The sequence below is a fragment of the Austwickia sp. TVS 96-490-7B genome (assembly GCF_019331795.1).
In the GTDB taxonomy this organism is placed as follows: Bacteria; Actinomycetota; Actinomycetes; order Actinomycetales; family Dermatophilaceae; genus Austwickia.
Genome location: NZ_JAHPZL010000003.1, coordinates 1 through 113,929 on the forward strand (window position 1 = coordinate 1; position 113,929 = coordinate 113,929).

A 113,929-nucleotide genomic window follows, 5' to 3' on the forward strand; every position below is an offset into this window, starting at 1 on the left:
CCAGCCCCAAACCAAAAAACCCTAACCCCACTCACGTGAAGCCAGAGCCGAATTGACTTGAAACCAACAAACAATTGGCATCGATTTCGGCACGCTGTTGAGTTCTCAAGAATCAGTTACCTGGACCTTTACGGGATAATTACCATAAAGATCGCGGCTCAAAATAAGCTCGGAGAAGAGTTTTGCTTGCGCTTTTTCTTTCCGAACCGGCTATCTACTTTAGCAGATCTTTGTAGTGTTTGCAACCGGACGTTTGTCGTAGTTGCCACACTGGACCTGATCAAGAGCAGAAAGCCTATCAGACTTCGAAGTGGTTTGTCCCTTCCGGGCTGTTCCCGCCTCGCGGCCTGACAGAGAAAACATTAGACAACCTGCGGAGTAACATCCAAATCCCCTGTTCAGAGAGCTGTGAGGTGCCTGCTCTCACAGACACCTCACAGCTCAACCCGGCTACGCCCGCAGACGCCGCGCAGCAGCCATGGACTTGCGTCCCCGCTTCAACAGGGCCACCTGCCCGTGCAAGAAGTCGGTCTCACTCAGCACGGCATCGGGGTCAACGATTTTCTCGTTGTTCACCGAGACTCCGCCCTCCTTGAGGAGCCGCCGGGCCGTATTGCGGGAGTCCGCTAACCCACACGCCACCAATGCGTCGATCAGAGATGACCCTTCTGGGATCTCGCCACCAGGCAACTCAGCGGTAGCGTCAGCAAGAGTGCCCGCATCCAGCTCAGACAGCGACCCCTTGCCGAACAAGGCCTCAGACGCAGCTCGGACCGCTTCCATCGCCGCAGATCCATGCACCAACGTCGTCAGTTCAGCAGCCAAGATCTTCTGCGCTGTACGACGGAAGGGCTCCTCGGCCACTTGGTGAGCCAACTCATCGATGCGATCGCGGGACAGGTCAGTGAACACCTTCAGGAGCATCACCACCGATGCATCCTCGACGTTGAGCCAATACTGATAGAACGCATACGGACTGGTCATGCTCGGGTCAAGCCACACCGCATTTCCCGCTGATTTGCCGAACTTCTCCCCAGCACTATCGGTCAACAGTGGAGTCGTCAAGACGTGAACCGACGTACCCTCGGCCCTCCCAATCAGGTCAGCGCCGGCAGTCAAGTTGCCCCACTGGTCCTGACCTCCAGTCTGCAACGTGCAGCCGAACTCTCGGAACAAGTGCAAGTAATCCAGCGCCTGAAGAATCTGATAACTGAACTCGGTGTAGCTGATGCCCTGTTCGGAATTCAGGCGAGCCGCCACCGCATCTTTCTTCACCATCTGATTGACCCGGAAATGCTTACCGTAGTCACGCAGAAAGTCCAAAGCAGAGATCGGAGCTGTCCAGTCCAGATTGTTCACGAACACCGGAGGGTTTGCGCCACCAGCACCCAAGATTCGGCGTACCTGCTGGGCGATGCGCTCAGTGTCCTGCGCCGTCTGTTCCTTCGTCTTGAGCACCCGCTCACTCGACGGTCGAGGATCACCGATCAACCCTGTCGACCCACCGACCAGACCAACTACCCGGTGCCCAGCTCGCTGCAGATGACGCAACACGATCAGCTGGACCAGGTTGCCGAAATGTAGCGACGGCGCTGTCGGGTCGAACCCGCAATAGACCGTCAACGGCTTGTCGAGCGCCTTACGAAGAGCAGCCTCGTCGGTGGTCTGAGCCACCAAGCCGCGCCAGGTCAACTCGTCGAGCACATTGCCCACGGTCCCACTACCTCTCACCTCGGCGGCCCGCCCCGGTGGCGGGAACCGCACCTGACGTCATCCTCCCCCATCACCGACGACGACGTGAAACAGCAGGTCGGTACGTCGAGACAGTATGCTCCCCCGCTACCCAGAACCGCCACGGAAAATCCGCACCTTCCCCACCGGGACCCGCCACTCCTACGCGCGGTCCCGTACGCAGTGCCTCCTCTGAAGCTGGCTCACCCGACCGCACCGTCACCGCGCACCCAGGTGCGGACAATACCCACCCGTTTTGCTCTCGACCCAACCCCAGGCAGACCGCCAATCGCGCTGGCCCCCTAGCTAAATCACGAGCAGGTCCAGACCAGTCCACCCCGTGTCGTGCACCGCGTCGACATCGAGCCGTACCCTCCCCCGACACCACCTCCCCAGCGCGTAACAACACTGCGGCGGCCTGCCCCTGCGGCCCACACACCAGATTCACGCAGAAATGCATCCCATACGTGAAGTACACGTACAACGAACCTGGAGGACCGAACATCACCGCTGTCCGCGGAGTCATCCCGCGATAAGCGTGCGATCCTGGGTCGTTCGCGCCGTCGTACGCCTCGACTTCGGTCAGCCGCACCGACACTGCGCCATGACTGATGACGCATCCCAACAGATTCGGCGCCACCTGCAACACCGATCGATCGAAAAAACTCGGCCCCAGCGGCTCACTCACGGACCGGCACCACAGCATCTGCCCAGGAACGCGCCTGAATCGACGCCGCTTTCATACGAACTACCTGCTCAGCCACCCGAACAGGCGCGGTGCCCCCTTTCGCATCGCGAGAAGCCAGCGACCCCGCCACCGACAGCACTTCCCGAACCGCAGGGGTCAACGAGGGCGATACCTCCGCCAGATCAGCATCTGAGAGATCCCACAGCTCCACCCCACGACGCTCACACATCCGGACACAGGAACCTGCCACGTCATGGGCCTCCCGGAAGGGGACCCCCTGACGTACCAGCCACTCCGCCACATCAGTCGCCAATGAAAAACCACGTGGAGCCAGCCCCGCCAGCCGATCTGTGTGGAACACCAACGTCGACGTCATCCCAGCCACTGCGGGCAGCAAGACCTCGAGGGTATCCACCGCATCAAAAACTGGCTCCTTATCCTCCTGAAGATCACGGTTGTAAGCCAACGGCAGTGCCTTCAAGGTCGCCAACAGCCCAGCCAAGTCACCAATGAGACGACCAGTCTTTCCCCGCGCCAACTCGGCAACATCAGGATTCTTCTTCTGCGGCATAATGCTCGACCCCGTCGCATAGGCGTCGTCCAGGGTGACACATCCAAATTCCTCCGTCGCCCACAGACACACTTCCTCTGCGAAGCGAGACACATCCACCGCCGTCATCGCCGCCACGAAAGCGAATTCCGCCACAAAATCTCGGCTCGCCGTACCATCGATGGAATTCTCACACGACGAGACAAACCCCAGATCCGCTGCCACAGCCTCCGGATCCAACCCCAACGAGGATCCTGCCAGGGCGCCCGACCCATACGGCGACACTGCCGCCCGCACATCCCAGTCCTGCCACCGCTGCACATCCCGCACCAGCGCCCAGGCATGCGCCAACAGATGATGCGCCAACAACACTGGCTGGGCATGCTGCAAATGAGTGCGCCCCGGCATTGGCGCGCCCGGATGCGCCTCCGCTTGGGCCACCAACGCATCCACCACGTCCAGCACCAGACCCGCGCAGATTCGCGCATGATCACGCAGATACATCCGGAACAGCGTCGCCACCTGATCGTTACGAGAGCGCCCCGCACGCAATCGGCCGCCCACCTGCGGCCCCACCCGCTCGAGCAGCCCACGCTCCAACGCCGTATGGACATCCTCGTCATCCGGCCCAGGGACGAAATCTCCTGATACAACATCCGCACCCAGCTGGCGCAGCCCCGTCAGCATGGCCTCCAAGGTCGGCTCATCCAGCACACCTGCGGCATGCAGCACCCTGGCATGAGCTCGTGAACCCGCAAGATCGTAGGGCGCCAACCGCCAATCGAAATGCGTCGAACGACTCAACTCGGCCAAAGCCGCCGCAGGACCACCGGCAAAGCGTCCACCCCACAACGCCAACCGGCGAGCACTCTCTCCAGAACCGGACGTCATCTGCCTGTCCACCTTCACTCCTGCCCTGCGGCCAACGACAACAAGCGATCAGCAACCTGCCGACCCTCCCGCACCGACCCCGTCACCACCAACACTGTGTCATCACCAGCAACCGTGCCCACGATCTGCGGCGTATCCGACTTGTCGATCGCACTCGCCAAATAATTCGCCGCTCCCGGCGGCGTGCGCAGCACCACTAGATTCGCCGCTACCGCCGCCGTGACCAGTAAGTCCTCGCACAACCGACGGAGCCGAGCATCACACTCTCCGGCCGCAGCTGCGGCCCGAGGCGTACGATCCCCGCCCTCTCCAGGAACCGCATACACCAACGCCTTCCCCTGGCGGACCTTCACCGCCCCCAACTCCACCAGATCACGGGACAACGTCGCCTGGGTGACTTCCAAACCATCTGCTGCCAGATGGGATAACAACTCCACCTGACTACGCACCGCAGAACGAGTCAAGATCTCCACGATCCGAGCATGCCGAGCCGCCCGGGACTGCGCCATCGTCATATCCCCTCCTCGTCCAAGACCTGAGCCAGAAGCTCCACGAACGACCGGCCCTGCTGCGAGGTCAACACCAACGGTGGGGCGATGCGCACCGTCCGTGGCTTTGGAACATTCACGATGACCCCACGCTCCAACAGCCGAGCTCCCACCGCCGCGGCGCCCTCGTCCCGTAGCCCGATCCCACGCAGCAAACCAGCCCCACGGACCTCCGCTACCCGGGGGTGACGCAAGGCCATGACGGCCGCCGCAATCTCATCACCTACCGACCGCGCCTGAGCCAGCAATCCCTCCGCCTCGATCGTGTCAATCACCGCCAGCCCTGCCGCACATGCCAACGGATTACCGCCGAACGTCGACCCATGCTGACCCGGTCTCAACAGGGCACTCACCTCAGGACCGAAGGTCACCAACGCCCCGATGGGCACCCCGCCGCCCAGGCCCTTGGCGAGCGTCATCGCATCCGGAACCACTCCCCATCGCTGGAAGGCAAACCACTCTCCAGTCCGACCCACCCCTGTCTGTACCTCATCGAAAATCAACAAAGCTCCATGACGAGAACACAACTCCCGAGCTGCCGCGAGATAACTCCCCGATGCGGGGAGCACCCCGGCCTCCCCCTGAATCGGCTCCAGAAACAACGCGGCCACTGGTGCCGCATCATCGGCGAACACCGCCCGCAACGCCTCCACATCGTCATAGGGCACATGCACCACATCCGGAGGCAATGGCGCGAACGGTTCTCGATACGCCGCCTTATGCGTCAGCGCCAGCGCGCCCATCGACCGGCCGTGAAACGCCCCTTCCGCCGCGACCAACCGAACCCTCCCCGTACGGCGGGACAGCTTTATCGCCGCCTCCACTGACTCCGTCCCTGAATTCGTGAAGAACACTGCTGACCCTGCGGGCGCGTCTGCTACCTGTAATAACCGCTCCGCCAACGCAATCTGCGGCTCACTAGTGAAGAAATTACTGATATGGATCAGCTGAGCTGCTTGCCGAGACACCGCCTCGACCAGCGCCGGATGGGCATGGCCCAATGCATTGACCGCGATCCCCGCCAGGAGATCCACATACTCCTGCCCTTGGTCATCCCACAGCCGAGCGCCACAGCCATGAGTGAACAATCGCTGCGGCATCCCGAACACCGGCAACATGGCCGTCGCATACCGCTGTTGCCACAGATTCCCGCCCGCCACGACCATCACGATCCCGCCAGTTCATCTGCACCAGCTACATCGTCTGTCTCCCCGTCCGGGAGGATCATTGTCCCGATCCCCTCCGTGGTGAACACCTCCACTAACAACGAGTGCGGCATCCGGCCATCCACCACATGCGCCTGCGACACCCCACCCTGCACCGCACGAACACACGCCTCTAGCTTCGGTGCCATCCCCTCATCCATGGACGTCAGCATCTCCTGTGCCGACGTCACACTGATCGTCGATAACAATGTCGACCGATCAGGCCACCTGCCATACACCCCTTCCACATCAGTCACCACCACGAGCTTCTCCGCGTCCAACGCCACCGCCAACGCTGCCGCCGCCGTATCGGCATTGACATTGAGCACCCCGCCACCATCAACATCCGGAGCCACCGTCGACACCACCGGAATTCGACCTGCAGCAACAATGTCCTCCACCGCTGAGGGATTGACCTCCACCACGTCACCGACCAGTCCCACATCCTCCCGCTGGTCCTCAGGGCTAGCGCCCCGACGCCGAGCCCGGAACAACGCTGCGTCCTCACCGGAGAGACCCACCGCAATCGGACCGTGCTCGTTGAGTAAACCCACCAGCTCCCGCCCCACCTGGCCAGTCAGCACCATACGCACCACATCCATCACATCTGGAGTGGTCACCCGCAGCCCACCTCGAAACTCACTGACCATCCCCAACCGACCCAGCATGGCCCCAATCTGCGGCCCACCCCCATGAACCACTACCGGACGCAACCCGGCATACCGCAAAAAAGCGATGTCCTGCGCGAATGCCCGCTTCAACGCATCGTCAATCATCGCGTTCCCGCCGTACTTCACCACCACCAACCGGCCCCGATAGCGCTCCAACCAGGGCAGTGCCCCCACCAATACCTCAGCTTTGCCCGCCGCGGCCGCCAAACTCGTCTGGTCACGCAACGTCCGTAGGTGCCGGGACGCCGCACGACGACGCTCCTGCTCCCAGGCCTGGCTCTGACCCGCGCTATTCCCGGCGTTCATGTGCTGTACGCCGAGTTCTCATGCACGTAGTCATGCGTCAGATCATTAGTCCAGATCGTGGCCTCCGCCGCCCCTACCTTCACATCGATCTCCACGACCACCTCCCGACCAGACAGATCCACCTCAGACCTGTCTTGACCTACACCGCTGTTGCGGCACACCTGAACCCCGTTGATCCACACGTCCAGATCCGTAGGCTCAAACACTGCAGTCGTCGTCCCTACCGCAGCGACAATCCGCCCCCAGTTCGGATCTCCTCCAAAGATCGCGCACTTAACCAGGTTGTTGCGCGCCACTGCCCGCGCCACCATCAGCGCTTCATCCTCCGAAGCCGCCCGCACCACTCGAATCGCGATGTCATGACGCGCACCCTCCGCATCCGCGATCAACTGCCGCGCCAGATCTGCACACACCCCCGTCACCGCCGAGGTCAGCTCTTCTTGCGGCACCGCAACCCCCGAAGCCCCGGAGGCCAGCAACACCACGGCATCGTTCGTGGACCGACACCCATCCGAATCGACTCGATCGAAAGTCACCCTGGTCGCTTCGGTCAACGCCAGCCGGGCTTGATCGACCGAGATCACCGCGTCCGTCGTCAACACCACCAACATCGTCGCCAACGCCGGCGCCAACATTCCAGCTCCCTTGGCCATCCCGCCGACCCGCCACGACCCCACATCACAGATCGCCGTTTTGGGCACTGTGTCCGTGGTCATGATCGCTTCAGCCGCAGCCAAGCCGCCCGCATCGCTGACCGTGGCCAATGCCTCGTCCACCCCAGCCAACAACCGGTCCATCGGCAACAACTCACCGATCAACCCCGTCGAACACACCACCACGTCCTGGGCAGCGCACCCCCACCGCTGCGCCACCCGCTCCGCCGTACGACGCGTATCGGCAAGCCCCTGCGCACCAGTACAAGCATTCGCGCATCCCGAATTCACAATCACCGCGAGCGCGCGGCCATCCCGCAGACACGACCTGCTCCAGGACACCGGTGCCGCCTCGACCCGGTTTGAGGTGAATACACCTGCTCCCACCTGCAGCGGGCCATCGTTGACGACGACTGCGACATCCCTGGCACGTGACGACTTGATCCCCGCCGCCGCTCCAGCAGCACGAAAACCCCGCGGGAAGGTCACTGTCATGACGCTGAGGCAGGTCCCGACCCCGCCGCCTCCTGCCGTTCCGGGTCGTTCTCGCCTACGACGTCCACCGCATGTCCGTGCTGCCGCCACACTGTCGCAGCTCGTCCGCTCTGATCGACCGGGATCAGAATCCAATCCGTCTCGAAGGTGGACAAGGTGATCACCGCCACGCCCTCCTGGGCTAACGGTCCTAACAGGCCACCCAGCACCCCGGTCAAGGTGAAATCGAGAGGTCCCTCGATCTCAAATGCGTGGAACGGTCCGGCCTGGACCACGCCGATCGGCACCACATCAGCTGGGGCGATCACAGAGGTTTCTTTAGCGTTCCAGGTCACCGATGTCATCGGATCGCCTCCGCGGGCCCATTGCGGAACGGCGCTCCCCGGAGCTAATCGGGCGATCTTCACCGGACGCGGATGCATGCTCAAATGCCAGAAATGATGCGCAGTACTCATGGCGCGACTCCCGTCATCGGAAGACCCGCCGTCTCTGGCAGGCCGAGAGCAAGGTTTAAGCACTGGACCACAGCCCCACCAGTGCCCTTAGTGAGATTGTCGACCGCAGCGACGACGATCACCCGCTCGGCGTCGACATCCACCGCCACTTGCATGGCCACGACATTGCTGCCCAGCACATCCCCCGTTGTCGGCCATCGACCTGCGGGAAGCACCCGCACATAAGGTTCGTCGGCGTACGTCTCCACCCAGGTGGAACGCACCTGCTCCGGAGTGACTGCACCTCGCAGACGAGCCGTGCATGTCGCGAGGATTCCCCGAGACATAGGTGCCAGAAGGGGGGTGAACGACACCTGCACCGATTCCCCCGCTGCCGCAGACAGATTTTGCTCGATCTCCGGGATGTGACGGTGCACCCCAGCAACGCTGTAAGAACTCATTGAGCCCATCACAGTGCTGGCCATCAGAGGTGCTCGCAGACTCCGCCCCGCACCGGAGGTCCCCGAAGCTGCCACCACCACGACGTCATGCGGTTGTATCAAGCCGGCCTGCAAACCTGGCGCTAAAGCCAAGGACACCACAGTCGGATAACACCCCGGAGCTGCAATCCGGGTGGCTCCGAGGAGATGCTGACGCTGACGAGAGCCATCGTCGCGCAACAACTCTGGTAGTCCATATGGCCAAGATCCGGCGTACGGGGTGTCGTAAAACCGGGCCCACGCGCTCGCATCACGCAACCTAAAATCTGCGCCACAGTCCACCACGATCGTGTGCGGCGGGAGCTGGGCCGCTACTCCCGCCGATGTGCCATGCGGCAGAGCCAGGACCACAGCATCATGGTCAGCCAAAGCCTCGACCGTCGTCTCCTGGATTTTTCGGTCTGCCAGCGGAAACAAGTGGCTGTGATGGTCACCCACCGTGCTGCCGGCGTTCGACGCTGCCGTCAACGCGCCAATGTGGACGGTCGGATGACCGATCAGCAGCCGCAGCACCTCACCTCCGGCGTACCCGCTTGCTCCGGCGACTGCAATCCTCATACGGATGAATATACATCACGGCGTAAATGTATGCAGTTGTTGTCGCGTCCACCACCCTTACCCCAGCGGATCATCCACCCCATACGGCATTAGCACCAGCTGACGAGCCCTGTCCTGCAGCTGTCCAGCCGCAGCAGACAACGACGACACCGAATCCACCCCGGCCCGCACAAAACGCCCCGACCAGGCATCCAACTGGCCAGCAGCCAAAGCCACCGCTAGGTCGGTGACATCCTGCGGCGACGTCCACTCTGTCCGCCCCGCATGCGAAGGCATCGACAACGTCATATCCGTGCGCACCACCCCAGGCATCAAGTCAAAAGCACGCACCCCCCGGTCAAAGCCCGCCGCATGCGCTGCTCCTGTCACCCGAGATAACGCCGTCTTTGCCACGAAGTACGCACTCGCACGATCAGCAGCGCGCGTCCCCGCCCCCGAATTGAGATTAATGATCCGCCCAGACCCCGCCGCCACCATGTAGGGCATCACCCGACGTGTCATCACATACGGACCACGCACATCCACCTCCACGGTGCGCCACCATTCCAGTGGATCTGACTCCAAGAACGGCACCTCCGCGTCAATCACCCCAGCATTGTTCACCAAGACATCAATCCGGCCATACGCGTCCATCACCCCCTCAACAAAAACCGACACCGCCGCATCATCGGTGACCTCGACCGCCGATAAGGACAGCTCCGACCCCCCTGGTAGCCGCACCGTCCCGCCGGAACGCGAGGTCCCCACCACCACATGACCAGCCTCGAGGAAAGCCGCCGCCAGAAAAGCGCCAATGCCGCGGGAGGCGCCAGTCACCACAGTGACCTGCGCCTCCCGCATCCGCTTCGACACCGGATCAGACACGCTGCACCGCATCCATCCGCTGCGCCGCGACCGCAATGGCCGCGTCCCGCGCCGTACTCACCTCAGCCGTGGTCAACGTCCGATTCGCCGCACGGAAGGACAACCGGTACGCCAACGACTTCAGACCTGACCCGATCTGGTCACCCCGGAAAACGTCAAACAACACCACGTCCTCCAGATCGTCGCCGGCCCCATCGCGCAACGCCTGAGCCACCTCGGCAGCAGGCACTGACTCCGGCACCACCAAGGCCACATCTGTATGAGCCACCGGATACGTCGACAACGCCCCCGCCTGCACCGGGCCACCAACAGCAGCCCACAACAGCTCCAGATCAAGCTCGGCCGCGCACGTCCTGGCCGGCAGGTCCAGCGCCAGACATACCTTGGGGTGCACCTCCCCGGCATATCCGACCACAACGCCGTCCTCCGTGCGCACACACGCAGCCCGACCCGGATGCCACGGCGCACGCTCCGGTGCCGCCGCTACCTGCAACGGCACCCCAAACACCTGCCCCATGGACACCGCCGCAGCAATCACATCAGAAGCCGACCATGGCCGGGCCTGACCCCACGGACCTTCGGACGAGGCATCACCACACGCCGCCCACGCCACCCGTCGAGGCTGCGAAGGGATCGCTTCAGCCATCAACCGCAACACCGTATCTTCCGGGCGCACCCCCACCTGCGGCACTGGGGCCGATGCGGCGTTCTCCTTCGGCAAGAAGACCAGCCCCGTCTCATACAGCGCCACATCCTTTGCGCCGCGGCGCACATTCAACCGCACCGTGGCCAACAACGAGTCCAGCACCGACGTCCGCAGACAGGGAGCTTCTTCGGACAACGGATTGGCGAGACGCACCACCCGACGGCGCTCATCATGCTCACTGAAACCACAGGCATCAAACACAGCAGGAGAAATGAACGGATAAGACCACACCTCAGTGAATCCCAGCCCCGCCAGCGTGGATCCCACCAACCGCATCCCCCGCTGCTCACGGGTCAGACCCCGACCACCGGGAGCGGTCGGCAGCACAGAAGGAATGCAGTCGTAACCCCGCAGCCGGGCGACCTCTTCCACCAGATCCGGTCCAGTCGACAGATCAGGGCGCCACGACGGCGGCATCACCCGCACCGGGGCAAAACCTTCGCCCTGGTGATCTGTGATCTCCTCCACTGCGCAACCCAACGACACCAGCGCCGCCACGACGTCATCGTGGGACAACCCTGCAGGTGCCGGGCCAGTTGACCGATACCCCGGTTCGGTGAGCTGCCACACCAAACCCGGGTCAAATGTGATCGCGGTCCGCGGTGTGCGCCGATCGACATCGGTGACTTCGACCTCGACCTGCCCCCCGGCCAGCTCCACCACCAGACGCACCGCCAACTCTGCGACCGCACCAGCAATCTGCGGGTCCACCCCACGTTCAAAACGTCGCGAAGCCTCGGTAGACAACTTATGTCTCCGCGAGCTGCGAGCCACCGACACCGGATCGAAGTGTGCCGACTCAATCAGGATGTCGCGGGTCTCATCGGACACTTCACACTCAGCGCCACCCATCACACCAGCAATCGCCAAGGGGGTCACGCCACCGTCAGTGATCAGCAGATCCTCCGGATCCAACACCCGGTCCACGCCATCCAGCGTGGTCAATGTCTCTCCAGCACGAGCTCGACGTACCTCAAGAGAAGATGACAACGCCGCCACGTCAAACGCATGCAACGGTTGACCCGTCAGCAGCATCACATAATTCGTCACATCGACGACCACATTGACCGGACGCATCCCCATCTGGGTCAACCGGCGTTTCATCCATCGGGGAGTCGGCGCGGTCGCATCAACACCGCGAGCCACCCGAGCCACATACCGGTCGCACCCAGCCACACCGTGAATTCGACCCTCGTCGATCAACCGGACTGGATAACCGGCATCAGTGGCCATCGGTTCCTGAACCACATCCGGTCCTACCGGATCACGAAACGCCCCCGCGCGGCCTGTAGACAGCGCATACTCCCGGGCGATACCTCGCATCGAGAAGCAGTAACCCCGATCCGGAGTGACATTGACCTCGACGACTTCTTCGTCCAAGCCCAACAGCGGCAACGCATCCTGTCCGGGCGTCAATGACGCCACAGTCACCGGGTCACCGAAGAAATACTCGGTCAAGACGATGATGCCGTCGTGATCGTCGCCCAGCCCGAGCTCTCGCTCCGAACAAATCATGCCCGCAGACATGTGCCCGTACGTCTTGCGGGCACCGATCTCGAAGTCACCTAGACGCCCTCCCGGCAGGATGACCACCACCAAGTCCCCTGGCTCGAAGTTGTGAGCGCCACAGACAATCTCCTGGGGTTCTGCCCGACCTACGTCGACATGACAGAAATGGATCGTTTTCCCGTTTTTCTGCGGTTCGTCGGTCTTATCCAGCACTCGCCCGACCACCAACGGCCCAGACACCTCACCCGCATGCAGTGCTTCCTCCTCCAGGCCGACACGGACTAAATCCGCAGCGACCTGCTCCCCCGAGGGGGGCACATCCATGCCGACGAGTTCAGCGAGCCAGCTCGTAGGCGCGCGCATCAGATCTCCATCCCGAACTGCGCAGAGAACCGCGCATCTCCCTCAACGATGTCGTGCATATCGCTCACGCCGTTGCGGAGCATGATCGTGCGATCGATTCCCATCCCAAATGCGAAACCGGAGTAGACATCCGGATCGACACCACAGGCAGAGAGCACGTTGCGGTTGACCATTCCGCAACCACCCCACTCAATCCAGCCCGGGCCCCCCTTCTTCCCGGGGAACCACAGATCCATCTCGGCGCTCGGCTCGGTGAAGGGGAAATACGACGGGCGCAACCTGGTCCGAGCATCCGGCCCGAACAAGGCCCGCGCCAAATGGTCCAACGTGCCCTTCAAATGGGCCATCGTGAGACCTTTGTCGACAGCGAGACCCTCGACCTGATGGAAGACCGGCGTGTGAGTGGCGTCCAACTCATCAGTGCGATAGACCCGGCCGGGCACCGCCACATAGACCGGAAGATCCCGCTGCAATCGAGAAGAGTCCCGGTGCAGCAAGGTCCGGGCTTGGACGGGAGACGTGTGCGTGCGCAGCACCAACCCTGAATCCGCAGGTGCGACGAAGAACGTGTCCTGCATCTGTCGCGCCGGGTGGTCCGGGGCGAAGTTCAGCGCGTCAAAGTTGAACCACTCCGCCTCTACCTCAGGTCCATCGGCAATTTCCCAACCCATACCGACAAAGATGTCCTGCACTCGCTCAGTCACCAGGCTGACCGGATGCCGCGCACCCCACTGCCGGTACGGCGCAACCACCGTCACGTCGAGGGCCTCCTCGGTGAGGATGCGCTCGTCACGCAGCGCTTCGAGTTCGGCTTGGCGCTGCTTCAACGCCTGGTTGACACGCCCGCGAGCAGCACCGACACGTTTACCGGCTTCTGCCTTGGCACTCGGCGGCAAGGCTCCGATCTCCCGGTTTGCCAGCGCCAACGGGCTCCGGTCGCCTGCATGTGCCTGTCTGACTGCTTTGAACTCCTCCAGATCACCGACTTGGGTGATCGCGGTGAGCGCCTCATGGACGTGGCGCTCAATCTCCTCGGGGTCCAATGCGGCCACCTCGACGGGGTCGTACTGCTGATTCGGTCCTGACACAACGACGATCCTAGCCAGGGCTGCCGTGCTGAACACATCGACAGATACGACGTCCGCCCCCTGCGGCGGCAGAAACTATCCCACCAGAGCCGACTCCGCCGCAGGCAAGGACACCATGAAGCGGGCCCCGCCTCCGGCAGCTCGCCCCACTGAGACTCGACCTCCATGGGCTTCCACCAGGCCTTTGACCAAGTACAACCCCAGTCCAGTACTGCCTCGGTGCGACCCATGCCAGAACTTTTCGAAGATCAGCGGATAATTTTCCGGATCGATGCCCTCGCCCTCGTCTTCGACAGTTAACGTCACCCACGGCGTCTCCCCTTGTGGGACAGGAACACTCGCGGTCTCTATCGAAACTGTTCCTCCGCCGTGCTTGAGTGCGTTGTCCACCAAGTTCACGATGATCTGATCCAACCTGTCCGCGTCAGCCCACACCTCTTGCCGCGGCGAAAAGGCCTCTTTCCAGGAGAATTTCGCCCGATCATGCCCAGAGACGACATAGCGGTCGATATGCGCCGTGACCGCCTGCCGCAGATCGACCGGGCGTGGCGTTACCCGCAATCGGCTCGCATCGATACGGCTCACATCAAGGAGTTCGCTCAGTAACCGAGAGAGCCGTTGGGCATCGGCTTCGATGGTCTGCATCATCAACAGCCGCTGGGGTTCACTAAACCGTTCCCACCGGCGCAGCAGGGTCCCAGAAAAGGCTTTGATGCTGGTCAGCGGTGATCTCAGTTCATGAGCAACCACCGAGATCAGCTCTGCGGTGCCAGCCTCATGACGTCGTCGTTGCTCGGTATCTCGCAAGATCACGACGACCTGATCCACCGGGCCACCGCGACGGTGGCGAACGATGCTCATCGTGACCAAGAAGTGTCCCCGACCGGGGAGGTGCAGCATTCGCTCACGGTGACCGGTGCGGATCGAGATTCCGCCCCACGGGTCGAAACAATCCCACCACGACATCCCACCTGGCTCGACGAGCGGCAAGGCGTCTCGAACTGGAGTACAGAGAATGTCGCTGGCTAACCGCCCCAACAATCGTTCTGCCCTGGGGTTGAGAAAAACAACCCGCTGGTCAGCACCCACCACCAGCACACCATCAGGCATCACCGCCAGGATCTGAGCCGGGTCAACCCTCCGCTCCGCCTGCCCGTCGGCTCCCGATGTCGTCTCCGGTACGTCGTCACGATCGGTCACGGCGTGACCCTACCCCGCAACGGCAACGCGATCAGCTGATCGGAGAGTCACCGACGTGGCGATGCTGTGCCGCTGCTGACCCGTAAAGACACACAGTCGCCGCCATCGCCAGATTCAACGATTCCGCACGACCATAAATGGGGACTCGCACCACGTCGTCACAAGAACGACGAATCTGGTCGGGAAGCCCTCGAGCTTCGTTGCCGAAAATCCACGCATGAGGTCGATCGAGGTTGGCCGCATGCAACTGCGTCGGGCCTCGCCCGTCAGCAGCATAGGCCACCACCCCGGCCGCGTGCATTGCCTCCATCAACGGAAGTAGTTCCACTCCGATCACCACTGGGAGGTGAAACAACGACCCTACGGTCGACCGCACCACTTTGGGGTTGTATAAGTCGACGCTGGCATCAGTGAGGATGACCGCATCGGCACCGGTCGCATCAGCTCCCCGGAGAACAGTGCCAGCATTGCCTGGATCTCTGACCTGCGCCAATACACAGAGAAGTCGAGGCTTCGCAGCTAAAACCGTGTGCACATCGACATCGACTTTGCGGCATACCGCCACCCCACCTTGCGGCGTCTGCGCGTCTGAGATGGCGGCAAGTACCCGCTGATCAACAAGGTGGACGCCGACGCCATGTCGCGCCGCCGCTGCGATGAGGTCTGCCCACCGCGGCGTAGCCGCCGCTGACGTCTCGACGTACAGGTCCTTGACCACATCAGGGCGATGGGTCAAAGCCTCTTGGACCACCTGGGGCCCTTCAGCGAGGAAGAGCCCACTCCGTTCACGCGCCGAACGCCGGGAGAGCGCCCCAATTGACCGCACCCGCTCACTTCGAGGGTTGGTCAACACGGGAGTCTCCCGGCGTTCGTTCCGCTCACCGGCACGCACAGCCGCGATGGTGCACCTGGCTGTCGGTCAGGCGGCCTGGGCCGGGACGTGCTTGCGAGCGATCTCAACCAGTGCCGCGAAAGCAGCCTCGTCGTTGACAGCCATCTCGGCCAGCATGCGACGGTCGACCTCGATCTCCGCAGCTTTCAACCCCTGGATGAAGCGGTTGTAGGTCATGCCGTTGGCGCGAGCGGCCGCATTGATGCGCTGGATCCACAGGCGACGGAAGTCACCCTTACGGGCGCGACGGTCCCGGTAGGCGTACCCGAGGCTGTGCTGGACCTGCTCCTTGGCCTTGCGGTACAGGCGGGACCGCTGGCCCCGGTACCCGCTCGCGCGCTCGAGGACGACGCGACGCTTCTTTTGGGCGTTGACCGCCCGCTTCACGCGTGCCACGTGATTGCTCCTTGTGTGTCAAGCTGCCCGGCACCGGTCGCGCGTCCGCCCCCGTGTGGAGTAGACGTCTGTCGGTGCGGCGAAGCCGGGCTCGGCAGTGGTTCGGATGTGCGGGTGGGCTTACTTGCCCAGCAGCTTCTTAATCTTCTTGGCGTCCGGCTTGGCCAGCTCCATGTCACCGGCGATGCTGCGCGTGTACTTGCTGGACTTGTGCTCCAGCAAGTGGCGGCCGTTGGCCTGCTCACGCATGACCTTGCCGGTGCCGGTGAGGCGGAAGCGCTTCTTGGCGCCGCTGTGGGTCTTGTTCTTCGGCATCGCGCCGATTCTCCTTTGTCGTACGTCCTAGATCGCCGTTGCGAACCAGGGGTGTCGGATAAAGACCGGATGTCGTGTCAGGCCTGGACCCGGGGCTTCGGCGGTGCTGGCTTCGGCGGCCTGGGAACCGGCACGGCCACCGGCTCAGCGGCTTTCTCGGCCGCTGCCGGCTCTTCAGCCGACGCGACAGGCTCTTCCTCGGCCGCTGGTTCGACCTCGACAGCTGGCACTGTCGCTGAACTCGGCTCGCTCTCCGGGGCGGGCTCGGCGTCCTCAACCTCGGTGATCTCTTCAGCCTCAGTGGCTTCGTCGACCTGCACGAGTTCCTCGACTACCGGAGCTTCCTCAGCCGTGGTCAGTTCCTCGACCTCGAGGTTCTCCACGGACTCGATCAGCTCATCAGTGTCAATCGGCTCGGCAGGCAACACCTGTCGTGGCTGGCGCACCGAGGCCGCGTCATCACGACGACGGCGCTGCTCAGCTTTGGCCTCTGCCTTTTTCTTGGTGGGGCCGAGCACCATGATCATGTTGCGCCCGTCCTGCTTGGGCGCGCTTTCGACGAAGCCCAGCTCCACCACGTCTTGCGCCAGGCGCTGCAACAAGCGGAAGCCCAGCTCGGGGCGGGATTGCTCCCGACCACGGAACATGATGGTGACTTTGACCTTGTCGCCGGCCGACAAGAAGCGGACGACGTGACCCTTTTTGGTCTCGTAGTCATGCGGATCGATCTTCGGACGGAGCTTGATCTCCTTAATGACCGTGTTGACCTGGTTTTTGCGGGCCTCACGAGCTTTCAGGGCAGCTTCGTACTTGTATTTGCCGAAGTCCATCAACTTCGCCACCGGCGGTTTAGCCATCGGTGCCACCTCGACGAGGTCGAGATCCGCTTCTGCGGCAAGGCGCAGAGCGGCCTCCACGCGGACGATGCCGACCTGCTCCCCGTTGGGCCCGACGAGCCGCACCTCCGGGACGCGGATGCGGTCGTTGATGCGCGGTTCGCTGATGGTGCGCTCCTTTGTTCAGACGTACTCTCTCGGACGTTCTATGACGATGGGCGGCGCACACGGAAAAGGCTTCCCGCGTGAGTCGTCCGCGAGAAGCCCGGTCCCATCGATCCTGGCACGCCCGGGCCGAGCCGAGCTCGACCTACGACGGAGACAAGAACCATCATGGCTCCGCCCCATCCGGTGAATGCGACCAGGTGACCCGGCGATCTTCTGATCGGCGCGGGTGGAAGCTGATGGAGTCTGCTTCTCTTTCGGACGCCACCTTCGCGAACGAAGGCGGCGTGGTCTGCCTCATCATCCTACCAGCAGACTCGCAGTACGTCGTACGTCCGCCTCGGCGACCTGACATCTCTTCCGTCATGACCACGACAACCCAGCTCAGAGCGTCGCCGCTGCGTCACCACGACGCCGACGACAGCCCACGATCAACCCCACCACAGCCAACACCATCCCTACCACGGCCACCGCCCCAAAACCCGCCGACGCTCCCCCCGTATCCACCACGGCACCCGCTAACGGCGCTCCAGCCGCCGAACCCACTTGCATACATGACCCATGCCACCCCATGACTTCTCCCCGATTGCGCTCGGGAACAACACGGCTGAGCTCGTCGACCATTGCCGTAATCGTCGGGGCGCACCACACACCGGATATCACCATCAATGCCGTCAACGTCCACACATCCCGAGCCAACACTAACGGTGCCGTCGCCGCCCCCAACCCCAACAACAGCCACAGCGAAGACACCGGGCGAGTCCAGGCCCCATATACCAACCCTCCAACTACCGAACCCACACACCACATCGCCATCACCACACCCACGTGCGATGTCGCCCCAAATTCCCGCATCACCGCCACCACTGTCAGGTCAGTCCCCGCCAACACCACCGTGGCGCCCACCGCCGCAAGGAAGACCGCAGCGACCGCCGGGGTCAACCACACCCCCGGCCCCACCGCGACCTCCTCAGCACCCCCGGACTCAGCCGTCGTACCGTCCGATTCCTCTCGCATCGGCGGATCGACCAACCACAGCACCGCCCCCGCAGCCACCCCGCACAGACCCACCCCCGCCAGAACCAGGCCGGTGTCCCACGTACTGGCCGCCCACACCCCAGCCAACGGCCCCACCATGAAAGCCACCTCCACCGCCACCGCGTCCAAAGCCAACGCCGTACGACGGTCATGGTCAGGAACCGCCACGATCACCGCCTGCCGGATGATCGAGAACGATGGGATCGTGAACAACCCAGCCAGAGCACACACCCCGAGCAATGGCAGATAGGCCAACTGTGGTGCCGCCACCCAGCACCCGGCGAGCACCACCAACGACGGCCAGACCACCCGCCGCAATCCCCGACGATCCAGCAGCCGTCCCCGCCAAGGACCCGCCACCGCCAACCCGATCGTCATGATCATGGCGGCCAGACCCGCCTCACCGTAAGACCGCCCCATCCCCACGACATGCAACGTCAAGATGATCCCGCCTGCCGCCGCAGGGACCCGGACCATCACACCCAACAACAAGGTCAATCTGACCCGAGGAACTTGCAAGACACGACGATACGGAGATAAAGGCACACCTCATCGTGGCAGGCCAGATCCCACCCACGCATCTGGATTACATCCCAGGATCCACAGCCCCGGGGCCGACCGAACGCACCGTCACCACCACCTCATCGAGACGGCAACGCACCTGAGGGTCCCCGGCCAAAGCCTCCCCGACACCTGCTACCGCCCCCTCCACCTCCGACGACGACAAGCCTGGTGCCAACCACACTGACAGCCGGATCGCCCCAGGCACATGATCTGACCCGTCTGCCACCTCAACTCGCGACACCCCCGCTACCTGGCGTGCTGCCTCCCGAACCGCCCGCGCCACTATCGGATCCCGGTGCGGCGGGCACCACTGCTCCCCCGACGCCAACGCACACAACTGCGACCATCGCAGGACGATGGACACCGGAGCCCCTAGGTCCACCACCATCACCGCGCACCCGTCGTCCAGCGCAGTCACCGCCGCATCCCGCACCGTCATCGGCACCGGTCGAGCCCGCTCATCCCAGATCGCGAGAGCTGCTGTCCCTGTGAAGACTGGCAACGCCCGGCTCCCGTCCGGCCCGGTCAACAAGGCAGTCGCCATCGCCGGGCCGCGGACGTCAAGGTCCCCTGCCCGCGGCATGGGCACTAACGGAACCAGCACACGGCCCTCAGCCCATCCCGCCAACAGTCGCTCCTCTGCCGCCGTGACATCAGCAGGCTGAGCGTGGGCCACCGCTTGCAGCGCCGCCAACACCGCAGGATCCGGCTCTCCCCGGTCGCCAGCAAAGCGGTCCTTCCCTGGCAGCAAACCCGAGGTCACCGCCCACCGGCCGCGTCCAACGCCTCCTCTAGCGTGAAAGCCCCCCGGTACAAGGCCGAACCAATGATCGCCCCCTCCACCCCGAGCGGCACCATTGACCGCAGCGCAGCAACATCGGCCACCGTGGACACTCCCCCCGATGCCACCACCGGCCGGTCCGTGCGCTCGCAGACTTGCGTCAACAATTCCAGATTCGGTCCAGACAACATACCGTCGCAAGCCACATCGGTCACGACATACCGGCTGCAGCCTTGCGCGTCCAAACGAGCCAAGGTCTCCCAGAGGTCGCCACCCTCACTCGTCCAGCCACGGGCGGCCAAAGTGGTGCCGCGCACGTCCAATCCAATCGCCACTTGATCACCGAAACGGGCGATCGCAGAGGCGGTCCATTCTGGGTCTTCCAATGCTGCGGTGCCGATATTGACCCGGCGGCATCCGGTGGCCAACGCACGGGACAACGTCTCCTCGTCCCTAATGCCACCGGATAACTCCACATTCAGGTTCAGCCGACCGACGATAGAGGCGATCAGGGTGGCGTTGTCACCGCGCCCGAAGGCTGCGTCCAGATCGACCAAATGCAGCCACGATGCCCCAGCCTGTTGCCACCGTTGCGCCGCTAGGAATGGGTCACCGAATGATCCACCCGACCCGGCTACACCCTGGACCAGCTGCACCGCCTGACCGTCGACGACGTCGACGGCAGGGAGCAATTCCAACGACGGGGCAGGACGTTGTGACATCACGAACCTTTCTGCAGAGGCACCTCGAGGCGGATGCCGCGAAGCCTATGACGATGGATCGGCACTCGGATCAGAGGGAATCGAGCCAATTGCGCAGCAGGTGGGCGCCAGCGTCACCGGACTTCTCCGGGTGGAATTGGGTCCCCACCAGGGGGCCGTTTTCCACCGCTGCAACGAAGGGAGCGCCATGCTCAGCCCAGGTCACGAGGGGGGCTACTGTGCTGAACGAGCCGTGGGGAGTCAAAGTCCACTGCTGGGCGGCGTACGAATGGACGAAGTAAAACCGCTCCTGGGCGATGCCAGCAAACAGGGAACTGCCGGTCGGCACGTCAACTGGGCTCCAGCCCATGTGCGGAACGACGTCCGCAGCAAGCCGATCGACCGTGCCAGGCCATTGACCCAACCCGGGCTGTGGCGAGTCTGACGGCTCCGACGACGAGTCGAACATCGCTTGCATTCCCACGCACACTCCGAAGACCGGTCGGCCACCGGCCAATCTTCGGTCGATCATCCGTCCACCGTCGACAGCGGCCAGGCCTGCCAGACAGGCGTGGAAATTGCCGACCCCTGGGACAAACAACCCGGCAGCCTCGGACACCTCGTGAGGGTCAGCAGACAAGGTCACCTGCGCCCCGACCCGCTCTAGCATTCGCACGGCGGATCGCACATTGCCGCTGCCATAGTCCAGGACAACGACTCGGGGCCGAGCACCTGACATCACAGGCTTCCCTTCGCGCTGGGAATCCCCTCGACCCGAGGGTCCAGGGCAATCGCAGCGCGCAATGCCCTGGCGACCGCTTTGAATTGAGCTTCCACAATGTGGTGAGGATCGCGGCCGGAGAGCACCCGTACGTGCACCGCCATAGCGGCGTGGTGGGCGAAGGTCTCCCAGACATGTCGCGTCAACGACCCGACATATGTGCCTCCGATAAGGACATATTCCTGTCCTGCGGGTTCTCCGTCGTGCACACAATATGGGCGTCCAGCGACATCCACGACCGCCTGCACCAACGCTTCATCTAACGGGATTAACGCGTCACCGAAACGCGAAATCCCCCGTTTATCGCCCAATGCTTCCCGTACGGCGTCCCCCAGGCAGATCGCGACATCCTCAACAGAGTGGTGGGCGTCCACGTCCGTGTCGCCCTCGGCTTCTACCTCCAGGTCGATCAGGGAATGTTTCGCCAAGCTTTCCAGCATGTGGTCGTAAAAACGCACCCCGGTGCGCACCTGACTGCGGCCAGTGCCGTCCAAGTCGACCCGCACTCGCACCCGACTCTCCGAGGTGGATCGTTCGATCTGCGCGACCCGTGTGGTCATCACTGCTCCCTACTCTGCTGTGGACGTGAGGCAGTCGCTCAACGCCGCCAGCACCGCATCCGTCTCCGCCACCGTGCCTGCAGTGATCCGAAGATGGCCGGGCAGTCCCACATCGCGGACCAGGACGCCTCGGGCGACCAAAGCCCGCCAGGTCGCTTTTTCATCCCGAAGTCCTCCCACCAGGACAAAATTGGCATCTGAGGGCATCGGCACTAGCCCCATTCGAGCAGTCTCCTCGACCAGACGGTCTCGTTGCGTCTTAATCGCCTCGACCTCAGCCATCAGGAGATCGGAGTGGGCCAACGCGGCCCGTGCCACGACCTGGGTCTGAGTGGAGAGGTGATAGGGCATCCGCACCACCCGCAATGCGTCGACCAAGGCAGGATCAGCCGCGAGATAGCCGAGACGTCCCCCCGCAAAGGCAAAGGCCTTGCTCATCGTGCGGCTGACAACCAGCCGTGGCCGCCCCGACAGCAAAGTCAACGCTGATGGAGTCCCCGGTCGGGCGAATTCGGCGTACGCCTCATCGACCACCACGATCGTGCGCGCACACGCGTCGTAAACCGCAGTGACCACGTCTAGATCCAGCGCAGATCCGGTGGGGTTGTTGGGCGAGGCCATAAAGACCACCGCTGGAGCATGCTGAGCGACCTGTTCGGCAGCTGACTGCGGATCGAGATCAATCGCGTCTTCGCGGTGGATACCCCGACGCCCCTCCACCCAGTCGCTGCCGGTCGTCAGCGCGTAGTTGGGGTACATCGAGTACGACGGGACGAACCCCATGATCGCCCGCCCCGGACCAGCGAAGGCTTGCACCACATGTAGCAAGACTTCGTTGGAGCCGTTACCTGCCCAGAGCTGGGAGGCCGCCACTGGAACCCCTGAGCTACGAGTCAGATACCCAGCCAGATCTTCTCGCAGCGCAGTGAACTCCCGGTCGGGGTATCGGTTGAGGCCGGTCCCCGCCTCGGCAAGAGCCGCGCACATCGCCTGCACCACCGCCGACGGCACTGGGTAGGAATTTTCGTTGGTATTCAGTTGAACCGGGACATCCAGCTGAGGCGCCCCGTACGCCGTACGACCCTGTAGATCCGGACGTAGCAGCTCGCCGAGCACCTGCTCGGCGCGGGAAAACCCACTCACCCACGACCCCCCAAGGTCGGCGCGTCCTGATCATGAGTGTCTGGCACTGTCTCGACATACCAGTCTGGATCTCCAGGAGCGTCGGCCACCATGTCGCCATCGCCCCCCGGATGAGTGCGTTCGGTCCGACAGAGCACCGCGTCACCATGCGCCGGCAAATCCTCAGCTCGGCTCAGAGCGACCACCGATTCGGCGATATCAGCTAAGGCGTCCTCGTCATAGGTGATCACCTGCACTGACCGCAGGAACGAATGCACACCCAAGCCCGACGCGAAAGCGCTAGTGCCACTGGTCGGCAAGACGTGATTGGACCCAGCTGCGTAGTCTCCCAAGCTCACCGGGCTGTACGAGCCGACGAAAATTGCCCCAGCATTGGTCACCAATGACGCATCCGCAGACGCATCTGCGGTCTGGATCTCCAGATGTTCAGCGCCATAGGCGTTGACCGTGCGTAAACCTGCTTCCACGTCATCCACGAGCACGATCGCCGACTGTCGTCCTGACAAGGCTGCCCGCACCCGATCCTGGTGTGCCGTGACCTCCACCTGCAGGCGCAGCTCATCTTCGACCTGGTCAGCCAAGGCTTCGCTCGGCGTCACCAAAACAGCAGCGGCTAAGACGTCATGTTCAGCTTGACTGATCATGTCTGCCGCAATGTCCTGCGGGAACGCCGTATCGTCCGCAAGAATCGCTACCTCAGTCGGACCAGCTTCGGCGTCGATCCCCACGACGGTACGCAACGCCCGTTTTGCTGATGCCACATAAACATTGCCCGGGCCGGTGACCAATGACACCGGCTCACAGACCACAGTGCCGTCATCCTCCTTGGCGCCATAAGCGAACATCGCAATGGCCTGGGCCCCACCCACGGCATACACCTCATCGACTCCCAACAGCGCACACGCTGCCAAGATCGTCGGATGCGGATATCCCGTAAAAGGCGCCAGGTTATCCCGCTGCGGCGGCGAGGCCACCGCCAACGAGGACACCCGGGCCACCTGAGCCGGTACGACGTTCATCACGACGCTGCTCGGATAGACCGCCACCCCGCCGGGGACATACAGCCCCACTCGCTCCACCGGCAACCACCGCTGAGCGACGGTCCCCCCAGGCACCACATGGGTGATATGCGGGGTGCGCAACTGCTCGGTGTGCACGATTCGGGCCCGGCGGATGGACTCCTCCAACGCCGCCCGCACCTGGGGATCCAAGGTGTCCACCGCCGCCGTGAGAATGTCAGCAGGCACCCGCAGATGCTCAGGGCGCACCCCGTCGAAACGCTCTCCCAGGTCGCGGAGCGCTTCAGCGCCCCGCAGCCGCACCTCCTCACAGAGCGGACGGACGACATCCAAGGCGTCGTCCAAGTCGAACTCAGCGCGCGGAAGAGCCTCGCGCAGCTCACGGGCGTCCAGGACGCTGCCACGTAGGTCGATGCGGGAGATCACCGGGCCATTCTAGGGAGATCCCCCGACGATCCGGTCTCAGACACCCCGGGCACCTCGTGGGCAGGCTGCACCCGCGCCGACAAGAATGACGTCTGTGCCCACTGTCATGCCCGCCAGCGCCTTGATTCGACTCCACGACCAGCCCGACGTCATTCGACTCGTCGTGATCGTCCTTGCCCTGGCCATCCTCAGCGCTGTCCTACGTCGCAGCACCGGTCTCGGCGACGGCCGCGCCGAAATCACCGCCATCCTGCGCGCCACCCTCCAGCTGGGAGCGGTCGGCCTCATTGTGGCGGCGGTCCTGGACTCCTGGCCGTTGACCGGGCTGTTCGTGGTGGTGATGATCGCAGTGGCCACCTTCACCAGCGCCCGCCGTATCGGCAGCACCAGTCGAACATGGCCGCTGCTGCCGGTAGCGATCGGCTCTCTCCCCGTCGTAGCGGTGCTGCTGGCGGCAGGATTATTGCCGTGGCAGCCCATCAGTCTGGTGCCCACTGCGGGGATCCTGGTGGGCAATGCGATGACCGCCACCTCATTAGCAGGTCGACGCGGCCTGGATGCCCTGAGCGAACGCCGCGGAGAAGTGGAGGCCGCCTTGGCCCTAGGCCTCCTTGACCGCGATGCTGCCCTCCTGGTGGTCCGGCCTGCCGCCCGGCTCGCCCTGGTGCCCGGCCTCGATCAAACCCGCACTGTCGGACTAGTGACCCTGCCTGGGGCATTCGTGGGAACCCTCCTCGGCGGAGCCACCCCGCTGCAAGCCGCCGCGCTGCAGTTAGTGGTCCTGGCAGGCATCCTCGCGACCCAGTCGATCGCGGTGGCTCTCACTGTGGAGCTCGTGGCGCGCAGGGCATTACACCGCTCGGAATGAGCAGCCACCCTAAGCCAGATCCCTCACCACCGACTTCTCATCCTGCGCCACGCCCTCGCGCACCGCTCAGCTGGACGCACCTTCCTTGCGTGGCCGCCCTCGTCGGGGCATCTCCGGAAGGTCCTGAGGCGCCCGACCTGACTCTTGCAATGCCCGTCGTAACAACACCTCCACCTGAGCGTTCACGCTCCGGACATCGTCACTGGCCCATTTCGCGACGGCTTCGTACACGGTCGGATCCAGTCGTAGCAAAAGCTGTTTACGAACGGTGCGGGGACTCATCGTGTCTCCCGCACCGCACGCCTCATCACATCGCAGCTCACGAGTAGAGACTGCCGGTATTGATAATGGGCGTGGTCTTTTGTTCCCCGCACAGCACCACCAACAGGTTGCTGACCATCGCCGCCCGGCGTTCGTCATCCAACTCCACGATCGACTCTTGCTCCAGCTTGGCCAGCGCCAGCTGCACCATGCCCACCGCTCCTTCCACGATGCGGGAGCGAGCAGCGACGATGGCGCTCGCCTGCTGCCGTTGCAGCATCGCGCCGGCGATTTCAGGGGCATATGCCAGATGACTGATGCGGACTTCAATGATTTCAACACCAGCGACCGCGACGCGCTGAGCGACCTCACTAGCCAGCTCTGCAGAGACGATGTCCGTGCTGCCCCGCAGCGACGTCCCCGCCTCCTCAGGATCGTCGTACGGGTGAGTGGTAGCGACGTGACGCAGAGCTGCTTCGGATTGCACTTTGACGAAATTGGCGTAGTTTTCCACCGCAAAAGTGGCTTTGGCGGTGTCGGCAACTTGCCAGACCACAATGGCGGCGATCTCAACAGGATTCCCGTCAAAGTCGTTGACTTTCAACGCGGAGGTCTCGAAGTTGTTCACTCGCACCGACAGGGTCTGTTTGCTGCTGAACGGCATCGCCATGACCAGCCCGGGGCGGCGAATCGTCCCGACGTACCGACCAAAGAACTGGATCACCTTGGTCTGACCAGGTTGCACCACGGTCAGAGAGCTGCAGATGACGGCAGCCAGAAATGCCAACAAGACCGTGCCGACCAGGAAAGGAGTACGCAACAGGAGACAACCCACCGCACCGCCAGTGAGCAGCAATGCCACCAGTAGCGCGATAAACCCGTCCACGGCCCAAGCAGCACGTTCGGCGATGGCGACGCGCGCGCCGTCGTGCCCCACAGGGGTCGTCGCAGGTGGAACTGATTGCGGACCGAGCGAGTCGGTTGGCGTGGTCGGCGGAGAAACAGGGGACATGGCGCCTCCTCGAAGCGAAGTGATATCTCAGTGATATCACTTTTTTAGAGAGGTGGCCAGGGGTGCGCGGCCGACAAACCATCCGACCGCACACCCCACCCGCTCAGTGACGAACCCCCAACGCCGACAGCACGAACGCCGCCTCGAAGGCGTACTGCTCCCATGCCGCATACCGACCACTACGCCCTCCGTGACCAGCGACCATCTCGGTGTGCAACACCACCGGTCGCACCGACTGGTCTTGCACACACATCTCCCGCATCCGGGCCACCCATTTCGCTGGCTCCGCGCACGACACTCGCGTGTCATTCAGACTAGTTGTCGCCAAAATCGTCGGGTACTCCACTGGACGCAGATTTTCGTACGGCGAATACGACTTCATCACCGCGTACGCCTGCGCATCATGCAGCGGATCCCCCCACTCCTCCCACTCCGTGACCGTCAACGGCAACGACTCGTCCAACATCGTCGTCAACGCATCCACAAAGGGCACATCCGCGTGGACGACCGCAAACAACTCCGGCGCCAGATTGACCGTCGCGCCGACCGTCAATCCCCCAGCAGAACCACCAGACAACGCCAGCCGGTCCGGCGCACACCAACCCCGCTCATGCAGATGCTGAGCACAGGCCACCATGTCAGTAAAAGTCGAAGCTTTCTGCTCCAACTTCCCCTGCTCATACCAAGACCGACCCATCTCGCCACCACCGCGAACATGGCCCACAGCGAACACCACCCCACGGTCAAGCATCGATAGCCTCGCCATCGAAAACCACGGGTCGAGGCTGGTCTCATAGGCGCCATACCCGTACAGCAAGACCGGTGCCGTCCCATCCGGCTCCACTCCCACCCGATGCACAATCGACAACGGCACCCGAGCCCCATCAGGTGCACGCACCCACTCACGGCGCTGCACGTAATCCGCGGGGTCGTATCCACCAAGCACCTCCTGACGTTTGAGCACCTCCCATCGCCCTGTCGTCACATCCACCTCAGCGACTGTGCGTGGCGTCACGAACGACTCGTACACCACCCGTAACGACGTCGCATCCCACTGCGGGTTCGACTCAGTCGACACCGAATACAGCTCTTCCTGAGGGGCCACCTCCACCGGGCCATCCCACCTCTCCGGCGCTGCCCCCACCCGACGGAACAACTGCAGCGACTGCTGCCCCTCCCGTCGTAACGACACCAGCACCTGACCCGCAAAGGCCTCCACGCCCAGATAGCGCACCCCCTGCTGCGGCGCCAACCACCCTCGCCACCCCTCCCGAGGCGAACGCGGCTCCACATCACCGGTCGTCCTCACCCCCGAGGCCGTCTCCCCCGAGGTCGGCCACGGCGCCCACGACACTTCAAAATCCACCCCGTGCTGGTTATGCGTCACGAGCAAGCCGTCACCGGCCCATTCCACCTCGTATTCCCAGCCAGGAATGCGACCCGCCACCGGCGCCAACGATGGCATCTGTGCCGACAAATCTCCGATCCACCACTCACCGGTGGTCTTCGAACTTGCTGCGACCAATAGCCTCCGGTCGTCTTTGGACGTCCCAAAACCAAGCCAGAAGCGTTCGTCATCTTCTTGGAGTAACAATTGGTCCTGCGCTGGGTCCGAACCCACCCGATGCATCCATACCTGATAGGGCCGCCACGATTCGTCCACCCGGCAATACACCAGATAATCCGAATTCCATGACCAGGCGAGGCCGTATCCGACGCCTCGCAGGGCATCATCGACCACCACACCATCAGCGATGCGACGTATCACCACATCGAAGCGTTCGTCACCGGAACGATCAACTGAAAACGCGACCAGGTCACCGGCCGGGCAGACCTCACTCGCGCCGAACGCCAGATAGTCGCCACCAGCGGCCTCGACTTCACCATCCACCAAGACCTGCTCCCCTGGCCAGGGACAACCAGGCTGAGGTGCGGGACGAGGCTCCCCTGGCACCACCGGTACCCGACACTCCGCAGGGTACTGATGCCCCTCCTGCGTCCGCGCGTAATACCACCACCCACGCCAGGCCACCGGGACCGACAAGTCCGTTTCTTTCGTCCGCGCCTTAATCTCCGCGACGATCCGCTCCCGCAGTTCCTCCTGCCCGGCAGTCACCTCACGGGCATAGACGTTCTCTGCTTCCAAATGGGCGACGACCTGTGGATCTGAACGATCCTGCAACCAGGAGAACTCATCGACGACACAATCACCATGATGGATACGATCGACAGGACGGGCGCTGGGGCGAGGGGGGATCGGCATGGATGCACCCTATTCTGAGCGACCCCGACATAGGTCCCTCAGGGTCACTCAGACCAGACTTGCCGGACCCAAGAGTGCCTTCAAGTCACCGAATAGTTCCGGGCTCGCAGCCACCCGAACCCCGTCACCAAGCCGCATCACGACCGTACGCCCTGGCTGGGTCAACCGCAGATGCACGTCGGTGGTCCCCGGATACTCCGCCAACACATCTCGCAGCCGTTCAGCTAAACCGTGCGTGGCCCGAGCCGCGGGCAAAGTCAACACGACCGGCCCTCGCGGCCCCTCGTGAATATCGGGCAAAGTCAGCTCCTGGGCATAGACACTGACGGAGTCGTCACGCCGGTTGACTCGGCCCTTCACCGCACACACCACATCGGTGGACAACATCGTCGACACCGTCATATAGGTCTTGGGGAAGAACAAACACTCCACCGAACCTTGCAGGTCTTCCACCGTGACGATGGCCCACAGCTCACCATTCTTCGTCCGTTTGAGCTGCAACCCAGTGATGAGTCCGGCCACTGTGACGATCGATCCATCACCCCGACCACCCTCCTCGACCGGCAATGTCAACGACGACATCGACGTATCTGCATGCTGAGCCAAGACATGCTCGATACCAAACAGCGGATGGTCGGAGACATACAGCCCCAACATCTCCCGCTCGAACGCCAACTCGGTGGACTTATCCCACTCCACCTCCGGAATTGGCGGCAGCCCTGACAACGGATCCATGGGGCTGTCCTCTTCCGCGTCGTCAAAACCAAACGCGCCAAAGAGGCTATCCTGACCGATGGCCTCTTTACGTTTGACGTCGACCAGAGCGTCCACGTACTGCTCATGGATGCGGACCAGACCGTGGCGTGGATGACCTAGCGAGTCAAACGCTCCGGCTTTGATGAGCGACTCGATGGTGCGCTTGTTGCAGACCACTGCGGGCACCTTATTAAGGAAGTCCGCAAAACTAGTGAAGTCGCCCTTCTGCCCCCGGGCGGCCACGATGGCTTCGACCACATTGGCCCCAACATTGCGCACTGCCTGCAACCCGAACCGGATGTCCTCACCGACCGCAGCAAAGAATCCGATCGACGAGTTTACATCAGGCGGGAGAACCTTAATCCCCATGTGGCGACACTCATTCAAGTAGAGAGCCGACTTGTCTTTGTCATCTCCCACCGAGGTGAGCAGGGCCGCCATGTATTCTGCAGGATAGTTGGCCTTGAGGTAGGCGGTCCAGTAGGAAACCAGTCCGTACGCCGCCGTATGAGCCTTGTTAAATGCGTAATCAGAGAAGGGGACCAAGATGTCCCAGAGCGTCTTGATTGCCTGCTTCGAATAGCCATTCGCGATCATGCCCGCTTCAAAAGGCACGAACTCGGCGTCCAATACCTCTTTCTTTTTCTTACCCATGGCGCGACGCAACATGTCAGCCTTACCAAGGGTGTAGCCAGCAAGCTTCTGAGCGATTTGCTGGACCTGCTCCTGATAGATGATCAAGCCTTGGGTCATCGACAGGATCGGCTCGAGAGCTTCAGCCAGTTCAGGATGGATGGGCACGATTTCCTGACGGCCCGTCTTGCGCAGCGCATAGTTGGTATGGCTATCTGCGCCCATCGGCCCGGGCCGATATAGCGCCAACGCCGCCGAGATGTCTTCAAAGTTGTCTGGCTGCATGAGACGCAGCAGGCTCCGCATGCCGCCGCCGTCGAGCTGGAACACCCCCAGCGTGTCGCCACGCTGCAAGAGTTTGTACGCCGCCTCATCGGTCATGTCCTTGGACAAGACATCCAAGTCGATGTCCTCACCCCGGTTAGCTTTCACGTTGGCAAGGGCATCATCCAAGATAGTGAGGTTGCGCAACCCCAGAAAGTCCATCTTGACCAGACCCAAACTCTCACAGCTCGGGTAGTCAAACTGGGTGATGATCTGCCCGTCTTGCTCACGCTTCATGATCGGGATGACATCGACCAATGGCTCACTGGACATAATCACACCCGCGGCGTGCACCCCCCACTGCCGTTTCAGACCTTCCAGCCCCAACGCGGTGGCCACGACTTCCTGCGCCACCGGATCAGAGGCGTGCAGATCACGGAAATCCTGGGCCTCGGCATACCTCTTGTGCTTCTCATCGAAAATCCCTGACAACGGGATGCCCTTGCCCATCACGTCCGGGGGCATCGCCTTTGTCAGCTTCTCCCCCACAGAGAAGGGATGACCCAGAACACGGGCGGAGTCCTTGACCGCCTGCTTGGCTTTGATGGTGCCATACGTCACAATCTGTGCGACGCGGTCGTCGCCGTACTTTTCGGTCACATATTTGATGACCTCACCGCGCCGACGCTCGTCGAAGTCAACGTCAAAGTCGGGCATCGAGGGGCGTTCAGGGTTGAGGAACCGTTCGAAAATCAAACCATGCGGCACCGGGTCAAGATCAGTGATGCGCATCGCATAGGCACACATCGACCCAGCGCCCGAACCACGGCCCGGACCAACTCGAATGCCATTGTCTTTAGCCCAGTTGATGAAGTCGGCAACTACGAGGAAGTATCCTGGGTAACCTTTCCCGATAATGACTTCCTCTTCGTATTCTGCTTGCTTGCGAGCATAGTCAGGGATCCCTTCTGGATACCTCTCATGGAGGCCACGTTCCACTTCCTTGATGAACCAGCTCGTCTCATCCTCGCCATCTGGGCAGGGGAAGCGCGGCATATATTTACCAGTTTCTTCAACAAAACTGATGTTGCACCGCTCCGCAATCAACAAGGTGTTGTCACAGGCTTCCGGGAACTCACGCCATAGGTGACGCATTTGCTCCGGAGTCTTCAAATAGAATTCATCGGCGTCGAACTTGAATCGATTGGGATCCATGATTGTCGACCCCGACTGCACACACAACAACGCCGCATGAGCTTTTGCATCCGCAGCGTCGGTGTAGTGCAAGTCATTAGTCGCCACCAGCGGAAGACTCAGCTCTCGTGCCAGGCGCAACAGATCCTTCTGGACCCGGCGCTCAATATCGAGCCCGTGATCCATCAATTCACAATAAAAATTATCTGGACCAAAAATGTCCCGGAAATCGCTGGCCGCTTGCCTGGCCTCGGCGTACTGCCCCAACCTCAATCGAGTTTGCACCTCACCGGAAGGACAACCGGTGGTGGCAATCAATCCTTCGCCGTACGTCTGCAGCAGCTCACGATCCATGCGCGGCTTGAAGTAATACCCTTCTAATGACGCCAATGAGCACAACCGGAAGAGGTTGCGCATTCCATCGTTGTCCTTCGCCCACATCGTCATGTGCGTGTAGGAGCCTGCCCCGGAGACGTCGTCCCGAGAGCCATCGCCCCACTTCACCCGGGTCTTGTCAGTGCGATGTGTCCCCGGGGTCAGATACCCCTCAATGCCGATAACCGGCTTCACGCCGTACTTCGTCGACTTCTTCCAGAACTCATACGCACCGAAGATGAACCCGTGGTCGGTGGTCGCCAACGCCGGCATACCCATCCGCTCCGCGGCGGCGAACAAGTCATCGATCCGGGCGGCGCCGTCAAGCATCGAATACTCGGTGTGGTTATGCAGATGGGCGAAACTCGACCCGATATGGTCGGCGGGACTGGCGGCGGGGGCTGGCTGACTCGACATCGTCGGCGAGTCTACGACGCTCAGCTAGGTGGCGACGGACTCCGACCGCCCGGCGCGGCGCCGTCAATCGGAGAGGATGTCCAACGCCTGCTGCAGATCAGCCGGATACGTGCTGGAGAAGGTCACGTACTCCCCAGAACCCGGATGGTCGAAGCCCAACCCCGTCGCATGCAACCACTGCCGCTCCAGCCGCAACCGTCGGGCGAGGACCGGGTCACTGCCATACAACGGGTCTCCCGCACAGGGATGACGGGTCGCCGCGAAATGCACCCTGATCTGGTGGGTCCGCCCGGTCTCCAAATGAACCTCAACCAGACTGGCTGGCCCGAAAGCCTCCACCACCTCGTAATGGGTCACCGCATGCTTGCCGGATTTCATCACCGCATATTTGTAGTCGTACGCCGGATGCCGCCCGATGGGAGCATCAATGGTGCCCACCACAGGATCAGGCAGACCCTGCACTAAGGCATGGTAGGTCTTATCGACTCGCCGATCTCGAAATGCCCGTTTGAGCATGGAATAGGCATATTCGCTCTTACAGACCACCATGAGTCCTGATGTGCCGACATCCAACCGGCTGACAATTCCCTGCCGCTCCGAGGCACCCGAAGTGGAAATCCGATACCCGGCAGCGGCGAGACCACCGACCACCGTGGGACCTGACCATCCCACGCTGGGGTGGGCCGCCACCCCGACCGGTTTGTCCACCACCACAATGTCATCGTCGTCATACACCACACTCATCCCAGGAACCGGCTCAGCGACGACCTCCACACCAGCAGGAGCATCGACGTCCGGAAGCACCACTTCCAGGACTGCACCAGCAGCCACTCGGTCAGATTTGCCGACAGGACGTCCGTCGACTGTCACGGCCCCTTGCGCAGCCAAATCTGCCGCTTTGGTCCGGGAGAACCCGAACAGCCTGGCCAGTGCAGCATCCACACGCTCATCTGCCAGGCCCTCTGGCACTGGCAGGCATCGGACATCAGCCATGTGCCTCATCCCCCTTCACTTCTTGCTTCGGGTCCTCAATCCGTCCGGTCGGACCGATGCCCCACAATGTGGCCACCGCAATGATCACCGCAGCGGTCACGATCGCCGCATCCGCGACATTGAATATCGGCCAGTGCGGCAGCTCCAGAAAATCGACAACATGCCCCACTCCGATGCCTGGCGGTCTGATCAACCGGTCAGTGACATTGCCGGCGGCACCTCCGAGAACCAAACCGGCGCCGATCACCCACCACCACGAGCGCAACCGCGAAGAAAATGCGATGACGCCGACTGTCACCCCACCCTGAATCATGGTGAATAACCAGGTGACATCAGTCCCGATGGAAAAGGCAGCACCAGGGTTGAAGATCAAATGCCATTGGAGAAACTCACCCCACCACGGGGTGCGTACTCCCGGTTGCAAATGAGTCAGTGCCCAGACCTTGCTCGCTTGGTCTGCGGCATACACCACAGCCCCTACTGCAAGAACGACCACCATCGCCATCCGAGCGGAGCATCCTCCCGCATCGGTGGCATCAGGCTTCTCGGACATGGCAGGACGCCGGTCGGGTCCTCCCGCACCGGCGCCCACGTGATCGCCTGTGTGATCGACCAAGATCAGCGACGCTCCTGTTTCTGCTTGCAGGTCACGCAGAGCGTGGCTCGGGGAAAAGCCTGGAGCCGCAGTTTGCCGATCGGCTGGCCACAACTCTCGCAGACGCCGTACCGGCGATGCTGCAATCGCTCCAGAGCGCGCTCAGTTTGAGCCAGCAGCGTGCGGGAGTTATTAGTCAACGTGAGCTCTTGCTCCCGCTCCAGCACCTTGCCACCGGTGTCTGCGGAATCATCTCCAGCACCGCCGCCGTAATCACGCATCAGATCAGCCAGATCCATCTCTGATTCGGCTAAGTCGTTGGTGAGCCGCTCCTTCTCGGACAACAGCTCATCCCGGATCTCCTGGAGATCCTCGGTCGACCAGGGCTCCTCCCCGTCGCGGACGGGGAGCCAGGTCACATCGGACTCGTCGTACTGCGCGCTCATCGCCGGTTCGATGGCACCGGGCATGGGAACCTCGCTCGTCAAGGAAAAAACCGATCACTATTGACCGGTGGAGGACAAGGATAGACCTTCCACCGGGTCGTTCGTCGACTACATCGGGCACGGCGCGTCGTCCACGCACCACGCGTCCCCCCTGCCCCGCGAGTGAGTCCTCTAGGCAGGAAACAAGCCCCGAACCAGATCGGCCACGGGGCTCTAAGAGGGACCGGGCTCGGCGCCCCTCGCTATCGTACTGCGAGGGGCGCCGATCGTCCGGTCCGGCCCTGGGACATCGCTCACCACGTCCCGGGGATCACGCGTGTCGCGTTCAGTCGCGGCCTACACCCACGCCCTGGGGCGCCAGAGTTTCGGTCGTGGTGAGGCTCTGCAACTGGCCCTCGATGAAGGCCCGCAAGCGTCCGCGGTAATCCTGCTCAAACTGTCGCAGCTCCGCGATCCTGGCGTTGAGGTGCGCCTGGGTGCGTTCCAATTCCTCCACGATGGCCTGACGTTTCTGCTGAGCTTCCGCGAGCATTCCAGTGGAACGCTGCCGGGCTTCAGTGATCAGACGCTCGTGGGTCTCGTTGGCCTCGGCCAGTAGACGGTCATGCTCAGCCTTAGCGGAGCTGACCAGTTCGCGGTGTCGGCCTTCAGCAGAGCTGATCAGCTCGTCGTGGCGTGCCTGCGCCTCGCCCAACAGACGCTCGCGACGAGCGGTGGCCTCGGCAAGCATCTGGTCTCGCTGCGCGGTGGCCTCGCCCAACATCTTGTCGCGCTGGGTCGTTGCCTCACCGAGAAGGCGGTCGTGCTCAGACTTACCTTGCGAGACGTATTCGTCATGCAGCTTTTGCGCCAGCGTGATGACAGCAGCGGCATCCGCGGCTCCACCACCCATTCCGGGTGCGCCCATGGCACCGGCCATCGGGGAGGGGGCCATCGGGGATGGCGCCATTGGTGCCGGTTGGGCAATCCCGGCTCGCTGAGCATCCTGAGCGTCGCGGCGCGCCTGCTCTGCTGCCTGACGGGCCGACGAGGCCTGCTGCTCAGCATTACTAGCATCAGTGCGAGCCTTGGCGATCCGCGCTGCCGATTCCTTCTCGGCTTGCTCGGCATTCGCCCGGGCGGCGGCGATGCGCTGCTCCGATTCGCGTTGGATACGGTCGATCTCGGCCTTGGCCGCGACATCGACCCGGCGCACGGCATCGGGGTCGGGTCCTCCGACGCCCATGGACCCGGGGGAAGGTGTCCTGTCCTGCACACCCTGGCCCTGCTGTGCGGCTTCCAACTTTCTGCGCAACTCGGCGTTTTCGCCAAGTAGACGACGCAGTTCGACGACAACCTCGTCGAGGAAGTCATCTACCTCCTGCTCGTCGTATCCACGCCGAAATTGAGTCGCCGTGAAGTTCTTATTCAGGACATCTTCGGGCGTGAGCGCCATGTCGTCCCCTCGATCGGACCGGTAGTGGACAAGCGTCAGCCTACCGAAAACAGCGCGCTGCCCTCTTAGGGAAAGGGGGCGACGCGCCGACGTGAATTCTCTTGTGACAGCGTCAGACTATAACAGATCCATAACATCTGAACAAGACGGGCGCTCGACCAGTGACTGACAAACCAATCAACGCACCCTTGCAAAAATGCAGGTCACACGGATGATGGCTCACGAGACGGCAGAGTTGTCTCGTCCCTGACCCCCCGCCAAGGCGGGCTAGGATCACCGTCTCGATCACGGCCTCTGCGCGATCTGAGGTGACAGGGTCGTGACCAGATTTAGCTCTCTGTCGCGGAGCCCAACCGCCGATCCTGGATCCAAGAGAGGGTAACCCCCTCAGCGGCGACCACCGCTACCGCCCAACGAGCCCACCTGCTACGTCCCGACGAGCTACCGCTTGATCTCGTCTACACGAGCCGCAGCAGCAACCATACGCCGAAGAACACCACCATAAACGACAGATCCAATGCCACTCCGCCCAACCGCAACGGCGGGATGACCTTGCGCACAGCGCGCAGGGGAGGATCCGTCACCGTGTACAACCCTTCCGCGACCACTAACAACACACCCCGAGGTCGCCAGTCCCGGGCAAACATCTGGATCCAGTCGAGTACCAACCTCGCCAGGAGGAGCAGCAGAAAGAACTCCAGTAACAGCGACAGGATGAGACGGAAATAGAACATGTCCCCAGTATCGATGACAGGAGTGGAGACATCGCTCCGCTGCTCCTGTTCCCTGCACTGGGACCAGCCTTCGGATCAGCTCTGGTTGAACAACCCGCGAGTACTTTTCGCCGGCTCCCCCTCGTCACTGGTGATCTCGACATGCGCAGGCGACAACAGAAACACCTTGTTGGTGATCCGCTCAATCGCACCCTGCAGGCCGAAGACCAGCCCGGCAGCAAAATCCACCAAGCGCTTGGCGTCGGCATCGTCCAGATCAGTCAGGTTCATGATCACCGGGATCCCATCCCGGAAGGCCTCACCAATGTTGCGGGCATCGTTATACGTCCGGGGATGGATCGTCGTGATGCGGTTCACCGTCGCCACCTCCACCTCGTTGACGACCTGCGCCACCGGGGTCCGGTGCAGCGGTGTGATCTCGGCAGACCGAGCAGGTGGTTCCATCTCGACAGGCTCCTCCAGGACCATGGCAGTCGCACCGTGCGAGATGGGAGCCATCGGATGCACGGGCTCGACGTGATGCGGAGCGTCGTACTCCAATTCTCGCGGGTCTTCGCGCAGCCCGAGGTACACACTCGCGTCGCGGAGGAATCCCATGTCGTCACTCCTTCACCTGGCAGGTCCCCGAGGTCGATGACGGACTCTCGAGGTCTCGCACTGAAACTATCGGGTCTGGCTGCGCGAACCCAGGATTGCGCTGCCGACACGCAGGTGTGTCGCCCCATGGGCCAGCGCTTCTTCAAGGTCATGGGACATGCCCGCCGACATCACCGACGCCTCAGGCCACTCCCGGCGCATCTGTTGCGCCAGATGCGCCACCGTCGCGAAGGCTGCACCGGGGTCGGCACCTAACGGAGCCACCGACATCACCCCCCGAAGTCGCAGCCCCGGCGCGGCCACCACCGACTGTGCCAGCGCCATGACCTGGTCAGGTGCTACCCCACCTCGGCCTTTCGCGCCATCCAGATTGATCTGGACCAACAGCTCAACCTCACGCCTTTGCTGCTCAGCTGCCCGGGACAGCGCCGCCACCAGCCGCTCCCGGTCCACTGAGTGCACCACATCGGCATAAGACACGACTGATGCCGCCTTGTTGGTCTGCACCTGCCCGATCATGTGCACCCGAAGCGCCGCCCGTGCCCGCGGGTCGATCTCTGCTAGTTCGTCAAGCTTGGCGCGGATTTCCTGATCCCGGTTCTCCCCGATCTCGGTGACCCCCAGCGACACCAGGTGAGCTAGATCGGAAGCCGGAAAACGTTTGGTGACCACCACCAAGGTGACCTTTTCAGGATCACGGCCCACCTGCTGACAGGTCAGCGCAATCCGCTGCTGCACCGCCGCCAGCGCCTCGGCCAGTTGTTCCCTTCGACCACGGGAGTCAGCCTCAGCCAAACTCATCGTTCCACCCCTGACACCACGACCCCAGCCTGACGGCCGGTACGACCATGACGTCGGTAGGAGAACAACTCTGCCGACTCCCTGGTGCATCCCGGTCGCCACTGCACGCAGACCCCAGCGCTGATCAACTGATCCACCACCCCAGCAGCGACATCGACAGCAGGAGTTCCCGACCAACTCACTGCCCTTGACACCGGCACGACCGCGCTCACCTGCTCACGCAGTGACTCAGGCACCTCGTAACAGCGACCGCACACCGAAGGTCCCACCGCGGCTGATAACTCTCGGGCCCCCAGATCACGCATCGCTGCCACCACCGCTGGAACGACACCGGCCACCAGCCCCGGCCGACCGGCATGCGCCACGCCGATCACTCCTGCCTGTGGGTCACACAACACCACTGGCACGCAGTCAGCGACCATCACCACCAGGGCGACGTCCGGGTCCACGGTCACCATCCCATCGGCAGGCTTCGTGGCCTGGGATGACACCCCCACCTGCACCACCTCTGCCCCATGGACCTGATTCATGAAACGCAACGCCGTTGCCGCGAGCCCCAGCTCCGCGGCGAGCAATGACCGGTTTTCTTGGACCAGCTGCGGGTCATCTCCGACGTGATCGCCCAAGTTGAACCCGTCGTACGGCGAACTACTCACGCCGCCATGCCGATCAGTGAAACCCCACATCACTCTCCGGTCAGGACCACCGGACAGCTCAGTTTTCCAATGCCACACCGAAGTCCACTCCAGGATTGTCTCGGCCGTGCCGATCCACACCGGAACGACACGGCGCGGACAACGCCGACCTCACTTCAAGAAATCGGGAACGTCCAAATCATCGGACTCATCGAAGGTCACCGTCCGCGGTGGCCGCAACGGCTCAGTGACCGCGCGAGCACCGGCGTGTTGCGGCTCAACGGGACGTGGCGTCTCACCGACAACGGGAACTGACTCTCGCTCCGGGCGCGGAGGTACCGACTCCCGGGGAGGAGGGATCGTGCCAGGAACGACCGGCCGGGGCCCGTCCATCGGGCCGACTCCGCGCAAGGGCGCTGCAGGCATCGACGGCGGTGCAGCCACCGGACGCGATGGCGGCTGCGGTGCCCGCGGCGGTGGCATCTGACGTTGCGCCGGTGCAGCGGTCTGACCTAGGGCTCGATCACCGGCACGCTGGGGCGTGCCCGAGTCAAAACCCGCCGCGATCACCGTGACCCTCACCTCGTCCCCCAGCGCGTCATCGATGACAGCGCCGAAGATGATGTTGGCCTCAGGATGAGCAGCTTCTTGGACCAAACGAGCAGCCTCGTTGATCTCGAACAACCCCAAGTCACTTCCACCTTGGATGGAGAGCAACACCCCGTGCGCGCCGTCAATGCTCGCTTCCAGCAGCGGCGAGGAAATCGCCAACTCGGCAGCTTGCACTGCCCGGTCGTCCCCACGAGCCGCGCCGATCCCCATCAACGCCGACCCGGCCCCCTGCATCACCGACTTCACGTCGGCGAAGTCCAAGTTGATCAAACCGGGGGTGGTGATCAAGTCCGTGATGCCCTGCACACCAGAGAGCAACACCTGATCTGCGCTGCGGAAAGCATCGAGCATGCTCACCGCGCGATCACTGATCGACAACAACCGATCGTTAGGAATCACGATCAGCGTGTCGACTTCTTCGCGCAACGTCCCAATCCCAGATTCGGCCTGATTCGCCCGCCGACGGCCTTCAAAGGTAAACGGCCTGGTCACCACGCCGATAGTCAAAGCCCCCAAGCCTTTGGCAATTTTGGCCACCACTGGGGCGCCACCCGTGCCAGTGCCGCCACCCTCACCAGCGGTCACAAACACCATATCGGCGCCCTTGAGCGCCTCTTCGATCTCCTCCGCATGGTCCTCAGCGGCACGGCGCCCCACCTCGGGGTCAGCGCCGGCGCCCAGCCCACGTGTCAACTCACGACCGACATCGAGCTTCAGGTCGGCGTCACTCATCAACAATGCTTGGGCATCGGTATTGATGGCGATGAACTCGACACCCTTCAGACCAACCTCGATCATCCGGTTAATCGCGTTGACCCCGCCGCCACCGATACCGACGACCTTGATCACGGCCAAGTAGTTCTGTGGTGCTGCCACGACGGGAGCCTCATTCCTGGATCGTTGATGCGTGGTACGCAGGGCGGGTCTCCGGGAGCCGCCGTACGCCGAAAGGAGCAGCGGCACGCCCAAGTTCGGCCCCATCGTACGGCACCGGACCGCTGACTCATGTCAGCGGAACGCGAGTTTCACCTCACCGAAAGCCGAGCATGATCAGCGCCCTGATGCAAGGATCACGAGGTGACCGGCGAGTCGGGCGCGCTCACGTTGATCGTGGTCACATCCTTCTGCTGCAGAAGTGCCGCCAGCACGAGAGACTTCTCCGCCCCCTGCGCAGCTCCGCCCCAGATCACCTTCACGCGCCCGACGGTGAAGCTCACGCCATCTGGCGAGACCACCTTCAACGAACCCACTTTAGCCCGTTGTTGCGCATCCAACACACCCATCGCTGCAGCCACAGCCGTCACTTCCGCCGCATGATCTGGATGAGACACCTCAGCAGTCGGAACACCTGCAGATTCCCCACCCGCCGCGGGAAAGACCACACCCGCCGCATCGGCGTACCGACGCTCCCCCTGCGCGCTCGTGAAGGACACCACCGGCACCCGCAAGGTGACCTTGACGGATACCTGATCCGGCCACTGACGCTGCACCTCCACCTGGGAGAAGGAAGGTACCTGCGACAACCGACGCTTCAGCTCATCTCGATCTATCCCCACCAGCGCAGACCCCACCACGTCATCAGTGAGGCGGTGCACCTCGCGCTGATCTGCTTCGCTCCCACCGGTGACCTCAATACGCGCGACCCTGAACCACGGAGCCAGCCACAACAACCCCGCCGCGATCACCGACACCACCACGACAACACCTAATGCGAATATTGCCCGCCGACGCCGGACCAGCCGCAGCCGCTCCTGCTGCGCCCGGCTACGCACCGGCTGCGTCGACCGGTGACGTTCCGGCCGGCGACCTCGAGAGGGCGCCGACCGGCCAGACTCACCCGTCGGCACCAGCGTCCTCCAGCTGAGCCAACAACAACGGACCCCATCGCGTCACATCACCAGCGCCCACCGTGACCACCAAGTCACCTGCAGTCACCACGGCCCGCAACCGATCCAGCACAGCATGGCGATCAGCGACGAACTCCACCAGACCGCGGCGCCCCTGACGCTCTTGCGCCGCTACGACTTCCCGAGCGACCAGGCCACCATCGACGCCCGGCATCGGATCCTCCCGAGCGCCATACACGTCCATCACCAACACCACATCAGCAGCAGCCAACGCCGTACCAAAAGCATCGGCGAAATCTCGAGTGCGCGAATACAGGTGCGGTTGGAAAAGCACCACCAGCCGACCGGGCGACGCCAACCGCCGCGCCGTACCAACGACCGCAGCCACTTTCCCCGGGTTATGCGCATAGTCATCAACCACCCGCACCCCCGCTGCCGTCCCCCGCGACTCAAACCGCCGCCGAGCACCGGCGAATCCAGCCAGCCCCGCAAGCACTGCCGAGGGGTCTGCACCCACACCCTCCACCGCAGCCACCCACGCCGCCGTGGCATTCACCACGTTGTGCCACCCAGGGACTCCCACCTGCAGCTCGTATTCCACCCCGGCATGACGCACCGTGGCCCGCGACGACAGCCCGTCAAAAGAGGGCTGGGTCACCCGTACATCCGCTTCATCAGACTCCCCATAGGTGACCACCCGAACCCCCTGCTCAGCAGCCCATCGCGCCAACCGAGCCGATCCTTCGTCATCCGCGCACGCCACCAACACACCGCCCGGTGAGATCGTGCGCACAAACTCCTCGTACGCCCGACGTACCCCATCGAACGTGCCGTAGAAATCCAGATGGTCCGGCTGGACATTGGTCACCACCGCCACCTCCGGCCCATACACCAAGAAGGAGCCATCCGATTCGTCCGCCTCCACCACGAAGGTGTCGCCTTCACCCCACGCGGCATTCGTCCCCGCCCGAATCAACTCACCACCCACGGCGTACGACGGATCAGCGCCAGCGACAGACAACGCCTCCGCCAGCATCGAACTCGTCGTGGTCTTCCCGTTAGCCCCGGCAACAGCCACCCCTCGACGCGGCCGACCCTCAGCGCCTGTCATGTGCATGAGCACCGCCAGCGCCTGCGAGCGATGCAACACCCTAAGTCCAGCAGCCCGCGCCGCCGCCAACTCGACGTTGTCCTCCCGGATCGCGGAAGAGAACACCACCGTGTCCACCCCACTCAGATGGGCAGAGTCATGACCCACCCAGACCTGGATCCCTTCCTGGGCTAACGCCTGCAGGGTCACGGAATCCTGGACATCAGCACCAGAGACAACCACCCCGGCCGCATGCAATAACCGGGCCACCGCCGACATCCCGGCCCCGCCCACCGCCAAGACATGACAGCGACCTAGCTCAGTCACCGATGGCAACGACTCGGACACCTCAAACCGCATCGACGGCGGCAAACCCGCGTTCATCGCCCGCCCTCACGAACCGCACGCACCACCAGATCCGCCAACGCCTCATCGCCATCACGTCGACCCACCCGCGAAGCAGCCTGCGCCATTCGAGCCAGCCGGGGACCGTCCAACGCCAACGGCGCCACCGTCGAACGCACCCATGCCGCATCCACCGCAGCATCATCAACCAAGATCGCTCCACCAGCATCGACTACGTCGGCCGCATTGAAGCGCTGCTCACCGTTGCCGATCGGCAACGGCACAAACACCGCAGGCAGACCCACCGCAGCCACCTCACACACCGTGTTGGCCCCAGATCGGCAGACCACCAGATCCGCAGCGGCAAAAGCCAGCTCCATCCGATCCGCATACGGCAGGACGACGTACGGCGCTGCATCGTCACCCACCGGCACCTGCGGTTCAAATTCCTTACCCAGGCCAGTCACGTGGAGAACCTGCACCCCTTGGGATACCAGATGATCAGCAGCCTCAGCGAACGCCCCATTCAGCCGCGCCGCCCCCAATGACCCACCAGTGACCAATACCGTCGGACGGTCTGCCCGCAAACCAAACATCTCCCGGGCGTGATCCCGCAGCGCTTCCCGGTCCAGCCCAGAAATTTCCGGCCGCAACGGCATTCCGGTCACCGTTCCGTGTGCCAACTCAGTCTGGGCGAAAGTGGTGCCGACGTATCTTGTCAACCGTGCCCCCAACCGGTTCGCTAGTCCGGGCCGGGCATTCTGCTCATGCACCACGATGGGTATCTGGCGTGAGCGAGCTGCCAGATAGGCCGGGCTAGAGACGTATCCCCCGAAACCCACCACCACCTCTGCCTCTACCTCATCCAACACCTCGCCTGCCCGATCGACGGCCCCCTTGAGCGCCCCGGGCAGGTGCAAGACCGCTGCGCTCGGTTTCCGGGGGAAAGCCACCTTCGGAATGGCACGCAGCGGATACCCCCGCTCCGGCACCAATCGTTGCTCCAGCCCGGTGGAGGTCCCCAATGCGGTGATCTGCACCTGCGGAAAGCGACGTCGCAACGCATCGGCCAAAGCCAACAACGGGGAGACGTGACCGGCCGATCCACCACCGGCGAGCACCACCGAACGTAACTCGAACGAATCCGTCTGATCCTGAGGGAGACCGACCGCTGGCATCGGCTTGGTCGGGGCGACCCGACCCCCGTGAGGGGACGGAGTCGATTCGGCGGACATGTCAGAGGACGGGGAGTTCATCGATTTCTCTTTCGTGGATGCGACATCACGGACAAAGACCAGACCAGAGCACGAGAACGAGCTCGCAACGCCCGCGCACACGCTGGCTCGTTACGGGCGAAGGAGACGACCATGCCGAAACCGACCAGCGTCGTCACCAAGGCCGATCCCCCCGCTGAGACCAAGGGCAAGGGAACCCCGATGACCGGGAGCATCCCGATCGCCGCTCCCACATTGACCCCGGACTGTACGACGAACCAGCCCAAAACCCCCGAGGTCGCAATCCGCACAAACATGTCCTGGCTCTGCAAGATCACCCGGTAGCAGGCGAACGCGATCACGCAGATGAGGAACAACACCGCGAACGTCCCCAACATGCCCAGTTCCTCGCCAATCACCGCGAAGATGAAGTCGTTGTGCTGTTCTGGCAGCCAACCCCACTTCTCTCGGCTCTGGCCCAGCCCGACCCCACTGAACCCACCGTCGGCAAAGGCATACCGGCCGTTGACGACCTGCCAGCACTGCCCCTGCGCTGGAGCACCATCGGCACAACCCCACACGCTGAGGATGCGCTCCAACCGATAACTACTGGTCACCGCCAACAGCACCAATACCAACGAACCAGCGCCGAAAGCCACCCCGAAAATCTTCGTCGGCACCCCCGAAGTCCACAGCACCGCAAACAAGATCCCGGAGATCACCAAGGTGGTCCCTAGATCGCCGCCGTAAAGGATCAACACGATCAACACCGAAGCTGCCGGGAAAATCAACGGGATGACAGCATGTTTCCAGTCGTTGATGAGCCGCTGCTTCCTAGTGAGGATGCTCGCCCCAAACATCACAATGCCCAACTTGCCGAATTCACTGGGCTGAACCTGCACCCCAGCTATCCGCAACCAGTTGGTGTTGCCGTTGATACTGACCGCCAACCCCGGAACCAACATCAAACACTGCAAAAACATGGCAAAGACCAGCATCGGGAAGGCCAACCGCTGCCACACCCGCGGCGGTATCCGACTGGCAGACAAAGCGCACACACACCCGATCGCGGCGAACTTCGCTTGGTTGAGACCCACCGTGAACAAACTCTGGTTGTTCTGGTAGGACATCACGCTGGACGCGGACATCACCATGACCAAGCCGATACCCAACAAAATCCCGATCGAACCGATCAGCAAGTAGTAGGTCGCCACCGGAGAGTCCAGCCGAGCCTGCGCCAACCGCGACTCTGCCTTGCTCTCTGCTGCCGCGAGCATCCGCTCACCGCTCGTCGAGGTGGTCCTCCGACCTGGAGCCACCCGCTGCACACCGGCAGGGCCGGGACCACCACCTCGCGCCACCGTTCAGCAGGACCGTTCAAGGTGCCGACGTACAGCAGCGGCAAAAGCATCACCGCGCACGCCGTAATGGGCGAACATGTCCAATGACGCTGCAGCGGGGGCCAACAACACCACGTCACCGGGCTGCGCCATCTCAGCTGCAGCCTGCACCACGAGATCCATGACGTCATTGTCTGTCGAGTCGATGTCGACGATCGGCACATCAGGAGCGTGTCGGGCCAATGCCGTGGCGATCTGGTCCCGGTCGACACCCATCAGAACCACTCCGCGCAACCGATCCGCACGCCGACGCACCAGGTCGTCCACGTCTGCGCCTTTGAGTTGACCACCGGCGACCCAGACCACCGAGGGGTACGCCGCCAATGACGCAGCAGCGGCATGAGGATTCGTCGCCTTCGAATCGTCCACCCAGGTGACTCCCTCAGCGGTGGCGACTTCCGCGATCCGATGGGCGTCAGGGCGGAACCCCCGCAACCCGTCCCGCACCGCTACCGCCGGCACCCCAGCCGCTCGGGCCAAGGCAGCCGCTGCCAGCGCATTGGCGACGTAATGCGGAGCTGGAGCCTGAGTACCCACCTGCAGGTCGGCAAGAGTTCCCAGTTCAGCCGCCGAGGTGCGCCGTTCTTCCACGAACGCCCGATCAGCCAGAACGTCGTCGACCAGACCCACCATCGACAGCCCAGGCACCCCTAGGGTGAACCCGATCGCGCGACAGCCTTCCACCACGTCGGCGTCCTGGACCATCTGCTCGGTGCGCGAGTCGTCCACGTTGTAAATGCACGCGATCTGCGTGTTCTCGTAGATCCGAGCCTTAGCCCGGACATACTCCTCAAACGACCCATGCCAGTCCACGTGATCTGGTGCCACGTTCAGACAGGCCGCTGCCAACGGCGACAATGACCGCTGCCAATGCAGCTGGAAGCTGGACAGTTCCACCACGATGACGTCGTACGCCGTGGGGTCGAGCACCGCCTCCATGATGGGGGTCCCCACATTCCCGGCCGCAATCGCTCGTTTGCCGGCAGCGCGGAGGATGTCCACGGTCATCTGCACCGTCGTGGTTTTGCCGTTAGTGCCGGTGACTGTCACCCACGGCGCAGCCCCCACACGCGGCCGCATCCGCCATGCGAGTTCCACCTCACCCCACACCGGGATGCCCCGATCAGCGGCCTCCACCAGCAACGGATGATCAGGACGCCACCCAGGAGAGGTGACCACCAGATCGATCTCGGACGGCAACGACCGGACCTGCTCGGGTCCCATCCGCACGTCGGCGTCCAGGATCTCCAGGATCTTGATCCGGCCTGCCAAAGGTCCTTCATCGTCCGCCGCAGGTGCCTCGGCGGCGTCGACCACGATCACCGTCGCGCCCTGTTCCAGCAGTGCGTCAGCGGCAGCGAAACCTGACACGCCTAACCCGGCGACGAGCACCCGCAACCCCGACCAGTCGGCTTCCCGACAGGTCAGGCCCGCTCGGGGTTCGTACGACGTACTCATCCCACTCCTCCTGCGATCCACTCGGCGTAGAAGAGCCCCAACGCCAGCGCCGCGCAGACACCCGCGATGATCCAGAACCGGATCACGATGGTGACCTCGTGCCATCCGAGCAACTCGAAATGGTGCTGCAAGGGAGCCATTCTGAAGACCCGTTTACCAGTCATCTTGAAGCTGGCCACCTGGATGATCACCGACAAGGTGATGATCACGAACAATCCCCCCATCAGGATGACGAGGAGTTCGGTGCGGGTCATGATGGCTAAGCCAGCCAGCGCCCCACCTAAGGCCAACGACCCGGTGTCACCCATGAAGATCTTCGCCGGGGATGCGTTCCACCACAGGAAGCCGAAGCAGGCGCCGGCCAGTGCCGCCGCCACAATCGCCAGATCGTACGGCGAGGGAGTGTCATAGCACTTCTGGGACATCGCGACGGGGTAGCACGCCTGATTGAACTGCCAGATCGAGATCAGCACATACCCGCCGAAGACCATTGTGGACGCGCCAGTCGCCAAGCCGTCCAGGCCGTCAGTGAGGTTCACCCCATTGCTGGTGCCAGCGACGATGAGGTTGACCCAGAGCACAAACAGGATGACCCCGACCACCGGACCAAACACCGCCAGGTCCAGCCAGGAAATGTCCCGCACCCAGCTGATCTTCATGGAGGCAAGGGTGGTGCCCCGCACATCGGTCAGCAATGCGGCAACCGCAGCGAAGACGCTACCCACCAAGACCTGGCCAAACAGTTTCTGCCCGGAGCGCAACCCGAGGCTGCGTTGCTTGCTGATCTTGATGTAGTCATCTAGCCACCCCACGAACCCGAGGCCGGTGGTCAAACCGAGCACCAAAAGACCACTGCGGGTGATCCCCAGGTTCATGGTGCCGTCCGGACGTTGAATCGTGGCGAGGTGAGCGCCGAAATAGCCCGCCAGGGTCGCGGTGATGATCACCACACCCCCCATGGTGGGGGTCCCTCGCTTGGTCTTGTGGGCGGTCGGACCATCATCCCGAATGAACTGGCCGTATCCCCGTTTGACCAGGAACTTGATGTAGAGCGGAGTCCCTAGCAGGGAGAGGAACAGTGCCAGGGCTGCCGCCGCGACAACGGTCTTCACGCCGGAGCCTCCCCGTCCACCAGTGCATCGCCCAAGAGGCGCAACCCACTGTCCCGACTCGACTTCAACAACACGATGTCTCCTGGTGCCAGTTCGGCGGTCAGTAGCTGATGAGCTGCCGTGACGTCAGGTACGACATCGACGCGGGGAGTCCCCGATGTCGTCGACGCCCCGTCGGCCACGGCACGGGCACCATCGCCCACGGCCACGACCCGGTCCACCCCCACAGAGGCGGCCAGGGCGCCACAGTCGTAATGTGCCCGGCGGCTATCGTCCCCCAGTTCCAGCATCTCCCCGACCACCGCCCAGGTACGACGACCCCGGCCCATCGCGATCAGGGTGTGAAGAGCCGCAGCCAACGAGTCAGGGTTGGCGTTATAGGCGTCGTTGAGGACGGTCACCCCATCAGGTCGATCGTGGCGTTCCAACCGCCACCGACTCGTGAGACGGGCTGCGGACAATGCCCTCGCGACCGCCTGAATATCCATCCCCAGGTGCAAGGCGACCGCGGCGACCGCCAAGGCATTGTCGACCATGTGCTCGCCCAGGACCTGCAGGTCGACTGAGGCGCGGCCGGTGCCGGTCACCAGGGTGAAACGGGCTGTCCCAGCGTCGGTCATCTGCACGTCGTCGGCCCGGATCTGAGCCTGAGGTCCCCGACCCACCAGGACGACCTGGGCTGCGGTGTTGCCCGCCATGGCTGCGACCAGCGGGTCGTCAGCGTTGAGCACGGCCAGTCCGTCGGCAGGAAGCGCTTGCACCAGCTCGGCTTTGGCTCGCGCGATGATCTCCTGGCCACCAAACTCGCCCACATGAGCGCTGCCCACGTTGAGGACGACCCCAATGGTCGGCTGGGTCATGTCAGTCAGGTACTGGATGTGTCCCACTCCTCGGGCGCCCATCTCCAGCACGAGATGCTGAGTCTGCGGTAACGCGCGACAGACGGTGAGCGGGACCCCAACCTCGCTGTTCAGCGAACCGATCGTGGCCACCGTCGAGCCGTGTTCTTGCAGGACTGCGGCCATGACGTCTTTGGTGGAGGTCTTGCCTGACGAACCGGTAATCCCGATGACCTGGAGCCCGTCGATGCCCTTGATGACGGCGGTGGCGATCGCGGCGAAGGCTTCCTGAACGTCAGGGACGAGGAGGTACGGCGAGTCCGGCACCGGCTTGCTGACGAGGGATGCGACGGCACCGCGGTTCCGCGCCGCACCCACGAAGTCGTGGCCGTCGGCGTGTTCACCGATCCGGGCGACGTACAACGACCCTGGTGCAGCCTCCCTGCTGTCGGTGACGACCGGACCGTCGATGACGAGGTCACCGTCGGTGGTCCCGCCGAGAGTGCCGCCGGTGATCCGGGCCAGGTCATTCAGGGTGAACGGGATCATCGTGCAGTCACCTCCGTTGGCCACAGCGCGGCGGCGGCCTCTCGAACCGCTACCCGATCATCGAGGGGAAGGAACTCCCCCATGACTTCTTGCTGTGTCTCGTGTCCTCGCCCTAGGACAGCGATCGTGTCTGCGGAGGTGGCGGTTTGTAGCACGAAGGTCAACGCTTCTCGACGACCGGCCACCTCATAGACGTCCCCGGTGGTCCCTTTGGCTGCGCTACCTGCCTGTCGAGCTCCAGCAGCGACATCAGCGCGGATCGTTGCGGGGTCCTCATCTCGGGGATTGTCGTCAGTGACCACCACAATGTCGCCGCCACGTGCAGCAGCCGCCCCCATTAACGGACGTTTACCCCGATCACGTCGTCCTCCGGCGCCGACAACCACAAAGAGCTTGCCGTCGGTGACCTGTCGGAGCGTGGCGAGAGTCGCCTCGATCCCGTCAGGGGTGTGGGCGAAGTCGACGTACACCGTGGGGGCTTGCGCTGGAAGGTCGATCCGCTCGAGTCGGCCGGGGACTCGTGCCCCCTGAGCCAGGGCATCTTCGATCTCGGCCGTCGACACACCGATATGTCTCAGCGCCAACGCAGCAAACGCGGTGTTGGCGCGGTTGTGATCACCGGGCAAGGCGGACCGCAAGTGCATGGTGTCCTCCGGCCCCACCAGGTCAAACAGATCCGGGTCCTGCTCGCCTCCGGTGGGCACTACCCGCCATTGGGCCGGGCCGGCCGCGTCCGGTCGGGTAGCAACGGTCCAGGCTGGGATGGTGGTCTCGTGGGCCAGACGAGCGCCCCACTCGTCATCGACGCAGATCACCCCGCGCGCCGCCCGTTCCGGAGTGAACAGGGACGCTTTAGCAGCGAAGTAGTCCTCCATCGTGGGGTGGAAGTCCAAATGGTCCTGGGACAGGTTGGTGAACACTGCCACGTCAAACCGGGCACCATCGACCCGGTGCATGGCGAGCGCGTGGCTGGAGACCTCCATGGTGCACAGGTCGCACCGGTCTTCGCGCATCGCAGCGAAAAGGGCGTGGAGGTCGCAGGATTCGGGAGTGGTGCGCACCGAGGTGACGCTGTGGTCGCCGATCCGGGTTTCGATGGTGCCGATCAGGCCGGTACGTCGGCTCAACGCATGCGCTGCCGCGTCCACGATGTAAGCAGTTGTCGTCTTGCCATTGGTGCCGGTGATCCCGATCAATGAGATGGCTTCGGCAGGTTCGCCGTAGATCTTCGCGGAAACTGTCCCCAACACCGCCCGCGGGTCCGCGACGACAATCCGGGCCAATTCCACCCCGGCGTGATCGAGAAGATCGGCGCCAGCCTGGTCTGTCAGCACGGCCACCGCACCGGCATGAGCAGCTGCGGAGGCGAAGGATGCACCATGAGCGTGTTGACCTGGCAGGGCTGCATACAGGTCACCTGGGCGCACCTGGCGGCTGTCCAGGCACACCCCGTGCACCAGCACCGGTGTCTCCGGTGCCTGATCCGGGTCGGGGCAGCAATCTTCTGCCCCGAGAGCGGAACCCGGGGCCTCGGGGGAAGTTTTAACGGAAGGCCAAAGCACGGTGCCACCGGCCCAGGTCGCGATATCGACGAGGGAACAGGACGGCGGCACCTGCGGACGAAGCGCGCTGATCACCGCACGAACCTACCGCGTCTGGTTCTTTGAGGCCTGCGGCCCCCAATAGTTGGGGAACGGCTCAGCGGTCGCCCCGGTGGGTGGCACCCGCATCTTTTGCAGCGCATAGGTCATGATCCGCTTGAACGTCGGCGCCGTATCTGAGCCAGCGCCTTCGCCATTGGGCAACCGGAGGAAGACTCCACAGATGAGCTCCGGGTTGTCTGCGGGGGCGATCCCAATGAAGGAGGCCACGACTCCCTTATATCCGCCTTTGACGGGAATGTCAGCGGTGCCGGTTTTGCCCGCGATGCGGTATCCGGGGATCTCCGCCCCCACCGCGGTGCCACCCTCGGTGGTCACGTTTTCCATCATCTTGAGCAATGTGGTCGAGGTCTCCGGCTTCAACGCCCGAGTCCCAGGTGGCGTGGGTGTCGAGGCGAAGGTCCCGTCTGCGCCAGTCATGCCAGCTACGAGCGTCGGGGGAATTCGCATCCCCCCGTTGGCCACTGCCTGGAAGACTCCGACCGCTTGGACAGCGGTGGTCGAGATGCCCTGGCCGTACATGACGGTGTAGCGCTGGGAGCCACTCATCCGATCGGGTCGGGCGATGATTCCGGGGCTTTCTCCGGGGAAGTTTGCTGCGGAGACATCACCCATTCCAAAGTTACGTTGGGCCTGGTATAGCACCTGGGGGGAGAGCTTCTCCGCGATCATTGAGGTGCCGATGTTGGAGGACACTGCCAGGATGCCTGTCGTGGTGAGGTTCAGCTCACCATGCGGATGTGCGTCATGAATGGTGAAGTCCACCTGAGGTCTGGCCAGCGCGCCCGGAACGACGTATTGGGTGGTCGGTGAGGTCACTCCGTGATCCAAGGATGTGCCGATCGACATGACCTTGGCCGTTGAACCCGGCTCGAAGGTGTCCTGGAAGGGCAGCGCACCCATCACCCCGCCAGCACCGATGTTCGTCGGGTCGAATGAGGGGTATTGCGCGGCGGCTTTGAGTCGCCCCTTCTTGTCCATGACCACGACATAGCCCGACTCCGCTTTGGACTCTTTCACCTGCGCTGCGACCGCGTTGTACGCATACCATTGCAGATCAGAGTCAATGGTTAAGCGGACATTGCGACCGGGGACAGCTGGCAGCACTTGCCGGTCGGTCATCGGGATCTCTTGGCCGGTGGCGGCGTACTCCGCGGTCAATGCCCCGGGGGTGCCGCTGAGTTGCTTGTTGAACAACAATTCGAGCCCACCGCCACTGCCGTCCTGCGCACCACCATTTGATCCGACCCATCCGACCAGCGGAGCCATTGCTGGACCTGCGGGATAAGTGCGCTGTTGGGCAGTCTCTGATGTCACACCAGGCAGCTCTTTTTCGGCGACCTTGCGCCACTGCAGCGGCTCCAGCCCCTTTTTGATCACCCGATAGCAGTCAGCGTCATTTTTAGGTGTCATCGCCGTCACGAGTTCTGGCACGGGGACACCCAGCAACGGCGACAGCTGTTGTGCGACGCCTTCGACGCCCCCCGGTCCGTCCTTCCTGGTGTAGTCCTTGACGAGCTTGGGACAGGCCACCACGGTGCGCCGCTCGACGCTGGCGGCGATCACCACGCCAGCGTCGTCAGTGATCTGACCACGCACCGCTGGCAACGTTTTGGTGCCTTGCCGCAAATCTTTCGCTTTATGGGAGATGCTGTCGGCTTGGAGCCCTTGCAGCTGGACCAGCTGACCCGCAAAAACTGTGAAGATCGCGATGGTGATCAAAAACAGTGTTCGAGCCCGTCGGCGTGAATTCCGTAGACCCGGTGTGACTCCGGCTTTGAGTTGAGCCGATGCACCCGCCATATACCGCCGCCCGCGGCCGCTCGTCCCCGCGCGATGGGCGGTCACCCCGTCCGCGGACCTGACTGGACGGGACACGGGGCGACTCGGCCGGACTGACGGACCGTGCGGAGTCGCAGAAGGGCCCCGCGAAGCGGACTGCCTAGATTCCGCAGAGGGGGCGTTGTTCCCTGGGGGACGTTTATCGGTGGGCATAGGTCACCGCTGAGGAGCGCTGTCGGCCGGAGCGGACGGTGAACGCTGCGGGTTCGCCCCCGGGGACGGCACACTCTGGGTGTCAGTAGCCGCCCCGGTGTCGTCCACGACCCGAATCGGCTTCGACGGGGCGCCGGTCGCTGGCACCCCCTTGACCTTGCCGGTGTCGAGGTCGAGGAAGATGACCGACGAGCCGGGGACCATCCCCATCTTTCCGGCTTCTCGGGCCAGACGGGCCGGAGAGGACGCTGCGTCCAGTTCTTCACGCAGTTGCGCCTCCCGGTCTGTGATCAGAGCGGATTCCTTCTGCAATCGGTCGATCTCGTAGGAGCCCTGGGACAGGAACATGTTGAGCAGCAGCACCCCCAACAGGCCAGCGGTCAACGCAAACGAGCAAATCAGCAAGAACGGAAAGTTGCTGCGTTGTGTCGCCAACGGCGGGACCAAACGCAGCCGAGGCCGTGGAGTCGGCACAGGTTGACGTGGCATTGGCGCCGTTCGGCGTGCTCCCACGCGCGCGGCAGCGTTCTGACTCATCGGGATCGTCCTTTACGTCCTCGGTTCCGGTGGGCGGCGCTGCCGCCGGAACGTCCGATGGGTGAGGTGGGTCGGCGACCCGGTGGGGTCGGTGCGATGCGCTGCACGACCCGAAGCTTGGCTGAGGCGGCACGCGAATTGTCCAGGATCTCCTGGTCATCCGGGGCTTCCGCGCCCCTGGTGAGGGCGTGCAGATAGGGCGCGTGCTCGGGGAGTTCTACAGGCAGGTCCGGTGGCGCGGAACTGCTCGTTCCCGCTGCAAAGACCTGCTTGACCATCCTGTCCTCCAAGGAGTGGTAGGACAGCACTGCCACCCGTCCGCCAGTAGCGCACACTTCCACTGCAGCCGGCAACGCTGCAGCGAGAGAGTCAAGTTCCCCGTTGACTTCGATCCGCAACGCCTGGAAGGTGCGCTTCGCGGGGTGTCCGCCAGTGCGTCGTGACGCGGCAGGAATCACTCGGTGCAATAACTCCACCAGTCGTGCTGACTGGGTGAACGGCTCACGCTGGCGTTCGGCAGCCACAGCTTTAGCGATCTTCAACGCCCAACGCTCTTCGCCGTACGTCGACAAGATCCTGGCCAGGTCAGCGACGTCGTAGGTGTTGAGTACGTCAGCGGCGGTGAAGGGCAGATCCGTGTCCATCCGCATGTCTAAAGGTGCGTCGACACGGTAGGCAAAGCCGCGATCAGCTTCGTCGAGCTGCAGTGACGACACGCCGAGGTCAAGCAGGACGCCCTGCACTCCAGTCAGGCCAGCGTCGGCAACAACCTCGTCGATCTGGTCGTACCGAGCCCGTACCGGTAGGAATCGGTCGCCGTACGGGGCCAACCGTTGCGCGGCGAGCGCCAACGCGTGTGGGTCACGGTCGATACCAATGACGCGGGCGTGAGGGCAGGTCTGCAGGATCGCCTCGGCATGTCCCCCCATGCCGAGGGTGCCGTCGACGTACACCGACCCTGGGATGGTGAGCGCGGGGGCGAGCAGGTGGACGATCCGGTCACGCATGACCGGGAGGTGCCGTTGGGCGGCAGGAATGTCCATGCTGCTCCTTTCAGGGTCGGGATGGGGCGCTCGATGGTAGACGAATCAGCTGCTGATGAAATGTGCGGGGTCTCCCGAGTGGGGTGACGGTGACATGTCGGTGAATCACAGCAGGGCCCTGGCGTCCGGTCCCTCGCCGCTTCACCGGCCCGAAATCGGGGAAGTATCCCGGGACGGTAATGCGGAAGGGGACCGCACGGCAGGGCCCGCTTCGTCGCGGCGCCGCCCGCGGCGTGATGTCGTGCGTAGGTCACAGCAGGCCGGGGACCACCTCCTCGGCCTGGTCGGCAAAGGCCTGCTCGGTCCCGGCGAGATAGTGATCCCAGGCGGTGGCATCCCACACTTCGACCCGGCTACCTGCTCCGATGACTGTCACGTCACGGGACAGTCCGGCGTACTCACGCAATGCGGCGGGAATGGTGACCCGACCTTGTTTGTCTGGAATCTCGTCCGAGGCTCCGGACAGGAAGACCCGTAGATAGTCGCGAACCACCTTGCTGGTGACCGGCGCGGCACGCAGGTCATCAGTGATCCGGACGAATTCGTCCATGGGGAAGACGTAGAGGCATCGTTCCTGCCCTCGTGTCATCACGAGACCTGGGGCCAGCCGTTCACGGAACTTCGCCGGAAGGATCAAGCGGCCTTTGTCGTCGAGGCGAGGCGTGTGAGTACCCAGGAACACTCGGCACTCACCTCCTTGGATTAGATCCACAGTGGCGGTGGAGACCCTCGGCTCTCCCGACGCCTCCACGATACTCCACTTTCCTCCACCGTCAACGATGTGGCGCCCCTGAAATCCGCGTTGTTCTGTCAAAACTGCAGGCCAAAAGGGTGGAGGAGAGTGGGGGTGTCGCGCGTCGCACGATCAGAGCAGACCATCGGTGGCCCCAGTCGTCACACCTGCTACCCAGGCCTCAGACACCCCGGTGACGACCGGCGCCGACCAGGACGCATCGTTCCGAGCGGATCTGGGGGAAGATGACTTCACGTCAGTCGAGGAGGTTTCGTGGAGCGCACCCAGTACTCCCCCGTCCACCAGGGCAGATCCGACATCTCGCCGCAGCCCCGCCGCGAGCGCCCTGGGACGACCCCATCGACGACGCAGCCACCCCCTCAGTCCACGCTCACCATCGAAGAGGTCGCGGCGCTGGCTGGCGACATTCACCGCACTATCAGCACCGTGGTGGAGGGCAAGGACGACATCGTCACTACCGCGTTGACCGTGCTCCTCGCCGGTGGTCATCTGCTCCTTGAGGACGTTCCCGGGGTGGGCAAGACCACATTGGCGAAGGCGCTGGCGGCAGCAGTGGACTGCACGATGAGCCGGATCCAGTTCACCCCCGATCTGTTGCCCTCGGATATCACCGGGGTCAACATCTTCAACACCTCACTGCATCGGTTCGACTTCCGTCCTGGGGCGATCTTCGCCAATGTGGTGGTCTGTGACGAGATCAACCGAGCCTCACCGAAGACTCAGTCCGCCGTCCTGGAATGCATGGAAGAGGGCCAGGTGAGCGTGGATGGGACGACGTATGCGTTGTCGCCGCCGTTCCTCGTCGTAGCGACCCAGAACCCGTTGGAGATGGAAGGCACGTATCCGCTCCCTGAAGCGCAGCGGGACCGGTTCATGGCACGACTGTCGATGGGGTATCCCTCGCGCAGCGCCGAATTAGAGATGTTGGACGTTCATGGCAAGGCTTCTCCTTTGGAGGGGTTGCGAGCAGTGGCTACGGCGGCGCGGGTCCAAGCAGCGGTGGAAACCGCCCGGATGGTGCATGCCAGCCAGGCGTTGAAGGAGTACGTCGTGGATTTGGTCACGGCGACACGAGAGGACCCCGGCCTTCGCCTGGGTGCATCTCCCCGGGCGGCATTGCATCTGCTGCGGGCGGCCCGGGCCCGGGCTGCCATCTCCAATCGTGGCCACGTCATCCCAGACGACGTCCAGGCGTTGTTTGCCCCGGTGGTGGAGCATCGGATCTTGCTGTCCGGGCAGGCTCAACTGGCTGGACGTGGCCCCGGTGACGTCCTCGCTGACCTGTTGGCCCGGGTACCCGTGCGCGGTGTCTGAGGGGCACCGTCAATGAGTGCGAGACGCCCCGCTCGAGGCGGTGGCCGACCTGTGGCGTCGCCATCGGCTCCATCCCCGTCCACGCGTAGTGCTGACGCTGGCGCGTCCGGGACCGGCCCAGGCACCACTGCGGGTGGTGATCCGAGCCGGACCTCCTCTGAACGGTGGGCTCGGGAACTACGTTCGTTGGGGGTGCGGGTTCGACGGCGCGGGTTGCGAGAGTTACGCCGACGTACTCGGGGGCTGACCGATCGAGGACGGGCCGTGACCATCGGCGGTGTCCTGCTGGCAGTGGGTGGGGTGCTGCTGGGATTCCCTGATCTGATCCGTATTGGTCTGGGGTGCGTCGCCATGACGTCGCTGGCGTTGGTGGTGGCGACTCGCCGTCGGCCCCGACTGCAGGTCCGACGCGCGCTGTCTCCCGCGCCGCTGATCAGCGGTCAGCCAGGTCGGGTGGAGGTGACCTTGAGCAATGCCGGGCCGAGGTCCAGTGACCCGGTGGCTGCTGCCGAGCAGGTCTCCACATGGTTGGGGACGACGACCCGACTGGTGCTGCCGCGGATTTCTGCTGGTGGACGCACCACCGTGGATTATGAGGTGTGTCCGCGCCGTCGAGGCCGGCATCGGGCCGGACCGTTGACGTTAATCGCTCGTGACCCGCTGGGATTAACCCATCGCACCGTGATCATCGGTGATTGTCTGGAAGTCCTGGTTTTGCCGTCGGTGCACGATTTGACCGGCAACGACCCGGCAGGGCGCGGTTTGGGGCATGAAGGTGAGGCGCCCTCCACAGTGCTCTCCGGGTCGGAGCGGGATGTGTCAGTGCGGGAATACCGTCAAGGCGATGACCTGCGACGGGTCCATTGGGGGGTGACAGCTCACCGCGGCCGATTGATGGTGCGGCATGAGGCCCAGCCGAGGTTACGACGTGCAGTCCTGGTTTTTGACGCCTCACCTCGCAGTTGGGGTGTCCCACATGGCGGTGATGCCGGTTCTGGTTTTGAATGGGCGGTTGAAGCGGTGGCTTCAGTGGCCGCACACCTGGCCAAACTGGACTTTTCGTTGCATTTGCTGATGGTGGGAGCCCGCCCCAGCGGGTCAACTCGGATTGCTGACCCAGCGCGGGCCCTCGCTTTGCCGGATCTGTTGGCCTGTCTAGCTGACGTGGAACCAGCTGACGGGATTTCTCCTGCCGGGAAAAGGATTCATGGGACAGGGATGCCAGATGGTGGTCGGCCTGGTTGGTCTCCCCCGGATTTAGCTGATGCCTCTGTTGCTGCAACGGCCCGGGATGTCGCTGGCGCCGGTGGGATGGTCATTCTGGTCACTGGCGATGGCATGACCGATCAGGAGGACGAGACGGTTGTCGCGGCCGACCGTTTCGGGATTTTGCGCACCGGCCTGACTGGGATGGCCATGGTCGTGGACACGGCGTCCTTCGGCCGGGTGGATCGCAGCGTCCGCGACTGGTGGGTCCCGGGATCAGCGGACTCCCTCACCGCAGACCCACAGGTCGGAGCCGGCACCGCAGGGGCTCAGCGCTCCCGCAGACTGTGTGCCTATGCTCGCTCGGGTGGATGGCGTGCCGTCAATGTCATCCCGTCGATGACACCCGCGTTGGCCTGGTCGCGGCTGTTGCGCGGTTCACCGGGTCAGGACAACAGCCTGCCGGAGGTGTATCGATGAGGGCGTGGCGCGCCTGGGTCGGCGGACCGGCCCTACCGATGGCGTCGATCCTCGCTGCTGCCGCCGTATTGTCCAGCACCGCGCCGATGACGGTGCTCTTTTTAGATGCGCCGTGGTGGCCCATCGCGACAGTCCAAGTGATGGTTGTCCTGGTGATCGGGATCGGACTGAGGTCGGTGGACACCCCACCGGTGCGCACCGCAGTGGTCCAATTGGTCGGAATCCTGATCGTCCAGTCCTATGCCTTCCCAGCGGCCAATCCTGTCCTGGGGGGGCTCATCCCCAGCCCGTCCACCTGGTCCCAATGGCAACATCTCGCAGCTGACGCGGCCCGAACCATCGCCGCGAACGCTGCCCCCGCGCCCTCGTCATCAGGTATCGCTTTTGTCGTGTCTGTCTCGATTGCGCTGCTGGCGTTGTCGGTGGATGTGGTGGCGGTGGGCTCTCGGATGCCAGCCATGGCGGCGCTGCCGTTGCTCACCCCATTCCTCACCGCTGCCGCCAATAGCCCCGGCTCGTTGCCGCCATTTCATGTCGCCCTCACCTTGACCTTGTGGGCTGCGATGATGCTCGAGCAGGATCAGGACTGGTTGGCAGCGTGGCGCCCAGATCTGGCTCGGTCGCGACGCCTCCCCCCGCAGTTACGTCGTACCGTGTGGGGCAGCACCCTTGCCGTGACGGCGATCCTGATGGGCTTGACCGCTGGAGCGTTTGTCCCCCATCTGCCGCAACGCTACTTGGCGGAAGGACTTGGTCGGGGCAATCTGGGTGCCCCGCACCGGGTGGGTTTTTCACCGCACTCGGACATGGTGCAAGACCTCCGCAGTGGCGATTCCGCGCCCGTACTGACCTACACCACTGACGACCCGACCACGCCGCCGCTACGGGTCAGTGTCGCCACGACCTACGCCGACGGGAAATGGACCCCCACGCCTTCAGCAGTGGGACCCTCCCGACAACCTCAACTGCCCTACCCGAATGGATTGCAAGAAGACACCGTCCGCACCGAAGCGCATATCAAGGTGCTGCACACCGGGCTAGCCGCGCCCTATCTCGCCAGCCCGGTCCCCATCATTGCGGGCACTGTTGTCGGTGCACATTGGGCGGTGGATTCGGCCACGGGTATGCCAGTCGTCGACCAAACACCGCATTCTTATGACCTGAGTTATCTGGTGCTCGCACCCACTCTCAATCAGCTGCAATCGGCGGGCGCGGCGTCTCGAGTCGCCAAGGAGACTTTGGTAGTCCCCCCGGAGGCCAACACTGAGTTGCTACGGCGCAGCGCCAAAGACGCTGTCGGGCGGGTCAGCACGGCCTATCAGAAGGCTGTTGCCATCCAAGACTGGTTGCGAGGCCGAGGCGATTTCACCTACTCCCTGGAATTGACGCCGCCGCCACGAGGAATGGACGCAGCGACCGCCGGACGCACCGCATTGGACCGGTTTTTGCAGAGCCGTCGCGGCTACTGTGTGCAATTTGCCACCGCCATGGTGATGATGGCCCGGGCTGAGGGGATCCCGGCCCGGATGGCCACCGGGTTCCTCCCCGGACACCAGGAAGGCACCACCAGGGTCGTCACTGCCGCTGATGCCCACGCTTGGCCCGAGTTGTACTTCGAAGGTGCAGGCTGGCTGCGCTTCGAACCAACACCAGGCGAACGCAGCGGTTCCGCACCGGTTTACACCGACAATGTCAGTGCGCCCTCCCCCAGCACATCGACTGCGGCCCCGTCGGCACGTCCCACCCCGTCGACGGCACACAGCAGCTCCCGCCCAGCCGAAGAGCCCCACGCTCCGAGTAGTGCCCCAGCCCCGGAGGAGAACCGACCCTTCGGAGCTGCACCATGGATTGCGGTTGCTGTCCTGATCGTTCTGGTCGCCACCGTCCCTACGACGGCAGCCCTGGTGCGGGCCCGACGTCGACGGCGCGCCGTCACCACTGAGGAGGCCATTGAAGCCGAATGGGTGATCCTCGCTGAGGGACTCAAAGACCTGGGCTTGGAGGTGCCTGCCGCAGCGACGCCTCGGGGCCTGCACGAACATCTCGCAGCGAGCGCCGTCGCTGAACGGCATGCCACGCTGGCCTTGGAACGGGTGCTGCTGGCTTTGGAAGATGTGCGCTATGCCCCGGAGGCTGATCAGGACGTCTCGGCTCGCCATGTCGAACGGATTCGGATCGATGCGCGGCGGGCGTTGCGTGGTGTCGCTGCCGCACAGCCCTGGCGGCAACGACTTCGGGCCCGAATGCTGCCCAGTGCTGGGTTGACGGCGTTGCGTCTGCCGACACCGCGACGTCCCTGGCGGACATCGCGACGTTAACCAAGGGCTTCCAGAGCTAGTGAGTTCCTGGCTGCCTGCGCGCCGGGGCCTGCGCCGCTGCGGCGATCAAGCGGGTCACCACTGACCGGTACGCCGTCTGCGCCACGGCTGCGGTGAGGGGGTCGAGGGCTGCCGGGACACCCCGTACGTCGATCTGTTGAGCCCAGTGCACGGTCGCGCCGTGGTCGAGGTCTGCGCGGGGTGCGACCGTGACCTCGATGTTCCCGGTCACGACCTGGCCCGTCTTCACGATAAGCGCTCGTCCCGGCCTGGTCTGTTGCGGCGGAACCCAGTGCTCTACCCGCATCGGGTCGGCGATGCTCCAGGGGCCGAGTGTGGTCCACGCAGTGAACACCACACCGACATCTATTGCATCGGCGGGCGCTCCAGTGGCCGTCAACGGGGCACCCCGGAGCCGGGTGAGTGGGATGATCCGGTCGTGGGCTCGCAAGTCCCACAGCACAGTCCACGTCAGCTCTGGAGGGTACGGGCTGTTCAGCTGGATCACGAAGTATGCCATCGCCAAGGACCTGCTTTCTCTCAGGCGGGTGCCCACCAGTGTGCTCTGGTCACGGGGTCTCCAGCGCTGCCGCGTGACGGAAACCGGACTCCTCCCCCATGTGAGTGGCGATCGGGGTGGGCCTGTCCCCGTAGAGGTTGACCCGAATACTGGGGATGGCGTCGATGCAACCTTCAGCCACTTTTCTAGAATTTCCTTGCAACACAAGCATTTTCGGCGTCGCGCATCCTACTCACCTCGTCATCTCATGAGTGATCTGGATCGAAAAACCACCACTGGTCCACATCGATCAGCGGCGACATAAAGCCACCACAGTTTTCACCACCGTAGCGGGCAGGTCTGTTCAGGTTCCATGCACACCCAGACTCGAATTTGATGTCACATGTGAAATCCTTAAAGAATCCTTAGTTTCCCCTGATGATACAAAGATGACATTGACCTGCAGCGATTCAGGGCGTTATTCACGAGGCGTTAGCGACCCACCCCCTACACTCCGGGAAACAATCGATACACACCTGTCGCCATACACATATATAAAAACATCGGCCGCTTTGAGATCATTGGGTTAGACGACTCAAATCTCTCATGAAAGCGGCCGATGCGGTACCAGTCTACAACAGGACTCGATCACGATGCACTCGATGAACTCGTCAGGCGTGTCGTCGAGATTTTTCACTCCCGGGGAATCGACTTGAGTAGACATCGGTTGCCCGTCAAAGAACAAGTCATCCTCACCCTGGAACTCCTACGGAACAATCTGTCACAAACGTTCCTAGCTGATCTGCTAGATATTTCACAATCCACCGCTTCACGCATCTATCGCAGGATGCTCCCGGTCATCAATGAAGCCCTGACCTTCACCGGCATCTCTCTAGAGGAAGCCGCTAGTGATGGCCGAGTAATCTTGATCGACGGCACATACGTCCCAACTGGCAACCGCCCAGCTCAGGGGCGAGATCTCACCAAAGTAAACTACTCCGGTAAACGCCGTTGCCAGTGTTTAAGCATCCAGGTCGCTTCCACCTTGGAAGGACAACTCCTAGCGATCTCCACACCGGTTCCTGGAGCTCGACATGACTCTGCTGCTCTCGACCTCACCGGCTGGTCACAGATCCTCGCAGAAAACCACACGCCATGGATAGCCGACACCGCCTACATCGCCCAGGGCGCACTGACACCCCTCAAAAAGAAGAAAGGACACGAGCGAACCGACCATGAGAAACGCTACAACAAAGAAATATCAAGCATTCGCAGCCATGTCGAACACGCCATCGGACACCTTAAACAATGGACAATCCTCGCCACTGGCTATCGAGGCAGACTCACAGAACTCCCCGATATCATTGCCGTCATTACCCGACTCGAGCTCTATCGACTTGGCTGGTAGCCAAGAATGACCTGGAAATGCCTCGTGAATAACGCCCTTAGACGACTCACATCTCTCAGGGAAGCGACCGATGCGGTATCAGTCGTGCAGCAGGACTCGATCACGATGCACTCAATGAACTCGTCAGGCGGGTCACCGACATTTTTCACTCCCGGGGAGTCAACTTGCGTAGACATCGGTGGCCCGTCAAAGAACACGTCATCCTCACCCTGGAACGTCTACGGAACAATCTGTCACGAACGTTCCTAGCTGATCTGCTAGATATTTCACAACCCACCGCTTCACGCATCTATCGCAGGATGCTCCTCGTCATCAATGAAGCCCTGACCTTCACCGGCATCACCCTAGAAGAAGCCGCTAGTGATGGACGAGCCATCCTCATCGACGGCACATACGTCCCAACTGGCAACCGCCCAGCTCAGGAGCAAGAGGTCACCAAAGCCAACTACTCCAGTCAACGCCGTTGCCAGTGTGTCAGCATCCAAGTCGCCTCCACCCTGACCCGACACCTCCTCGCCACGTCTACACCCACTCCTGGAACTCGACACGACTCCGCCGCTCTCAACCTCACCGGCTGGTCACAGATCCTCGCAGAAAACCACACCACATGGATCGCAGACACCGCCTACATCGCCCATGACGCTCTCACACCGCTCACAAAGAAGAAAAGACACGAACGAACCGACAACGAAAAACACGACAACACAGAAATATCCCACATCCGCGCCCATGTCGAACACGCCATCGGACACCTGGAAACAATGGAAAATCCTCGCCACCGGCTATCGAGGCAGACTCACCGAACTCCCCGACATCATCGCCACTATCACACGACTCGAGCTCTACCGAATCGGCTGGTAGCCAAGAATGACCTGAAAATGCCTCGTGAATAACACCCTTAAATATCAACTGTGGCCGGTCGGACTAGTCCTCGGTCCCAGGAGGCGTCTTCTGCCCCTCGTGCACCGTACGTACCGATACTGCCCCGCTTCGTAACAACACCGCAGCCATCACCGCAAAAATCACCATAAAAACCCCGGTAAACACGAAGAACGCCACAGTCAGTGCGACAGCCATCCCTTGATGCTAAGTCACTGCTGACGGCGCTCCGTCACCCGCTGCGCATCGCCTCCCCTCCCCACTGACGCCCTCTGACCGGCTACCCTGCCAAAGTGGACAGCAGGTCGACGCAGGCCGTCGGGCGACCGGAGCGGATACGCACCGAGCCCGATTCGGCGTTGCAAGACTGGCTTTCCGCAGCAGCCGCCGCCGAGGCTGTCGCCGCACGGATGGGGGCGGCCCGACTTCGGGTCGCAACGAAGTCCGTGGCACGACATGCCTCCCCTGGCCCGGACATGGCTGTCGTCGAGGACCACGACCTAGGCGATCACCTGACGGTGCGTCTCTACCGGCCGCGATTAGTGGCTTTGCCTATCGTGATCTACCTGCACGGCGGCGGATACGTCGTCGGTGACTTGGACAGCCATGACCGTCTGGCACGCCGGATCGCTGCACACGCCGATGTCACGGTCATCGCCGTCGATTACCGACGCGCCCCCGAATATCGAGCCCCAGCAGCCATCGACGACGGAGTGCGGGCCGCGTTATGGGCCGACGCCATGTGCGGTCTTCTTGGCGGTGACGACCAAGCGGGCATCGGCATCGCGGGGGACTCCGCTGGGGGTTTGCTGGCCGCCGCGACGGCCTTGCGCCTCCGAGATGCCGCCCGGTTGGGGTCGTCGCCACCACCCGCACATCTCCTGCTGTTGACTCCGCACACCGACCTCACCTTGACTGCCGCCAGCATCGTAGAGAAGGGGCACGGCTGGGGCCTGGAGCAGGCCGACATGAGGTGGTACGTCGACCAGTGGACCACCCGTGATCAACGGGTAGATCCCACCGTCAGCCCGGCATATGCCACGTTGGCGGGGATGCCCCCGACGTTTGTGGTGACCGCCGAGCATGATCCGCTCCGCGACGACGGACTGTGGTTCGCCGAACGCATTCGATCCGCTGGAGGGATCTGCGAACACCTGCATTTCGACCACCTCGTCCACGGCTTCCTCAACCTGGACCAGGTGTCGCCGGTCTGCGCTCAGGCCGGCGACGAAACCCTCAGACGGTACGGCCAATTCCTCCGTCACACCGGGGCCACGGGGGTCGCCCCGGTCTGAGATCAGCGCAACCCGGTCAGCTCCTCACACATCGCCCAAAACCGGCGCGCCGTGGAACGGTCGTGCGACGCAGCACTGGAACCCACTGGACGCGGCCAGCCAGTCAGCTCGCCGGGGCCGGACGGGCCGACGTACGTGCCACCAGGCAACTCCGGGACGCCCGCGGCGTACAGCGACGGCAGCGCACCGTCCTCGGCGGATTGAGCGACGATCGGGACTCCCGACAGCATCGACAGCATCTTGCCGCGGCGTCGTTCCGCTAACGGGTCAAACAATTTAGTGCTGCTCCACCCAGGGTGCGCGGCCACACTGCGCACCAACGATCCATCGGTGACAAACCGACGCTGCTGCTCGTAGGCGAGCACCAAGTCACCAAGCTTGCTCGTCGCGTAAGCCCGCCACGGGGACCAGCGGCGACGGTGCCAGTCCGGGTCAGCCAGGTCGATCTTGCCCATCCGGTGCGCCGCTGAGGACAGCCACACCACTCGGTCCGTGATCGCTCCTTGCTGCAACAGCAACTGCGTGAGCAGGAAGGGACCCAATACGTTGGTCCCGAACATCAATTCGTGCCCCTGAGGGGTGTGTTGCAAGTTCGGGACGAAACATCCAGCGTTGTTGATCAAGATGTCGATGCGCCAGTTGGCGAGGGACACCGCGAACTCGCGGACTGAATCCAGGTCGGCCAGGTCAACCCGACGTACCTGACTCAACTGACCAGTGCTGCCTAACTCGGCACGCAGCTGCTCCCCCTTGGCGACGTCACGGCAAGCGAGGATGACGTACGCACCGCGCGCCATGAGTTCACGGGCGGTGACCAGACCGATCCCCGAGGTTGCGCCGGTCACGACGACGATGCGGCCGGTCTGATCCGGCAGGTCGACAAGGCTCCATGGATTCATGGCGCCCTAGTCTGCCGTCCTTCGGGCGACGCGTCACCATGAGGTAGACGAGACCAACGATGCGAAAGTGACACGACCTTCGCTAGATCCATTGAGATCCCAGGTCAGGCAGCTACTTTGTCCAGACAACGTTCATCGTTACTCCGCACAATTCAGCTATGTCGAACACCGCATCTCCTGCCTGCGGACGGCTGACCCGCCGCCGTCGCCGGTCTGCCTCACCTGAACCGCTGCCGTTGTGGGTGTTGATCGCGGCACCGATAGTCTTCTCGCTCGTCTGGGTCGGAACGACCTCAATGACCCACCCCTTCGCTCCGGTCTCGTTCGCAGCGTTCGGATCCACCGTTACCTCAGCGCTGCTGCGCATCGCGCTGCCGATGGCGGTGACTGGTCTGCTCGCCACCTTCGTCTTCGCCATGATCGGGCGTCTGAACACCATGTGGTCCCACCCTCGCGTGGGGGATCCGATGTCCACGAACCAACGCAACATCTTCCTCGTCCTGTGCGTCATCCCCATCGCCATGACCGTCTGGGGGCTCATCGATCGCGTCCAAGACATCCCGGAGAGCGGATTCGGCTACTTCCTCAGTCTCCTCGCGGGGACCTTAGCGGTGGGCTACACCGAAGAGATCATCTTCCGCGGCTTCTTGCTCCAGGAGGCGCGCCGCTACTACCGCTCTGAGTGGAAGGCCGCGATGCTGGTGGCGGTCATGTTTGGCGCGTGGCATCTGCCCAACATCTTCCTCGGGCCAAGTTTCCTAGAGGTCATGGTCCAGTTCGCGCAGACGATCGTGATCGGTCTGCTGTTTTACGTCGTCCGTGTCGTGTTCGGACACATCTGGCCTGCGGTGCTGGTCCACGCAGGGTGGGACTTTGCCCTGCTGTGAAATGAAGTGGGGCATGGTGCGCTAGCGTGAAACGCAGCCGGACGAGGACCACCGCCGTACGGTCATGTCAGGGCGGCTCGGACGGCACCGGGAGATGACGATGTCACGAGGAGTCGACAACGGACAGGACCCGCCGGCTGCGTTCATGCGACACCTGTCCACTGAAATCCGCTCAGCCGCGGAAGATCTCGAGCATGCTCTGACCCGGTGCGAAAGCTTGCACGATCAGTTTGTCCGCGCCGCAGAGGACAGTCGCACCTGGGGGCGGCTCGAAGAGGCGCTCACCGACGAATTACGCCACCGACGGCTGGCCATACGGTTCCTGACCGCGGCAGCGATCCCAGACTTGTTGCGCAGCGAAGCGGACACCGCCGCCATCAGATTCCCCGATCTCGCGGCGACCGGTGAACGGCTCCCACCGCTTCCTGCCGACACCGCCCCCGCAGCGGTCGCATCGTGGTGGGATGGGCTGAGTCCTGCTGAAAAGCAGGTGGTGACTGAACGTACGACGTCCTGGTGCGGGCGCACCGATGGGCTTCCCGCAGCGGTCCGCCACAACGCCAACCTGATCACCCTGGCTGAGGAGATTCACGCTCGTGCCGGTGGGGTCCTCGACGAAGTGGCCGCTGCTTCCGCCTCAGACGGTGGGCCCCTCCCCCGCCACACTGGCACGGATGACGCCGACGACCGAGAACGACGAGACCTGCGAGGATTGCTGAAGTTGCGGGCGCTGCTCTCCCCGTTGGGCACTGACCTGGGGGTGCCGGAATCAGTGGTCCCCGCGGAATCCCTGGCGGCTCTCGACGACATCACCACCCCCCTGGATCAGCGCGGCCTCTATCTGTTGGACGCCCGCGAGTACCCGCTGCGCACCGCGGTGGTCCTTGGCGACTTAGAGCGCGCTCACACCGTGGTGTTGCATGTTCCTGGCACCACCACCACCGTTGACCTGCGGTTGTACCGCGAGGCGATGTGGATGTCGGCCTTACGGGACGAAGCTGGACGGATCCTCGGTGATGACCGCGGCGGCCGGGACGGCATTGCGGTAGTCGACTGGATCGGCTACCGAGCGCCGTACGACATTGCAACCCGCCGGGCGCTGGGAGAGAGCGGGATTCGGTGGATCGTCCCGGGCGAAGCCACCGACCGGACCTATGCCCGCCAGGCGGCCCCGTTGTTGGCGCGCTGCGCGCAGGGGTTGCGGGCCACGCTGGGACCTGACGTGCGTTTGGTGGCCTCTGGGCACAGTTATGGCGCGTCGGTGCTGGGATTGGCCTTGACCCAGACCGAGGTATTTGATGCGTGCATCGTGACAGGCTGCCCTGGCCTGTTTACCAGCGACATTTCGACTCTCCATGTCCCAGATGGACAGTTCTACGCGGCGGTCGCTACTGGAGACGTTGTGACCCGGCTGGGGATTTTTGGCCCGGAGGTCAACCGTCTGCCCGGGGTGCATTCTCTGGCGCCGGTGCCTCATCTGGCCGTCTATCCCGACGGGAAGGCCTGGACCAGATTCAACATGGGACACGAGTCGTATTACGACCGGGGGTCGTCGCTGTTGCACGACCTCGCAGCGGCCGTGGTCGGTGAGGACGTCCCCCACCGATGGCCGAGTTGGGCAACATGAGTGCCACCTCGCCCCACACCCCTCAGTAACATCACCCATATCCGACCTACCGCCGAGCAGGAGCCACCATGCCGACCAGCCACGAGCGCCGTACCCACACTGCGCCGATACCTCAGGTCGGCGATTCCCACCGGCGACGGCTCGGGGTGACCGTCGCCGGGACCACCTGCGTGACCCTCGCCGCGGCTGCCGTCCTGGCGAGCCCGGCAACGGCGGCAGATGCCCCGCCCCGCGGCGAAGGCGGCACCGACAAAGCTCCCGCCGCGTGCGTGTCACGCACCGGCACGGCACAGCGTCCCCCCGGCCCCCGTTCCGATGAAAGCCTCACCGGATATGACGTCCTCCCCGTTGCGGCCCAGCAAGAAAAATTCCCGCGTCGGATCGATCTACGGGACTCCACCTCTGGCTTCAACCGGCGTTTTGAATTCACCCTTCGGGAAGGCCTGATCTACACCCGCGCCATCGGCGGCGACGGCCGCTGGCGCCATGCGGCCCTGCCTGCGTGCTTGCAGGGAGCTCTCGTCGGTATGTCGGTCAATGACGACGAACTCGTCGCCGTCGACGCTGCCGGCTGGCTCTACACCATGGACAATGCCCTGTCCTCGCCTGGCAAATGGAACTGGATGAAAGCCTGGGGCGCGCCGTTTTGGGCTGGTTCGGGCCAACGCACTCCCACCACCGATCCCGGCCGCTGGGTCCTATCGATCCTAGGCACCCACGAGGATGTGTCATTCACTGACCGGATCGGCAATCCGCACGCGGTGGCATTCGCCAAGGTCACCCAGGTTCTTGCGCTGTCCGAAGACGGTTCCCGCATCACATACCTCGACCCATGGCTGCCTAACGATTACTCCTATGAGGTGGGCGGCCCCATGGGCGGCAGATTCAAATCCCAAGCCATTTCCGCATCCGGCTCGACGATCTTCGTCACCAATAAGTACGGCGACATGTATACCCGCCTGTACGACTTTGATGTATCCGGCGGCGACACGGCCTTCTTCCGCTATTCTTGGCAGGATCAGCGCGGCAAACCGTCGATCGTTGACCAGACCAAGGAAAAACTCAACCTCAAGTACGCCGCGATTCAGCTACCCGCACCTGACTGGGTCCACCAGCCAAAAATACCCGGAAAAATTACCTCACGGATCTCCATCCACTCCACGGGAGCAGGGTCACACAACCGGGAGCTTCGCGTTGAAGGCAGCGACGGCGGCCGCAAAGGCTATTGGAAGAAAGCTCTCACTGCCCCGAAATGGACGTTCGTACAGACCGATCAGCCTCTCCGGGGACGCCCCTTGCAGAACACCCCACAGGATAATTCCACCAAAACCCTCAGCGCACCCCAGCAATACTCTTACCGAGGAGAGCTGACCCCGTCCGGATCAAAGAACACGTACGTCGCCGCTCTCCCCCATTTTGATGTCGCGCAAACGTCTCGGACTTTCTCCATCACCTCCGGGGGCACCACGGTGCCGGTGACCTTGCACAGTTATGACGCGCTGCGTATCGCGGCCCGCGGCCCGGGTATTGATGGCAAACCCCGAACTCTCGGCGCTGCTCTGGAAGTCCCCACTGATGTCATCACCAATCTGCCCACTCAACCCCTCGTGGTTCAAGATTTCGTCAAACGCGTCATGAAAGGCAACAAAATCCGTGAGGTGAGTGTCACTGTCACCGACGCCAAGATCACCATCCCCACGATCGGGATGACCCTGGCACGGCATTGATTCTTATCTCGGCCACAGAATGGGATGGCGACTTGATATGACCTGGCATGATCTATCCGCCGCGCCCACGGCGGTGCGACGTACCCTCATGGAGCGCGAGCGGCTGCTGCATTTTCCCCTCCCGGAGACCACTCGCGATGCGTTTGAGGTGGGAGTCAGCGAGAACTACTGGGAAGTGGGTGCCTCCGGGGGACGTTTTGATCTGGAGACGATCTGGCAGGTCTGCGCCCGCCGCGCCCACAGCGAGGACACCCCACTCTGGGCCACTGAGGATGAAGAATGTCGCGTCCTCGCGCCAGACACCTATCTGTTGACGTACCTGCTCATCCAGGGTGAGCGGCGTACCCGACGGGTCACGATCTGGCGCGGGGCCGGACAGGATTGGGTGGCCGCCTATCACCAGGGGACTGTCGTCACCGGTCAGTGGTGAGCTGGTCCCCTTCGACGGCGGCGAGCAGTGCGGGAAGTGCCCGGCCCGCTGGTTGCCGCCAACATACGTCGACGCCCCACGACAGCGCCGTCTCCTGCGGGTTGATCTCCACGACGGGGACACCATGACCGCGAGCAATATCTGGCAACGACCCCGCAGGTTGCACAATGCCTGACGTGCCTACGACGAGACACAATTCCGCGGCGAGCATCGCGTCCACCGCAACATCGAATGCCCCCACTGGGAGTTGCTCGCCGAAGAGCACCACGTCGGGCCGAACATCACCGTCACAGTGTGGGCAGACTGGTGGATCCATCCGCGTCGGCACCACATGAGAGGCCGCGTCCGCCGCTGACATCGGAGGGACATCCAACGGGAACGCTGCACCGCAGTCACCACACGAAAAGGTCAACAGCGTCCCGTGCAGGTGAGCTGCCACTGCCGATCCGGCGCGTTCATGAAGGTCGTCGACATTTTGGGTGATGATGTCCACTGGGATGCGCTGGGCCCACCGCGCCAAAGCCAGATGTCCGTCGTGTGGGTGGCAGCGCCGGACTAACTGAGCCAGCCACCAATGCCATCCGAAGACGAGTTCTGGTTCTTCCGCCCACGCCTCAGCTGTGACAAGCCGGTCTGGGTCGTGCAGCTCCCACAGGCCGGTATGCGCGTCACGGAAGGTGGGGACGCCACTTTCGTCGGACATCCCAGCGCCGGTCAGCACCACGATGCGGGAGGCATGGCGCGCGTACTCCACGACTGCGTCCGGGACAGGCACGGCCATGGCGTGGCTCATCGGCGTTGAGTCGGGTTGATTGGCCGGGGCTGGGGTTGCCGCATTCAGGGACATGTGGCCATCATGACGGGTGGTTGTGGCAACGCTGGTCGGTGGCGTTGGTGAGAGCGGGTCCCATCCGGCCCTGAATATCATGCCGCTGTTATAATGGCAGCATGACATCTACTCCGATGAGCTCACTCTTGAGTCCCCTCCTGCGCTCTATCGGCGCGATGGACCAGGACATCCTCGACCTGTACAAAGAACGCGGCCTATGGCCGTTCCGGTCCTCCTGGACTCCAGTGCTCCTCACGTTGGCAGACCAGCCAGCCACCATCACCGCATTAGCTGACGCCCACGGCGTCGGCCACGCCTCGATGAGTCAACGCATCGCAGCGATGGCCAAAGAAAACCTCGTCGATTATGCGCGCGGCGCCGACGCCCGCAGCCGGGTCATCTCCCTGACGGATGCCGGTCGTGAAGCCATGAGTGTCGCTCGCGCCGAGTGGGACGCGACTGAGGCAGCAATTTCCCGTCTCGACGCAGAGACCGGCGGCCTCCTCATTGAGGCAGGTCGGCGACTGCACGCCGCCCTTGACGAGCGTGCTTTCGGCGACCGCATCCGGGACGAGTTGCCGGAGGTACGCCGCAGCCATCTGTGAACGCCCCGCATTGTGGATGACAGGCAAAAAAACACAGACGGCCGCACTGAGGAGCCTGGTGAGAGGGCATGTCAACGGCTCAGCTGGGCTGCGATTTCGTCCTGCTTGGGGACTCGCCCGGAGACGAGCACTTCCTCATCGACGACCAGACCAGGGGTCGACATGATCCCGTACGCCGCGATGTCGGGGTAGGCCATGACCGCACTGACTTTTCCCCGCCGCCTGGACTAAAACCGCCGACCAAATCCTCGAAACCCTCACCAACTACTGCAAACGAATCAATAACTCACGACACTAGCGCGAAAACATCAGTGACTATGCTGGGATGCGGACAACTACCCAAGAGGCATCTACTTGATCTACTTTGCCCATGGCTTGATGTGAATCAGGGATAAATTTCCACCATTGCGCCCAAAGCGCCAAATACATATATTCATCTGCCCCCAGAATGACAATACTTGACGCCCCACTCGGCGAGGAATCCATAATCATGCATTCTGGACCACCTGAAAAAAACTTTGGTTTTCTTTGAGAGCAGTCAACAGCCTTACCGTCTTTCTCTGCCGGAATTCCTTTATCTGTAATTTTCTTAAAAAGATTGACAGTGGCAGCTGCAGGTGAGGGGGCCCCTATAATCCTAAGTTCGCTGATGCTTGAAGATCTTGGCCATTTTACATTTATTGGCTCTTCTTTCTTTTCGAATTCAAATTCTTTCCAGTGTGAATGAATCAAAACTGCTTCTATAGTCCCAGCCATGACACGTGGAGGGCGCGCTGGAGCCTGATGTCGTTTAACATCTTGGTATCGAACTTCAATTGAAGAAGGTGAACTAGACACTGACCTTTGTTTTGGCGCCACCCCACATGCAGACACCATTAATAACAGTGAGACAACCATCAAAGATATTACCTGACAATAACAACGAATCATCAGTCACCACAACGAATTTCACTGTCATTCTGCTCGTAAGCCTGCGCACTATATGTACCGTTGGGAGTCACAATTGTTCCGAAGCCTTCAGTACGATAACGGTACAAGTCTCCATTGGTGCAGTTGACCGCTGCAGTCCAGTTGTACTGAGCGGCATCCCTACCTGTAACCTGCCGACTTGATGGCTCGTTAAGATTCTGTTTTTCCCACCCCCACCAGCGGGATCGATACATATTACCTCGCAGTGTAGAGCTGATAACAGGAACAGTATGACACGTGCTGTTCACATTCGTGTGAATTTGGTTATTTGTGTAGTAGGAAGGGTGCGGCCGATCCACTCGCACGCCGCAGCCACTAGGGTAGTTTTCAGTGTATTTGGCTCCAAATAACTCGATGCTCCGCGATCTCTTATATCCTCGCTTCACTCTGATTATCTCCAGAATCTGCTACTGCCACGGCAGGCAATGTGCATATCAATAAACCGGCCACAGCAAAACTATGCGCTGTCAAAATGAACTTCTTCATCGACTCTTTCCTTTCAAGTGAGGACTCATTACTGATAGTCACTGATCTATCCCAAAGGTGTTACTCACGAGTGATTAGACTTAGCAACCACCCACCCACTGGAGGAGCCTGCAACCTGCAGGTCTTCCTGATTTACTACAAGGTGTCGAATGCCTCGCGGATAATGCCCTAAATGAAAGTGATTTGGCTCAAATATTTATCAAGTCACCATCTGAGCCAATATTAGAATTTCTGGAAACAAGGAAGCACTCCAGGCCAGCAGTTTGTAGAAGCCTTTTAGCCAAGGTTAGTGGTCCGGCAAATATGGTGGAGTCTTGGTCGATTTCAGAAGCAATAAACCACGACCTATCTTCAGCCCACCATTGGTTAGGGCTTTGAATGCTGATTAACGAATCAAAGACATCTTCCGCATAATTATTTATTTGATGAAATTCAAATGGGATACCAAAAAAAGTACTTGCCGACATCAAGTCCTTTAAAGGTGCGCGAAAAAGCCAATACTCTCGAGATCTTTGTACCGCGACTGGGAAAGAGGATCTCCAGCTCACTGGCAAGTTGCTCCACCCGTTCCATAGCAGCATCCAACATTGAGCATTTTCCCCCGATTCTTGCATGAGAATTGCAGTCAACTCTTCAAGCTGTTCTGCAGCCAAGGAGCCTCGATTAGGTGGTTCAAAATTCTTTTTTCCTGATGCATCACCCCCAAATCTGTCAGCTAAAATATTAGAAAATTGAGCAAGTGGGTGAATGGCCCGTCCATTAGCTTGAGAAATACTCTCCCACCTGATGCTCTGGCCATACTCATCCCGCGCGGGATGTAGAATTCTTACGAATGCCTCATACTCGCTTGGCACTAGACCACTGACGAGTTGATGACGTGGGTTTAACTGTATCCAATCGGCGGGGTCAACCGTCGATTCTGGGATCCTGTACATACTAGTCAAAGAAATTCACATCTTCCCACATTTTCGGCCGCAGGTTTTCGGATGAGATGATTAGTGAGATATCCACATGCCATAAAGGGCATTATTCACGAGCGATTAGATATTGGGATGACCTTCCCACTGGAGAGCCTGTGACCTGCAAGTCTTCTCAGGGCGTTATTCACGAGGCGTTAGCGACCCACCCCCTACACTCCGGGAAACAATCGATACACACCTGTCGCCATACACATATATAAAAACATCGGCCGCTTTGAGATCATTGGGTTTCGCCACTGGCTATCGAGGCAGACTCACAGAACTCCCCGATATCATTGCCGTCATTACCCGACTCGAGCTCTATCGACTTGGCTGGTAGCCAAGAATGACCTGGAAATGCCTCGTGAATAACGCCCTCAACACATATTCTTTTGCGTGAAGCATTGATCTAGACAATCTCCCGCCTTCAACCCGAGAGACTTTGAGCATCAATCTCGAAATTAGTGGCGTGCAAGATCGTCAGATACGTGCTCATGAAGTAGCAATTATTAGAAGGAAACAACGCAAGCTTGGCCCTTCATGAGATCAAGGTCCAATAAATGCAACAGTCACCAACAGGAGCCATCTTGATGAGCACGCAAGAGCAAGATAACTACGATCGCGCCTCAACTGACTGTCTGGCAATATTTCTCACTCTGGGCATCATTGTCATTATTGAGAATATAACTGGTTTTATCTGGTTGAGAGTGATCGGCTTTCCCATTCTCACTGCAACGTCTTTTTTCATGACAGTTAAGGCATGGAAATCCAAGGGGCTAATGAATAAGTTAGAGACGCTCACCATTTTGTTAATCTGCCTCATATTGCTGATCGCAAGTATGAGAATCGCACATCGATAGATGTGCCTGAGTTGGGGATAGGTGACGCTCGGGGACCACGTGGCGTGATGAGCGCAAGAGTCACCACGCCCTCATCCCCGACTGAGAGTGTTCATCACGGGGTTTTCTCACCTGAGAGTGGAGGCCGAGGTGAGCCTGGCCCTGTGGGGGTCAACACATCCCTGCCGGAGTAGATGTCGGGGTTTTCCGACTCCCTGTCGATCTCAAGCGCGAGCGATACCTGCGCCGCAGCCAGCAGGGCCGGCACATCCCACAGGACGGTATGGCGAGATACCTCCGGCCGCTGCACTCACACTGCCGTCGGCAGTTCGTCATGCGTGCGCACCAGATCACCGACACTCACTGATCCGCCTACTTGGCCCCGCCGTCGCACACATCGAGGACCGATGACGCTACCGGTGCTCGATAGTGTCATAGGAACCAACAAACTCAGCCCGCAACAACGATGTCGACCAGCCCTACCGCGCCTGGAGAGCCCCGGGCTACGCGAGAGCTCTTCAGCATCAAGCGCCAGTCATCTTGATTCCCTTCGACATCCATGAAATCACTGCTGGGATGCTGCTGCCCGGGATCACGGTGAGCGTCGCGGAGTGACACTCTCACATCCTCATCGCCGAAGACAAAAAGCGGCGATCCAGCTCAACGAGCTGTTCGCCGCTTTCAGACCTGACTACATCAGGTAAACCGCTATATCTAATCTGGTGGAGCTGAGGGGATTCGAACCCCTGACCCCCTCCATGCCATGGAGGTGCGCTACCAACTGCGCTACAGCCCCTTACCTTTGCCCTCGTGGCGAGGACTTGTTGAGTTTATCGAGGCGAGTGCTGCTTTTCCAAATCGAGGCACAGCAGGGGACTTCTGGGCCTGCTCAGTAGCCGTGGGCCGGGCGGGTCGGCGGTCCGGGTCGATCGACCTGTCCGTTCCAGACCGCGATCCGCCACCGGTCGCCGACGTGGACGAGTTCACCCCAGTGGCAGTTGCCTAACCCACTGAGACACAGCCATGCGGTCCGTTGATCCATGCCGACCAGATCGGCAGCCAGCGCCCGGGCACAGACGCCATGCGTGACGACTAATGCGGTCTGGCCGGGATGGAGGGTGGCGATCACTTCGTCGAGACTGGGCCGGGCTCGACGTACCACCTCGGCAACGGTCTCGCCATGGCCGCCGCGGCGGACATCCTCCCCCGCCGCCAGTCGCGCCAGGACCCCAGGGGAGGCTTTTTCCACGTCGGCTGCGTCACGACCTTGCCAGTGCCCGACGCCGATCTCTCGGAGGCGGGCATCGACGGTGACTGACATGTCGGCATGATCTGCGACAATGCGCGCGGTCCGCGATGCCCGGTCCAGATCGCTAGCCCAGATCCCCGCGAGTCCATATCCCGCAAGTACCGGGGCGACCCGGCGGGCCTGGTCCAAGCCGGTCGGTGACAGGGGCGTATTCAGATGCCCCTGCCACAGTCCACGTGCGTTATGAGTGGTGACCCCATGTCGGAGCAGGACCACTCGCCGTGGCATTGATGTCGCAGCGACGCTCATCGAGGCGAATCGGCCGGAGGGTCCTGCGGGCCCAGAGTCAACGGCACGGCAGGGCAGTCACGCCAGAGCCGCTCCAACTGGTAGAACGTCCGCTCTTCCTGGTGTTGGACGTGAACGACGAGGTCACCGAAATCGATCAGCACCCAGCGGGCTTCCCGGTCACCTTCGCGGCGAACCCGCTTGACTCCGGCGCCGTGGAGTTTCTCCTCGATCTCGTCCACAATCGAGGAGATCTGCCGCTCGTTGGGGGCAGAGGCGACCAGGAAGATATCAGTCAGTGCCAGATGTTCGCTGACATCCAGGGCAACGATGTCAGTGGCGAGTTTGTCTTCGGCTGCAGTTGCGGCGATCTGGGCAAGATGGCAGGCATGGTCGGTGGCAGGCACGGGTGGGATTTCCTCCTGAGATCACCGCGGTACCGGTGCCATCGTCGGGGCCTGCCCGGTCGTGGCGCCCCCAGTGCACGGTGCGGGTGTCGACGTCGTTCGGTACAGACGGTACTTGGCGATGTACTGAACCACCCCATCCGGCACGAGATACCAGATCGGTTCACCCGCTCCCACACGATCGCGACAGTCAGTGGAACTGATCGCCATCGCTGGAATTTCGGTGAGCGTGATGCCCTCTTTGGGCAGGCCACGGTCGCTGAGACAGTGGCCGGGACGGGTCACTCCGACAAAGTGCGCCAGCTCCCAGAGCTCGTCGGCGTCTTTCCAGGACAGGATCTGTTCGAGGGCATCGGCGCCGGTGATGAAGAAGAATTCTGCATCAGGTCGTTGGGCATGCAGATCACGCAGCGTGTCGATGGTGTACGTCGGACCGTTCCGGTCGATGTCAACGCGGCTGACGGAGAAGCGTGGGTTGGATGCGGTAGCGATCACAGTCATCAGGTATCGGTGTTCCGCGGACGCCAGCAGGGTGCGATCTTTCTGCCAGGGCTGACCGGTGGGCACGAAAACCACCTCGTCGAGTCCCAGGAGGTGTTGCACTTCGCTGGCCGCGACGAGGTGACCGTGGTGAATCGGGTTGAACGTGCCACCCATGACACCGACGCGGGTGGCACGGGGTTCAGTGGGTGGAACTGTGTCCTCCCTGGGCCGTGGCAGTGCCGGGGGCAACGTGAGGCACCATGTCAGGCCCCTCCATCAGGGTGTGTCCCGCATTGCGGAACAGCCAGGTGATCAGAAGCAGCAGCATGAAAGCGGCCAGGGCAATCACTCCGTAAGCCCAATCGGGCATCGGGAGTTCCCAGACAACTTCGTGGCCACTACCCGGAACAGCCTGCAGGGTCATCGGGGTCAGCGACATAGGGTCCACCTTATCGGGGTGTTCCTCCTGAGGTGGCTGATGTCCCCTCGTGAGCCGTCGAGCGCCCGCCCAGGGGCGTCGGACGTGCGCTGAGCGGCAGTTACCCTGTGCTCATGCAGCCTGCCTCCTCCGACGTGGAGTTGTCCGTCGTCGTCCCCGTTTTCAACGAGGAGGCCGTGCTCCCGTTGATGATCGACCGCCTCCGGCCCGTCCTGGACGGACTGGAATCGACGTACGAGGTGCTGGCTGTGGACGACGGTTCAACGGACGCCTCGCCGGTGATCCTGCAACGGTTGCGTCGGCAGTGGCCCGCGTTGCGAGTCCTCCGCTTGCGCGCCAATTCTGGTCACCAAGCTGCGATCTCCGCCGGCTTAGCTCGAGCACGAGGCGACTACGTGGTGACGATTGACGCTGATTTGCAAGATCCTCCAGAGACCATCGCCCAGATGCTGCAGGTGGCCCGGGACGAAAAGGTCGATGTCGTCTACGGGGTGCGTTCAGATCGGCGTACCGACACGGTGTTCAAACGAGGTACGGCGGGGGCTTACTACCGGCTGATGCGCGCCTTGGCCGGGAAGAAAGTGGTCGATCAGGCCGGTGACTTCCGCATGATGAGTCGGGCGACCGTGGAGGCTGTCAACGCACTTCCCGAGCAGCATCGGGTACTTCGTCTGGTCGTGCCCACTTTGGGTTTTCCCAGTGCCCGGGTCGAATACGAACGAGCAGTGCGTGCCGCCGGGGACTCCAAATACCCGTTGCGCAAGATGATCGCGTTGAGCGTGGACAGCCTCACCGGCCACTCGATGGCGCCATTGCGGCTAGCCACCTGGTGTGGCCTGTGCGGTGGCCTGGCTGCGCTAGGAGTGCTCTGTTATGCCCTCATCGCTCGCGCACTGGGGCATGTCATCGCAGGATGGACCTCGACCGTGGTGGTAGTCGCCGCAGTAGGCGCCGTCCAGCTGTTGTGTCTGGGCGTTCTCGGAGAGTACGTCGGGCGGATGTACACGATGATGCAAGGCCGCCCGACGTACTACGTGGCGTACGACTCGTTGGAGTCACACGAACAGGTCAACTCCTGATGTGACCGTCGCCCTCGACAATCCATTTGGTACTGGTCATTTCCGGAAGGCCCATCGGACCACGGGCATGCAACTTCTGCGTGCTAATCCCGATCTCCGCGCCAAAACCGAACTCGCCGCCATCGGTGAACCTGGTCGAAGAGTTGACCATCACCACTGCGGCGTCGACCTCGCTGGTCCAGCGACGTGCCGCCGTCCGGTCCTCGGTGACGATAGCTTCGGTGTGCCCGGTGGAATATCGTGCGACGTGAGCCATCGCCTCATCAAGATCCGCCACCACCCGTACGGCGATTTCCAAACCGTGGTATTCACAGGCCCAATCGAGTTCCCCAGCTTCCAAGACCGGGACACCAACCCCAGCCGCAGCGGTGATCGTCGCAACATCCCCGTGAATCTTCACCGACTGCTCGTGCAGTGCAGGCAGCACCAGCGGAAGGAAGCGGGCTGCGATGTCCGCGTGGACCAGCAGCGTTTCTGCGGCATTACACACGCTGGGTCGCTGGGTCTTCGCGTTGACCACGATCTCCAAGGCCTTGCCCAGCTCTGCAGCCGCATCGACATACACGTGGACATTGCCACTGCCCGTCTCGATCACCGGCACCGTGGACTGCGTCACCACGGTCTCGATCAGTTTGGCACCGCCGCGGGGCACGATGACATCCACCAACCCGCGAGCCCGCATCAGCGAGACCGCTTCGTCATGTCCGCCCTCCAACAGGTGGACTGCGTCTGCTGGCAGACCAGCGCGCTCAATGGCTTCGCGTAACGTCGCCACCAACGCCCGGTTGCTGTACGACGCCGCTGAGCCACCTCGCAGGATGACAGCGTTCCCGCTCTTCATCGCGATCCCTGCGGCATCGACAGTCACATTGGGACGGGCTTCGTAGATCATCCCGATCACTCCGAAAGGCACCCTGACCTGACGGATCTGCAAGCCGTTGGGCAAGGTCGATCCCCGCACCACGTGTCCCACTGGGTCGGGCAAGGCCACCAGATCACGCAAGGCGTCAGCGATGCCGTCCAAGCGCCCCTGATCCAGCCGAATTCGGTCGACCAGGCTGTCAGGGAGCCCTTTGACCCGAGCACGCTCCAGGTCACGGCTGTTGGCATCGAGGATGCGTGGACTCTGCGCGGCGACAGCATCCGCCATCGCCTGGAGAGCGCGGTTTTTTTGCGCGCTGGTCGCCACCGCCAAGCGACGAGCGGCCACCCGCGCTGCGTCTCCGGCAGCTTGCACCGTCGGCACCACTGTCGGTGTTGGCACCGGGAGGGGGACCTCGTCCACGGTCGCCACGCCAGCACCACCGCCAGGGAGTTCTCCGGCGGTGCCGCTCTGTCCCAGCATTCCCGCCGGGATCACCAACGGCGCAGTCATCGGGTCATCCGCACGGATCTGCGCCTGGGGGCTGTCGACTCGGCGGATCATCCGCAACATGAAGGGTTCAAACCCGGCGCGTTCATACAGCCGTTTGGCTTCGGCATTCCCAGCGAGGGTCTCCAGCGACCAATACGTGATTTCGCGTCGTTTCAGTTCGCTACGGCAGGCTTCGATGAGGCGAGTCCCGATGCCGCAGCCTCGTGCCGCCTCCGCCACGGCGAGCGACTCCAACTCACCACACCACTGCCCCATGTCAAAAGCCGAGCCGGAGGAAGTGAAGTGCAATGCCGCGTAGCCCACCACCTTGTCGTTGTTTTCGGTGTCTACCGCGAGATAGACGACACCGGCACCGTCGTTGAGCCAAGTGAGGTATTCCTCATGGCGAAGAGCCCAGGCGGCGTTGGGATCACGCACCGGAAGGTCCGGTCCAATGACGTCCACGTACCGCAGGAGCATCGCCTTCCATAGGGGCTTAACCCGCTGCAGGTCGCGAATGTGAGCACGCATGATCTCGAAGCGCATGGTTCGACGCTACCCAGCCTGCCCGTCCTGGGCGAATCCAGCCTGCGAAAAACCTGCCAGATGGACGCGCCACAGCCGCTTAGCGACGGACCAGCACGAGATAATCCCGGTTCACCACGTCTCGGGCATAGTGCGGACCCAATACCTCCCCGAGCCAACGAGTGCTGCGTCCCAGCAGCCGCGGTAGCTCATCACTGGAGAAAGCCACCAACCCTCGAGCGACGGCGCGCCGGTCCGGGCCCACCAGCTCCACTGGCGCCCCGGCGGCGAAAGCGCCCTCCAGGGCCACGATCCCGGCGGGTAACAGCGAGGCGCCCCGTTCTACCACCGCCCGTACCGCCCCCTCATCAAGGACCAGAGTGCCCTCCGGTTCACTGGCGTGCGCCAGCCACAACCGCTTCGACGTGGGACGCGCCCCCCATGGGGCAAAAACGGTGCCGACATCGGCTCCAGCCAAGGCGTCCTCGATCTGTCCCGCTGCGGCGAGCAACGTGGGAACACCAGCCCCAGTAGCGATTCGGGCAGCGTCAACCTTGGTGACCATCCCGCCAGTACCGACCAGACTGCCGCTACCGCCAATACGGATCCCGCGAAGATCCTGCGCTCCACGAATCAACGGTAACCGGACACTCGTTGGCTCCGTCGGGGGCCCGTCGTACAGGGCATCGGTGTCAGTGAGGAGCACCAACGCACCCGCCCCGACCAGGTGCGCGACAAGCGCAGCAAGCCGGTCATTGTCACCAAATCGGATTTCGTCGGTGGCGACAGCGTCGTTCTCGTTGACCACCGGGACAATTCCTAGGCGCATCAACCGGATCAGAGCGCGACGGGCGTTGACGTAGTGCCCGCTGCGGTTGAGGTCAGCTGCAGTCAACAACACCTGCCCCACGCCCAATCCGTGCCGGCCAAAGGCTTCGGTGTAAGCAGCAATCAAGGCGCCCTGGCCGACACTGGCGGCGGCCTGTTGGGTGGCCAGATCTCGGGGTCGGGCGGTCAGGCCGAGCGGAGTGATCCCGGCTGCTACCGCCCCGGAAGAGACGAGGACCACCTGATGCCCTCGGAGACGTCGCGCAGCCAGTGCATCACTGATCGCACCGAGTCTGGTCACATCAAGGATGCCTTCAGCAGTGGTCAGGGAGGACGACCCCACCTTGACCACGATGCGTGGCGCTTCCGCGATGGTCTGCCGGATTGCTGCCGCGGAGATGTCCCCCGAGTGCTCCTGCGTCATACCGGAGAGGATATCGGCCAGCCTGGCGCCGAGACGACTCGCAGCTGTCAGAGGGGGTCCAGCGGCCCCCTGTTTCAGGGAGAGACCGCGGATCCAGCGAGATGCCGCAGCGCCCGCTCCATCACCATTCCGGTAAAGGGATTAGCAGGCGCCCCCAGGTCATCGAGTCGACGACGCGTGCGTTGCAGGTAATCCGCAGTGATTGATTGCCCCGCAGGGAGAACTCCGGTACGTCGATCGACAGCGATTTGCATCGCAAAAGCGCTCAATGGACGTTCATGCGGTGCCTGACCCTGCCAGATCACCTCCCCGGTGGCAGCGTGGATTAGCTGGCGGTCATCATCACACAGATGGTCGAGGTCGCTACCGAAGACCTTCCGGGCCATCTCTGACCGCCCACGAGGAAGGACACTGCCTCGGTTAGCTGACTCGATGGCCTCAGTGCTGTGCGGTGGCGGAGGTGCGGGCGCACCACCGCGGCTCCCCGCGGGCGGGGAGGATGTCGGAACCTGACGTACGTCTCTCACCTGATGTGATCCTCTACCCCGGTGATCCACGACTTTCCCCTGCGCCCCACGGTAGGCACGGGCAGCCGGGAAGAGCAAGGGTGATCGGGGGGCCAGCGAGGGTCAGGCGCTCAACGGCACCAAGGAGTTTCGCTGAGTCAGTCGTCTGTGTTAGTCCACCAGCCAGCAGCACGTTCAGCGGCAAGCTCGTCACGGGCTGCCTGTTTAGCGGCCCGGCGATCGTCGTAGTCAGCCCGTTTCTGGCCACGCGTTGGCCGATGCCGGTCCTCCAGCCGATGATCAGTGCCACGTCGGCCGAGAAGTTCAGCACCCGCGGTCATCGTCGGCTCCCAGTCAAAGACGACCGCGTCATCTTCAGGACCGATCAAGACCGTGGACCCGGCGACTGCGCCAGCAGCAAACAGAGCCTCTTCCACCCCAGCCCGCGCAAGCCGGTCGGCGAGATACCCCACCGCCTCGTCGTTCGTGAAGTCGGTTTGGCGGACCCAGCGGGTGGGACGCTCGCCGAGGACCCGGTACGCCGGACCATCGGGTCCGTCCTCCGCGCGAACGGTGAATCCGTCGTCATCCACAGCGACAGGGCGGACCACGACCCGCTGCCGAGCGATCTGTTCTGTCCGGGCGAGCTGCTCGGCGCGGGCGGCAGCGACATGGCGGGCTAGAGCGAAGCTAAGTTCTTTCAGGCCGGTCCGGGCGACAGCAGAGACCACGTGCACTTCGAGACCACGTTCTTGCAGGTCAGGGACCACCATCTCAGCAAGCTCTCGCGCTTCAGGGATGTCGGCTTTGTTGAGCACGACGATGCGGGTGCGTTCGGACAGGGGGCGGCCGCCTAGTGCTTCGTCGGGGACGTAGTGGCGCAGCTCGTGTTCGATGGCGTCAAGGTCGGTGAGCGGGTCCCGTCCCGGCTCCAAGGTGGCACAGTCGACAACATGGACCAGCACTGAGCAGCGTTCGACGTGGCGCAGGAATTCTATGCCTAGTCCTTTGCCCTGATGGGCACCAGGGATGAGCCCCGGGACATCTGCGACGGTGTATCGGGCATCACCAGCAGTCACCACGCCGAGGTTGGGGACGAGCGTGGTGAAAGGGTAGTCGGCAATTTTGGGGCGAGCAGCAGACAGGACTGACACCAGGGATGATTTCCCGGCGCTAGGGAATCCGATCAACGCGACATCAGCAAGGGTTTTCAACTCCAGGACAATGTCACGGGCTTCGCCTGGTTCACCGAGGAGAGCAAATCCTGGGGCTTTACGACGGGGACTGGCCAAGGCTTTGTTACCCAGTCCGCCGCGGCCGCCGCGGGCCACGATGTATTCGCTACCCATGCCGACCAGGTCAGCGAGTAACCGCCCGTCACGGTCTTTGACGACCGTACCGGCCGGGACCGGAAGCACCAATGGTTCACCTTGGCCGCCGTTACGTTCTTCCCCTTCACCGGGCTTGCCATTGGCTGCCTGACGGTGGGGACTGTGGTGATAGTCCAACAGGGTGGTGACCTGAGGATCGACACGGACAATGACGTCCCCGCCATGGCCGCCGTTTCCTCCGTCGGGTCCTCCCAGAGGTTTGAACTTCTCACGGTGGACCGAAGCGCATCCGTGGCCGCCCTTACCTGCAGCCACGGAGAGCATCACCCGGTCGACGAATGTCGCGGCCATGAGGACTGCCTTTCGGAGACGAACCGGGCTGCGCCCGGGGAATGAGTGAAAGGGGCGGGCTCGAGCCCGCCCCTTTCACAGGGAGAATCTGAGGTGAACGTCAGGCGCTCTGCTCGGCCGGGACAATGTTGACCGTCTTACGGCCCCGCTTCATCCCGAACTTCACCGCGCCGGCAGCCAGCGCGAACAGCGTGTCGTCGCCGCCACGGCCGACGTTCTCACCGGGGTGGAAGTGCGTGCCACGCTGACGGACGAGGATCTCACCCGCGTTGACGACCTGGCCGCCGAATCGCTTGACGCCGAGGTACTGGGGGTTGGAGTCGCGGCCGTTACGAGACGACGACGCACCCTTCTTGTGTGCCATATCAGTGTCTGCCTTTGCTAATCGTGGAGGCTACGAGAACTCAATGACCCCGAGGCTCATGCCCCGATCGCGGTCACCTTGATCTGGGTCGTCGGCTGACGGTGGCCCTGACGCTTGCGGTAGCCGGTCTTGTTCTTGTACTTCAGGATCGTGATCTTGGGACCCTTGGTGGCCTTGACCACCTCCGCGGTGACCTTGACCTTGGCAAGCTCGGCCGCTGCGGTGACGACCTTGGCTCCGTCCACGAGCATCAGCGGGGTGAGGTCCACGGACGCGCCGGGCTCGGCGTTGACCTTGTCGACGATGAGGACGTCCCCTACGGACACCTTTTCCTGGCGGCCGCCGGCACGAACAATCGCGTACACGTTGAACCCACTCTCTTTGACTTAGCTGTGATGGATGGTCTCTTCGAACCGGCCCGTCAATACGGGGCACGGTGGACGCACCGACGACCAAGCTTACGGGACGACAGACCCTCAGCCCAAATCCGTCGATTCGTCAATCACCAGTACTGGTGTTCCCGATGACGACTCGCCGTCTTCAGCACGCACCGGCACCGGCGGTCCAGCTGGTGCCACGACCCGACTACGACGGCGCCGAGGAGCTCGCTGCGGTTCCGAGGCCGTTTCCGGGGTCTCCCCAGATCCTTGAGGCCACCCCAGCGCTGATTCTTCAGCCTCTCCGGCCGTGCCGCCCTGCGGCCATCCCATCGCGCTACTGTCCGACATCGAGGATCCCTCCTCGGTGCGCTCAGTCACCGACCCTGACGCGTCAGGGGCAGATGCGGGAGTCGTTGGCGGCCGAGAGACCCCCCGTCGTACTCGACCCGTTTTCACGGGCCGCGAGACATCCTGGCTGTCGCTCTGCTGAGCAACGACCGGTTCGGGCTGGACTGACGCCGACTCTGCTAGCTCTATCTCCGCTGACCCGACCGGGTGCAGTGCCGCATATGCTGCCGCAGCGATCTGCGCTGGCGTGGGTCCGGTGGCGGTCGCATTCTCTGCGGAGGCCGCCGTTGCTGGTGAGCTCGCGCCGGCAGATCCTCCCGAGGAGGCTGTGACCGCACCCGAGGAGACAGTGCTCCCCCCACCTGTCGACGGCGCGCTACTCCCCCGGCTTCGCCGCCCGCGACGTCCGCCACCATCGGACGCTGTGGCGTCTGTCGATGTCGTGGAGGCCTTGTCTACCGGGGTGCTCGAAACGATGATCCCCCGCCCGTTGCAGTGCTCGCAGGACTCTGAGAACACCTCGATCAGACCGGCGCCCACCCGTTTACGGGTCATCTGCACCAACCCCAACGAGGTGACCTCAGCGACTTGATGCTTCGTACGATCCCGGCCTAAGCATTCCAGGAGTCGGCGGACCACTAGGTCACGGTTGGACTCCAGCACCATGTCGATGAAGTCGATCACGATGATGCCGCCGATGTCCCGCAACCGCAGTTGCCGCACGATCTCCTCGGCCGCCTCGATGTTGTTCTTGGTGACGGTCTCTTCCAAGTTGCCACCGGCACCGACAAATTTGCCGGTGTTGACGTCGATCACCGTCATGGCTTCGGTGCGGTCGATCACCAACGAGCCACCGCTGGGCAACCAGACTTTGCGATCCATCGCCTTAGCCAGTTGCTCGTCGATTCGGTACTCCGCAAAGACGTCCTTCTCACCGGTCCAGCGCTGCAATCGGGCGGCCAGCTCCGGAGCCACTCCGGCCAGATAGTCGTTGACGGTATTCCAGGCGTTGTCACCGGAGACCACCATCGAGGTGAAATCTTCGTTGAAGACATCACGGATCACCCGCACCGTGAGGTCGACCTCGCCATGCAGCAATGCGGGGGCATTGCCGGATTTGACCTTCTTCTGAATCCCCGCCCACGCCTTGGTCAAGCGGTCGACGTCGGCGCGCAGCTCAGCCTCGGACGCACCCTCAGCCGCCGTACGCACGATCACGCCAGCGTCCGCGGGGACAATCTCCTTGAGGATCTTCTTCAGGCGAGAACGCTCCACATCAGGCAACTTGCGGCTGATCCCGGTCATCTTCCCCTGGGGGACATAGACCAAATACCGGCCGGGCAGACTCACCTGGCTAGTCAGCCGGGCCCCCTTGTGCCCAATCGGGTCCTTCGTGACCTGGACCAGCACGCCTTGACCCGATTTCAGAGCATTCTCGATCCGGCGGGATTTGTGTCCCTCCAGGCCAGCGGCGTCCCAATTGACTTCCCCGGCATACAGGACCGCATTGCGGCCACGGCCGATGTCGACGAAGGCTGCCTCCATGCTGGGCAGGACATTTTGCACCCGGCCGAGGTACACATTGCCCGCCATCGACCCGGACTGGCCCGAATCAGCTTTGCTGACGTAGTGCTCCACCAGGATGCCGTCTTCAAGCACCCCAATCTGGGTCCGTTCGCCCTGTTGGCGCACCACCATGACTCGTTCAACGCTCTCCCTGCGCGCCAGGAACTCCGCCTCGGTGATGACCGTGCGCCGACGGCCAGCCTCCCGCCCTTCACGGCGGCGCTGTTTCTTGGCCTCCAAGCGAGTGCTGCCCTTAATGCCGGTCGCTTCATCCCGGTCCCGACGGGGTTCCCGGACCTTGGTGACGGTGCCGGGCGGGTCCTCCCCCTCGGTCGCACTGCCACTACGGCGCCGGCGACGAGTGCGACGACGACCGATCACGCCGCTTTCCGCGTCCTCCCCATCGACCTCGTCGAGCCGTTCCACCGGCTCCTCGTCACCGTCGTCACCGGTCTGCGCGGTGGACTCGTCCCGATCGTCATCGAGTCCGCTACGGCGACGGCCTTTGCCACCGCGACGCCGACGCCGACGTCCCGCCAGGTCACCGTCGCTGTCGTCCAGGTCCTCCGTCAGGATCTGATCGTGGTTTTCGGCGTCGTCTGGCGCGTCGATCGGCGCGGCTTGATCCGATCCCTCCGAATCCTGACCATCGGGGCGCACCTCACCCACCGGCCCAGCTGGCGAGACAACGCGACGGCGTCTTGGAGCCGCAGCCGGTTCTGGCGCTTGAAACAGCAAGCCGAAGGTGTTGACCACTGGAGACTCCTGGGTCTGCGCAGCCAGGGCCAGTCCCTCCGCCAGCAACGCCTCAGTCTCTTGCTCGGTCAGTTCGGTGATGGCCAGGTCGCTGACGACAACATCCTCAGAGGTGATGTCGTCCGCGGCAGGCACATTCTCAGATGGCGACTCAGAGGTCAGCTCCGCCGGTGAGTCTGCCTGGGGTGCGTCCGCTGCGACCGCGGCCGGTGTTGTCGCCGCAGCAGCGCCAGCCCGGCGGCGGGTCCGGCGAGGACGGGCGGGCGTCGCCGTTCCTTCCTTCTCGGTGACTGCAGGCGCAGCCGAGTCGGCGTCAATCGCTGGTGCGCTGTCATCACTCGATGCATCCTGGGCGGGCTCGGCGTCTGCCTTCGCCCGCTGAGCGGCTCGTTGGCGGGTGGTGCGCGACCGCGTCGCGGGCTTCGCCGCTGGAGTCGGGTCTGCCGGTGGGGCGTCTGCCTCAGCCGACGTCACGGTCTCTGACTCAGCCGTGGTGGGCGAGGCTGTGGCATCGCTGGTCGCGGTGCCCGGTGCTGGTTCGGCTTTCTTACGTCGAGGAGCGCGTTTCCGAGGTGCAGCTTTGGTCGCGGTGCCCTCTTTGTCATCGCTGCCTGCGGGATCCTGCGCAGCCGTATCGTCTTTCTCCGGGGCCGTCCCGTCGGGAGTGCTCGCAGCGGCGGTAGCGCGGCGCGTACCCCGAGCCCTAGTGGTGCGGGCCCGAGTGGTGCCCCGCGTCGGAGTTGCCTCGGAACTGGACTCGGCGACGACTGCAGTGTCAGTCGATGCCGAGGATTCGTCGGATGTGGATGCCACGATGGCGTCCTTCCCGCACGTCGCGGCAATGGCCACGCCGCGGTTGATGCCCTCACTGCCGCGCAGTGCGCGGTTGAAGCTCACACGGTGTCGCATGTCGCCAACACCGCAGGAAGTCATGTCGCTACGTCTGGGTCGGCTCGCGATCTCGCGGCACCAACTCGGACGCCGGTGACCTCACTACCGGCTGACTAGTGGATCGATCAGCCCCGCGTCCGTCAACGGGCCCTGAGCCAGGCGGGTCACCAGGGGTGCCGATCCGGGCTCCAACGAGGCGTACGTGCGCAACGCGGTGAGTATGTCATCGGGGCGTACGGCAGGCGTGGTGTGTCGTACGACCATTCGAAGTATCGCACAGGACCCCTCAGCCGGTCCCGCCACCGACATCGATACCACCGGTGACCTTGCGTCCAAGGTCTTTTCACCGCTCTTAAACAGGCGTGTGACCTCTGCCACGTCTCGACCAAGAAATTCAGCGCGGGCCCGAGTCAACTCGTCTGCGCCCACATCGGAGAACTCGATCTGCCACAGACTTGCTTGCAATAGGTCAGGGAGGGAGACCGACCCGGCCTCGGCCGCCTGCACCAGATCCAGTCCGACAGGCAGTGCCTCGTCTAGCGCCAATCGCAACGCCTCAACATCGACTCGCTCTACGAGAGCAATCTCGACGTACTCGGCTTCGCTGGCCGTCCCGGTCGGAGCTGCATTCGCGTAGGAGATGCGTGGATGCGGATGGAAACCGTTGGAAAACGCCATCGGGACCGCGGCCCGTCGTAACGCGCGCTCCAACGCACGCTGGAAGTCGCGGGTGCTGGAAAAACGCAGCCGTCCTCGCTTGGCATACCGCAACCGGACCCGCTGCACGGCAGGGGCGGCTGGAGGACCGGAGGGAACACGCTGACGAGCCATGACACGACAGGGTACGGAAATGCGAGCCGTGGACCAACCGGACCTGCTGTCCCAGGACAACCCCGATCAGCTCAGATCGAGTCGCATCAGGTCATCAGCCGGGCGGAAACCGAATGAGGCGTATAACGATTGGGAGATCTCGCTGGGATTCAGCACCAGCCGCACCAATGACTCGTTCCTCGACCAGGTCACCAGTTCAGACATCAACGCACGGGCAATGCCCAGCCGTCGATACGCCGGGTCAGTCCACACATTGGCGACATACCCCCATCGTGCACGGGGCCGGGCGCGGTGCGGCATCCGCTCAAAAACTTCCAGGTTGGCCATCCCGACCGCGAGTCGCCCACCACCAGCCGGGGCGAAACCAGTCAGCGGGGACACCTCCGCCAACCAGATACGGCGGACGTCTTTGTGCCGCCGCAAGAAATCGATGATTCGGTCCTCGTACGACGACTCCGCACCATATCCCAGATGCGTCGACCATTGGCCGCGCAGTCGGGCGACATCTGCAGCATCGTCCGGGGACGTCAGATCAGCTGCGCGTACCCGGATCCCGCCCGCAGCCTTGCGAGGTGAAGCCTGCGGGAAGTTGTTCCTGGGATCTTCCCAGGTCATAGCTCACTCCTCGGAGATGACAGAAGGCACCCGACCGGCCACGCCACCGTCACGCTCCAACAACGCCGCCCGACCCTGGGTCAAGACCGAAACGGGAAGGAGCGTGCGTCCGGTCGGGCCGATCTGGACGTCGGTATCCATCTGGGGGCACACCCCACAATCGAAGCACGGACTCCACCGACAGTCAGGCTGTTCGGCCTCGTCCAGAGCTGCTTGCCAGTCATCCCACAGCCATTCCTTATCCAGACCGGAATCGATGTGGTCCCACGGAAGCACCTCCAGTTCTCCCCGCTCCCGCGTGGTGAACCAGTCCACGCCGATCTGCCACCCATGCTCTGCCCGCATCCCGGAAAATACGTCCTCGGCGCATCGCATCCAGCGCTCATAGGAGAAGTGTTCGCTCCACCCGTCGAATCGTCCGCCATCCCGCCAGACCGCTTCGATCACTGCTCCGACACGCCGATCTCCCCGGGAGAGCAGCCCTTCGACGATGCCGGGCTGCCCATCGTGATAGCGCATCCCAATCGAGCTGCCATAACGCCGATCCGCGCGGATTTTCTCTTTCAGCCGACGTAACCGGTCGTCCGTCTGCGCCGCTGGAAGCTGACCCGCCCACTGGAACGGGGTGTGGGCCTTTGGCACAAACCCACCAATCGAGACGGTGCACCGAATGTCCTTGCGGCCGCTGACCTTTCGCCCGGTGTCGATGACTCGAGCCGCTAGATCAGCGATCCCCAAGACATCCTCGTCGGTCTCGGTTGGCAAGCCACACATGAAGTACAACTTGACCTGACGCCACCCCGCTGCAAACGCCGCAGCAACGGTGTCAATGAGGTCCTGCTCGGACACCTGCTTGTTAATCACCCGCCGCAACCGTTCACTGCCCCCCTCGGGAGCAAACGTCAGTCCGGACCGACGACCGTTGCGGGACAGTTCATTCGCCAAATCGATATTGAAGGCGTCCACCCTTGTCGAGGGCAATGACAACCCGGTCTGGGTGCCCTCATACCGATCAGCCAACCCCTTGGAAATCTCCGCGATCTCGGTGTGATCCGCGGAGCTCAACGACAACAGCCCCACTTCCTCATAGCCGGTCGCCCCCAGACCCTGCTCCACCATCTCGCCGATCCCAGAAATGGAGCGCTCCCGAACCGGCCGGGTGATCATGCCTGCCTGACAGAACCGACATCCCCGGGTACAACCGCGGAAGATCTCCACGCTCATCCGCTCATGCACTGTCTCCGCCAAGGGCACCAACGGCGTCTTGGGATATGGCCACTCGTCAAGATCCATCACCGTGTGCTTTGCCACCCGCCAAGGCACCCCCGGCTCTGTCGGCGCCACCCGCTGAATTCGACCATCAGGCAAGTAGTCCACCTGGTAAAACGATGGGACGTACGCCACTCCGTCTGTGGCCAGCCGAACCAGCACCTCATGTCGTCCGCCCGGCTGCCCCTGCGCCTTCCACTCCCCCACGATGTCGGTGACTCGCAGCACCGCTTCCTCACCATCACCGACAATGACGACATCAACGAAGTCAGCGACGGGCTCAGGATTGAAGCTGGCATGCCCCCCGACCACCACCAGCGGATGGTCCTCAGTGCGATCGACCGACCGCACCGGGATGCCAGCCAAGTCCAAGGCCTCCAGCATGTTGGTGTAGTTCAACTCGGTGGGGAAGCTCAACCCGAACAGGTCAAAGTCACGCACCGCACGATGGCCGTCGACGGTGAGCTGAGGCACCCCGCGCTCCCGCATCAACGTCGCCAGATCCGGCCACACCGCATAGCTGCGCTCAGCCAAGGCATCGGCGCGCTCATTAATTACTTCATAGAGGATCATCAGGCCCTGGTTGGGCAGACCCACTTCATAGGCGTCTGGGTACATCAACGCCCACCGCACGGTCCGCTCATGCGGTCCAGCGGTGGAGGTGTTCTCGCTGTCCTCAGTGAACCCTCCACAGTGCCAGTCCTTGACTTGTGAGTTGAGTTCACCGCCGACGTACTGAATCGGTTTGGAGACGCGCTCCAACAGCGGCTCGAGTTCGTTGAATCGGGACGCTCCAGGCATACCTTCCAGCGTAAATGACACCGAGACAGCCTCTGACCACCAGGTACCCCATGTCCATCCACTATCGAAAACCGTTGTGCCGATATGGAATCGGCCCGCAGTCAGCCTCTCAGTGGGGATCCTCATCCAAGATCTGGCGAGTCCGCCGGACGTCCTCAGCCATCACCTGCAGCAGTTCGTCGATCCCGGAGAACCGGTACGTCGGCCGGAGCCGGACCACAAATTCCAGAGTGACCTGCTCCCCATACAGCTGAAGGTCGCTGCGGTCCAAGACGTAAGCCTCCACCCGCCGCTGTGTGCCATCAAAGGTGGGATTCGTCCCCACCGAAATTGCCGCCGGAAGACGCCGATCAGGCACCCCCAACTCCAGCCCCGAGCGGACCAACCACCCCGCGTAGACCCCATCGGCAGGGATCAAACCTTCCGGGTCCTGACAGAGATTCGCCGTCGGATACCCCAACTCCCGGCCTCGGTGATCCCCGTGAACGACTGTCCCACTCACTTCATGGCGACGTCCCAATACATGCGCTGCCGCATCCACATCGCCTTCACCTACCAAGCGCCGTACCTGTGACGATGACCATCGGGAGCCGTCACTCACCTGGTCCCGATCCCCTTGATCCGTCACCACCACGACGTCGAAGCCGTACGTCGAACCCAGCTGACGCAACGTCCCAACGTCACCGGAATTACGCACCCCAAACCGGGTGTCTTCCCCCACCACTACCGTCCGCGCTCGCAGATCACCCACCAGGATGTCAGCGACAAATCGCTCTGGAGCCCACGCCGCTAGCTCCCGGGTGAACTCCATCACCAGAACGCCGTCCAGATCCGCCTCAGCCAATAAAGCCAGACGCTGCGGCAAGCTACCTACCAGCTCTGGAGCCCGCTCTGGACGTAACACGCTCAACGGATGCGGATCAAAGGTCACCGCCACCGACAGCAAACCGTGCCCTCGGGCACGGTCGACGACCTCCCGCAGCACCGCGCGATGCCCTCGGTGGACTCCGTCGAAATTCCCGAGGGTGACAGCACACGGCGGGAGATCGTCAGGGATCTCGGAACGACTGAACCAACGATGCACGCCGTCACTCTAACCAGGTCCGCGCCGCACGCATGCACCACGTCGCTTCCCGAGCGTCACCACTCGGCCTGCCGACGTGCTGCCTCGCGCTCCGCCGCTGTCGGATAGATGACCGCGAACCGTTCTAACACCACGGGCATATCCGGCTGGAAGCCTCGAGGATTGGAAGAGTTCTCGCGGAAGAACCACTCGTGCACCTCACGCCAGTGTTCGACCGATAGGTCACCCTCCGCCTCAGCAACGACATGTTCCGGGCCCACTTGGTCAAAGGGAACAATGTCGACCGATGTCGTCTGGATCAACGCTCGCGGCATCCCCTCCCCGTCCAACACGATGGACAATCGGCCAACCTCGGGAAGAGCTTCCCCCTCATATTCGTAATCCCACAACGAAGAGGCCGTAGCAGTCTTTAAGCCTCGCAGCACCAAGCCCAGCAGCTCATCAGCTTGCTCTGGAGCTCCAACCCCCCCAAAAGCCCACGCCAATGGAGGCGTTGGCCCCAACGTCTGGTTCTCCAGTGAGCCCGCAGGTCGCGAAAGGCGGGTGCGCAGCCGAGCATCAGCCCAGAACGCCTCGATGTCCGCTTGCCCCATAAGCGGACGATAACAGGCCACGACAGCTCTCAACGGAAGCCATCGAGAGATCTGAACTCCTTTACCAAGCCTTGGCGAATACCGCCTTGACACTGACCTTTTCGTCGCCTTCATCTATGACTGCGACAAGTTCTCCTGACGGTGCGCAGGCAGCAGTCAATCCTCGCCCCGGGATCTCACTGGTCAATTGGACCCCGTGGGTCAACAGCCGTGCCGACTCCTCATCCAGCCGACGTACCGGAAGAATCCCGCAGGCCACCTCGGCCGGACTCAGCAGCGGCAACCCACTGGTGCCCACCGGAGCCTCCAGCCTGGCTTGTTCCAATGTCGAAGGCCGCTGCGCCTGATCCACGTGGAACGGCCCCACCTCCACCCGGCGTAACCGCGTGAGGTGTCCACCGACACCTAACGCTTCACCCAAGTCCCGGGCCAGCGCCCGCACATACGTCCCGGAGGACACGTGGACCTGGACATCCAGGTCCACGTAGGTCGTCCCGTCTTCACCCTGCCTGTCATGACGCGCTAGAAGATCGAAGCGCTCCACTCGCACTGCCCGAGCTGCCAAGGCGACCTCGTCACCCCCGCGCACTCGGGCGTAAGAACGGACCCCATCGACCTTGATGGCGCTCACTGAGCTGGGAACTTGCTGCAGCTCGCCCGTCAAGGCTGCAACCGCCCGAGCGATATCGTCATCGGTGCAATGGGCTGCGTCACAGCGACTCAGCGGCTCGCCTTCAGCGTCATCGGTGACTGTCGACATTCCTAACCGGATCGTCGCATCGTAGGTTTTGTCCTGACCGACCAAGAAGGTCAACAAACGAGTTGCCTTATTAACGCCGATCAGGAGTAGACCAGTCGCCATCGGGTCTAGCGTCCCAGCATGGCCCACCTTGCGAGTGCCACAGATACGGCGGCAAGCGCCCACCACATCATGGCTCGTCATCCCCGCCGGTTTATCGACGAGCAGCAAACCGTCCCCGACGAGCGGGTCCGCGGGACGAGGCATGGGTCAGTCCTTCCCCGACAGCTGCTCAGTCGCATCAGGGTTTTCACCCTGATCTGATTCTTCTGCTGGTTTGCGGTAGGGGTCAGACTCGCCGGCGTAATGGGCGCCTGCTGCTGCCTGCGCGAGTTCAGCGTCACGTTGTTTGGTGACGGCAAGAAGCTCGTCCAAGTGAGCGGCTCCTTCGGGAATCGCGTCAGCCACGAACTCCAGGCTGGGAGTCAGCCGAATACCCAGTCCTTTACCGACGGCTGAGCGGATCCGGCCTTTATTGGCTTCGAGTGCCTCAGCTGTGCTGGCTCGCTCTTCGTCTGTGCCAAAAACGGTATAGAAGATGGAGGCGTGTTGGAGGTCGCCGGTCACCCGTACGTCGGTGACAGTGACGAAGCCGAGTCGTTCGTCTTTGACGCGATGCTCCAGGGTCTGCGCCACAATCACTTTGATGCGATCGGCGATCTTGCGGGCGCGGGCCGGGTCTGCCATGGTGCGTTCTCTCCTTCGGGGTACCAGATCGGCCGGGTCATGCGACAACGAGGTCACATGACCCGGCCGATCTATGTCAGCTGGGCCGGAGGCCGCGGCCGATGAGGGCCACGACCCGGTCCGTCATCAGGCGCGAGGCTTCTCCCGCATCTCGTACGTCGTGATGAGGTCGTCGATCTGCAGATCGTTGAACGATCCCAGGTTGATACCACATTCGTAGCCCTCGCGGACCTCGGTGACATCGTCCTTGAAACGCCGCAGACCTGCGATTTCCAGGCCTTCGGTGATGACGACGCCTTGACGGGTGATGCGCGCCTTGGTGCCACGCTTGATCTCGCCAGAGCGAACCAACGAACCGGCGATGTTGCCGAACTTGCTGGACCGGAAGATCTCCCGGATCTCCGCGGTGCCGAGCTGGTGCTCCTCGAACTCCGGCTTGAGCATGCCCTTCAGAGCCGCTTCGATCTCCTCGATGGCCTGGTAGATCACCGAGTAGTAGCGGATCTCAACGCCCTCACGTTCGGCGTACTCCGCGTTCTGGCCTTCGGCCCGCACGTTGAAGCCGATGATGACCGCGTTGGAGGCCATCGCCAGGTTGATGTTGTTCATCGTGATGGCGCCGACACCGCGGTCAATGATCCGCAGGTCGACCTCGTCGCCCACATCGATCTGCAACAGGGCGTCTTCGAGGGCTTCGACCGAACCCGACACGTCACCCTTGAGGATGAGGTTGAGCGTCTCGACCTTGCCCGCGGCCAGGGCCTCGTTAAGGTCTTCGAGGCTGATCCGCTTTCGTGCCTTGGCCAGGGACGCTTGCCGGTCGGCAGCTTCCCGCTTCTCGGCGATCTGTCGTGCGGTCCGGTCGTCCGGCGCCACGATGAAGGTGTCGCCAGCTCGTGGCACGCTCGACAGACCCAGCACCTGGACTGGACGAGAGGGCAGAGCCACATCAAGGTGGTTGCCGTGCTCGTCGAGCATGGCACGGACGCGTCCGTAAGCACTTCCCGCCACGATCGAGTCCCCCACACACAGGGTGCCTGACTGGACCAGCACTGTCGCGGTGGCACCGCGACCACGGTCGAGGTTGGCCTCGATCGCCACGCCGCGAGCATCCTTATCGGGGTTAGCCCGCAGGTCAAGAGCTGCATCAGCAGTGAGCAGGACAGCGTCGAGCAACTCGTCGATGTTAAGTCGCTGCTTGGCAGACACGTCGACGAACATGGTTTCGCCGCCGTACTCCTCGGCGATGAGGTTGTACTCGGTGAGCTGCTGACGGATCTTTGAGGGGTTGGCGCCCTCGACGTCCACCTTGTTGACCGCCACCACAATCGGCACGTCGGCCGCCTGGGCGTGGTTGAGGGCCTCAATGGTCTGCGGCATGACACCGTCATCAGCCGCCACCACCAGGATGGCAATGTCAGTCACCTTCGCACCGCGGGCTCGCATGGCGGTGAACGCCTCGTGACCAGGGGTGTCGATGAAAGTGATCGGACGCTGCTGACCATCGTGTTCGGTGGTGATCTGATAGGCACCGATGTGCTGGGTGATGCCTCCGGCCTCCGTCGCGATGACATTGGCGTGACGGATGGCATCCAACAGCTTCGTCTTACCGTGGTCGACGTGTCCCATCACGGTGACCACCGGCGGCCTGGCCTCCAGGAGCGCGTCGTCCTCTCCCTCGGCCTCAGCTTCCAGGTTGATGCCGAAGGACCCGAAGAGTTCGCGCTCTTCGTCCTCAGGCGAAACGACCTGGATGTCATAGCCCAGTTCCTCGCCGAGGATCTTGAAGGTGTCCTCGTCCAGGGACTGTGTCGCCGTTGCCATCTCACCGAGGTGGAAGAGCACGGTGACCAAGCTGGCCGGGTTGGCGTTGATCTTGTCAGCGAAGTCGGTCAACGAAGCCCCACGACGCACACGCACCACGGTCGAACCGTCGCCACGAGGGACGCTCACTCCGCCAATGGTGGGAGCTTGCATCTGCTCGAACTCTTGACGCTTCGCACGCTTGCTCTTGCGCTGCTTGTTACGTCCGCCACCGCGTCCGAAGGCACCCTGCGTGCCGCCACGGCCTCCGGGCCCGCCGGGGCGACCCCCACCGAAGCCGCCACCGCCGCCGGGACGACCAGCGCCACCGCCGCCGCCAGGACGACCACCGCCGCCACCGGGACGACCCCCACCAGGACGTGCCGGACGCTCACCCGGACGAGGGACCGACGCGCGGTCCGGCATCATGCCTGGGTTGGGACGGACACCACCTGGACGGGGCGCGCTGGGACGCGGTCCACCTGCACCAGGTGCGCCACCACCGGGACGGCCACCGCCGCCACCGCCGCCGGGACGCGGACCAGGAGCACCCTGCCCGCCACCTTGACGAGCCTGGCCGGGACGAGGCATGCCCTGGCTCGAGGCAAAAGGATTGTTTCCTGGGCGTGGCGAACCTTCCCGACCAGAGCGCATGCCCTGGCTGGAAGAGAAGGGATTGTTGCCCGGGCGTGGCCCCGGACGGGGGCCGGGACGGGCGTCACCATGGGGACGGCCTGCGCCACCGCCAGGACGAGGCCCTGGGCGGGCATCGCCACCGGAGCGCGGGCCGGGACGGGCATCGCCACCAGGTCGTGGCCCCGGGCGGGCCGCCCCTCCTGAACGGCCGGCTCCCCCTTGTGCGCCACCACGGCTGGCAGGCTTGGGCGCAGCGGGACCTGGTTTCGGAGCTGCTGGGCCAGGCTTGGGAGCAGCGGGGGCCGCCGGAGCAGCTGGGGCCTGGGCCGCAGGAGCCGGAGCTGGCGCTGGTACTGGCGGCGCAGGAGTCGGCGCCAGCGTAGCAGGAGCCTCCACCTCGACGGGAGGGGCCGGTGGCGTGGGCGCGCTGGGCATCGGTCCTGGCTTAGGAACTGCCGGCCGTGGTGCGCTCGGACGGGGCGGACCTGGAACTGGCCGAGGACCGCCTCCAGACGGCTTGCGTCCAGCCAATTCAGCGGGGAAGTTCTCGCGGAGCTTGCGCACCACGGGTGGTTCGATGGTGGAGCTCGCGGAACGCACGAACTCACCACTGGATTTCAGGTGCTCCAGCAACACCTTGCTCTCGACTCCGAGCTCTTTTGCGAGCTCGTAGACCCGGACCTTAGCCACGTCTCTCCTGTCTATGGTCCGAAGGCGTCGAGGCCACGAACCATGGTTAAAGCTGGGCAGTGCTCATTGCTGAGTACTCATCGCTTGCTCATCAGCGTCAAACCCGCTTCCGGTTCTGATTTCGGCCGAGGTCCTGAGAGAGGCCCTCGGTGGTCTTACTGGTGTCCTGCGTCTCCTGCACGGTCCCGATCTGCGCCGCCAGCTCGTCGAGCAGCAGGCTGACGTCCAGTGGAGCCGTGACCCGGAGGGCCCGACGAAATGCCTGACGGCGCCTAGCCTCGTTGAGGCACGCAGCAGACTCATGGAGCCATGCACCTCGACCGGGCAGACGACGACGATGGTCGACCACGAGGATAGGACCATCCTCACGCTCGGCCACGACGACCCTCAGGAGTTTCGACCGGGACTCCCGCCCACGACATCCGACACATGTGCGTACCGGTCCGGCGGGAACGGTCTGATTCATCTTACCCGCTCCGCGAACTCAATCCCTACCCGGTCGATCGTCCGCTCTCACGCTGTCACCTCCGGTGGCACCGGTGTCAACCACCGTGTCCGGACGGATGTCGATCCGCCATCCAGTCAGCTTTGCAGCGAGTCGAGCGTTCTGCCCTTCCTTGCCAATGGCCAGCGAAAGCTGGTAGTCCGGCACGACGACCCGAGCCGCACGCAATTTGGGGTCGACAACCTCAACCGAAGAAACACGAGCCGGGGACAGTGCTGCCGCAACAAACTCGGTCGGGTCCGGAGAGAAATCGACAATATCGATCTTCTCACCGCGCAATTCAGTCATGACCGCGCGCACCCGCGCTCCCATCGGGCCGATGCAGGCGCCTTTAGCGTTGATTCCTGCGGCAGTGGCGTGAACCGCGATTTTGGTGCGATGCCCTGCTTCCCGAGCCAACGCCGCAATCTCCACGGTGCCGTCGGCGATTTCCGGGACTTCTAGCGCAAACAGCTTTCGCACGAGATGAGGGTGGGTGCGGGACAGCCCGATCTGTGGTCCGCTGGGGCCGCGTTTCACGCTGACCACGTAGCACCGAAGACGCTCACCGTGGCGGTAGCTCTCCCCAGGGACCTGCTCTGCCTGCGGCAGAATGCCTTCCACCGCTCCCAGGTCCACCATCACATTGCGGCCCTGACTCTGCTGAATCACGCCGGTGATGATGTCCCCCTCACGGCCACGGAAGTCACCCAAGACAGCGTCGTCTTCTAGCTCCCGCAGCCGTTGGACGATGACCTGCCGAGCGGTTGATGCCGCCACCCTGCCAAAACCGTCAGGGGTGTCGTCAAACTCCGGACCAGCTTCACCACGGGTGCCGTCCTCTTGCACCGGAGCGTCCTCTCGGGCCCAGACGATGACATGCCCGGTCTTCCGGTCCAGATCGACCCGAGCATGCCGGTAGGCGCCCTCAGTGCGCTGATAAGCCAATAACAGAGCTTGCTCGATCGCCGGGACAATCACATCCAGTGAGATGTCACGTTCCCGCTCCAACGCCCGCAGCGCGGCCAGGTCGATGTCCATCAGATCTCCTCGTCGTCGTGGGGGGAAGGGGTCACGGCCTCGTCGGACTGCGGCCGGTGAGCAGCCTGAGGCTTGACGTCATCGACGTCCTCCTCCGTGTCCGTCGGTTCCGCTGCCGGGTCTTCGGCGTGGGTGAACTCGACCTGGACCCGAGCGCGCGTGATCTGCGCCGGGAGCATGTCGCGCTGTCCGCTTCCGACGTCAAAGGTCAGAAGGTCAGGCCCAGCGGCGATCAGTCGACCAGTGAAGGTCCCGTCCGCCGACGTCACTACCTCGAGCATTCGGCCGACGTTCCGGCGAAAGTGCCGGAACTGCGTTAACGGTCGAGACAGGCCCGGTGAACTGACCTCAAGCACGTACGGGGTGTCTCCGAAAGGGTCGAGGACGTCGAGCGCGTCACTAATAGCCCGGGTCGCCTCCGCAACCTCGTCCAACGACAGCGGCGGGACGATACTGACGCCGTCATCGGCAGGGATGGTAACCAGATCACGATCAACGCTGATTCGGACAAGGCGCCGCTGACCCGCAGGCGTCACGGCAACTTCTTCGGTCAAGAGCCCCAGGCTGCTGATAGCGTCCCCCGCAACACCTGCGAGACGCATGTGCTGATCGCTGCCCGACATGCCTGCTCCTGCTCTTCTCGAATTCTCCCCGACGGCCCGTGGCCACCGGCGTACTCCAGCCACTCTAGCCGGGCCACCACCTGCAGGCATCGCCGGACGCGCCCCGGAGTGCGAGGATGAACGGCGATGTCCCTTCCGCCCACTCCTACCCCACGGATCCCGATGCCCTCGCCTCACCCTTTGCGACGCACAGTTACTAGACGCCAGCTCCTCACTGCCGGTGCAGGATTCGCGGGAATAGCTGCTGCCGCAGCCTTCGGATTGCGCCTCGGGACGAGCCCCTTGTCGACATCAGGAACGCGCACGGTAGATCCGCGGGTTCTCGCGATCTATCTCGAACGGCGGACCGTTCGAGCCGCCAGAGAAGCGGCTACGACCTCGGCACACCACGCGGCACATCCGCTCGCCGAGAAGATCGTTGCTCTCCACTCCACCCAGGATCAGGTCCTTTCAGCTCGATTGCGCGACCTCGGGCAAGACCCCGACCACACTGGAGCCCTGGACCAGCTGGTTCAGGATCCCTCCACCTCGACTAGTCATCCCACCATTCCCGGATGGCCACCGATCTGGTCGACCGGCACGGCCGCGGCCACGACGTCTCGTCCGACGACAGCACCCACCAACACGTCGCCCGGAACAGCAGCGGTATCCGCGCAAGCCGCCCCTGGGACGGACCACTTCGACCCGGGGACATCTCGGCCACTTCCTGCACCGTCTCACAAGAGATTGAGATCTTCGCCAGCTACGGCCTTAGCACCGCCTACGTCCGCCTCAGCCACGGCACTTCCGACGGACATCGGCACTCCAGTGATGCCCACCTCCGCACCCACCTTTCCCGACGATGGGGTCCGCCCCACCCCGACGAGTCCCGCCGGCGACAATCGCTCATCTCGACCCGGGGATCTGCTTGAGATGGAGGCGAAGGGGACCACCACCGAAGGGCCCGACGCGGTCACTGCGATCCCGGCCACCGAGGCGCCACTGCTGCTGTCCGTCAAGATCCAGCGACGCGCCTGCACTTTGCTCCTCACTGGTCAGCACCGAGCCACGACCAGTTCCAGCGCTGCCTCCCGAGAGAAAAAAAGACCACCTGTTTTCGTCTCCACCGCCCAAGCAGCTCGAGCCGCCACCGCCTTGCGCGCCGCTCAATACGGCCTCGAAGTCGCCACCGCCCGCAGCAATGGCGACCAACGCACCCGGCTGAGCTCCGTCCTCACCTGGCTGACCGCATTGCGATTGGACGCAGAATCCCACGCTGGCCAGGAAAACATCACCGCTCCAGACGGCTACGCCCTGCCTGCTCCGGTGAACTCTCCAGACAGCGCGCTACGCCTCGCCCACACCTGCCTCACCACTTTGACCGACAGTCTCCTGGCCGGCGCAGAAGCTGCCGCTGGCGCTCCTGACGCCCTGCTCACCCTGCTGGAATGGGGCGCTGGCGCCGAAGCCCGAGCCCATGACCTCGGCGCGCCGCTGCGTCCCTTCCCCGGGTTGCGCCCGCGCTGATCGCCTCACCTCGCCAGGCGCTACCTGAAGAACCCGATAGGTGCACCAGGCCACAGGTCCCGAACTTCTCAGTACCCTAGGCCCGTGACTTCCCCGGACCGCGGCACCCTTCGACTGGCGCGTCTGGCTGCCTTCGTCGTGGCATGCCTGGTCCTCGCCACGGCCGGGCACAGCCATGCATCACCACATGCCCCCGGTCTCGGAGCGACCCTGATCGTGGTCGTTCCGCTGATCTTGACTGGATTGTGGTTCACCGCCCGCGAGCGCGGTACCACCGCGTTATTCGTGTTGCTTTCCGTCGTACAGCTCAGTTTGCATGGGATTTTTGCCTTGGCTCATCAGGGGAGCCACCTCTCCGCCGTACCGTCTCTGAGCGCATCATGTGGGCTCTCGCCTGTCGTCATGACCCGGGCGACGCTACCGCGTGGCTCATGGGACCTGACCGTTCTCATCCCGGAACCGACCATGATGTGGAGCCACCTGGTCGCGACGCTGCTGACTGCGGCGTTCCTCGGGTGGGGGGAACGTTCTTTGTGGGCCTGGTTCCGACGTGTTCGTCCAGCTCTTCCAGGGGCATTGCGCGAAATCGTGGTGCCGGTGGGTCCGCCGCCAGTGGGTCGCCCCAAACCTCGGCTGCGATCGGTGGCTTTGCAGCATGTGGCGCCGGTGCGGGGTCCTCCGTGTTTGGCGCTGCTCGCCTGACATTGTTGCGACCTGTCCGAATGTGATTTGGCAGCTGGCGACCTTTCAGGCCTGAGCCCCTGTCGACCGCCGTACGCCCTGCCCGTGAGACGGGCCAGCCTCAAGGACGTTTTCATCATCATGACTTCACGTATCGCGATGCCCCTCACCGTCTGTGCCCTGTTGGCTCTGACGAGTTGCGGATCTAGCTCGGACAACGCCCCCCAAGCCAGCAACACCGGCCAAAGCAGCAGCACGAGTGCCACCAGCGCGCCCGCCACCAGCGGGTTGAGCGTGACCGACGCCTGGGTCAAAGCGCTGCCCGACCTCGGGGAGAAAGCCATGACCGGCGCTTTCGGCAAGATCAAAAACACCACTGATCACGACATCACCATCGTTTCGGCGACGCAGAATGTGTCGGACACGACTGAACTGCACGAGATGGTCACCAAAGATGGCAAGCAGGTCATGAAACCTGTTGAGGGCGGGTTCACCGTGAAAGCTGGCGCCACGCTAGAACTGAAGCCTTATCACGACCACATCATGATCATGAAGATGACTAAGTCGCTGCCGATCGGTGAAAAGGTCACCTTCACCTTGGTCACGAAAGATGGCGCAAAGGTTGAATTCACTGCCCCAGCGAAACAGTTCACCGCACCGCAGGAGAACTATTCGCCTGGCACCGGGACCTCTTCCCACGCCATGTCCCACTCGTCCTCTTCGACGAAGTGAGCACCCCGCAGGGCCCGACTGACGGGCCAGGATCGCGACGACTCTCTCGGCGGGCGATGCTCGGTGGTGGTGCTGTCGTTGCGGGAAGTGCTCTCGCTGGCGGTGCCATCGGTGTTGCGTGGGATCGCCCCACCGTCGTCGGGTCGGGCCCTGCGGCCCCCACTCCAGCTGATGCTGGCACGTCCATGGTCCCGGCATCTGCCACACACGGCACCGCTCAAGAACCGTTTTTTGGTCGCCATCAGTCGGGGATCCTCACCCGCCAGCAGGCGTACGGCGTCTTTCTCGGTTTGAATTTACGTCCCGGCAGTGACCTGGCCAAGGTGGCCACGTTGTTGACCTTGCTCTCTGATGATGCGGCCCGTCTGACCCGGGGCGCCCCGCCTCTGGGTGCCTTGGAGGACGACATCGCTCGACTGCCAGCGCGCCTGACCGTCACCTTCGGTTTTGGGGTCGGATTGTTTCGAGCCATCGGTAAGCCTCAGGCGATCCCCGCTGATCTGGCGGCGTTGCCGAGTTTCCCCACTGACAAGTTGCAGCCCCGATGGGGACAAACCGACCTGGTGTTGCAGATCTGCTCTGATGAGCCAGTCACCTTGTCCTATGCGCAGCGAAGGCTGGCGCGGGATGCGGCAGCCTTCGCCACCGTCGCGTGGGTGCAATCTGGCTTCGTCAACGCTGTCGGCACCGAAAAATCTGGCACCACTGCCCGCAACCTGATGGGAATGCGCGATGGCACCGCCAATGAGTCCGACCCTGCTCAGGCAGCTCAGGTGGTCTGGTGCACTGACACCGCCTACCCGCACCTGGTCGATGGGTCCCATCTGGTCATTCGGCGTATCCCCATCGACTTGGAAGCGTGGGACGACCTGGAGGTGGCGGCTAAGGAAGCCGGGTTTGGTCGTCGGATAAGTGACGGTTCGCCGCTGACCGGACGGGTGGAACGCGACCCTGTCGACCGAAATGCCAAGGATAAAGATGGTTTTCCAGTGGTGAACCCGGCCGCCCACGCGGCTCGAGCACAGGCCCGCACTGCCGGGGAACGGATGATCCGCCGCGCCTATAACTACGACAGCGGATTAACCCCCGAAGGTCAGACTGACGCCGGGCTAATTTTTGCTTGCTACCAAAAAGATGTGACCAGCGCGTTCGTCACTGTCCAGCGTCGACTCGCCGAGAAAGACATGCTCAATCTCTGGACGACGCATATCGGGTCAGCGTCGTACGCCGTACCGCCTGGGGCAGCCGAAGGACAGTACGTCGGGCAGCGACTCCTTGAAGGGTGAATATGGTTGGAGGCGATGAAGATCGTCCCCCATCACCTTCACCCACCCATGGCAGCAGCCCAGCGGAGCGCACCACCCACCGACACACCGACGCACCCCCTGTCCTCGTCGAGGAGGTTCTGCTAGACAGGCGCTATGGCTACCACTGCATTCAAGGGATCCCCCATCCACACGTGCGGCGATTTGCCCGCCACCGACGCCGCTGCCCCCGGGTTTACCCTGGTCGGCACCGACTTGTCCGACATCACCTCGACCGCAATGCAGGACAAACGAGTTGTGCTCAACATCTTTCCGAGTGTTGACACCGGCGTCTGTGCCGCATCGGTACGGAAGTTCAACGAACTCGCTGCGGCGATGGACAACACCACTGTCGTCTGCGCCTCCGCTGATCTTCCCTTTGCCTTGGGACGGTTCTGTGGTGCGGAAGGCATCGAGAATGTCGTGGCAGCCAGCAGCTTCCGAGGCGACTTCGGTCAAGCCTACGGAGTCACCATGACCGACGGGCCGCTGGCGGGGCTGCTCGCGCGTTCCGTGGTGGTGATCGACGAAACCGGCACGGTCCGCCACTGTGAGCTCGTCCCGGAGATCACCCAGGAACCCGACTACGACGCTGCGATGGCCGCTCTGCGCTGATCGTGACCTCGTGCGAAAGTCGAGGTGACGACTCCACTTCGACCAACGATCGAGATGATCTCGTGGTCATCGTCGTTTTCGCACCGGTGGAGGCCGCCGACGTCATCCGCGACGCGGCGGCCCACGCTGGTGCCGGAGCGATCGGCGCGTACCGTGCCTGCTCCTTCACCGCTTCCGGTGAAGGACGTTTTCTGCCGACCGCTGGCGCGACCCCGACGATCGGTCACGTTGGAGTCCCCGAGGTGGTAGCCGAGAGCCGGATTGAAGTGGTGTGTCCGCGCCGCCAGGCTCGCGAGGCGTTGACGGCGATGCTCGCTGTCCATCCCTATGAAGAACCAGCGCATCATGTCTACCCGACGATCCCGTGTGATCAGCTGTGATCCGCCGTGCCTCAACGCCGTGATCAAAGCTATCTGTCAAGCGTCCGCTCGCGCACGGTATCCTTCCCGACGGCTGAGGACGTGCCCACCCGGAAGGTCCGCTCGTCCACATCACACGACCATTGAGGGAGACTGACGAGTGACGGCGACTGAGACCCCCCACGATCTCAACGGGGCACGCCCGCCACGCATGATGACTCGTTCTGCTCAGCTTGCCTGGTGCGTCCTGGCCTTAGTGATTCTGGGTGCCGCCTGCTGGACAGCAGTCAATCCAGCCGACCTGGTCATTGTGGATGTCTTCGCCCATCCCTCGCTGTGGGGTGTCGTGGGAATGCTGCTCATGGCGATGGGGGTCTTGCCCCGTAACGTCCCGCGGGCTCGGTTGGTAGCAGCCATCATCGGCTCCTTGGTCGTCGTAGCGATTGTCACCGCGCTTTCTGCGGTCGTTGCCGACCCGATCGACGAGTGGAGCCTCGCCGCTGAATCACCTCAGGTGCCCTACCGAGTCACGATGCGCGAAGACATGGAATTCGGTGAGGAGGTGTGGGAGATTCGAGCCGAAACTGACCGAGGAATAGCCAGCAGGTTTGTGATGGTCGCTTGCGGATCACGGGAAATCGCTCCGCGCCCGCAGATTTCATTGCCCCAGCCAGGTGAGATCGTCCTCACGACCCCAGAGAAGACCTACCATCTCAAAGTCGACCCACAGACCGGCCGTCCCTCCGAGCCGGTCCCCCACGAGCTGTACTGCGTTCCCTGAGCACTTTGCAGCGCAGGAAAACATGGGGATCGGGAAGATCACAGTCGAATGACCTCCCACCCCTCTTGACCCCTGATCCGCTGCTCCAGGTCAGCAGGACCCACAAACAGTGCCGTCGCCCAGACATCAGCAGCAATGATGTCCGGGGCCACCACGCTGACCGATCCGCGACGCCACCGACGCTCACCGCTGACCGGGTCGACCAGATGCGCGCCGCGAGCCGCGCATCCAGAGGTGGCTAATGCCCCGTCCCTCAGCTCTACCACCCGCGCGATATGACCGGCTTGATCTGGATCCTCCACCCCCAACCGCCAGGGACGGTCCTGCGTGTCAGCCTCATCCCGACCGCCCACGACAATGTCGCCACCACCGTTGACGCAGTAAGCATGACCCTGCAGTCTCCTCAGCATCACCGCAGCCCGAGCCAGCGCCCACCCTTTAACCAGACCGGTTGGATCGATCAGCCATCGTCCACTGTCCTCGTCCGGAAGCACCGACATGAAGGCCCCATCGGTGAGGACCCGGTACTTCTCGCACAGATTCCACACTTCAGTCATCTCCGGGCAGCACTGTGCCATCGTCACCTCCCCACGGCGTAACCGCGATAGTTCGCTGTCTGGCCGCCACCGCGAAAACGTCGCATCCACCCACCGGAGATCGGCGTACACCTCATCGACCAGCGCACTCACCCACAGCGCGCGAGCTTCTCGCCCCCGCACCTGGATACTGACCGGCATCCCCATCACCTCCCGAACATGCGCCACGACCGACGATGTCCCCGTCATGCCCGAGCCTGATCGATCGCCGCCTGCAGCGACGCCGTATATCCCGACCACGTCACCGTGGCTCCAGACACGGCATCGATCTGCGCTGACTGTGCGGCTAGCACTGCGGCGTCGTACTTCGGTAAGGCCTCGTCATTGATCTGACGGTCACGGCTCTTGCCCTGGGGATACACCACCGCATGCGACCGGGTGATCCGCCCCCGAGCCACAGTCATCTCCACTTGGACGTCACCGCGACGGGTAGACACCACGGACCCGGTGAACGTCCCGTCACGCAAGGCTCCCGGTGGCAGCGTCGGTGGAGCGCCACCACCTGAGCGTGCCGTCGCTGCGGATGGCGAGCTAGACATTGCATTCCGCGGCGTCGGTGCTGCCACCACCGCAGGACCGGCCTGACTCGTCGCCGGGGTGACGACTTTTCGACTGGTGTGATAGCTCACTCCCAACACCACCACAGTGAGCGTGCTCATCCCCACCACCACATGACGCACCCACGGCCGTGGATCCTCCACCGGGGTGAAACTCTCGTATTGCGAGACCTCATTCATCGGATGTCCTTCCGTCACCGAAATCTGACCTGGTTGAGTCGAGTCCTCGCTCAGCTCGAAAAACATTCCGCATGGATGCGACTGCGAGGCACTCCCGTGGCCATCGCTGCCCTGACCACAGCGCGAGTCCACCCTGCACCCCCACAGATAAACAGCTCACGATCATGCAGATCAGGGCAGATAGAGCGGAGCGCTTCATCGTCACGCACGTGCTCCCAGGACTGAGGCAGCCACGATCTCCTCCCGCGGATCCGAGGACCCGCGATGGTCCGCACTTCCGCCCCGCGAGAGGCGCCCGCAGCAGCGAGTTCCCGGGACAACGGCGCCGTCACGACATCGGACACCCGATGCACGACGATCGCATCTCCTGGTGCCAGAGCCATTGACTCCACCAACGCTTTGATCGGAGCAGCGCCGATCCCCGAGGCCAACAGCAACACTTTCCGACGGCACCGAACCCCCTCGTGGAAGCGCCCATACGGTCCTTCGATCAAGACTGAGGTGCCCACCTTCAACCGCGCCAAGCGGGCAGTCCCTGCACCGACCATCGCGACACTGATCTGCAGCTGGCACCCATCAGGCGCCGCCGACAGCGAAAAGGGATGCGCTCGCGTCCATCCCGGACCGTCAAGGAAGCGCCACCAGAAGAATTGCCCCCCTGCGGCACCCAACCGGTCCAGCGCACGTCCGGTCATGGTGACCGTGACCACCCCACCAGGGCTCAGGTCGACCCCGGTCACCACCACTCGGTGGCGCAGGCTGCGCCACAACGGAATCACCACCCGATACCAGACCAACAGCACCACCGCTCCAGCCCAGGACAACCACCAGTACGCCGTGACCCACGGCGCGGCGAGAAAATTCTTGCCGGTCCATACCTGATGTGGCAGTGCAAGGAAGCACCCGAGGTATGCGTAGAGATGAAGGAGATGCCAGGACTCATAACGCAGCCTGCGTCGGACCGGCCTGAGACTGCTCACCCCTACCACCACCAACGCTGCGGTCCCCATTGTTGCCAGCACCATCGCTGGCATGTCAGTGACGACCTGCCAGGTGATGCCAGGCAGGTCAGCGACCTTCAGGCCGGCGTACCCCAGAAGGATCAACCCGACGTGCCCCACCATGCCCGCCAGACTGATCCCGCCGACCCAGCCATGTATCACCGCAAGCCGGTCCTGACCGACAGCTTGTTCCAGCCATGGAAGGCGCGCCATCAGCACGACCTGGATCAACAGCAAGTACGCCGCCACCAATCCCGCCAGTCGGCCTCCTGAGGTCACCACCGTGGTCAGCGACCCCATCTCCAGCAGAGCACCACCGCGAACCCACATCGCCAGCACCACCAGCAGACCAGCCCACGCCCACATCAGAAACAGAGGCGCCCACCAGCGCCGTATCGCTGGAGGACGTCCCGTACGCGTTCTTGCTCCTCCGACATGCCTCAGTGGCCAGGGCAGCTTTCCACCCGAGCCACGGTCAACGGCGGTACGGTCGAACACGGAGGTCATGGCGACACTCTCGCTGGTGATCTCAGCACCGCCCTCGGAGAATCCTGTGCCACGCCTATGAACTCGGCTGGCACCGACGAGCGACCGTCACCAGACAGGAATGAGGCGAGGCATGCCACCTCAGGGACTGCACCAGGACAGCCAGTACGAGGCTCGGCACCGCCGCTGGTGGCCTGACGTTCTCTGCGGGCTGCGCGACCTGTACGACGAAGACACTGCGGTCCGGACCGGTGCACGCCTAGAGCAGCTCTCCCGGGACGCACACCGAGTGCGTGACGCCGACCTAGTGGACCTCGACTACGAACGGCTCCTTCGTCCAGACCGGCTGTGCACCCCCGAAATGATCGGCTACTCCGCGGACACTGAACGCTTCGCCGGGGACCTCGCAGCTGTGCGTGACCGTCTCGACTATCTCCATGAGCTCGGGGTCACCTACCTGCATTTGATGCCGCCGTTCCTGGCCCGTGCTGGCGATGATGACGGTGGCTATGCGGTCGCGGACTACCGACAGATCCGGCCGATTCTCGGCACGATGGCGGATGTGCGAGAGACCACCCGACAGATGCGCGCCCGCGGCATCAGCCTGGCGTTGGACGTGATCTGCAACCATGTCGCCGACGATCACGAATGGGCCCGGCGGGCGAAAGCTGGGGAAGAGAGATACCGGCGCTATTTCCACATTTTTCCCGACCGAGAATCACCCGACGCTTACGAACAGCACCTTTCCCAAATTTTCCCGGATAGCGATCCAGGAAATTTCACCTGGGATGACGACCTCAACGCCTGGGTGTGGACAACCTTCCACTCCTTTCAATGGGATCTGAATTGGTCCAATCCGGACGTACTAGTTGAAATGACTCACGTTATCCTGGAATTAGCAAATGCCGGGGTGGAAGTCATTCGCCTCGGCGCGGTGGCCTTTGTGTGGAAACAGGCCGGGACCGACTGTCAAGGACTTCCGCAAGTGCATTCCGTGACGCAGGTCTTACGGGCGGTGGCTCGCGTCTGCTGCCCAGCGGTGAGTTTTGAAGCCGAGGCGGTCGTTCGCCTGGAGCGACTGCCCGCATACCTTGGGCAAGGACGCTGGACTGGCAAGCTCAGCGAACTCGTCTATCACGACACGCTCATGGTGCAGATTTGGTCGGCATTAGCAGCCAAAGATGCTCGGCTAGCGGCGCGGGCACTGTCCTGCCTCCCGACGTTGCCTCCCGGGACCGCATGGGTCAGTTATCTGCGCTGTCATGACGACATCGCATGGTCGGTGCGGGATGTGGACGCCACGGCGGTGGGTTGGGAGGGGGCATCCCACCGCGCATTCCTCTCCGACTGGTATGCGGGGACATTCACCGCGTCGCGAGCTCGGGGCGTCGTGACCCGTCGGGAGGGTTCCGGCGGGGAAGCCCGGATCGGCGGCACTGCTGCCGCGCTGATTGGGATCCAAGCCGACGAGGAAGACCAGGATGTCCCGCATGCCGAGCTCGACTTGGCCGCGCTGCGATTGGCCCAAGCCATCGTCTTCGGGTGGGGCGGAATCCCCGTGATCTGGAGCGGTGACGAACTTGCTGCCGTCAATGACCCCGACGGGGAGCTTGCTCCAGGCAGATCCCCCGACTTGCGGTGGACGCATCGTCCTCGGCTAGACCCGCAACGGTGGGCGCGTCGCCATGACCGCAATACCTCCCCAGGACGGGCGTTTACCGATCTGGCGACGATGGCGGCTGTCCGTCGAGAGTTGGTGCACTTGCATGCGGCGACGCCCTCGTTCGTCGACGAGATGCACGATCGGGGGGTGCTGCCGATACGGCGACCGCATCCGCAGGGCGTGATGTTGCAGTTGTACAACGTCACCCCAGAGTGGCGATTCCATCCAGGAGCGAGACTGGCTGCGCTGGGTTTGGATCCGGCAGTGGATGCCCTGACCGGTCAGGAAGTCCATCCAGGTCCCGACGGACGGGTGTGGTTGCCGCCGTACGCCGCCTGGTGGTTGGTGGCGGTCACACCGTCATCCTGACCGACAGGAAGGGCCTGGAGGGGCGCATGGGATGAACGGGGCGTGTCCTTTCCTGTGAGGTTTCTTAGGATTTCCGGGTGCGCCCCGACAGCCCCGAACGTCCACGTCCCTTCTCGGTCGACGATTCCACGGCCAAGGAGGTGGAACGATGGCTGCGAAGACGTGGGCTTCCGCAGCTGACCCGCGGGACCATCGTCGGCCATGATGTGACCGTCCGGGCGGCTCCGGTGTTGATCGTCCTCTACGCCGTGATGATGATCGTGCTCATCCCGACGTTCACTCCGGCGACATGGTCGTCAGGGTTGATCGTCAGCATCATCGTGATGTTGGTCACGTGGGTGGTCTCGAATCTGTTCCGGCGCCGCGCTCCGTTCTCTGCGCCGAACACGATCGGCCCGTTGGAGGCTTTGGCCTTCGTGGCGACCCCAGTTCTCTCGGTGTCGATGAACCCCCCACTGCTACTCAAGGATGAGCGGCCAGAAGAAGCCTTGCAGATCATGCTGGGCATCTTGCTTGTCCTGGCGGCACTGCAAATCGTCCAGCTGGTCGTCGTGTTCTTCACGGTGCTCTTCGGCGTGGTCACACTGTCCCGATGGCTTATTCATGAGTTGGCCAACGCCTTGGCCAACGGAGCCTCAGCTTTGGCATCCACCCTGCCAGTCGTCTTGGGCGTGGTGTTTTTCTTCTTCCTGAATCCGGGAATCTGGGTCACGATCGGTCGACAGACCGCTTGGGCCTATACCGGCGTCATCTCACTGTTGTTGCTTCTCACCGGGGCATTCATCGGAAGTCGTAGCCCGTTGGACATGAAAGCAATCGGTCGTTTTGAGGATGCGGACCAGCTCGGTGAGGCTTTGGTGGGTACGCCGTTGGAGGGCAAAGGCCCCCAGCTGGACGAGCCTACGAGTTGCCCGTTGGGTCGATGGGAATCGGGTAACCTGAAATTGATCGTGGTGATATCCCGGTTGATGCCAGCAGTGGTGATCGCATTAGGGGTATTCGCTTTCTTTGGGGTCTTGGGATATTTAGCCGTGGACACGGACACGGTGCGCGGCTGGACCCGGCAACCCCCCTCGATTTTCTTCGAGTTCACCACTGCCAAGCACACTTACATTCTGTCTGCGGAACACGCTCGGGTAGCTGGTTTCGTCGCCACATTCGCTGCCTTCAACTATTCACTGGCGTCAGCGACAGACTCGCGGCTGCGGCACAGCATCAATGACACGGCGGAGGACATGGCACGCAGCGCCTGCGCGCTGCGTGTGGCGCTATTGGCTTCGGTCACCCCGAGCACGGTCGCAGCTCCAGCCACCCCAGCCAAAGTCGCCACGGCGCCGACGTCTCGGACCTCCCCTGCGCCCCGAACCGCGGCAGCAACCACAGCCCCCGCCTCGCCAACACCGACACCGGATCGTCCCCTTCCCGATGGGAAGACTCGGGCCGCTACCCGCGCCGAAGCTCGTTCTCAGTCTCGTCAAGAGTCCCGACTTTCCCGACGGCTCCGCCGCAACTCCCCTCCAGCGGATTCCGCGCCCACCCCAACAGCCACCACGCCTGAAACAGCTCAGACGGCATCTCGGCGCCCAGCTGCAGCCGTCGCTGCCACAGCTGGTGCCGTCGCTGGCGTGGCAGCCGCGGTCGGAGCGGCGGCAGCGACGGCCAGCCCACGACGAGGCGAACGTCCGCCAACAGCTCCACCTGCCGCCCCCGAGTCGCCAGCAGCACCGATCTCAGCGGCGCTCCCCGAAGTGGCCCGCACTCCAGCGACACCAGCTGGGGAGCCGGTTGATCCCGTCGCCCAGGAATGGTCAGAAGGAAATCCCTGGGCCACCCCGGAGGAGCAATACTCCCCCGCGACTGGCGCACCGGAAGCAACCTCCCCAGAGAACGATCTCGTCCAGCAATGGCAAGACCACGCTGAGGCGTGGGGCCCGGATGACACCACATCGGAAGCAGACAACCTCCTGTGGGAAAACTCCGACGACCCCTCCTGGAGCGACCAGGTATCTCAGGAATGGAGCGACCCAGACGAGGAATGGGAAGACACCTCCACGCAGGCCTGGGCCTTTGATGTCTCCCAGGATTGGGATGAACCCGAAGAGACCTCGGTCCAGGTGGACGTGCGCACCGGAACCACTATCCCGGTCGCTAACACTGGTTCGTTGATCAACAGCTACGACACCGTGCCGTCGCCGACGACCTCCGAGCCCTTCGTGGTCGCCGAACCACCCGCCATATCCGATGTTCCCGAACCGTTTATCGTCGCCACTCCTCCATCCGCTCCGGCTCCCTTCGTGGTCGACCCTCCTGCGGCCACCCCGGAACCTTTCGTGGTCGCTGAACCACCTGCCGTAGCAGCCCCCCTAGCGCTATCTGAGTCGCTACCCGTCTCAGAATCACTCGCCCTCCCCGAGCCCCGCATCATGCTTGAAGAACCCCAAACCGCGGGCAGCGGCGTCATCCCCGCCGTACGACCTGGACGACACGCTGCCCCAACCACCCCCGAGATGGCCGAGGACACCACCGGGATCAGCATGATCCCGCAGCCGGAAACCCCCCGTGCCCCCGGCACCCCCTTCCTCAGCCCGTCCAGCTCAGGCATGCCC

The 113,929-nt window shown here is 63.0% G+C and carries 104 protein-coding genes, 1 tRNA gene and 2 pseudogenes; 23 read left to right on the plus strand and 84 right to left on the minus strand.

Translation table 11 applies throughout. From position 1 onward, the window contains the following. Positions 1 to 450: 450 nt before the first annotated feature. The 24 genes from tyrS to hisD form a co-directional block, all read right to left on the minus strand. Positions 451 to 1,713 carry a tyrosine--tRNA ligase gene (tyrS, locus tag KEM60_RS02610; RefSeq protein ID WP_219106534.1) on the minus strand — a complete coding sequence of 421 codons (1,263 nt, stop codon included), beginning with the start codon at positions 1,711 to 1,713 and terminating at the stop codon, positions 451 to 453. Between the two features lie 70 nt (positions 1,714 to 1,783). After that, a complete protein-coding gene (locus KEM60_RS02615) occupies positions 1,784 to 2,437 on the minus strand; it encodes a DNA-3-methyladenine glycosylase (protein WP_219105971.1) in 654 nt (217 codons plus the stop codon). Then, the gene (argH, locus tag KEM60_RS02620; RefSeq protein ID WP_219105972.1) at positions 2,412 to 3,860 is read right to left on the minus strand and encodes an argininosuccinate lyase; all 1,449 of its coding nucleotides are present in this window, start codon (positions 3,858 to 3,860) and stop codon (positions 2,412 to 2,414) included. Before argH ends, KEM60_RS02615 begins: the two co-directional genes overlap by 26 nt. 14 nt (positions 3,861 to 3,874) lie before the next feature. Continuing rightward, a complete protein-coding gene (locus KEM60_RS02625; RefSeq protein ID WP_219105973.1) occupies positions 3,875 to 4,375 on the minus strand; it encodes an arginine repressor in 501 nt (166 codons plus the stop codon). Next, positions 4,372 to 5,574, minus strand: coding sequence for an acetylornithine transaminase (locus KEM60_RS02630; RefSeq protein ID WP_219106535.1), 1,203 nt, complete (start codon positions 5,572 to 5,574; stop codon positions 4,372 to 4,374). Before KEM60_RS02630 ends, KEM60_RS02625 begins: the two co-directional genes overlap by 4 nt. After that, on the minus strand, positions 5,574 to 6,590 hold the full coding sequence (argB, locus tag KEM60_RS02635) for an acetylglutamate kinase (protein ID WP_219105974.1): 1,017 nt from the start codon (positions 6,588 to 6,590) through the stop codon (positions 5,574 to 5,576). The genes KEM60_RS02630 and argB overlap by 1 nt, the downstream gene beginning before the upstream one ends. Further along, positions 6,587 to 7,738, minus strand: a complete 1,152-nt coding sequence (argJ, locus tag KEM60_RS02640; protein ID WP_219105975.1) for a bifunctional glutamate N-acetyltransferase/amino-acid acetyltransferase ArgJ — start codon at positions 7,736 to 7,738, stop codon at positions 6,587 to 6,589. Before argJ ends, argB begins: the two co-directional genes overlap by 4 nt. Beyond that, complete coding sequence (locus KEM60_RS02645; RefSeq protein ID WP_219105976.1) at positions 7,735 to 8,193, minus strand: ACT domain-containing protein; 459 nt, start codon at positions 8,191 to 8,193, stop codon at positions 7,735 to 7,737. Before KEM60_RS02645 ends, argJ begins: the two co-directional genes overlap by 4 nt. Continuing rightward, positions 8,190 to 9,236, minus strand: a complete 1,047-nt coding sequence (gene argC / locus KEM60_RS02650; RefSeq protein WP_219106536.1) for an N-acetyl-gamma-glutamyl-phosphate reductase — start codon at positions 9,234 to 9,236, stop codon at positions 8,190 to 8,192. Before argC ends, KEM60_RS02645 begins: the two co-directional genes overlap by 4 nt. Before the next feature lie 51 nt (positions 9,237 to 9,287). After that, entirely contained in the window at positions 9,288 to 10,094 is an 807-nt protein-coding gene (locus KEM60_RS02655; RefSeq protein WP_255574165.1) for an SDR family oxidoreductase, read from the minus strand. Further along, a complete protein-coding gene (gene pheT / locus KEM60_RS02660) occupies positions 10,087 to 12,672 on the minus strand; it encodes a phenylalanine--tRNA ligase subunit beta (protein ID WP_219105977.1) in 2,586 nt (861 codons plus the stop codon). Before pheT ends, KEM60_RS02655 begins: the two co-directional genes overlap by 8 nt. After that, positions 12,672 to 13,760 (minus strand): phenylalanine--tRNA ligase subunit alpha, encoded by a 1,089-nt coding sequence (pheS, locus tag KEM60_RS02665; protein ID WP_219105978.1) that lies wholly within the window; start codon positions 13,758 to 13,760, stop codon positions 12,672 to 12,674. Before pheS ends, pheT begins: the two co-directional genes overlap by 1 nt. A 75-nt stretch (positions 13,761 to 13,835) precedes the next feature. Beyond that, positions 13,836 to 14,960, minus strand: a complete 1,125-nt coding sequence (locus KEM60_RS02670) for a PAS domain-containing sensor histidine kinase (protein ID WP_255574167.1) — start codon at positions 14,958 to 14,960, stop codon at positions 13,836 to 13,838. A gap of 31 nt (positions 14,961 to 14,991) precedes the next feature. After that, positions 14,992 to 15,852, minus strand: a complete 861-nt coding sequence (locus KEM60_RS02675; protein ID WP_255574168.1) for an RNA methyltransferase — start codon at positions 15,850 to 15,852, stop codon at positions 14,992 to 14,994. A gap of 27 nt (positions 15,853 to 15,879) precedes the next feature. Further along, positions 15,880 to 16,248 carry a 50S ribosomal protein L20 gene (gene rplT, locus KEM60_RS02680; RefSeq protein WP_219105979.1) on the minus strand — a complete coding sequence of 123 codons (369 nt, stop codon included), beginning with the start codon at positions 16,246 to 16,248 and terminating at the stop codon, positions 15,880 to 15,882. 120 nt (positions 16,249 to 16,368) lie between these two features. Then, the gene (rpmI, locus tag KEM60_RS02685; RefSeq protein ID WP_219105980.1) at positions 16,369 to 16,563 is read right to left on the minus strand and encodes a 50S ribosomal protein L35; all 195 of its coding nucleotides are present in this window, start codon (positions 16,561 to 16,563) and stop codon (positions 16,369 to 16,371) included. A gap of 77 nt (positions 16,564 to 16,640) precedes the next feature. Next, the gene (gene infC, locus KEM60_RS02690) at positions 16,641 to 17,567 is read right to left on the minus strand and encodes a translation initiation factor IF-3 (RefSeq protein ID WP_219106540.1); all 927 of its coding nucleotides are present in this window, start codon (positions 17,565 to 17,567) and stop codon (positions 16,641 to 16,643) included. A 381-nt stretch (positions 17,568 to 17,948) separates the two neighbouring features. After that, positions 17,949 to 19,121, minus strand: coding sequence for an MFS transporter (locus KEM60_RS02695; RefSeq protein WP_255574169.1), 1,173 nt, complete (start codon positions 19,119 to 19,121; stop codon positions 17,949 to 17,951). Between the two features lie 67 nt (positions 19,122 to 19,188). Beyond that, complete coding sequence (locus KEM60_RS02700; protein WP_219105982.1) at positions 19,189 to 19,929, minus strand: SseB family protein; 741 nt, start codon at positions 19,927 to 19,929, stop codon at positions 19,189 to 19,191. Further along, positions 19,926 to 20,669 carry a bifunctional 1-(5-phosphoribosyl)-5-((5-phosphoribosylamino)methylideneamino)imidazole-4-carboxamide isomerase/phosphoribosylanthranilate isomerase PriA gene (gene priA, locus KEM60_RS02705; protein ID WP_219105983.1) on the minus strand — a complete coding sequence of 248 codons (744 nt, stop codon included), beginning with the start codon at positions 20,667 to 20,669 and terminating at the stop codon, positions 19,926 to 19,928. The genes KEM60_RS02700 and priA overlap by 4 nt, the downstream gene beginning before the upstream one ends. Positions 20,670 to 20,739: 70 nt before the next feature. Beyond that, the gene (hisH, locus tag KEM60_RS02710) at positions 20,740 to 21,387 is read right to left on the minus strand and encodes an imidazole glycerol phosphate synthase subunit HisH (RefSeq protein WP_219105984.1); all 648 of its coding nucleotides are present in this window, start codon (positions 21,385 to 21,387) and stop codon (positions 20,740 to 20,742) included. Further along, positions 21,387 to 21,989 carry an imidazoleglycerol-phosphate dehydratase HisB gene (gene hisB / locus KEM60_RS02715; protein WP_219105985.1) on the minus strand — a complete coding sequence of 201 codons (603 nt, stop codon included), beginning with the start codon at positions 21,987 to 21,989 and terminating at the stop codon, positions 21,387 to 21,389. The genes hisH and hisB overlap by 1 nt, the downstream gene beginning before the upstream one ends. A 9-nt stretch (positions 21,990 to 21,998) precedes the next feature. Continuing rightward, entirely contained in the window at positions 21,999 to 23,132 is a 1,134-nt protein-coding gene (locus KEM60_RS02720; RefSeq protein WP_219105986.1) for a histidinol-phosphate transaminase, read from the minus strand. Next, positions 23,129 to 24,577 carry a histidinol dehydrogenase gene (gene hisD / locus KEM60_RS02725; protein WP_219105987.1) on the minus strand — a complete coding sequence of 483 codons (1,449 nt, stop codon included), beginning with the start codon at positions 24,575 to 24,577 and terminating at the stop codon, positions 23,129 to 23,131. The genes KEM60_RS02720 and hisD overlap by 4 nt, the downstream gene beginning before the upstream one ends. Positions 24,578 to 24,671: 94 nt before the next feature. On the opposite strand from hisD, the gene KEM60_RS02730 reads away from it, so the two are divergent. Beyond that, the gene (locus KEM60_RS02730; protein WP_255574171.1) at positions 24,672 to 25,445 is read left to right on the plus strand and encodes an ABC transporter permease; all 774 of its coding nucleotides are present in this window, start codon (positions 24,672 to 24,674) and stop codon (positions 25,443 to 25,445) included. Positions 25,446 to 25,511: 66 nt separating this feature from the next. Here the strand turns inward: KEM60_RS02730 and KEM60_RS02735 are convergent, their stop codons facing one another. From KEM60_RS02735 to mraZ, 25 genes are all read right to left on the minus strand, one after another. Next, entirely contained in the window at positions 25,512 to 25,727 is a 216-nt protein-coding gene (locus KEM60_RS02735) for a hypothetical protein (protein ID WP_219105989.1), read from the minus strand. A gap of 37 nt (positions 25,728 to 25,764) precedes the next feature. Then, on the minus strand, positions 25,765 to 26,718 hold the full coding sequence (locus KEM60_RS02740) for an SPFH domain-containing protein (protein ID WP_219105990.1): 954 nt from the start codon (positions 26,716 to 26,718) through the stop codon (positions 25,765 to 25,767). A gap of 103 nt (positions 26,719 to 26,821) precedes the next feature. After that, a complete protein-coding gene (locus tag KEM60_RS02745) occupies positions 26,822 to 28,981 on the minus strand; it encodes a S9 family peptidase (RefSeq protein WP_219105991.1) in 2,160 nt (719 codons plus the stop codon). Between the two features lie 48 nt (positions 28,982 to 29,029). After that, positions 29,030 to 32,620, minus strand: a complete 3,591-nt coding sequence (gene dnaE / locus KEM60_RS02750) for a DNA polymerase III subunit alpha (protein ID WP_219105992.1) — start codon at positions 32,618 to 32,620, stop codon at positions 29,030 to 29,032. A gap of 63 nt (positions 32,621 to 32,683) precedes the next feature. After that, positions 32,684 to 33,613 (minus strand): RluA family pseudouridine synthase, encoded by a 930-nt coding sequence (locus KEM60_RS02755; RefSeq protein WP_219105993.1) that lies wholly within the window; start codon positions 33,611 to 33,613, stop codon positions 32,684 to 32,686. Continuing rightward, the gene (gene lspA, locus KEM60_RS02760) at positions 33,606 to 34,166 is read right to left on the minus strand and encodes a signal peptidase II (RefSeq protein WP_219105994.1); all 561 of its coding nucleotides are present in this window, start codon (positions 34,164 to 34,166) and stop codon (positions 33,606 to 33,608) included. The genes KEM60_RS02755 and lspA overlap by 8 nt, the downstream gene beginning before the upstream one ends. 65 nt (positions 34,167 to 34,231) lie before the next feature. Beyond that, positions 34,232 to 34,678: a TraR/DksA C4-type zinc finger protein gene (locus KEM60_RS02765; RefSeq protein WP_219105995.1), complete on the minus strand. Its 447-nt coding sequence runs from the start codon at positions 34,676 to 34,678 to the stop codon at positions 34,232 to 34,234. A gap of 301 nt (positions 34,679 to 34,979) precedes the next feature. Further along, positions 34,980 to 36,089, minus strand: coding sequence for a DivIVA domain-containing protein (locus KEM60_RS02770; RefSeq protein WP_219105996.1), 1,110 nt, complete (start codon positions 36,087 to 36,089; stop codon positions 34,980 to 34,982). A gap of 458 nt (positions 36,090 to 36,547) precedes the next feature. Beyond that, positions 36,548 to 36,823 (minus strand): YggT family protein, encoded by a 276-nt coding sequence (locus KEM60_RS02775; RefSeq protein ID WP_219105997.1) that lies wholly within the window; start codon positions 36,821 to 36,823, stop codon positions 36,548 to 36,550. A gap of 75 nt (positions 36,824 to 36,898) precedes the next feature. Then, positions 36,899 to 37,420 carry a cell division protein SepF gene (locus KEM60_RS02780; RefSeq protein WP_219105998.1) on the minus strand — a complete coding sequence of 174 codons (522 nt, stop codon included), beginning with the start codon at positions 37,418 to 37,420 and terminating at the stop codon, positions 36,899 to 36,901. A gap of 66 nt (positions 37,421 to 37,486) precedes the next feature. Then, the gene (locus tag KEM60_RS02785) at positions 37,487 to 38,221 is read right to left on the minus strand and encodes a YggS family pyridoxal phosphate-dependent enzyme (protein WP_219105999.1); all 735 of its coding nucleotides are present in this window, start codon (positions 38,219 to 38,221) and stop codon (positions 37,487 to 37,489) included. Beyond that, positions 38,218 to 38,997 carry a peptidoglycan editing factor PgeF gene (gene pgeF / locus KEM60_RS02790; RefSeq protein ID WP_255574172.1) on the minus strand — a complete coding sequence of 260 codons (780 nt, stop codon included), beginning with the start codon at positions 38,995 to 38,997 and terminating at the stop codon, positions 38,218 to 38,220. Before pgeF ends, KEM60_RS02785 begins: the two co-directional genes overlap by 4 nt. 30 nt (positions 38,998 to 39,027) lie before the next feature. Further along, entirely contained in the window at positions 39,028 to 40,344 is a 1,317-nt protein-coding gene (ftsZ, locus tag KEM60_RS02795) for a cell division protein FtsZ (RefSeq protein ID WP_219106000.1), read from the minus strand. Positions 40,345 to 40,538: 194 nt separating this feature from the next. After that, the gene (locus KEM60_RS02800) at positions 40,539 to 41,315 is read right to left on the minus strand and encodes a cell division protein FtsQ/DivIB (RefSeq protein ID WP_219106001.1); all 777 of its coding nucleotides are present in this window, start codon (positions 41,313 to 41,315) and stop codon (positions 40,539 to 40,541) included. Continuing rightward, positions 41,302 to 42,789 (minus strand): UDP-N-acetylmuramate--L-alanine ligase, encoded by a 1,488-nt coding sequence (gene murC, locus KEM60_RS02805; protein WP_219106002.1) that lies wholly within the window; start codon positions 42,787 to 42,789, stop codon positions 41,302 to 41,304. The genes KEM60_RS02800 and murC overlap by 14 nt, the downstream gene beginning before the upstream one ends. Continuing rightward, the gene (gene murG / locus KEM60_RS02810) at positions 42,786 to 43,928 is read right to left on the minus strand and encodes an undecaprenyldiphospho-muramoylpentapeptide beta-N-acetylglucosaminyltransferase (RefSeq protein WP_219106542.1); all 1,143 of its coding nucleotides are present in this window, start codon (positions 43,926 to 43,928) and stop codon (positions 42,786 to 42,788) included. Before murG ends, murC begins: the two co-directional genes overlap by 4 nt. A 74-nt stretch (positions 43,929 to 44,002) precedes the next feature. Beyond that, positions 44,003 to 45,241, minus strand: a complete 1,239-nt coding sequence (ftsW, locus tag KEM60_RS02815) for a putative lipid II flippase FtsW (RefSeq protein ID WP_219106003.1) — start codon at positions 45,239 to 45,241, stop codon at positions 44,003 to 44,005. Between the two features lie 87 nt (positions 45,242 to 45,328). Next, complete coding sequence (gene murD, locus KEM60_RS02820; RefSeq protein WP_219106004.1) at positions 45,329 to 46,822, minus strand: UDP-N-acetylmuramoyl-L-alanine--D-glutamate ligase; 1,494 nt, start codon at positions 46,820 to 46,822, stop codon at positions 45,329 to 45,331. Continuing rightward, positions 46,819 to 47,934, minus strand: coding sequence for a phospho-N-acetylmuramoyl-pentapeptide-transferase (mraY, locus tag KEM60_RS02825; protein ID WP_219106005.1), 1,116 nt, complete (start codon positions 47,932 to 47,934; stop codon positions 46,819 to 46,821). The genes murD and mraY overlap by 4 nt, the downstream gene beginning before the upstream one ends. After that, positions 47,931 to 49,322: a UDP-N-acetylmuramoyl-tripeptide--D-alanyl-D-alanine ligase gene (murF, locus tag KEM60_RS02830; protein ID WP_219106006.1), complete on the minus strand. Its 1,392-nt coding sequence runs from the start codon at positions 49,320 to 49,322 to the stop codon at positions 47,931 to 47,933. Before murF ends, mraY begins: the two co-directional genes overlap by 4 nt. After that, a complete protein-coding gene (locus KEM60_RS02835; RefSeq protein WP_255574174.1) occupies positions 49,319 to 50,959 on the minus strand; it encodes a UDP-N-acetylmuramoyl-L-alanyl-D-glutamate--2,6-diaminopimelate ligase in 1,641 nt (546 codons plus the stop codon). Before KEM60_RS02835 ends, murF begins: the two co-directional genes overlap by 4 nt. A gap of 9 nt (positions 50,960 to 50,968) precedes the next feature. Then, positions 50,969 to 52,831 (minus strand): penicillin-binding protein 2, encoded by a 1,863-nt coding sequence (locus KEM60_RS02840; RefSeq protein ID WP_219106007.1) that lies wholly within the window; start codon positions 52,829 to 52,831, stop codon positions 50,969 to 50,971. Between the two features lie 150 nt (positions 52,832 to 52,981). Then, a complete protein-coding gene (locus KEM60_RS02845; RefSeq protein WP_219106008.1) occupies positions 52,982 to 53,515 on the minus strand; it encodes a hypothetical protein in 534 nt (177 codons plus the stop codon). Beyond that, a complete protein-coding gene (gene rsmH / locus KEM60_RS02850) occupies positions 53,512 to 54,558 on the minus strand; it encodes a 16S rRNA (cytosine(1402)-N(4))-methyltransferase RsmH (RefSeq protein ID WP_219106009.1) in 1,047 nt (348 codons plus the stop codon). Before rsmH ends, KEM60_RS02845 begins: the two co-directional genes overlap by 4 nt. Before the next feature lie 250 nt (positions 54,559 to 54,808). After that, positions 54,809 to 55,240, minus strand: a complete 432-nt coding sequence (gene mraZ, locus KEM60_RS02855; RefSeq protein ID WP_219106010.1) for a division/cell wall cluster transcriptional repressor MraZ — start codon at positions 55,238 to 55,240, stop codon at positions 54,809 to 54,811. A gap of 324 nt (positions 55,241 to 55,564) precedes the next feature. Here mraZ and KEM60_RS02860 point away from each other — a divergent pair, with 324 nt between their 5' ends. From KEM60_RS02860 to KEM60_RS02870, 3 genes are read left to right on the plus strand one after another with little or no spacing between them, the layout of a single operon-like run. Continuing rightward, positions 55,565 to 56,626: an AAA family ATPase gene (locus tag KEM60_RS02860; protein ID WP_370626265.1), complete on the plus strand. Its 1,062-nt coding sequence runs from the start codon at positions 55,565 to 55,567 to the stop codon at positions 56,624 to 56,626. A gap of 51 nt (positions 56,627 to 56,677) precedes the next feature. Next, positions 56,678 to 58,312 (plus strand): DUF58 domain-containing protein, encoded by a 1,635-nt coding sequence (locus KEM60_RS02865; protein WP_219106011.1) that lies wholly within the window; start codon positions 56,678 to 56,680, stop codon positions 58,310 to 58,312. Further along, complete coding sequence (locus KEM60_RS02870; RefSeq protein WP_219106012.1) at positions 58,309 to 60,630, plus strand: transglutaminaseTgpA domain-containing protein; 2,322 nt, start codon at positions 58,309 to 58,311, stop codon at positions 60,628 to 60,630. The genes KEM60_RS02865 and KEM60_RS02870 overlap by 4 nt, the downstream gene beginning before the upstream one ends. A gap of 16 nt (positions 60,631 to 60,646) precedes the next feature. Here the strand turns inward: KEM60_RS02870 and KEM60_RS02875 are convergent, their stop codons facing one another. Continuing rightward, entirely contained in the window at positions 60,647 to 61,150 is a 504-nt protein-coding gene (locus KEM60_RS02875; RefSeq protein WP_219106013.1) for a hypothetical protein, read from the minus strand. Positions 61,151 to 61,199: 49 nt separating this feature from the next. Then, positions 61,200 to 61,331 (minus strand): hypothetical protein, encoded by a 132-nt coding sequence (locus KEM60_RS16385; protein ID WP_255574175.1) that lies wholly within the window; start codon positions 61,329 to 61,331, stop codon positions 61,200 to 61,202. A gap of 510 nt (positions 61,332 to 61,841) precedes the next feature. Between KEM60_RS16385 and KEM60_RS02880 the strand changes: the two genes are divergently transcribed. Both KEM60_RS02880 and KEM60_RS02885 read left to right on the plus strand, forming a co-directional pair. Then, complete coding sequence (locus KEM60_RS02880) at positions 61,842 to 62,537, plus strand: transposase family protein (protein ID WP_219106014.1); 696 nt, start codon at positions 61,842 to 61,844, stop codon at positions 62,535 to 62,537. Between the two features lie 164 nt (positions 62,538 to 62,701). Beyond that, positions 62,702 to 63,430, plus strand: a complete 729-nt coding sequence (locus tag KEM60_RS02885; protein ID WP_219106015.1) for a transposase family protein — start codon at positions 62,702 to 62,704, stop codon at positions 63,428 to 63,430. 31 nt (positions 63,431 to 63,461) lie between these two features. Here KEM60_RS02885 and KEM60_RS02890 read toward each other — a convergent pair whose 3' ends face one another. Continuing rightward, a complete protein-coding gene (locus KEM60_RS02890; protein ID WP_219106016.1) occupies positions 63,462 to 63,614 on the minus strand; it encodes a hypothetical protein in 153 nt (50 codons plus the stop codon). A 95-nt stretch (positions 63,615 to 63,709) separates the two neighbouring features. Between KEM60_RS02890 and KEM60_RS02895 the strand changes: the two genes are divergently transcribed. Next, positions 63,710 to 64,711 (plus strand): alpha/beta hydrolase, encoded by a 1,002-nt coding sequence (locus KEM60_RS02895; protein ID WP_219106017.1) that lies wholly within the window; start codon positions 63,710 to 63,712, stop codon positions 64,709 to 64,711. Positions 64,712 to 64,713: 2 nt separating this feature from the next. Here KEM60_RS02895 and KEM60_RS02900 read toward each other — a convergent pair whose 3' ends face one another. Then, positions 64,714 to 65,610, minus strand: coding sequence for an oxidoreductase (locus KEM60_RS02900; protein WP_219106018.1), 897 nt, complete (start codon positions 65,608 to 65,610; stop codon positions 64,714 to 64,716). A gap of 158 nt (positions 65,611 to 65,768) precedes the next feature. Here KEM60_RS02900 and KEM60_RS02905 point away from each other — a divergent pair, with 158 nt between their 5' ends. The 4 genes from KEM60_RS02905 (at position 65,769) to KEM60_RS02920 (ending at position 70,281) form a co-directional block, all read left to right on the plus strand. Further along, on the plus strand, positions 65,769 to 66,497 hold the full coding sequence (locus KEM60_RS02905) for a CPBP family intramembrane glutamic endopeptidase (RefSeq protein WP_219106019.1): 729 nt from the start codon (positions 65,769 to 65,771) through the stop codon (positions 66,495 to 66,497). Between the two features lie 100 nt (positions 66,498 to 66,597). Next, positions 66,598 to 68,124 carry an alpha/beta hydrolase gene (locus KEM60_RS02910; RefSeq protein ID WP_219106020.1) on the plus strand — a complete coding sequence of 509 codons (1,527 nt, stop codon included), beginning with the start codon at positions 66,598 to 66,600 and terminating at the stop codon, positions 68,122 to 68,124. Between the two features lie 68 nt (positions 68,125 to 68,192). Continuing rightward, entirely contained in the window at positions 68,193 to 69,851 is a 1,659-nt protein-coding gene (locus KEM60_RS02915; protein ID WP_219106021.1) for a hypothetical protein, read from the plus strand. A gap of 37 nt (positions 69,852 to 69,888) precedes the next feature. Beyond that, positions 69,889 to 70,281, plus strand: coding sequence for a hypothetical protein (locus tag KEM60_RS02920; RefSeq protein ID WP_219106022.1), 393 nt, complete (start codon positions 69,889 to 69,891; stop codon positions 70,279 to 70,281). Here the strand turns inward: KEM60_RS02920 and KEM60_RS02925 are convergent. Further along, positions 70,265 to 71,128: an NAD-dependent deacylase gene (locus tag KEM60_RS02925; protein WP_255574177.1), complete on the minus strand. Its 864-nt coding sequence runs from the start codon at positions 71,126 to 71,128 to the stop codon at positions 70,265 to 70,267. The genes KEM60_RS02920 and KEM60_RS02925 overlap by 17 nt on opposite strands. Positions 71,129 to 71,229: 101 nt before the next feature. Here KEM60_RS02925 and KEM60_RS02930 point away from each other — a divergent pair, with 101 nt between their 5' ends. Beyond that, complete coding sequence (locus tag KEM60_RS02930; protein WP_219106023.1) at positions 71,230 to 71,715, plus strand: MarR family winged helix-turn-helix transcriptional regulator; 486 nt, start codon at positions 71,230 to 71,232, stop codon at positions 71,713 to 71,715. 71 nt (positions 71,716 to 71,786) lie between these two features. Here the strand turns inward: KEM60_RS02930 and KEM60_RS02935 are convergent. The 3 genes and pseudogenes from KEM60_RS02935 to KEM60_RS02945 form a co-directional block, all read right to left on the minus strand. Beyond that, positions 71,787 to 71,915, minus strand: a pseudogene (locus tag KEM60_RS02935) (thioredoxin family protein); the annotation flags it as partial. A 115-nt stretch (positions 71,916 to 72,030) separates the two neighbouring features. Further along, on the minus strand, positions 72,031 to 72,471 hold the full coding sequence (locus KEM60_RS02940) for a hypothetical protein (RefSeq protein ID WP_219106025.1): 441 nt from the start codon (positions 72,469 to 72,471) through the stop codon (positions 72,031 to 72,033). A gap of 887 nt (positions 72,472 to 73,358) precedes the next feature. Further along, complete coding sequence (locus KEM60_RS02945) at positions 73,359 to 74,024, minus strand: hypothetical protein (protein WP_219106026.1); 666 nt, start codon at positions 74,022 to 74,024, stop codon at positions 73,359 to 73,361. A 695-nt stretch (positions 74,025 to 74,719) separates the two neighbouring features. Here KEM60_RS02945 and KEM60_RS02950 point away from each other — a divergent pair. Further along, positions 74,720 to 74,989, plus strand: coding sequence for a hypothetical protein (locus KEM60_RS02950; protein ID WP_219106027.1), 270 nt, complete (start codon positions 74,720 to 74,722; stop codon positions 74,987 to 74,989). Positions 74,990 to 75,688: 699 nt separating this feature from the next. Here the strand turns inward: KEM60_RS02950 and KEM60_RS02955 are convergent. The 5 genes from KEM60_RS02955 to KEM60_RS02975 all read right to left on the minus strand — a co-directional run bounded on the left by KEM60_RS02955 (position 75,689) and on the right by KEM60_RS02975 (position 77,834). Next, positions 75,689 to 75,764: transfer RNA gene (locus KEM60_RS02955), tRNA-Ala, on the minus strand. 93 nt (positions 75,765 to 75,857) lie between these two features. Beyond that, entirely contained in the window at positions 75,858 to 76,526 is a 669-nt protein-coding gene (locus tag KEM60_RS02960; protein ID WP_219106028.1) for a histidine phosphatase family protein, read from the minus strand. Then, a complete protein-coding gene (gene rsfS / locus KEM60_RS02965) occupies positions 76,523 to 76,912 on the minus strand; it encodes a ribosome silencing factor (protein WP_219106029.1) in 390 nt (129 codons plus the stop codon). The genes KEM60_RS02960 and rsfS overlap by 4 nt, the downstream gene beginning before the upstream one ends. Positions 76,913 to 76,933: 21 nt before the next feature. Then, positions 76,934 to 77,632 carry a nicotinate-nucleotide adenylyltransferase gene (nadD, locus tag KEM60_RS02970; RefSeq protein WP_255574303.1) on the minus strand — a complete coding sequence of 233 codons (699 nt, stop codon included), beginning with the start codon at positions 77,630 to 77,632 and terminating at the stop codon, positions 76,934 to 76,936. After that, the gene (locus KEM60_RS02975) at positions 77,595 to 77,834 is read right to left on the minus strand and encodes a hypothetical protein (protein ID WP_219106031.1); all 240 of its coding nucleotides are present in this window, start codon (positions 77,832 to 77,834) and stop codon (positions 77,595 to 77,597) included. Before KEM60_RS02975 ends, nadD begins: the two co-directional genes overlap by 38 nt. Before the next feature lie 113 nt (positions 77,835 to 77,947). Between KEM60_RS02975 and KEM60_RS02980 the strand changes: the two genes are divergently transcribed. Further along, complete coding sequence (locus tag KEM60_RS02980) at positions 77,948 to 78,913, plus strand: glycosyltransferase family 2 protein (RefSeq protein ID WP_219106032.1); 966 nt, start codon at positions 77,948 to 77,950, stop codon at positions 78,911 to 78,913. Here the strand turns inward: KEM60_RS02980 and KEM60_RS02985 are convergent. From KEM60_RS02985 to rimP, 19 genes and pseudogenes are all read right to left on the minus strand, one after another. Then, complete coding sequence (locus KEM60_RS02985) at positions 78,903 to 80,288, minus strand: glutamate-5-semialdehyde dehydrogenase (protein ID WP_255574304.1); 1,386 nt, start codon at positions 80,286 to 80,288, stop codon at positions 78,903 to 78,905. The two genes, KEM60_RS02980 and KEM60_RS02985, sit on opposite strands and share 11 nt — an antisense overlap. Before the next feature lie 75 nt (positions 80,289 to 80,363). Next, positions 80,364 to 80,813, minus strand: a pseudogene (locus KEM60_RS16390) (GNAT family N-acetyltransferase); the annotation flags it as partial. 79 nt (positions 80,814 to 80,892) lie between these two features. Continuing rightward, positions 80,893 to 82,044: a glutamate 5-kinase gene (gene proB, locus KEM60_RS02990; protein WP_219106034.1), complete on the minus strand. Its 1,152-nt coding sequence runs from the start codon at positions 82,042 to 82,044 to the stop codon at positions 80,893 to 80,895. Positions 82,045 to 82,118: 74 nt separating this feature from the next. After that, positions 82,119 to 82,571, minus strand: coding sequence for a hypothetical protein (locus tag KEM60_RS02995; protein WP_219106035.1), 453 nt, complete (start codon positions 82,569 to 82,571; stop codon positions 82,119 to 82,121). 137 nt (positions 82,572 to 82,708) lie between these two features. Continuing rightward, positions 82,709 to 84,232: a GTPase ObgE gene (obgE, locus tag KEM60_RS03000; protein WP_219106036.1), complete on the minus strand. Its 1,524-nt coding sequence runs from the start codon at positions 84,230 to 84,232 to the stop codon at positions 82,709 to 82,711. A gap of 100 nt (positions 84,233 to 84,332) precedes the next feature. Beyond that, positions 84,333 to 84,596 (minus strand): 50S ribosomal protein L27, encoded by a 264-nt coding sequence (rpmA, locus tag KEM60_RS03005; RefSeq protein WP_219106037.1) that lies wholly within the window; start codon positions 84,594 to 84,596, stop codon positions 84,333 to 84,335. A gap of 56 nt (positions 84,597 to 84,652) precedes the next feature. Next, the gene (gene rplU, locus KEM60_RS03010) at positions 84,653 to 84,961 is read right to left on the minus strand and encodes a 50S ribosomal protein L21 (protein ID WP_219106038.1); all 309 of its coding nucleotides are present in this window, start codon (positions 84,959 to 84,961) and stop codon (positions 84,653 to 84,655) included. Between the two features lie 111 nt (positions 84,962 to 85,072). Beyond that, on the minus strand, positions 85,073 to 88,555 hold the full coding sequence (locus KEM60_RS03015; protein WP_219106039.1) for an Rne/Rng family ribonuclease: 3,483 nt from the start codon (positions 88,553 to 88,555) through the stop codon (positions 85,073 to 85,075). A gap of 84 nt (positions 88,556 to 88,639) precedes the next feature. Continuing rightward, entirely contained in the window at positions 88,640 to 89,368 is a 729-nt protein-coding gene (locus KEM60_RS03020) for a TIGR03936 family radical SAM-associated protein (protein WP_219106040.1), read from the minus strand. Positions 89,369 to 89,434: 66 nt separating this feature from the next. Continuing rightward, positions 89,435 to 89,983: a GNAT family N-acetyltransferase gene (locus KEM60_RS03025; protein WP_219106041.1), complete on the minus strand. Its 549-nt coding sequence runs from the start codon at positions 89,981 to 89,983 to the stop codon at positions 89,435 to 89,437. A gap of 3 nt (positions 89,984 to 89,986) precedes the next feature. Continuing rightward, entirely contained in the window at positions 89,987 to 92,053 is a 2,067-nt protein-coding gene (locus KEM60_RS03030) for a TIGR03960 family B12-binding radical SAM protein (protein WP_219106042.1), read from the minus strand. A 109-nt stretch (positions 92,054 to 92,162) separates the two neighbouring features. Then, a complete protein-coding gene (locus KEM60_RS03035; protein WP_219106043.1) occupies positions 92,163 to 93,137 on the minus strand; it encodes a bifunctional riboflavin kinase/FAD synthetase in 975 nt (324 codons plus the stop codon). 56 nt (positions 93,138 to 93,193) lie between these two features. After that, positions 93,194 to 93,730 (minus strand): ASCH domain-containing protein, encoded by a 537-nt coding sequence (locus KEM60_RS03040; protein WP_219106044.1) that lies wholly within the window; start codon positions 93,728 to 93,730, stop codon positions 93,194 to 93,196. Positions 93,731 to 93,791: 61 nt separating this feature from the next. Next, positions 93,792 to 94,736 carry a tRNA pseudouridine(55) synthase TruB gene (gene truB / locus KEM60_RS03045; RefSeq protein WP_219106045.1) on the minus strand — a complete coding sequence of 315 codons (945 nt, stop codon included), beginning with the start codon at positions 94,734 to 94,736 and terminating at the stop codon, positions 93,792 to 93,794. Between the two features lie 3 nt (positions 94,737 to 94,739). Next, a complete protein-coding gene (gene rbfA, locus KEM60_RS03050) occupies positions 94,740 to 95,216 on the minus strand; it encodes a 30S ribosome-binding factor RbfA (RefSeq protein WP_219106046.1) in 477 nt (158 codons plus the stop codon). A gap of 126 nt (positions 95,217 to 95,342) precedes the next feature. After that, positions 95,343 to 98,345, minus strand: a complete 3,003-nt coding sequence (infB, locus tag KEM60_RS03055) for a translation initiation factor IF-2 (protein ID WP_219106047.1) — start codon at positions 98,343 to 98,345, stop codon at positions 95,343 to 95,345. A gap of 97 nt (positions 98,346 to 98,442) precedes the next feature. Beyond that, positions 98,443 to 98,811 (minus strand): YlxR family protein, encoded by a 369-nt coding sequence (locus KEM60_RS03060; protein ID WP_219106048.1) that lies wholly within the window; start codon positions 98,809 to 98,811, stop codon positions 98,443 to 98,445. Positions 98,812 to 98,829: 18 nt separating this feature from the next. After that, positions 98,830 to 99,870, minus strand: a complete 1,041-nt coding sequence (gene nusA / locus KEM60_RS03065; RefSeq protein ID WP_255574182.1) for a transcription termination factor NusA — start codon at positions 99,868 to 99,870, stop codon at positions 98,830 to 98,832. Beyond that, positions 99,870 to 100,493 (minus strand): ribosome maturation factor RimP, encoded by a 624-nt coding sequence (gene rimP, locus KEM60_RS03070; RefSeq protein WP_219106049.1) that lies wholly within the window; start codon positions 100,491 to 100,493, stop codon positions 99,870 to 99,872. Before rimP ends, nusA begins: the two co-directional genes overlap by 1 nt. A 180-nt stretch (positions 100,494 to 100,673) precedes the next feature. Between rimP and KEM60_RS03075 the strand changes: the two genes are divergently transcribed. The 7 genes from KEM60_RS03075 to KEM60_RS03105 all read left to right on the plus strand — a co-directional run bounded on the left by KEM60_RS03075 (position 100,674) and on the right by KEM60_RS03105 (position 106,471). Then, positions 100,674 to 101,999, plus strand: a complete 1,326-nt coding sequence (locus tag KEM60_RS03075; protein ID WP_219106050.1) for a hypothetical protein — start codon at positions 100,674 to 100,676, stop codon at positions 101,997 to 101,999. Between the two features lie 84 nt (positions 102,000 to 102,083). Continuing rightward, positions 102,084 to 102,701, plus strand: coding sequence for a hypothetical protein (locus tag KEM60_RS03080; RefSeq protein ID WP_219106051.1), 618 nt, complete (start codon positions 102,084 to 102,086; stop codon positions 102,699 to 102,701). A 120-nt stretch (positions 102,702 to 102,821) separates the two neighbouring features. Beyond that, positions 102,822 to 103,412: a copper chaperone PCu(A)C gene (locus KEM60_RS03085; RefSeq protein WP_219106052.1), complete on the plus strand. Its 591-nt coding sequence runs from the start codon at positions 102,822 to 102,824 to the stop codon at positions 103,410 to 103,412. Further along, positions 103,409 to 104,698, plus strand: coding sequence for a Dyp-type peroxidase (locus KEM60_RS03090; protein WP_255574183.1), 1,290 nt, complete (start codon positions 103,409 to 103,411; stop codon positions 104,696 to 104,698). Before KEM60_RS03085 ends, KEM60_RS03090 begins: the two co-directional genes overlap by 4 nt. Positions 104,699 to 104,833: 135 nt before the next feature. Next, entirely contained in the window at positions 104,834 to 105,331 is a 498-nt protein-coding gene (tpx, locus tag KEM60_RS03095) for a thiol peroxidase (protein ID WP_219106053.1), read from the plus strand. Positions 105,332 to 105,393: 62 nt separating this feature from the next. Beyond that, positions 105,394 to 105,711: a hypothetical protein gene (locus KEM60_RS03100; protein ID WP_255574184.1), complete on the plus strand. Its 318-nt coding sequence runs from the start codon at positions 105,394 to 105,396 to the stop codon at positions 105,709 to 105,711. A 139-nt stretch (positions 105,712 to 105,850) separates the two neighbouring features. Then, positions 105,851 to 106,471, plus strand: a complete 621-nt coding sequence (locus KEM60_RS03105; RefSeq protein WP_219106055.1) for a hypothetical protein — start codon at positions 105,851 to 105,853, stop codon at positions 106,469 to 106,471. A gap of 38 nt (positions 106,472 to 106,509) precedes the next feature. On the opposite strand, the gene KEM60_RS03110 is transcribed toward KEM60_RS03105, so the two are convergent. Genes KEM60_RS03110 through KEM60_RS03120 form a run of 3 tightly spaced genes read right to left on the minus strand, consistent with a single transcriptional unit; the run spans position 106,510 to position 109,312 of the window. After that, positions 106,510 to 107,256 carry an FAD:protein FMN transferase gene (locus KEM60_RS03110; RefSeq protein ID WP_219106056.1) on the minus strand — a complete coding sequence of 249 codons (747 nt, stop codon included), beginning with the start codon at positions 107,254 to 107,256 and terminating at the stop codon, positions 106,510 to 106,512. Next, the gene (locus KEM60_RS03115; RefSeq protein WP_219106057.1) at positions 107,253 to 107,804 is read right to left on the minus strand and encodes an FMN-binding protein; all 552 of its coding nucleotides are present in this window, start codon (positions 107,802 to 107,804) and stop codon (positions 107,253 to 107,255) included. The genes KEM60_RS03110 and KEM60_RS03115 overlap by 4 nt, the downstream gene beginning before the upstream one ends. A 50-nt stretch (positions 107,805 to 107,854) precedes the next feature. Continuing rightward, positions 107,855 to 109,312, minus strand: coding sequence for a ferric reductase-like transmembrane domain-containing protein (locus tag KEM60_RS03120; protein ID WP_219106058.1), 1,458 nt, complete (start codon positions 109,310 to 109,312; stop codon positions 107,855 to 107,857). Between the two features lie 112 nt (positions 109,313 to 109,424). Between KEM60_RS03120 and KEM60_RS03125 the strand changes: the two genes are divergently transcribed. Both KEM60_RS03125 and KEM60_RS03130 read left to right on the plus strand, forming a co-directional pair. Beyond that, entirely contained in the window at positions 109,425 to 111,323 is a 1,899-nt protein-coding gene (locus tag KEM60_RS03125; protein ID WP_219106059.1) for an alpha-amylase family glycosyl hydrolase, read from the plus strand. Between the two features lie 77 nt (positions 111,324 to 111,400). Then, positions 111,401 to 113,929, plus strand: a 2,529-nt coding sequence (locus KEM60_RS03130) for a hypothetical protein (RefSeq protein WP_255574185.1), incomplete at its 3' end; no start/stop codon positions are given.

Bases quoted from the DNA above. Each gene is read 5' to 3' on its own strand.
- KEM60_RS02615 (WP_219105971.1), bottom strand. From the start codon at position 2,437: ATGCTGTGGTGCCGGTCCGTGAGTGAGCCGCTGGGGCCGAGTTTTTTC.
- argH (WP_219105972.1), bottom strand. From the start codon at position 3,860: ATGACGTCCGGTTCTGGAGAGAGTGCTCGCCGGTTGGCGTTGTGGGGT.
- KEM60_RS02625 (WP_219105973.1), bottom strand. From the start codon at position 4,375: ATGACGATGGCGCAGTCCCGGGCGGCTCGGCATGCTCGGATCGTGGAG.
- KEM60_RS02630 (WP_219106535.1), bottom strand. From the start codon at position 5,574: ATGGTCGTGGCGGGCGGGAATCTGTGGCAACAGCGGTATGCGACGGCC.
- argB (WP_219105974.1), bottom strand. From the start codon at position 6,590: ATGAACGCCGGGAATAGCGCGGGTCAGAGCCAGGCCTGGGAGCAGGAG.
- argJ (WP_219105975.1), bottom strand. From the start codon at position 7,738: ATGACAGTGACCTTCCCGCGGGGTTTTCGTGCTGCTGGAGCGGCGGCG.
- KEM60_RS02645 (WP_219105976.1), bottom strand. From the start codon at position 8,193: ATGAGTACTGCGCATCATTTCTGGCATTTGAGCATGCATCCGCGTCCG.
- pheT (WP_219105977.1), bottom strand. From the start codon at position 12,672: ATGCGCGCGCCTACGAGCTGGCTCGCTGAACTCGTCGGCATGGATGTG.
- rpmI (WP_219105980.1), bottom strand. From the start codon at position 16,563: ATGCCGAAGAACAAGACCCACAGCGGCGCCAAGAAGCGCTTCCGCCTC.
- priA (WP_219105983.1), bottom strand. From the start codon at position 20,669: ATGTCACAACGTCCTGCCCCGTCGTTGGAATTGCTCCCTGCCGTCGAC.
- hisH (WP_219105984.1), bottom strand. From the start codon at position 21,387: ATGTCAGGTGCTCGGCCCCGAGTCGTTGTCCTGGACTATGGCAGCGGC.
- hisB (WP_219105985.1), bottom strand. From the start codon at position 21,989: ATGACCACACGGGTCGCGCAGATCGAACGATCCACCTCGGAGAGTCGG.
- KEM60_RS02735 (WP_219105989.1), bottom strand. From the start codon at position 25,727: ATGAGTCCCCGCACCGTTCGTAAACAGCTTTTGCTACGACTGGATCCG.
- KEM60_RS02740 (WP_219105990.1), bottom strand. From the start codon at position 26,718: ATGTCCCCTGTTTCTCCGCCGACCACGCCAACCGACTCGCTCGGTCCG.
- KEM60_RS02745 (WP_219105991.1), bottom strand. From the start codon at position 28,981: ATGCCGATCCCCCCTCGCCCCAGCGCCCGTCCTGTCGATCGTATCCAT.
- dnaE (WP_219105992.1), bottom strand. From the start codon at position 32,620: ATGTCGAGTCAGCCAGCCCCCGCCGCCAGTCCCGCCGACCATATCGGG.
- KEM60_RS02755 (WP_219105993.1), bottom strand. From the start codon at position 33,613: ATGGCTGATGTCCGATGCCTGCCAGTGCCAGAGGGCCTGGCAGATGAG.
- lspA (WP_219105994.1), bottom strand. From the start codon at position 34,166: ATGTCCGAGAAGCCTGATGCCACCGATGCGGGAGGATGCTCCGCTCGG.
- KEM60_RS02765 (WP_219105995.1), bottom strand. From the start codon at position 34,678: ATGCCCGGTGCCATCGAACCGGCGATGAGCGCGCAGTACGACGAGTCC.
- KEM60_RS02770 (WP_219105996.1), bottom strand. From the start codon at position 36,089: ATGGCGCTCACGCCCGAAGATGTCCTGAATAAGAACTTCACGGCGACT.
- KEM60_RS02775 (WP_219105997.1), bottom strand. From the start codon at position 36,823: ATGTTCTATTTCCGTCTCATCCTGTCGCTGTTACTGGAGTTCTTTCTG.
- KEM60_RS02780 (WP_219105998.1), bottom strand. From the start codon at position 37,420: ATGGGATTCCTCCGCGACGCGAGTGTGTACCTCGGGCTGCGCGAAGAC.
- KEM60_RS02785 (WP_219105999.1), bottom strand. From the start codon at position 38,221: ATGAGTTTGGCTGAGGCTGACTCCCGTGGTCGAAGGGAACAACTGGCC.
- murC (WP_219106002.1), bottom strand. From the start codon at position 42,789: ATGAACGCGGGTTTGCCGCCGTCGATGCGGTTTGAGGTGTCCGAGTCG.
- murG (WP_219106542.1), bottom strand. From the start codon at position 43,928: ATGCCAGCGGTCGGTCTCCCTCAGGATCAGACGGATTCGTTCGAGTTA.
- ftsW (WP_219106003.1), bottom strand. From the start codon at position 45,241: ATGCTCGCGGCAGCAGAGAGCAAGGCAGAGTCGCGGTTGGCGCAGGCT.
- murD (WP_219106004.1), bottom strand. From the start codon at position 46,822: ATGAGTACGTCGTACGAACCCCGAGCGGGCCTGACCTGTCGGGAAGCC.
- murF (WP_219106006.1), bottom strand. From the start codon at position 49,322: ATGATCCCGTTCACCCTGAATGACCTGGCCCGGATCACCGGCGGCACT.
- KEM60_RS02845 (WP_219106008.1), bottom strand. From the start codon at position 53,515: ATGAGTCAGAACGCTGCCGCGCGCGTGGGAGCACGCCGAACGGCGCCA.
- rsmH (WP_219106009.1), bottom strand. From the start codon at position 54,558: ATGGACATTCCTGCCGCCCAACGGCACCTCCCGGTCATGCGTGACCGG.
- KEM60_RS02870 (WP_219106012.1), top strand. From the start codon at position 58,309: ATGAGGGCGTGGCGCGCCTGGGTCGGCGGACCGGCCCTACCGATGGCG.
- KEM60_RS02875 (WP_219106013.1), bottom strand. From the start codon at position 61,150: ATGGCATACTTCGTGATCCAGCTGAACAGCCCGTACCCTCCAGAGCTG.
- KEM60_RS02890 (WP_219106016.1), bottom strand. From the start codon at position 63,614: ATGGCTGTCGCACTGACTGTGGCGTTCTTCGTGTTTACCGGGGTTTTT.
- KEM60_RS02900 (WP_219106018.1), bottom strand. From the start codon at position 65,610: ATGAATCCATGGAGCCTTGTCGACCTGCCGGATCAGACCGGCCGCATC.
- KEM60_RS02905 (WP_219106019.1), top strand. From the start codon at position 65,769: ATGTCGAACACCGCATCTCCTGCCTGCGGACGGCTGACCCGCCGCCGT.
- KEM60_RS02910 (WP_219106020.1), top strand. From the start codon at position 66,598: ATGTCACGAGGAGTCGACAACGGACAGGACCCGCCGGCTGCGTTCATG.
- KEM60_RS02915 (WP_219106021.1), top strand. From the start codon at position 68,193: ATGCCGACCAGCCACGAGCGCCGTACCCACACTGCGCCGATACCTCAG.
- KEM60_RS02920 (WP_219106022.1), top strand. From the start codon at position 69,889: ATGACCTGGCATGATCTATCCGCCGCGCCCACGGCGGTGCGACGTACC.
- KEM60_RS02925 (WP_255574177.1), bottom strand. From the start codon at position 71,128: ATGTCCCTGAATGCGGCAACCCCAGCCCCGGCCAATCAACCCGACTCA.
- KEM60_RS02930 (WP_219106023.1), top strand. From the start codon at position 71,230: ATGACATCTACTCCGATGAGCTCACTCTTGAGTCCCCTCCTGCGCTCT.
- KEM60_RS02940 (WP_219106025.1), bottom strand. From the start codon at position 72,471: ATGGCTGGGACTATAGAAGCAGTTTTGATTCATTCACACTGGAAAGAA.
- KEM60_RS02950 (WP_219106027.1), top strand. From the start codon at position 74,720: ATGAGCACGCAAGAGCAAGATAACTACGATCGCGCCTCAACTGACTGT.
- KEM60_RS02960 (WP_219106028.1), bottom strand. From the start codon at position 76,526: ATGAGCGTCGCTGCGACATCAATGCCACGGCGAGTGGTCCTGCTCCGA.
- KEM60_RS02975 (WP_219106031.1), bottom strand. From the start codon at position 77,834: ATGTCGCTGACCCCGATGACCCTGCAGGCTGTTCCGGGTAGTGGCCAC.
- KEM60_RS02980 (WP_219106032.1), top strand. From the start codon at position 77,948: ATGCAGCCTGCCTCCTCCGACGTGGAGTTGTCCGTCGTCGTCCCCGTT.
- KEM60_RS02985 (WP_255574304.1), bottom strand. From the start codon at position 80,288: ATGACTGCGCCGTTGGTGATCCCGGCGGGAATGCTGGGACAGAGCGGC.
- proB (WP_219106034.1), bottom strand. From the start codon at position 82,044: ATGACGCAGGAGCACTCGGGGGACATCTCCGCGGCAGCAATCCGGCAG.
- obgE (WP_219106036.1), bottom strand. From the start codon at position 84,232: ATGGCCGCGACATTCGTCGACCGGGTGATGCTCTCCGTGGCTGCAGGT.
- rpmA (WP_219106037.1), bottom strand. From the start codon at position 84,596: ATGGCACACAAGAAGGGTGCGTCGTCGTCTCGTAACGGCCGCGACTCC.
- KEM60_RS03015 (WP_219106039.1), bottom strand. From the start codon at position 88,555: ATGCGACACCGTGTGAGCTTCAACCGCGCACTGCGCGGCAGTGAGGGC.
- KEM60_RS03020 (WP_219106040.1), bottom strand. From the start codon at position 89,368: ATGGCTCGTCAGCGTGTTCCCTCCGGTCCTCCAGCCGCCCCTGCCGTG.
- KEM60_RS03025 (WP_219106041.1), bottom strand. From the start codon at position 89,983: ATGACCTGGGAAGATCCCAGGAACAACTTCCCGCAGGCTTCACCTCGC.
- KEM60_RS03030 (WP_219106042.1), bottom strand. From the start codon at position 92,053: ATGCCTGGAGCGTCCCGATTCAACGAACTCGAGCCGCTGTTGGAGCGC.
- KEM60_RS03040 (WP_219106044.1), bottom strand. From the start codon at position 93,730: ATGGGGCAAGCGGACATCGAGGCGTTCTGGGCTGATGCTCGGCTGCGC.
- truB (WP_219106045.1), bottom strand. From the start codon at position 94,736: ATGCCTCGTCCCGCGGACCCGCTCGTCGGGGACGGTTTGCTGCTCGTC.
- rbfA (WP_219106046.1), bottom strand. From the start codon at position 95,216: ATGGCAGACCCGGCCCGCGCCCGCAAGATCGCCGATCGCATCAAAGTG.
- KEM60_RS03060 (WP_219106048.1), bottom strand. From the start codon at position 98,811: ATGAATCAGACCGTTCCCGCCGGACCGGTACGCACATGTGTCGGATGT.
- nusA (WP_255574182.1), bottom strand. From the start codon at position 99,870: ATGGACATCGACCTGGCCGCGCTGCGGGCGTTGGAGCGGGAACGTGAC.
- rimP (WP_219106049.1), bottom strand. From the start codon at position 100,493: ATGTCGGGCAGCGATCAGCACATGCGTCTCGCAGGTGTTGCGGGGGAC.
- KEM60_RS03085 (WP_219106052.1), top strand. From the start codon at position 102,822: ATGACTTCACGTATCGCGATGCCCCTCACCGTCTGTGCCCTGTTGGCT.
- tpx (WP_219106053.1), top strand. From the start codon at position 104,834: ATGGCTACCACTGCATTCAAGGGATCCCCCATCCACACGTGCGGCGAT.
- KEM60_RS03110 (WP_219106056.1), bottom strand. From the start codon at position 107,256: ATGACGGGGACATCGTCGGTCGTGGCGCATGTTCGGGAGGTGATGGGG.
- KEM60_RS03115 (WP_219106057.1), bottom strand. From the start codon at position 107,804: ATGAATGAGGTCTCGCAATACGAGAGTTTCACCCCGGTGGAGGATCCA.
- KEM60_RS03120 (WP_219106058.1), bottom strand. From the start codon at position 109,312: ATGACCTCCGTGTTCGACCGTACCGCCGTTGACCGTGGCTCGGGTGGA.
- KEM60_RS03125 (WP_219106059.1), top strand. From the start codon at position 109,425: ATGCCACCTCAGGGACTGCACCAGGACAGCCAGTACGAGGCTCGGCAC.